Origin of the sequence: Bacillus cereus group sp. MYBK139-1 (assembly GCF_051916915.1) — a bacterium.
Classification (GTDB): domain Bacteria; phylum Bacillota; class Bacilli; order Bacillales; family Bacillaceae_G; genus Bacillus_A; species Bacillus_A pacificus.
The window spans coordinates 1729124-1844466 of the sequence record NZ_JBQAHO010000001.1 but is presented as its reverse complement, the minus strand read 5'-3'; the positions used below and the strand labels follow the sequence as shown (position 1 = coordinate 1844466).

Here is a 115343-nt window from a genome sequence, read left to right as displayed (position 1 = left end):
TTTTACAACATGCTGTTTAAACGTTCCTTCATGTTTCATTCCGATTTTCTCCATAATTCGCCATGAACCAGGATTATTTGTAAAAGCTGCAGCGAATATTTTATTTAAATGCAGCTCGTTGAATCCATAGTGTAGTAGTGCTTTCGATGCTTCGGTACCAAATCCATTTCCCCAATAAGGCTTTCCAACCCAATAGGCCAGTTCCCCACGTTTATGAATATGATTTAAATTTAAATTAATTACACCTATTAATTCTTTATTATTCTTATCTATTATAGAAAAAATCACAACTTTTTTATCGATCTCTGCTTGTAGCATATGTGTAATGAAATCTTTTGCAGAGCCTTTTGGATATGGGTGTGGAATAGATAGGGTTGTTTTAGCAACATCATAATCGCCAGCTAATTTTTCGATTACTAGAGCGTCATATAATTGTAATGAGCGTAGTATGAGTCTTTCTGTCTCAATTGTTTTCATATATTATCTCCTTTATGTTTTTGATAATATTACCATAAATTTGATAATTTCATATATAATTAGATTGAATATTATTAAAAATAAAACATTTTATTAGGAGGATTTAATCCTTCGAAAAGAGGAGAGAGGTATGCAAGGAGAAATACCAACAGAGAAAAAATTAAGCTATATCGGTAAATTGCTATTGCCAGTTAAAGCGTCACCACATTTTAAATTTTTATGGATTGGGCAATTGCTTTCGACTTTAGGTAGTTCGATAACGATGGTTATTTTGCCAGTCGTTGTGTATTCATTAACTGGTTCAACAGTTGTAATGGGAATGACTATGGCAATGTACATGCTCCCTAATATTCTTGCGTTACCGTTTGCGGGATTAGTCGTAGATCGAATGGATCGAGTGAAAGTAATGTTATTTACAGATATAGTTCGCTGCATATTAATGCTATTACTTGCAACACTTATATTTATGGATGTTTTAACAATTCCACTTCTATATGTCCTCGTAGCATTATATGGACTTATGGAAGGCATATTTCAGCCAGCATATGCGGCTGTAAGAGCAAAAGTATTTGTACCTGAAATTCGCAATGCAGCTAATGCATTAACGCAAATGAGTAATCAAGGTATACGACTAATTGGACCAGCTCTTGGAGGATTAATCGTTTCAGTTGCATCTGCTGGAATAGGGTTTGGACTAGATGCAGTAACGTATTTGTTATCATTTTTTTGTTTATTATTTTTAAGAGAAATAAAGTTTAAAAAAGTAAAACCTATTGAAAAGAAAAAAGTCGATTATAAACAAGAGTTTATGGAAGGTGTTTTTGTTTTAAAAAGTCATCCGTGGCTATGGATTACAATTTTAGTCTTTTCTTTCATCAATATTTGTTATGCAGGAATTATCGTCGTATTAATTCCATGGTTATTTAATGTTCATCATCATTTTGAAGCATATGTGTATGGATTAGGAATGGCATCCTCTGGTGTTGGAGCTGTAGTTGCTGCGCTAATATTTGGCGGGAGAGAACGGTGGTATAAGCGGGGGGTACTTGCCTATGGTGGTGTTTTAATAAGTGGTTGTGCGCTTTTAATAATGCCTTTCATTACTTGGGCACCCGTTTTAATTGTATTAATGGCAATTGAGGGGTTCGGTATGATGATATTTGGACTCATTTGGGAAACGAGTTTACAAGAGCTCGTGCCAGAAGAAGCATTTGGAAGAGTGGCAAGCCTTGATATGTTAGGTTCATTTGCTTTATTGCCACTAGGTTATGTAGTTGTAGGATGGTTAGCTACTGTCATAGGTGGCGAGATAACGATTATAACACTAGCTATTTTAGTACTTGTAACAATTGGAGTAGCATTATGTGTGCCGAGTATTCGAAGATTTGATTGATGATATAAGGGGAGGGGGAACGATTTATATGCTTATAGAAGATTTGAAAGATATAGTCGTAAAGGAATTGGACAACCAATATACTTTGCAGGAAAAGGTCTTTGAAGCAAAAAATTTCACAGTCTATATCGCTACCCATAGAGAAAATAGTCTAGCTTATAACTTACTCGTATTAATAAAGCATCTTTATAATGAAAAGCCTTCCGTGCATATTTGGCATAAGAAAATTAGCACCGATGCAACAAAACTGGACATCACAAAAGAAGTGACAGAAGCAATTCAATCTGGTTTTGTAAATGAAGAGTAAGCCCTAATCAAATTAGGGCTTACTCTTCATTAAATACAAATGTTTGTTTCATTTTTTTACTTTCATTTACTGGATGGCCGTTGTAAGAAAAGTTCTTTTCTTCCCAAGTAATCACAACTTTAAAATTATGGCTATTAAAGTCTAATGGGAATACCATGTAGTCAAAGCTTGTATGACTTTTAGAAATATTTTCATTAGGTGTAGTAGGTTTAAAGGTAGCTTTAGAGGTAGGATTGTTATCAAGTATTTCCACGGATACGTTTGATACATCATGACCGATGTTTTTTACGAGTAAACTATATGTATCAAATACACCTTGTTTTGGCTGGATTGCTTGCTTGTTTACGTTATGAGATTTATCAATTTCGATATACCATTGTTTAGACTTTGATGCAATTGGTAGTGATTGAAATGTGTATGCACTAGCTTGTATTGGTAGTGCTAAGCATATAAGCGTAAAGAGAGTTAATATTTTTTGTTTCATTTTTTCAGAGCTCCCATTCTTTAATGGATTTGTTCATTATTTTCTTCTCTTTTTGAGATAATATACCATACGGTTTAGGGAGAGGATATATTGAAAGAACTCGTAAGTATGGGAAGCAGTATTTTTCTACAATTATTATTTTTGTATATATTTATTTTTGGGATGTTATTAGATTTGAATCCATGTAATGCAGTAATTGTGTATATAAGTATTGGGGTACTAAGCCTTATCGTTGGAATGGATTTAGTTACGAATAATCAAGTCACTCTTATTGTTATAAGGGGGATACTTTTGTTATAAAAAGAATATACTAAAAATTCTATATAAAATATTTATTTAATTTGGTTAAATATGCTAGAATAAATTGAAAACGTTTTCTTATATAGGAATAGGAAAGCATTTTCTGTAAAGGGGAGGGGATAGGAATGATTACATTTTTAGTATCAATCGTCGTATTGATAATTGGTTATTTTACATACGGAAAGTTTATTGAAAAGATATTTGGAGTCAATTACAAAAGAAAGACGCCGGCCTATGTGAACCAAGATGGCGTAGATTATGTGCCTATGGATAGGCGAAAGAATTCTATGATTCAATTATTAAATATTGCAGGTACTGGACCTATATTTGGGCCAATATTAGGTGCTTTATATGGACCGGTTGCATTTGTTTGGATCGTAATAGGGGCTATTTTTGCAGGTGCTGTTCATGATTATCTTACAGGGATGATTTCTATTCGAAATAAAGGGGCGCATATTCCTGAATTAGCAGGGAAGTTTTTAGGAAATGCAATGAGACACATTGTAAATGTTTTTTCACTGTTGCTTTTAGTATTAGTAGGAACTGTGTTTATTACAACACCAGCATCATTACTTGATATCGTATTACAAGGGAAAGTGTCAATCACTATTATCCTAACTGTTATTTTTGTATATTACATTTTGTCTACGATCTTGCCAATTGATAAAATTATTGGGAAGATTTATCCGGTATTAGGTGCATTATTGCTAATAAGTGCTATTGGTATAGGGGGAATGATGATAATAAAAGGTTCTCCTATCCCAGAATTAACGTTTGAAAATATGCATCCAGATAATGCACCGATTTTTCCACTATTAATGCTGACAATTACATGTGGTGCTTTATCCGGGTTTCATGCAACACAATCACCAATTATTTCAAGAACACTTCAAACTGAAAAACACGGCCGATATGTATTTTTCGGCATGATGATTGCAGAAGCAATTATTGCGATGATCTGGGCAGCGGCGGCGATGAGTATTTTCTCATATGGTGAATTAAATGAGTTAATTAAATCTGGTACACCAGCTGCGGTTGTAAGTGAAATCTCAAAGACAATGTTAGGGGCTGTCGGCGGAACGATTGCTGTTATCGGAGTAATTGTACTACCAATTACATCTGGTGATACTGCATTTCGTGCGGCACGTTCTATCATTGCGGACTATTTCAATTTTAATCAAACGAAATTGAAAAACCGCTTAATTATTGCAATTCCATTGTTTGTTATTGCATACGGTTTAACGAAAATTGATTTCACACTATTATGGAGATATTTCTCTTGGGCTAACCAATCGACTGCAGCAATTGCGTTATGGATTGGAACGATGTATTTATTTATAAAAGGAAAACCGTATGTTGTTTCCTTAATTCCGGCGATATTTATGACGCTCATGACTGTCATTTACATTTTAAATGCAAAAATTGGTTTTAATATTCCGTTAAACATATCTTATATGGTAGGTGCGGTTATTACCGTTATATTAACTGCTGTATTCTTTATAAAAGCTGTGAAAAATAAAAATGAGAATATTGAAGTAGATGTGCAATTAGAGAAGGAAGCTGTGTAGAAATTTTTCTACACAGTTTTTTTCTAATGTAGAAAATTTCCAATAATATGTTAAAATAACATTGTCATACAACAAGGGGGATTTGTTTTATGGAAAATGGAGTTCTTGCTAAAGTAGATGTAACGAAAAGAATTGAATCGAAATCTAAGTACAATAAGAAACTTGAAAAATATCAAAGGCGCTTATTAGCGTTGCAGCAAATAGTAAAAGAAGAAAAAATCGCAGTTATGCTCGTTATGGAAGGCTGGGATGCGGCAGGAAAAGGCGGAGCGATTAAACGAGTGACAGAGCACCTTGATCCGCGTGGGTTTCAAGTAAATCCAATTGGAGCACCAGCACCTCATGAAAAGCGGTACCATTACTTGCAACGTTTCTGGCGGAAAATACCTCAGTACGGGCAAATTACTATTTTCGATCGCTCGTGGTACGGCCGCGTGTTAGTTGAGCGTGTTGAAGGGTTTGCTACAAAGGAAGAGTGGATGAGAGCGTATGGTGAGATTAATGATTTTGAAAAACTACTAACAGATGATCATTATATAATCGGGAAGTTCTTCTATCATATTAGTAAAGATGAGCAATTAAAGAGGTTTAAAGATAGAGAGAACAATCCTTTAAAAAGATGGAAAATTACAGATGAAGATTGGCGTAACCGTGAAAAATGGGACGAGTATGTTGAGGCAATGGAAGACATGTTTGAAAAAACAAATAAGCCCAATGCAAAATGGCAAATAATCGCGAGCAACGATAAATTATACGCACGTTTGAAAACGTTGAAAGTGATTATTTCGTTAATTGAGGATTATTTTGTAGAGCATGGTATAGAATTGCCTTCTTATTATTATGAAATGAAAGAAGGTAAGACGGAAGACTTTGAAACGAATCAAGATGTAGTTGTAAAATAGTACAAGGTTTATATATGAAATATAAAGTAGAGATACCCTGTAATTTGGAACAACAAAATTACAGGGTATTTTTTATTTAGAAACATTTTACAATTAACAGAATAAGGTATATAATCAATAATCATATTAACATTGTTAATATGATTATTGATTATATACTGTGTGGGGGTCTTATTGTGAAGGGAAGAGATGTTGTTTTAGGCTTACTAATGGAAAAAGAATTGTCTGGTTATGATATTAAAATTGTGTTTGAAGACGTATTTACTCATTTCTTTGATGGAAGTTTTGGAATGATCTATCCAACGTTACGTCAGTTGGAAAAAGAGGGGAAAATAAAAAAAGAAGTTGTTATGCAAGAAGGGAAACCAAATAAGAAAATGTACTTTATTACAGATGAGGGGCGTGAAGAGTTTTATCAATACATGCAAACGGATGTAGAGAAAGATGTTTTACGTTCAGACTTTTTAATGAGGATGTATTTCGGTAATTATAGCGATGATCAGGCGATAAAAAGATGGATTAAGGACGAGATTGAAAGGAAAGAAGCATACATTGCGGATCTACGTCTGAAATATGAAAAGTGGAGAGAAGGTATTACTTTTGTTGAGGAAATTTCACTCGATGTAGGTATCGCATCGTATAGTGCTCAAGTTGAGACATTGAAAAGAAAACTAGAACAATTAGAAACAAAAAAACAATAAAACAGAAGAATGAAAAACAAGTTCACAATAAATAAAGGGTGGATGAATATGGAGCAATCAAAGGGGATTAAGATTGTCTTTTTAATGTGTTTAGGTATATTTCTTTGTATGATTGATACGACTATTATGAATATAGCTTTACCAGCGATACAAACGAGTGTAAATACTTCATTGGAAAAGATGTCTTGGGTATTAAATGTTTATACAATGACAATAGCAGTACTTGCTATTCCGCTAGGGCGGATAGCTGATATCTTTGGAAAAGCAAAGATGTATATTCTTGGTCTGGTGATTTTTGGTGGCGGGTCAGTACTGTGTGCTTTTGCTAATACGGGAGATTTTCTTATCTTTTCTCGCTTTATACAAAGTGTAGGGGCAGCGATTTTATTTCCAACTAGTATGGTAATTGGTGTATCAGCAATGCCATTAGCTAAGAGGCATGTTGCACTTGCAATTTTAGGCGTAACACAAGGTCTGTCAGCTGCGATGGGACCAGTAATAGGTGGAGTTATTACACAAAATTTCGGTTGGAGATGGGTGTTCTTCGTAAATGTTCCAATTTGTATTCTTGGAATCATTTTATGCTGCACTATGTTAAAAATAAAAAATGAAGAACGTATTATCTCAAAAATAGATTGGGTAGGACTACTATTAAGTAGCTTAGCAATTTTCTCTTTTACTCTCATATTAGTAAAAGGAAATACATGGGGATGGCAAAGTAATATAGCTTTGTCTTGTTATGTACTTAGTACTATTTCTCTTATTCTATTTGTTCTAGTAGAACGAAAGATTCATAATCCGATGGTGAATTTAAATTTATTTAAAGATCGAATGTTTGTCGGAGCATCTATCGTTGTCATATTAAGTAATGTATTTTTAATTGGAGTTACTGTATTACTTCCAACATTCTTAACGAAAATACAAGGGCGAACGGAAATTGAAGCAGCTTTTTTAGTGACACCTATTTCAGCAATGATATTTTTTGTCTCACCAGCTGCAGCAACTTTAATTAAAAAACTCGGAAAAGTAACTATTATTTTATCAGGCTTTCTTGTTATGGGCTTATCTTATTATTGGTTGCAAATGATTGATGTTAATTCAACAAATATAGAAATTATTATTCCATGTATGATATTGGGTGTTGGGTATGGTTTAGTAGTAGGTCCAATTACAGTTTTAAGTGCTTCTTCGTTTGAAGGGGAATTATTAACTGCTTCTCAAAGTGTTGTGTCAATGTTGCGGCAAGTAGGTATTGTTTTAGCGGTCGCAATATTTGTATCTAACTTAACTCACAACTTAACTGTAAATAAAGAGAATGTATATCGTTATGCAGAAGAAAAGGTGCGTAATATTCATGTGAGTAGTGTCGAGCAAGCTGAGATATTACAAGTAACAAAAGAAAAAATAGAGAATCAAAGTATAGAAACGAATGTAGAAAAGCATCAAAATGAAAAATTTGTAGGGTTAAATAAAGAGAAAAAAGACGAATTAATTCACCAAAAAGTAGATGAAGTATTAAATGCTGTTCCAGTAGAATATAGAGATATAAAAAGAGAAGAAGTTATGAATCAAGTGACAAATGAAGTTGAAAAACAAGAAGAAAGTATAAAGAAAGAAGTACGTGCATTTTCGAACGATGTGAATCATTATGCTAAGAATCAGATGGCTATGAGTTTTACAGATTTATATAAAGCGAGTGTGCCAATTATTTTACTCTTTGCTTTAGTGAGTTTGTTATTTTGGGAAGGAAAGGCTTTGAGTAAAAAGAGAGGAGAAAGAGTTGTAGGGGGAGTGTAAGGGAAATAATCTAAAGGTGAGTTATACTCAAATGATGGAATGCTAGTTGTGAAAAAATTAGTATAATTATTATGGGAACCCTTCGGTAATGAGTGAAACGTAAACCGTGGGGTTCTTTACATGTATAAATACATTTCAGCATTATAAATTTGGGGATTTTGTTGTTCTATAGTACATTAACAAGGGGGATTAGTTTTATCCCGCTTTAATGGGCAGTAAGACCCCCACCTCAAAATGCAGCGAAAGTAAAGAAGTCAGGTGGGGGTCGGGCTGCCCATAAAAGTCCGATTGGTTCAACTAATAATTAGTGGGGGATGAAGAACCCCCACCGATTAAAGTTTCACTTTATAGAGAGGGTGAGGAAATGATTAATACAGCCAATGTTTCAATAAATAATCGTATGTATACAGAAGAAGAGCAGCAAAAATTATATAAACGAACATTACTAATCATAAGTATTTCACAAATGTTCGGCGGAGCAGGGTTGGCTGCTGGGATTACAGTAGGTGCACTTCTTGCACAACAAATGCTTGGGACAGATGCATATGCAGGATTACCAGCTGCTATGTTTACAATGGGATCGGCGGTAGCGGCTTTCTTTGTCGGGAAGTTATCGCAAAAACACGGTCGCCGCATAGGGCTTGCAGCAGGTTTTATAGTAGGGGGACTAGGGGCTATTGGAGTTGTATTGTCAGCTGTAATAAATAGTATTATTCTTTTACTAGTTTCTTTACTCATATACGGTGCAGGTACGGCTACGAATTTACAAGCGCGTTATGCTGGAACGGATTTAGCGAATAAGAAGCAAAGAGCAACTGCCATTAGTATTACTATGGTAATGACAACTTTTGGTGCAGTCGCAGGTCCGAATTTAGTAGGTGTAATGGGAAGGTTTGCTCATTCAATTGGAATTCCTGAACTTGCTGGTCCGTTCATATTATCAGCAGCTGCATTTATACTGGCGGGTCTTGTACTATTTGTTATGCTTCGTCCCGATCCGTTACTTATTGCTAATATGATAGAATCATATAAACAAGAACATACATATAAAGGGCAAGCAGTAACAGAGGAAGTGAAAGAAAATAAAAGAGGCATTACGGTTGGAGCTATCGTAATGATACTTACTCAAATCGTGATGGTTGCAATTATGACGATGACTCCAGTTCACATGGGACACCACGGTCACGCTTTAAGTGCAGTAGGTCTTGTAATTGGTTTTCATATCGGTGCAATGTATCTTCCGTCTCTTTTTACGGGAATGCTAATTGACAAAATTGGAAGAACTACGATGAGTATAGCTGGTGGAGTAATTTTACTAGCAGCAGGTGTCATAGCGGCGATAGCGCCAAGTGATTCTTTAATACTATTAATCGTTGCATTGTCTTTACTTGGATTAGGATGGAACCTTGGTTTAATCAGTGGTACTGCTCAAATTGTTGATGCAACTATACCTTCTACACGTGCAAAAACACAAGGGAAGATAGATGTGTTTATTGCGTTAGCTGGAGCTTCTGGTGGAGCGATGTCAGGAATGGTAGTAGCGAATTCGAGTTATGCAGCATTGTCATTAGCTGGAGGAGTATTAGCTTTCATGCTGATTCCTGTTGTGACATGGCCTCAAAAAGGAGAAAGAAATTAAAGAAGAGGTTCTAGTTATTGACTAGAACCTCTTTTTCATACATTTAACTTAAATCCCACTTCACAATAAGCCCTAAATGCGTAAGACCACCGCCAAATCCGTATAGTAAAAGTGTGTCTCCGTTACTTAATTTTCCTTCTTTTCTAGCTAAATCTAGTGCGAGTGGAATAGAGACGGAAGATGTATTCCCCATAAATTCCACACTCGTTAATGTTTTTTGTATTGGAATTTGAGATTTTTCACAAATAGATTCGATCATTCGTAAATTAGCACTATGAGGAATGAACCAGTCTATATCATCCTTTTGCATATTTGCGGTATGTAATAGTTCTTTTATCCCTGTTGGCACCGTGCGTGTTGCCCATTTATATACTTCTCTTCCATTTTGCACGATTTTTTCATTTGTTTGCAGTGGTGTACCATTCATAGTTGTAGATAAGTTTGTTCTGTATAGATGAATTCCACCGTCACCATTTGTGCCCATATGAGCAGCAATAAAGCTCGATTTGTTTTTATCTCTTTCTAATAAAATAGTGCCAGCACCATCGCCAAATAAAATGCAGGTCGTTCTATCGATGTAATCAGTAACTTTTGATAATGTCTCTGTCGCTATGACAAGTACTTTTTTATGTGATCCAGAAGTAATCAAGCTATTACCGACGTGCAAGCCATATGTGAAACCAGCGCAAGTGGCATTTAAATCAAATGCTATTGTATGAGGTATGTTGAAGTATTGTTGTATTTGGCAAGCAACACTAGGGAAAACGTAATCAGCAGTAGTAGTAGCAACAATGATACAGTCGACATCTTCTAAGTTTTTCTTATATGTTGTACATAAATTTTCAATTGCTTTAATGGCTAAGTGTGAGGAGTATTCGTCTTCGCTAGCAATCCTTCTTTCCTTCATTCCTGTTCTTTGTACAATCCATTCATCATTCGTATCGATCATTTTTTCTAAATCATGATTAGAGAGTATTTGATTTGGAACATGAGTACCAATTGCAGTAATACGAGATTTAGAATTCATAGGAACAGCTCCTAACTTTATTTTATAACCTGATACTAATATCAGGTTATAAAAATGTCAATATAGATTTTTGGTGTATTGAACGACTTAGCTTACTATGAAGGAATTTAGCGAGTGTTGTAAAAAATAATATATGAGAAGTTTTTAAAATTGATAATGAAGTGAGTTGAGCTCCTTGAAAACAGTTTTACGCATGTTGCCTGTTGTCATTATTTGTAGCTTTATTCTTATTATTTTTTCAGAGAAATCTTATGCTTGTGATTGTATTAACGTATCAGCAGAAGAGGCCTTTCAAAAAAACGATGTAGTGTTTGAGGGAAAAGTAATTGAGGTTGGAAGGAAAGAAGGGGTTGGAATTGAAGTATTATTTGAAGTGAAGAAAATTTGGAAAGGGACAAATTCTTCGCAAATTATTGTATATACAAATGGTGGTGATTGTGTATTTCACTTTGTGGAAGGAGGAGAGTACTTAGTATATTCTTCTCAAAGAGGATTGGAAAAACAATTACACACAAATAGTTGTAGTAGAACGAAGAGATTAGATGAGGCAGGGGCGGACAAAGTAACTTTAAGTCAAATTGCAAAAGAATCTGTTCCGACCAAGAAAGTCGATTTAAAAGGTGGCATGTTGAATGGTTTAAGCTGGTGGCAAGTTCTTACTCTTTCTGTAGGTCTGTTACTGATAGTAGCTCTTGTGATTTTTATTGTAAGAAAAAAGCGCAAAAAATGACGATTAAAGTAAAAATACAAAGATTTTCTTTCAGTTTCTATAGGTGGTTTAACCTTGTGAAAGCGAATTACTTATGCTACACTTTATGTAACTTAAAATGAACGGAGGGGCTTCCTTTGATCTTAATCAGATTACGTCTCAATACTTTGTGCCAATAATTGAATAGCGCTCAAAGGCTCTGTCTGTGTGCAGAGTGAACGGGATTGGTCTGCCTATTTTAAAGGAACCCTTTATTAAGCTTATATGTGAAAAAGAGGGAGGGACGAATACGCCCTCTTTTTGTTTTGCCTTTATAAATAGAATGGGATCGTATAGGTGAACACTTATTGTGGATACGTATATGATCTTGGGGCTTTTTGACTATGAGATAGGATGAAAGTACAGCTTTCTCCTGTTTCTTTGGTGAACCCTTATCCGTTTACGAAAACACAGGCAGTTACCTGTGTTTTTTATTTTACGTAATCGAAATGGAGGAATAAATATATGGAAGAATTATTACAAAGAGCAGTTTTAGTTGGGGTAAATTTAGGTAATGAAGATGACTTTGCGTATTCGATGGAAGAGTTAACGAATCTTGCAGAAGCTTGTGATGTAGAGGTAATTGGCCAAGTGACGCAAAATTTACAACGTGTAAATCCATCTCACTATATTGGAAAAGGAAAGATTGAAGAAGTAGCAGCCTATGTAAATGAAGTAGATGCGAATATGGTCATCTTTAATGACGAATTATCTCCTTCACAAATTCGAAATTTGGAAGCGGATTTAGATTGTAAAGTAATTGACCGTACCATATTAATTTTAGATATTTTTGCGCAACGTGCGAAAACGAAAGAAGCGCAGTTGCAAGTAGAGGTGGCCCATCTTCAGTATATGATGCCTCGTTTAATCGGTCTTCGCGAATCGTTAGGAAGACAGAGCGGCGGTGTTGGTACGAAAAATAAAGGTGTCGGTGAGAAGAAATTAGAGTTGGATCGTCGTAAAATTGAAGAACAAATCTCAGTTTTAAATAAAGATTTAGAAGCTCTTGTTGCGCAGCGTCAAACGCAGCGAAAGCAACGTAAGAAAAATGAAATTCCTGTTGTAGCATTAGTAGGTTATACGAACGCAGGAAAATCAACGACGATGAATGCGATGCTTGAAATTTATAATGGGACAGAAGAAAAACAAGTATTTGAAAAAGATATGTTATTCGCGACGTTAGAAACATCGGTGCGAAATATTGATTTACCAGATAATAAATCATTCTTATTAACAGATACAGTTGGATTTGTAAGTAAATTACCGCATCATCTTGTGAAAGCATTCCGTTCAACGTTAGAAGAAGTAGCGGAAGCAGACTTACTTATTCATGTTGTAGATTATGCAAATCCAAATTATGAACAGTTAATTGATATTACAAATGAAACGTTAAAGAAAATTGGAGTAGAAAATATTCCAACAATCTATGCTTATAACAAATCAGATATGGTAGATGTCGAAATTCCGAAAGTACAAGAAGACCGTGTTTATTTATCGGCGAAGAAACATGTTGGAATAAAAGAGCTTGTCGAAATGATTCGCTCACACATTTATAAAGAGTATACGAAGTGTGAAATGTTAATTCCGTATGATCAAGGACAGGTGGTTTCTTATTTCAATACTCATGCGCACGTTCTATCTACGAGTTATGAAAACGAAGGTACGAAACTAGAAGTGGAATGTAAGACGAGCGATTACGAAAAATATAAGCGTTTTGCAATTTAATAAAGAAGGCGATCCTAAAATGTTTTAGGATCGCCTTTTTCTTATTCTGTAATAGAGGCCCATTTATAAGAATAAATTCCTGCAAATGGACGAACAACAACACCTTTTACTGTTGGACGTTCTAAATATACAAGTCCTGATTGGAAGATTGGAGCGATAGCTGCATCATCTTCAAGTAAGATTTTCTCGGCATCTTGGAACGCTTTCCAACGTGCTGGTAAGTCAGTTACTAAAGTAGAGCTCGTTTTCTCAATTAATTCGTCGTATTGTTTGTTTGAGTAACTCATCTTATTAAACGGTCCGTCTGTGACGAACATATTTAAAAATGTTGTAGGATCAGGATAATCTGGTCCCCAAGTAGAAAGTGAGATTTCAAAATCGCCATTTCCTTCACGATCTAAAAATGCTTTTACTGGAAGTGGTTGTAATGTGATTTTTAATCCGGGTAAGTTTTTCTCCAGTTCACCTTTTAAAAACTCACTAATTTTTTTATCGTTAGACTCATCTGTTGTTATGATTGAAAGAGAAGCGTTTTGTAAGTTTGTTTCTTTTTTCGCAGTTTCCCATAGTGTTTTAGCTTCTTTCACATTTGTTTCTACTTTTACATTACTTGTACTGCGAAAATCTTTATTGTCAGGTCCTTTTACGAATCCTTTTGGAACGAATGCATTCGCAGGTATAGAACCATTGTTTAAAATCGTTGTTGCGATTCCTTGTTTATCAAAAGCAAGCGAAATAGCTTTACGAGCATTTTTGTTTGCTAACAAAGGGTTCTTTTGACTAAATCGGAAAAACGTCACAGAAGGACGTTCCATTTTCTTTAAGCTCGGATCTTTTTGATATTTATCAACAAACTCTGAATTAATCGTAATTCGGTCTACTTGTTTACTTTCAAATAAATTAACAGCTGTTGAAGTATCTTTTACGATATTTACATTAATTTCATTTAATTTCACATTTTTATTATCCCAGTAGTTCGGGTTTTTTGTCATTTTATAACTTGTATCATGTTTCCATTCACTTAATTGGAAAGGTCCGTTATAAACTACATTTGCAGCTTCAAGTCCGTAATTTTTCCCTTGTGCGTCTACAACCTTTTTGTTTTGAGGATAAAATGTTGCAAATCCCATTAAACCTAAAAAGTATGGAACAGGGTGTTCTAACTGTACTTCTAATGTTTTATCGTCAATTGCTTTTACACCAAATGAGTCAATTGGTAATTCTTTTTTATTTATTTTTTCAGCGTTTTTAATGTCGAACATAATGTGTGCGTATTCAGAAGCAGTTTCTGGATTTACGGCACGTTTCCATGCATATTCAAAATCATGAGCAGTTACTGGATCGCCATTTGACCATTTTGAATCGTGTAATGTAAATGTATATGTTTTTCCGTCTTCGCTCAGTTTGTATGATTCAGCGGCTGCAGGAACAGGTTTATTGTCAGGCCCAGGCATATATAATCCTTCCATTACGTTGTTTAAAGCAGCGTAAGAAAATCCATCGGTTGCGATAGATGAATCAAGTGTAGAAATTTCCCCAGCTTCTACAATGTTTAATACTTGTTTTGAAGATTCTTTTTTCTTTTCTCCAGTAGTTGTTGCCTCTTGTTTTTGACCACATGCTGTTAAAAACATAGATAATGTGATTGAGAGTGCAACGATTCCTTTAGTTTTTTTCTTCATAGTTGTCATCCTTCCCTTCATCTCTGTCCTAGTATAAAAGAAAATATAGAAAATTTCTATAAATAAATCCGATAAAACGTATAGAAAAAATATATTATGTAAGAAGTGATATTTCTGGAAAAAGAAATGAAACCAGTATAGAATAGAAATGTTTCAAAAGTCAGAATTTATTACACCTACTGTAATAAATATATATTTTGTACAGGAAGGAGAGATTCATATATGCAGGCAGTTTCGAAAAAAAATACAATGGAAACACCGACGATATATCGAATACTATTTGCGATTAGTTTCGGTCATTTTTTAAATGACTCGATGCAAGCAGTTGTGCCGGCGTTGTTTCCTATTTTGGAAAAAACGATGAATTTATCCTATATGCAAGTAGGATGGATTGCGTTTGCATTAAATATGACATCATCGATTATGCAGCCGGTTTTTGGTATGTATTCGGATAAGAAGCCGTCACCATTTTTATTACCGCTCGGAATGTTTTCGAGTATGCTTGGGATGATTGGACTCGCGTTTGCACCGAATTTTATTATTGTTATTATTTCTGTTTTATTTATCGGATTAGGTTCCGCAGTCTTTCATCCAGAAGGTGCCCGAGTAGCTTATATGGCGTCCGGTGCAAAACGGGGATTAGCGCAAGCGATTTATCAAGTGGGAGGAAATACAGGGAATTCTCTAGCTCCTATTTTTACAGCATTAATTTTCGTTCCGCTCGGTCAAATTGGTTCTTTAGGTTTTACAGCCTTTGCAGCGGTAGGCATTGTATTATTAATTTTCGTATCAAATTGGTATAGAAATGAATTAGCAACTGGCGCTGTGAGAAGAAAAAAGAGGGCTGCGCTTGAGGCGGAACATGCGATTGTCAGTACACATATTAAATTTGTTATTTTACTTCTTGTTTTTCTTACTTTTGTACGCTCTTGGTACGGTGCTGGTATCGGGAATTTTTATCAATTTTACTTAATTGAGCATTACGGTTTATCGATAAAAAATGCTCAGTATTTCGTATTCGCATTTATGATTGCTGGTGTGTTAGGAACTTTCTTCGGTGGTCCATTAGCGGATCGATTTGGAAAGAAAACAATTATTGTATTTTCAATGCTAGGTTCAGCCCCACTTGCACTTTTATTACCTCACGTTTCGCTCGTGTGGGTCGTACCGCTATTTTTATGTATCGGTTTTATTAGTTCAAGTAGTTTTAGTGTAATTGTTGTATATGCGCAAGAGCTTGTTCCTGGAAAAGTAGGAATGGTATCAGGATTAATTGTAGGGCTTGCGTTTGGACTCGGTGCTTTAGGCTCTGTAGTTCTTGGGAAATTGGCTGACATATATAGTCTACAATTCATTATGTTACTATGTAGTTGTCTACCATTAATTGGACTTACTTCATGGTTACTACCAAATGATAAGAAAACGATAGAATAGGGGATGCGCTATGAAATTATGTGAAAACGTAACAGAATTAATAGGAGATACACCTGTCGTCAGATTATCTAAATTTATTCCAGAAGACGCAGCAGATGTGTATGTAAAACTAGAAATGTTTAATCCATCGCGCAGCGTGAAAGACCGTGCTGCCTATAATTTATTGCACGTTGCAGAAGAGAATGGTCATATTAAACCAGGAGATACAATTATTGAGCCGACAAGTGGTAATACAGGGATAGGTTTAGCGATGAACGCGGCTGCAAAAGGGTATAAAACGATTTTAATTATGCCAGATAATATGTCTAAAGAAAGAATTAACTTATTGAAAGCATACGGAGCAGAAGTAGTTTTAACACCGGCAGAACAAAGAATGCCAGGAGCAATTGCGAAGGCGTTAGAATTGCAGAAACAAATTCCAAATAGTTTTATTCCGCAGCAATTTGAAAATCCAGCAAACCCGAATATTCATCGTTATACAACTGCACTTGAAATTTATGAACAAATGGATGGCGAGCTTGATGCATTTGTAGCAACTGCTGGAACGGGTGGAACTATTACAGGGACTGGAGAAACGTTAAAAGAGAAACTACCAAACTTATATATCGCAGTAGTAGAACCGAAAGGATCTCCCGTACTATCGGGAGGTGTTCCAGGTCCTCATAAACTAGTAGGAACAAGTCCGGGATTTATCCCGAAAAACTTAAATACAGAAGTGTATAACGAAATTATTCAAATTGCAGACGAAGAGGCTTTAACGACAATGAGAAATTTGGCTAGACAAGAGGGACTGTTAGTTGGGCCGTCTTCAGGTGCTTCTGTTTACGCAGCGATTATGATTGCAAAACGATTAGGCGCTGGTAAAAAAGTTTTATGTATTGCACCTGATACAGGTGAGCGTTATTTGAGTATGGGGTTATTTGAATGAAAAGGATAAAAACACCTTACTCGTGAAATTGTTACGAGTAAGGTGTTTGTTTTAGGTTGTAAGAGGGGGAGAATAAAAATGAAACTATTAAAACCAACACATGAATATAGTGGAGAAATTATGGAATATAAACATGCGTTTTTACAATCAGGAGAACAACCACATGGCAGTAGTTCTTTACAAAATTTTGATTCTCTCGATGAATGGTTTGAAAAAGTGAATATACAGGAACTTGGGGAAAACTTAAAAGCTAATCGAGTACCATCTAGTCAATTTTTAAGCTTTGAAAAAGGGGAACTTATAGGTTTTGTGAATATTAGACATCGATTAAATGAAGAGTTATTGCGGGAAAGTGGTCATATTGGATATAGTGTACATCCAAATAAACGTCGTCAAGGTTACGCGATAAAACAATTGAAACTCGCATTATATGAAGCGCAAAAGTTAGAGTTGCAGAAAGTGTTAATAACTTGCGATAAAGCTAATATTGCTTCGGCTAAAACGATTCAAAAGGTTGGCGGTGTGCTAGAAAATGAAGTAGCTTCTTCTCATACTGGGGAAATTGTTCAGCGTTATTGGGTAGAAATATGATTTAGTGGAACATTGAACAGGGAATGCAATGCATAATATCGAAATAGATAAATGAAAAGGTGATTGTGTACTGCAATTTTAGGGGGAAATGAAGTGGGATTAAAAGAGAAAGCAATAGAAATGTCGGAGATTTATAGGCAAAATCCGAAAGTGGAGGCTATTATTTTAGCTGGTTCAGTAGCTAGAAAGCTAGAAGATGAACATTCAGATATAGAACTACATATTTTATGGTCAATGCCACCAGAGGATGAGGATCGTAAAAGGCCTATTAACTATATTGGTGGAACAATTTTGTCATACCATCTTTACGAGGAAGAAGAATGGTCAGAAACATATTTGACGAAAGAAGGAATTAAATTAGAGATTAGTAACTTTTTAACAGAAACAGTAGAGAAAGTTATTGAGGATGTGGTGGTTCAATATGATATAAGTTATGAAAAACAATGTATCGTATCATCCGTGCATGACGGAGTTAGTTTGTATGGGGAAGAGAAAGTAAATGAATTAAAAGATAGGGTGATGGCATATCCAGAAGACCTAGCGAAACGGATGATTTCAGAAAATCTTTGGTTAAGTAATCGCTGGCATAATCGAGAGGCACTTTTAAAACGAAAAGACTGGCTTATGCTATATGATGTTATTTGTGAAGCACAAAAAAATATATTTGGGGTCTTATTTGGTTTGAATAAAATGTATGTACATCACCCGGCGTTTAAATGGATGCCATATAATGTGGAACGAATGATTATTAAGCCTGAAAACTTATATGAGCGTATGGCGAATACGTTAATAGGGAAACCAGAGTATAGTATACAGGAGTTAGGAGTGTTAATCGAGGAGCTGTTACAGTTAGTAGAACACCATGCTCCGGAATTACATATTGCTGAACAGCAAAAGCGTATTCAATATGCGAAATAAAAAACAAAGAGATGTAACCCTTGTTACATCTCTTTGTTTTTTATTTTACTAATTTCCCCAGTATAGGTAAGCGTTGAATTCTATCACCGAGAATATGTGAAGCAAGTCCACTAGTTAATACGAATAAAAGGTAAACAAGTCCTCCTACAGCGCCGCATATAACAACAATGAGAAGTGATTCGATATAAGATTGTCCAGGAATTAACCATGTTAAAATTGCTTTTAATGCAATTACAACAGCAGACATTGCTGCGGAGTAAATTGTAATAAGAAATACTGTTTTTGCTGTCTCACTAATTTTAAATTTCGCAAACTTAACGATGCAGTACAACATAATACTATTTGAAACGAGGTATCCAAGAATGGTTCCAAGTACAGCACCGTGTCCGCCAAATAAATGTAAGAGCGGTGTATTTACTACAACTTTAACGAGAATCCCGGCTGAGAATGCAATCATTGTTTTTCTTTGATAATCGATTCCTTGTAAAATAGCTGCTGAAACTGTGAAAATCGCACTTAATATAGCAGACGGTGCGAATGAAATTAAATATTGTGATCCACCAAGTGCAATTTCAGGATTTACATAAACCATACGGAATGCATCGTAAGCGATACTGGCAAGACCAAAGGCAGCCGGAATCGTGAAGAATAACAAGACTTGAAATATCTTTGAAATTTGTTCTTGTAATTCTTCTAATTTCCCACTTGTATAAGATTTCGTTATAGCCGGAATGATCGTTAAGGAGAATCCAGTTGCAAGTGAAGCTGGAATCATAATTAACTTTTGGGCATAGTTCGTTATATAAGCGAAAACTGCATTTGCTGTTTCTAACGGCTCTCCCATCGCTCTAAGGACATCAGCTACAGTATATTGATCTACTAACGTGTAAAGTGGAATTGCGATGCCGACAAATACAATTGGGATTGCATAGCGAAGTAATTCTATATAAATATTTTTTAATGGGATATTCGATGCTCTTGATTTTAATTCACCTTCGGGAGGTTTTAACCCATTATATTTTTTCCAGTACATCATTAAAATAGAGACACTTGCAAGTGCTCCGATAACAGCTCCAAACGTAGCAACTGCAACTGAAGAAGCTACTGAACCCCCTAATAATTTTGAGACGATGAAGCTACCAACTAAAATGAAAACAACACGTGCAATTTGTTCCACGACTTGAGAAACAGCACTTGGTTTCATATGTTGAAAACCTTGGAAATAACCACGTGTAACACTCATAGCTGGTACGATAATAAGTGCAAAACTTAATGCTCGCATCGTAAGTGTTACGTCAGCGATAAATTGTGGATCTGGCGTTTTCGAGCGAATAATAAATTGTGATATGTACGGTGCTCCAATAAATAAAATTAAAAATCCTAAAAAGCCCATAAACAACATTAATTTTACACTAGAATTGTATAATTTTTTGCTTGTACTATAATCACCAAGCGCATTATGCTTTGCAACGAATTTGGAAACGGCAATAGGAATACCCGCTGTTGAAAAGCTTAATAAAATACCGTACCAAGAGTATGCATATCCATATAAAGCAACCCCTTGCGTTCCAACTAGTAATTGAAAAGGGAAGAAGTATATAAAACCTAATATACGTGAAATCATTGTGGCCCCGCTTAATAAAGCAGTTCCTTTTAAAACTTTTGACGTAGACAAAATTATTTCCTCCTACTCTTGCTGTCTTGCATTCATCGTATACTACTATAAACCTGCTAGGGAAGTTAATACAGTATAAACCATAAATGTTCTAATACTATTCATTTAAAAGTCATATTTTGAATTTTTAAATAGAATGTAATACATAAAAATTCAAAATATAAGTTGACACTATTTTTAATGTATGATAAAAATGATAGTAATCAATTCGGAAAATAATATTTGGGCAATGAAAGGGTATAGTAGTGAATATCTCCCTATTTCAGAGAGCTGATGGTTGGTGTGAATCAGTATATAGATTATTCATGAAGTTCGTCCTGGAGCATCTTTCATAAATCTCACATTATGAGGAAATGAAAGACGGTAGTTTATACCGTTATCAAATAAAGTGGTGAAGATTGTTTCACAACTAGGGTGGTACCGCGATATTTATCGTCCCTACGTATTTACGTAGGGACGTTTTTTATTTAGGTCTTACTTTGTTGTGGCTTCATAACTAGGGTGGTACCGCGATATTTTATCGTCCCTACGTATTTGCGTAGGGGCGTTTTTTATTTAGGTCCTAACTTTGTTGTATCTTCATAACTAGGGTGGTACCGCGATATTTTTGTCGTCCCTACGTATTTACGTAGGGGCGTTTTTTATTAGTAGAGAGGAAGTGAACGTATTAGAAAAGAGTGTGGATAGAACAATATAAATACCGAATTGTAAAACAGAAAAAGATAAAGAGAGGAGATTAACAGATGAATTCACAGCAATGGACATCGAAATTAGGTTTCGTATTAGCTGCAGCAGGTTCAGCAATTGGTCTAGGGGCAATTTGGAAGTTCCCGTATATGGCCGGAATTGGAGGGGGCGGCGCGTTCTTCCTTATTTTCATCGGTTTCACATTATTAATTGGTTTACCGCTATTATTAGCTGAATTTGTTATCGGAAGAAGTACACAAAAAGAGGCCGTTGATGCGTATAGAGAAATCGCACCAAAAACACTATGGCCATGGTTAGGGAAATTAGGGATTGTAACATGTTTCATATTACTTTCTTTCTACAGTGTTGTAGGGGGCTGGATTTTATTATACTTATGGAATGCAATTACAGGTAGACTATGGGAAGGAAATGGGGCATACGAAGCTACGTTTGGTGAAATCATTTCCAATCCGTATTTAGCAGTTGGCTCACAGCTATTATTCATCCTTATTACTATTTTCATCGTAAGTAAAGGTGTACAAAATGGTGTTGAAAAAGTAAATAAATATTTCATGCCAGCACTATTCGTTTTATTCTTTGTATTAATCGTTCGTGCACTTACGTTAGATGGTGCGGGAGAAGGAGTTCGTTTCTTCTTACAACCTGATTTCGCAAACGTAACATCAGAAGTCATTTTATATGCAATGGGGCAATCGTTCTTCTCGCTATCTGTCGGTGTAGCTGTTATGGTAACGTATAGCTCATACTTGCCGAAAGAAGAAAGCTTACCGCGTTCAGCATTTTCTATTGTAGCTTTAACACTTGTAATTACATTACTTGCAGGACTTGCAATTTTCCCAGTAGTGTTCGCATTTGGAATGGAACCATCTCAAGGACCGGGGTTATTATTTATCGTACTGCCAGCTATTTTCAGTAAAATGGCATTTGGAAAATTATTCTTCATTGTTTTCTTATTACTATTCTTCTTTGCTACTATTACATCAGCGATTTCGATGTTAGAAATTAGCGTGGCATCTTTAACTGCAAAAGGTAAAGGGAAACGTGAAAAAATGGCTTTAATCGTAGGTTTATTAATCTTCGTTGTAGGAGTACCGTCAGCATTGTCATTTGGTATATTAAGCGATCTGAAGATTTTCGGAAAGACAGTCTTTGATTTAGCGGATTATGCAGTTAGTAACGTACTCATGCCACTGGGTGTTTTATTAGTTTCTATCTTTGTTCCTTTAAAAATGAAGAAAGATGTATTAATGAGAGAGCTTGGTGTAAGTAAAAATAAAGGCTATAAATTGTTTGTATTATGGTTATTCTTACTTCGCTTCATCGCACCAATTGCGATTATTATCGTATTCTTAAATGTACTTGGCATTATTTAAAAAAGGTAGCGTATCGCTCTGGATACGCTACCTTTTTATTTTGCTCTTTTTTTGCAATTCATTTACTGTTACGAACTGATAGCCCTTTTTAGTTAAAGAGTCTAAAATACCTTCTATGGTCTGTAAATTTTCATTAGACTCATCATACATAGAGTGCAGTAAAATGATAGAACCTGGTTTTACATTTTTATTAACATATTCAATTTTATCAGTTGCAGATTTATAAAAAGTATCAGGTTCAAGGTCCCAGGTGATTGTTTCGATATTGTTTTTCTTTAAATAATAGGGCAGGCCAATTAGTTTTTTTCCGTTAGGTGGTCTAAAATCAATTGCGCCTGTAAATCCTGTTTGGCGGATTAATGAATTTGTTTTTTCGATTTCTTCTTTAATAAAAGAAGGTGTTTTAAAAACCATTCTGTTATGAGAATATGTATGGTTTCCAATTTGGTGTCCAGATTGTACGATAGCTTCTCCTAACGATAGGTTTTTCTCTAATTCATTTCCGATTAAAAAGAAAGTAGCTTTTGCATTGTATGTATCTAGTAGCGGTAATATTTGTTTTACATTGTTAGTAGGGCCATCATCAAAAGTTAAAGCAATCACTTTTTCATTTGTTTCTACTCGATTTGTTAAATCTCCAAACAATTGAAAGCTTCTTGCATTCATCAATTTGTATGTTCCAAATAATGCTACAGTAATACTGAATAATGTAACGATTGTAATGATTATTTTCTTTTTCATAAAGCAACCTCACTATACTTTTCGATTGGACTAAAAAGTATTATATCAAACTAAGTAGTTTCATGCTTTAAAAAGGATGTGGATGCAAGAGGAAGGAATTTATCATATAATGTAATGAAAAAGGTATATTAGGAGGTGTTTACATGGCGATTACAATTCAATTGCCGGACACTGCAGCGTCTCATGCAAAGCCAAGTATGGAGGAAATGGCGATACTTTGCGTGAGGTAGACAAGTAATATACAATCGCCTAAATGAGCTCGTATCATTTTTTATATTTGGCTTTGCACCTTATTGAAATGAACCATAAAAAATAAGGGGCGAGCAGAAATGAAATACGTAAAAGCTGCGGCAGTTTTACCAGAAAGTTTGATTACTGAAATTCAAAAGTATATACAAGGTGAAACAATTTACATTCCAAAACAAGAAACGAAACATTATAAATGGGGCACACGATCTGGAGGAAGAAAACAATTAGATGAAAGAAACAAAGCGATTAAAGAAGCGTTTAAAAGCGGAATTGCTATTCATCAACTTGCAGAAGAGTATTTTCTTTCCGGAGAAACGATTAAAAAAATTGTGTATTCTAAATAAGAGAAAAAGAGTCTGATTCAAATGTTATTTTGCATCAGACTCTTTTTGTTTTATATGTATTGGATATATGGACTGTGACAGGGCATACTAATAGAAAAAATGTGCCGTTTTTTTATTAAAAGTTATACAGAGCACTTGAAAAGTAGAAAGGTGAGCTTCTATGAATCATATTGGACAAATAACGATAGAGCTTTTAGTTGGCTTTTTTGTGCTGTTAATTGCTACGAAAATATTAGGGAAAACACAAATATCACAGCTAACACCCTTTGATTTTATTTCTGCTATCGTCCTTGGTGAGCTTGTTGGAAATTCAATATATGACCCTAAAATTAAAGTATGGTCTATTTTATACTCAGTATTTGTATGGGTAATTTTAATTTATACAATAGAAGTGATAACGCAAAAAATAAGAGGAACAAGAAGGTTTTTTGAAGGATATCCTTCAATTATTATTCGTAATGGAAAGATTGATCGTGAACAATTAAGTGTAAATCATTTGGACATTAACCAATTACAACAAATGCTTAGGCAACAAAAAGATATATTTTCAATCCGAGAGGTTGAATATATGATATTAGAACCTAACGGAAATATAAGTGTTCTGAAAAAAAGTAAATACGAATCTCCCACTATAAATGATTTAAGTTTAAAACATAAGCCTGTATACTTACCAATTTCATTAATTAGTGACGGAAAAGTAGTGAAAGATAACTTGAGGGAAGCGGGCTTTGATGAAGGATGGCTGTATAAGCAAATAAAGCAAAAAGGAATTACTAAATTTGAAGATGTGTTATATGCGGAGTGGAAAATAGATGATGGCTTCTTTTGTCAGGAAATGCAGCGGTAGAGTACAAGCTATGTATGTAATGTTTGTTTCTAAGTTATCTTTTACATATCAAAAAACGTAATCATTGTATACAATAAAACTAGATCAACAATTTGTATGGAGTGATAAAGATGGAAGCTTTTATTAGAAGTGATCAATACAATTTTATAAAATCACAAGCTTATATTTTAGCAAATGGGCATGCGACTGCAAATGATAGAGGAGTCATTCAAGCGTTAAAATCACTTGCGATTGAAAAGATAATACATGTATTTGAGAATTTAACGGATGAGCAGAAGGAGTTAATTGACACGGTATTAACAGTTCAAAATAGAGAAGATGCAGAATCATTTTTAACGAAAATAAATCCGTATGTCATTCCGTTTCAGGAAGTGACAGCGCAAACATTAAAAAAATTATTTCCTAAAGCGAAAAAGTTAAAACTGCCTGATATGGAAGAACTGGATATGAAAGAATTGTCTTATTTAAGTTGGATTGATAAGGGATCAAGTAGGAAATTTATTATAGCAAAAAATGATAAAAATAAGTTTGTTGGTCTGCAAGGAACATTCCAAAGTTTAAATAAAAAAAGCATTTGTTCATTATGTCATGGACATGAAGAAGTTGGGATGTTTTTAGTTGAAATTAAAGGTGATATACCAGGAACTTTCGTTAAAAAGGGAAACTATATTTGCAAAGATGGTGTAGCTTGTAATCAGAATATGAAATCACTTGATAAATTACATGATTTTATTGAGAGATTAAAGAAATAAAATGGAAGACCTCTAGTGCTTAAACTGGAGGTCTTTATTTTGGAAGAAGTAATAACAGGTTTCTTTTGTAGCTGTAGATTTATAAAAAAAGTCAGGTCATTTATAATGAAATTTGATGAAAATATCTAATTGGACACGGTTGTTTATATGCAAGGAGGTAAACATGAATTATATTTCACCGAAAGAAGAGGTATTAAAAGTGAAACGGTGGCCTAAAAATACGATAGCAGCAGGTCGTGGTCATACCGTTGCTCTTAAATCGGATGGCACAGTTGTGGCAGTGGGGCGAAATAAAGAAGGAGAATGCAATGTAAGCAGTTGGTGTGATATTGAAGCCGTCGCAGCGGGCAATGTTCATATGGCGACGAACACAGGTAATGCTCATACAATCGCTCTTAAAAGTAATAATACTGTGGAAGCGGTGGGATGGAATAAGCATGGTCAATGTGATGTGAACGACTGGCATAATATTGTAGCGGTAGCGGCTGGGTGGCGTCGTACCATTGGCCTTAAACTGGATGGTACGGTTGTGGCAGTGGGGCGAAATAAAGAAGGAGAATGCGATATAAGCAGTTGGCAAGATATTGTGGCGGCTGCGCTGGGGGACTGGCATACAGTTGGTCTTAAATTGGCTGGAACGGTAACGGCAGTGGGGAATAATCGATATGGCCAATGCAATGTAAGCGAATGGAGCGGTATTGTGGCAATAGCGGCTGGTTATCTTCATACTGTTGGTTTGAAATCGGATGGAAAAGTGATGGCAGTGGGGAATAATAAACATGGTCAATGTGATGTAAGCAGCTGGCAAGATATTGTGGCAATAGCGGCAGGGAGTAAGCATACCATTGCTCTTAAATCGGATGGTACTGTAGCGGCTGTAGGTTGGAATGAATATGGTCAATGTGATGTAAGCGATTGGAAAGATATTGTCGCGATAGCGGCGGGGTGTGCACATACGGTCGGTCTGAAATTAGATGGCACGGTGGTAGCAGTAGGCGATAATACATATGGACAATGCGATGTAGGTAGCTGGCGCAACATTCGATTGCCTGTTAAATAGTTAATTTACAATAAATCACTAGTAATATTATTCTATTTTAGGAGTAATTATGGAATAGGATATGTAGATAAGAATTCCTTTTAATAGAGGTTCGTATTCTTTTTTCGTAAAATGATTGTCTAAATGGAATTTTTGAACCAACTTTATTTCAAAGCTACAGTAGAAGATATAAAAAAAGTATAGGGGAGATAAAGGAATGTTAAAAAGGTTTTTACTTTCTTTACCGTATGTTTTACTTATATGTATCGTTCTCTACATAACGTACACAAATTCTTTTAGTTTTGGACAGATGTTATTAATTTCAATTGCAATTGGAATTATTGGTGGTTTTATTATAAGAATATGTAAGGATTTATTTACTTTTATCCAGTGGACAATTGAACAAAAGAAGTCTTGACTATGCTTAATTGTTACTAGGAGGGGATGGAATGAATCAGAAAAAGAGTAGGGTGAAAAACGAGATAGTACTTTGGGCATTAACAGCTGTTGTTTTTATCATTGTATGGTACTTTTATCAAAAATAAAAACGCATCGTACTAAAAAGCACGATGCGTTTTTATTATTTTTTTTGCCAATTTTCTTTTATAAAGTCTTCACGGCCAGATTCTTTTTGCTCAGTAGCATATTTCTCTGGGTTCTTTTTATAGAAATGTTGGTGGTATTCCTCGGCTTCATAAAAAGGTGCAGCCGGGCGAATTTCAGTTACGATTGGCTCTTTAAACATACCGCTTTCTGCAAGAGCTTGTTTTGATTTTTCAGCAAGCTCTTTTTGTGTTTCGGTATGATAAAAAATAGCGGTGCGATAAGATGGACCACGGTCAAAAAATTGTCCGCCATCATCAGTTGGATCGATTTGTGGCCAGTATAAATCTAGTAATTTTTTATATGGAAAAATAGAAGGGTCGAATGTAATTTGTACGACTTCTAAATGACCAGATGTACCAGCTTTAACTTGTTCATATGTTGGGTTTTCTACATGACCACCTGCATAGCCGGAAAGTATTTTATGAATACCAGGAAGTTCATCAAATGGCTTTACCATGCACCAAAAGCAACCGCCTGCGAAGGTTGCGAGTTCGTATGTTTTTTCGGACATTGCTGTAATCCTCCTAAATATATGTGTTTTATATAGTATTATACAAAAAGTTTTATTGAGCAATAAAAAAGATTCGAAAATATATGTATTATTAAAAAAATCTTTAAAAAACATGTTGACAATGAAAAGAACAACGTCCTATAATACGTGTAACAAATAAAAGTTAATTAAGAATTTTCTAACTTTATATATTATATATGCAAAGAAGAGGAAAGTAGATGATTATGATCGTTTCAGAGAGCTACTCCAAGGCTGTGAGAGTAGTAACAATCGAATCATTGAAGATCACCTCGGAGCATCGCTTGCGAAAGGGAAACTGAGTAGGGGGCGACGGCATCGTCTCCGGTAAAAGGACGGGGGTCTAATTGGACCTACAGAGCTTATATTTCGTGAGAAGTATAAGGAAGCTGAGTGGTAACGCGAAACTCTCGCCTCAGCAATCAAAGCTACTAAATTGTAGTAGTTGATTGCTGAGGCGAGAGTTTTTATTTTAAAAAATTGAATAAGAGAATGCGTAGAAGAGGAGAGTAAATGATAGGCATTGTTTCAGAGAGCTACCCCAAGGCTGTGAGGGTGGTAACAATCGAGTCTTTGAAGATCACCTCGGAGTACTACTTTTGAAACTAGTAAAAAGTAGCGGAGTTGTTTCCGATAGAAAAACAAAAGTCTAATTGGACTTGCAGAGCTTATATTTCGTGAGAAGTGTAAGGAAGCTGAGTGGTACCACGATTCCCTCGTCTCAGTAATGGATTGCTACAAGTATGTATGTAATCGATTGTTGAGACGAGTATATTTTTAAGGATTATATACTGAATATTCTGTTAAAAATTACTCATCTCAGCAATCGATATAGAAATGGATTGCAAAAATAGAGAGAAAAAGAGGAGCGATGTGAGATGGGAAACCAGTACATTTATATGAATGGGGAATTTGTAGAAAAAGAAAAGGCGGTTGTTTCAGTATATGATCACGGTTTTTTATACGGAGACGGTGTATTTGAAGGAATTCGTAGTTACGGTGGAAATGTATTTTGTTTAAAAGAACATGTAAAACGATTATATGAATCGGCAAAATCTATTTTACTTACAATCCCACTGACAGTTGAAGAAATGGAAGAAGCAGTTTTACATACACTTCAAAAAAACGAATACGCTGATGCTTACATTCGATTAATTGTCTCAAGAGGAAAAGGTGACTTAGGGCTCGATCCGAGAAGTTGTGTGAAACCGAGCGTTATTATCATTGCAGAACAATTAAAGTTATTCCCGCAAGAATTTTACGATAACGGACTAAGCGTTGTATCTGTTGCATCACGACGTAACACGCCAGATGCTTTAGACCCACGTATTAAGTCAATGAACTACTTAAATAACGTACTTGTAAAAATTGAAGCGGCACAAGCAGGAGTGCTAGAGGCACTTATGTTAAATCAGCAAGGATATGTTTGTGAAGGATCTGGAGACAATGTTTTTGTTGTGAAAGATGGAAAAGTGTTAACACCGCCTTCTTATTTAGGAGCACTAGAAGGTATTACGAGAAATAGTGTTATCGAGCTATGTGAGCGACTTAACATTCCATGTGAGGAAAGGCCATTTACTCGCCATGACGTATATGTAGCAGATGAAGTATTTTTAACGGGAACGGCAGCAGAATTAATTCCAGTTGTAAAAGTTGATTCAAGAGAAATTGGAGATGGGAAACCAGGAAGTGTAACAAAACAATTGACAGAGGAATTTAAAAAGTTAACGAGAGAAAGAGGAGTACGTGTTCCAGGATTGGCGGAAAGCTTACTGTAGGTAGGGAGAGGAGTTAATTAAAATGGAGCAACAGTATACAACATATGAGAAATTACAGTGTGAAGATGTGACAGGAGCTGGACACGTTATTCAATGTTTGAAGAATTTAGGCGTAACGACTGTTTTCGGTTATCCGGGCGGAGCGATTTTGCCAGTGTACGATGCGTTATACGGAAGTGGTTTAAAGCACATTTTAACTCGTCATGAACAAGCTGCTATTCATGCGGCAGAAGGATATGCGAGAGCTTCTGGAAAGGTCGGGGTAGTCTTTGCTACCTCTGGCCCAGGGGCGACAAATTTAGTTACGGGCTTAGCAGATGCTTATATGGATTCGATTCCTTTAGTTGTCATTACAGGGCAAGTTGCAAGGCCATTAATTGGTAAAGACGGATTTCAAGAAGCAGATGTTGTTGGGATTACAGTACCTGTTACGAAGCATAATTACCAAGTTCGTGATGTGAATCATTTATCGCGCATTGTACAAGAAGCTTTTTACATCGCCGAAAGCGGGCGGCCGGGGCCGGTATTAATTGATATTCCAAAAGATATTCAAAATGAAAATGTAACAAGTTTTTATAATGAAGTGATTGAGATTCCAGGATATAAACTAGAGCCTATGCCAGACAGTATGAAGATTAGAGAGGTAGCGAAAGAAATTTCAAAAGCAAAACGTCCACTTCTTTATATTGGAGGAGGTGTCATTCATTCAGGTGGATCTGATGAACTTATCAAATTTGCGAGAGAAAATCGTATTCCAGTCGTATCAACTTTAATGGGACTAGGTGCATATCCGCCGGGAGATTCATTATTTTTAGGAATGCTCGGTATGCATGGAACGTACGCTGCAAATATGGCAGTAACAGAATGTGACTTATTACTTGCTTTAGGTGTTCGTTTTGATGACCGTGTAACAGGAAAATTAGAACTCTTTTCTCCCCATTCAAAAAAGGTACATATTGATATAGATCCTTCGGAGTTTCATAAAAATGTAACTGTGGAATATCCAGTTGTTGGAGATGTGAAAAAAGCGTTACACATGTTGTTACATATGCAGATTTGTACACAGACAGATGAATGGATTACGAAAACCGAGGAATGGAAAGCGGAATACCCTCTTTTCTATAATCAAAAAGAAAGTGAGTTAAAACCACAGCATGTTATTAGCTTAGTAAGTGAATTAACGAATGGTGAAGCGATTGTTACGACAGAAGTAGGACAGCATCAAATGTGGGCTGCGCATTTTTATAAAGCGAAAAATCCACGGACTTTTCTCACATCTGGCGGACTAGGAACGATGGGGTTTGGTTTTCCGGCGGCAATTGGTGCTCAGCTTGCGAAAGAAGAAGAACTCGTCATTTGTATTGCAGGTGATGCTTCTTTTCAAATGAATATTCAAGAACTACAAACAATCGCTGAAAATAACATCCCTGTAAAAGTATTTATTATAAACAATAAATTTTTAGGGATGGTAAGGCAATGGCAAGAAATGTTTTATGAAAATCGTTTATCAGAATCAAAAATTGGATCACCAGATTTTGTGAAAGTGGCAGAAGCTTATGGAGTGAAGGGATTAAGGGCTACAAATTCAATAGAGGCGAAACAAGTGATGTTAGAAGCAATTGCTCATGAAGGTCCTGTCGTAGTTGATTTTTGTGTAGAAGAAGGTGAAAACGTATTTCCGATGGTTCCGCCAAATAAAGGGAATAACGAAATGATTATGAAGAGGTGGGAAGAATGAGTCATACTTTTTCACTCGTTATTCATAACGAGCCAAGCGTCTTATTACGTATAAGTGGGATTTTTGCTCGGCGTGGCTATTATATTTCTTCTTTACATTTAAACGAAAGAGATACTAGTGGCGTTTCTGAAATGAAACTCACAGCAGTTTGTACTGAAAATGAAGCGACATTACTTGTTAGTCAGTTGAAAAAATTAATTGATGTACTGCAAGTAAATAAATTATAAGGAGTGTATCGAATATGAAAACATATTATGAAAAAGATGCAAATGTAGAGTTATTAAAAGGGAAAACAGTTGCGGTAATTGGTTATGGATCTCAAGGTCATGCACAGGCACAAAATTTACGTGATTCTGGTGTAGAAGTTGTAGTTGGTGTTCGATATGGTAAGTCTTTTGAAGTAGCAAAAGCAGATGGATTTGAAGTAATGTCTGTTTCAGAAGCAGTTCGAACCGCACACGTTGTACAAATGTTACTGCCAGATGAACAGCAAGCACATGTGTATAAAGCAGAAGTAGAAGAGAATCTCCGTGAAGGGCAAATGTTACTTTTCTCACATGGATTTAATATTCACTTCGGACAAATTAATCCGCCAAGTTACGTAGATGTAGCGATGGTCGCACCAAAAAGTCCAGGTCATCTCGTTCGCCGTGTGTTCCAAGAAGGAAATGGTGTTCCGGCATTAGTCGCAGTACATCAAGATGCAACAGGCACCGCATTACATGTAGCACTTGCGTATGCAAAAGGTGTAGGGTGTACACGTGCAGGTGTAATTGAAACGACATTCCAAGAAGAAACAGAAACCGATTTGTTTGGTGAGCAAGCGGTACTTTGCGGAGGTGTAACTGCACTTGTAAAAGCTGGTTTTGAAACATTAACGGAAGGCGGATATCGACCTGAAATTGCATACTTCGAATGTTTACATGAATTAAAGTTAATTGTTGATTTAATGTACGAAGGTGGTTTAACGAACATGCGCCATTCTATTTCCGATACGGCAGAGTTTGGAGATTATGTAACAGGATCGAGAATTGTTACAGATGAAACGAAGAAAGAGATGAAACGAGTACTTACAGAAATTCAGCAAGGTGAATTCGCGAAGAAATGGATTTTAGAAAATCAAGCGGGGCGTCCAACATATAATGCGATGAAAAAAGCAGAGCAAAATCATCAGTTAGAAAAAGTAGGGGCTGAGCTTCGTGAAATGATGAGCTGGATTGATGCACCGAAAGAATTAGTAAAGAAATAGGGTAATAGATTGCAAGTGAAAAATACGTAAGAGGGGATTTGACAAGATGAGAAGTGACATGATTAAAAAAGGTTTTGATAAAGCGCCGCATCGTAGTTTATTAAAAGCAACTGGTTTGAAAGATGAAGATTTTGATAAACCGTTTATAGCAATCTGTAATTCTTTTATTGAAATTATTCCAGGTCATAAGCACTTAAATGAGTTTGGGAAACTTGTTAAAGAAGCAGTGCGTGCAGCAGGTATGGTTCCATTTGAATTTAATACAATTGGAGTAGATGACGGTATTGCGATGGGGCATATCGGTATGCGTTATTCGCTTCCGAGTCGTGAAATTATTGCAGATTCAGTAGAAACGGTTGTAAATGCCCATTGGTTTGATGGTATGATTTGTATTCCAAACTGTGACAAAATCACACCTGGTATGATGATGGCGGCACTTCGTATTAACATTCCAACTGTTTTTGTTTCAGGTGGTCCGATGGCGGCCGGGAAAACATCTAAAGGAGAAGTTGTCGATTTAAGTTCTGTGTTCGAAGGAGTAGGAGCATATCAATCTGGGAAAATTTCAGAAGAAGAATTAAAGGATATTGAAGATCATGGCTGTCCATCTTGTGGTTCTTGTTCTGGTATGTTTACAGCGAATTCTATGAATTGTTTATGTGAAGTATTAGGTTTAGCTCTTCCTGGTAACGGTAGTATTTTAGCTATTGATCCAAGACGCGAAGAATTAATTAAAGAAGCAGCAGAGAAATTAAAGATTTTAATTGAAAGAGATATTAAACCGAGAGACATCGTAACAGAAGAAGCAATTGATGATGCGTTCGCGCTTGATATGGCGATGGGCGGTTCAACAAATACAGTGTTACATACATTAGCACTCGCACATGAGGCAGGACTAGATTATGATATGAGCCGTATTGATGCCGTTTCAAGGCGTGTACCACATTTATGTAAAGTAAGCCCTGCTTCCAATTGGCATATGGAAGATATTGATCGTGCAGGCGGGATTAGTGCAATTTTGAAAGAGATGAGCCGAAAAGAAGGAGTACTTCATTTAGATCGTATTACTGCTACGGGGCAAACATTAAGAGAAAATATTGCTCATGCAGAGATTAAAGATAAGGAAGTTATTCATTCTCTTGAAAACCCTCATAGTGAAGAAGGGGGATTACGTATATTAAAAGGAAACCTTGCGAAAGATGGGGCAGTTATCAAAAGCGGAGCGACCGAAGTAAAACGATTTGAAGGACCTTGCGTTATTTTTAATTCACAAGATGAGGCGCTTGCGGGTATTATGCTTGGGAAAGTGAAGAAAGGAGATGTAGTTGTTATTCGTTATGAAGGACCAAGAGGCGGTCCTGGTATGCCGGAAATGTTAGCACCAACGTCAGCAATTGCTGGCATGGGATTAGGTGCAGATGTTGCGCTATTAACGGATGGTCGTTTCTCTGGTGCTTCACGTGGTATTTCAGTAGGGCATATTTCACCAGAAGCAGCTGCGGGCGGGACGATTGCACTTCTTGAACAAGGGGATATCGTTTGTATCGATGTTGAGGAAAGGTTGTTAGAAGTAAGAGTGAGTGACGAAGAATTAGATAAGCGTAAAAAAGAATGGAGACGACCAGAACCGAAAGTGAAAACGGGCTGGCTTGGGCGTTATGCACAAATGGTAACATCGGCGAATACAGGTGCAGTCTTAAAAGTCCCGAATTTTGATTGAGCTAATTAAAAAGAGATAAGGATGATATGAAATGGTGCAAAAGGTAAAGGAGAGAGTGAAAATTGAAGATATCTTAATGGCTCATAATTGCATGAAAGATATCGTTATTAAAACACCGTTACAACGTGATACAGTTTTATCTGAGAAATATGATTGTGACGTTTATGTAAAAAGAGAAGACTTACAATTGATTCGCTCTTTCAAAATTCGTGGTGCGTATAATTTAATTCAAAGCTTACCGAAAGAAAAGTTACAAAACGGTGTTGTTTGTGCAAGTGCTGGTAATCATGCGCAAGGAGTAGCTTATACGTGTAATTTATTGAAGATTCCGTCAAAAATTTTCATGCCGACGACGACACCTAAACAAAAAGTGTCACAAGTACAATTTTTCGGTGGCGATTTTGCGGAAATTGTATTAGTTGGTGATACATTTGATAGCTCGTTCCAAGAAGCACAGCGCTATTGTGAGGAAAATAGAATGACGTTCGTTCATCCGTTTGATGATCCGTATGTTATTGCTGGTCAAGGAACAGTGGCAGTTGAAATTATGCATGATATGGAGAAATCGGTTGACTTTATTTTTACAGCAATCGGCGGTGGTGGATTAGCATCAGGTGTTGGTACATATGTGAAAGGTGTTAGTCCTGCTACAAAGGTTATTGGGGTAGAGCCAATGGGAGCTGCATCTATGAAAGAGGCTTTTCTTCAAAACGATAATGTGGCATTGGAGAAAATAGATAGTTTTGTTGATGGAGCAGCAGTTAAAAAGGTAGGAAAGTTAACATTTGAAACGTGTAAAGATGTAATTGATGACATCGTTTTAGTACCAGAAGGAAAGGTTTGTACGACGATTTTAGAACTGTATAAGAAAAATGCAATTGTAGCTGAACCGGCTGGTGCGCTATCTATTGCAGCGCTTGATTTATATAGAGATGAAATAAAAGGTAAAACAGTTGTATGTACGCTAAGTGGTGGGAATAATGATATTGATAGAATGCAAGAAATGAAAGAACGTTCTCTCATTTACGAAGGGTTAAAGCATTATTTTATCATTGAATTCCCGCAGCGTTCAGGTGCGCTAAGAGAATTTCTTGATAAAGGATTAGGACCAGAAGATGATATTACGCGCTTTGAGTATATTAAGAAACATAATAAAGAAAATGGTCCAGCATTAGTCGGAGTAGAGTTAAAACATAAAGAAGATTATGAGCAATTAATTACTCGTTTTAAAGAAAATAATATTCAATTTATGGAGCTTAATAAAAATCCTGTTTTGTTTGATTTGCTTATTTAATAGAAGGAAAGGGTTAACATACAGTTGTAATTGAAACAAAAAAGATAGATACAAGCAAGAGAAACGCTGCTTGTTCTATCTTTTTTACAATTAAACTAAATAATTTCCATATTCAAGAAGGATAAAGCTAGCTAACCAAAAAAATATCGCAATACGAATGATTACATACATAGTAAATTCAAAGCTAGTAAGTGCTCGTTCCCGTTTTAGTTTTTTTAGAAGTCTAACAGAGAAAAGTGAACATAAAAGTAGAACGGCTATAGATATTTTATAAATATTTTCTAACAAACTTACATTATCTAATAAGTCTTTCAGCATGTTCATCACCTATCCTGTAAAGTATGTTACAGAGAAATAGATCTTGCGTTGTTTAGTTCCGTTTATTTATTATTTTCCCTGTATCATCAATTTCTACATCAGTTGAAATTGTTTGTAAGTATTGTAGAGATTTTCTCTTTTCTTCCTCATTTACAGGGGAAACTTGATTGTTACGAATGATATAAGGATTGAATGACATTTGGACATCCTTTCCTTTAAAAGTTAAAGTTAATACGCCAGTTTCGGCACTTTTTCCGTTCACATAACTTGGGAATAAAAAGTTTCCTAATGAGTAAGCGACAGGAACGTTATTATAATATTCAAACCCTTGTAACCAATGTGGATGACTGCCGACAATCGCGTCTGCTCCTGCTGTAACCATTTTATTTACATATTGTTTTTGATAATCTACTGGACGATTTGATTTTTCGACACCCCAATGCATATAGACAATTAAATAGTCAGCATCTTTCTTTTGCTCTTTAATTGTTTTTGTTACAAGATTTAAATCATACCCGTTCGCAACGCCAGGTTTATTGTCATCAGCTACCCAAGTAAAATCAGGCATAAATCGGACGAATGAAAGGAATTTGAATTTTTTTCCTTTTACAATCATTTCTCGTGCAGTATATGCATCTTTTGCATTTTTTCCGGCTCCAATGTAAGGGAACTTTAATTTTTCTACGTGAGAGATTGTATCTAGTAATCCCTCTTGCCCGTAATCAAGTGTATGATTATTCCCGATATTTACGATGTCATAACCGGTGTTTTTTATAGCTTGAAGCGTGGATGGATCACTTTTAATCCAAAACAGTTGTCCAGGAGCTTTCTTTTCTCTCGTTGTAAATGCAGACTCTAAATTAACGAAAGAAATATCAGCTTTTGTTATTTCTTCTTTTACATGCTGGAATGGATAATCAGACCCGTTTTTTTCGATTACCGGACGTAATTGCCAATCGAACATTGTATCACCAGAAAAGGTGAGGGTAATTTCCGGGTCTTCTATTTTCTTCTCGCTCGTTGAAGCAGTTTTGCTAGATTTGTTTTGGAAATCGGGTTTGTCTTTCGCTTTTGAAGTAAAAGAGTGGTTAATTAATACAACAATTGGCGTAATGCAAAAGGCTATTAATAAAAATCGTTTTAGTAAAGTTTTCATAAATACCTTCCCTTTTGAGTTTATCCCGCAATTAAATTAGCAATGAGTCTACAAAAAGTAATTGGTTTATGTACAGATATAAAAAATGCGGTTTATGCAGTGGAAAACATTTGTCAATATTCTCAATATTAAGTTAACATATAGATAACCTGTAAATCAATGAATAAACCAAAATATAGAAATAAAGAATTTGAAGGGTGAAGAATGAGAAATGGTTATATTAGGAGCAGTTGTAAATGGGATTTGCATTATATTTGGTACTTTACTAGGTAAATTATTTAGTAGAATTCCAGAAAGTATGAAGGGAACAATTATGCATGCAATCGGTTTAGCGGTTACTGTACTTGGACTTCAAATGGCATTGAAAAGTGAAAATTTTCTTGTTGTCATACTAAGTTTAGTAATTGGTACCGTCATCGGGGAATGGTTACAATTAGAGGAAAAGTTAAAATTGTTAGGGGATTGGCTAGAAAATAAAGTTGGATCGAAGGGGAAAGGAAGCATATCAGAAGGTTTTGTAACAGCTACTTTAATTTTTGCAATTGGTGCGATGGGCATACTTGGTGCACTCGACAGCGGGATTCGCGGAAATCATGATGTTTTATTTACAAAGGCGATTATCGATGGATTTATTTCTATTATATTAACGACAACTCTAGGAATTGGTGTAGTATTTTCGGCGATTCCAGTTATTTTATATGAAGGAGGTATTGCGGTTTTTGCAACACAAATTAATAGTTTTGTCCCGAAAGAATTAATGAATCAATTTATAGTAGAAATGACAGCTACAGGTGGTATTATGATAGCCGCTATCGGATTGAACTTACTTAGTATTATTAAAATTAAAGTGGCAAATTTACTGCCAGGTATATTGATAGTTGGAATCATTGTTTCACTTATTTATGGTTATGGTTTAATAGTAAAGTAGTAGGGGATGGAGATACATATGGAGGGATTTCAATTTACAAAACGTGTTCATAACATATTGCAGATTGCAGCAGAAGAGGCAGAAAATAATATTATTCAACCAGCTCATTTGTTTATAGGGATGTGTAAAGAAGGTACTGGCGTTTGCAGCGAGTTGTATATGTATTTGTTTCGTAACATTGGTGCGGACTTTTTAGAAAAGCTTTCAATACAAAAAGAGTACGATTTAACGGATCAAAGGTATAAAGAAATAGGACAATATAAGTTATCTTATAAGGTGTTAGAAATTTTACAAATAGCGAAGAAACATATGGAACGTTTTCAGCAAGTAATAATGAATGAAGGGCATGTTATGTATGCACTATTTCGCGCGAAGACGTTTATTGAAAATGCACAAATACAAAAAGGTATATTACATATTATAGCTGAACCAAGAGATTTAGCGGTTGATCTAACATGTTTTGTTCCTACTTATAATGATTTAACTTGTACTGTTAGAAAGGCTAACCTTTCTGATTTTAAACAATTAGCAAGTTTTGTTGAAGCAGAATTTGGTGAACGTTGGTTACGCTCAATAGAATATGGATTTCATACATATAAAGAAAATGTACCTATTTATATAGCGGAAAAAGAAGAAGGGATAGTAGGTTTTGCTTGCTATGATGTAGTGAGAGGAAAGAAAGGATTGTTTGGTCCAATGGGTATAGCGAAACAAAATCGTGTGAAAGGTGTAGGGAGGCAATTGTTACATCTTTGTTTACAGAGTATGAAGCAAGAAGGATATGAATATGCAATTATTGGACAAGCAGGTCCGATTGAGTTTTATGAAAGAACTTGTGATGCTCGTTTAATACCGATAGGGAATAAGTAACCAACTCCATATACGGGAGTTGGTTTTATTATGAAAATAATGTAGAGATGTAGTGATTTTTATTAGAAAATAGCGGGTTTTGTAATAAATCTTACATATAAAGCAAATTACTAAACTTTTTACAAGAAAGGGTGTAGAATGGGTATCTAAAGAAAGAAGGTGTGAAAATGGCCAGCTGGAAACGAAATTTAATGATTTGTTGGCTAGGTTGTTTTACCACTGCAGCAGGTATGAGTTTAGTAATTCCTTTTTTATCTTTTTATATTGAGGAATTAGGTGTGACTGGCACTTCTAGTATTGCACAGTGGTCGGGACTTGCATTTGGTGTAACATTTTTAATGGGTGCGATCGTATCACCAATATGGGGAAAGCTTGGTGATATACATGGACGGAAATTGATGCTTATTCGTGCGAGCCTAGGTATGGCGATTATTATGACGCTTATGGGATTTGTAACGGATGTATATCAATTAGTCGCACTAAGATTTTTAATGGGAGCAGTATCCGGTTTCCTTTCAACCGCAATGACATTTATTGCAGCAGAAACTCCGAAAGAACATTCAGGTTGGGCAATTTCTACAATTTCAACTGGTGGCGTGAGCGGTTCTTTACTTGGTCCATTACTTGGAGGATATTTGTCTGAGTTAATTGGAATGCGCCATGTTTTTCTTGTTACAGGAGCTTTTTTATTCCTTTCCTTTCTCATCGTTTTTTTCTTCTTACATGAAGAAAATCACTCTGCTCAAGCAAAAAAAGTACAAACGAAAAAAGTATGGACGATGGTTCCAGCTAAGCATTTAATTGTTAGTTTGTTTGTAACAACATTTATTATTCAACTTGCTAATATGTCTGTTCAGCCAATTGTTACATTATACGTGAAAAATTTAGTAGGTCCTCAAACTGCACATATTGAAACAATAGCGGGTGCTGTTATGTCAGCGACAGGATTAGCCGTTATTTTGGCAGCACCAAGACTCGGACGATTATCAGATCATATCGGTCCCCAAAAAACGTTAGTTGTAGCGTTGTTTGCTGCAGGAATTATTTTTATTCCGCAAGCATTTGTAACCTCAGCTTGGCAACTATTAATTCTTCGATTTTTATTAGGAATCGCACAAGCAGGATTATTACCTTCCGTACAAACTCTACTAAAACAACATACACCAACCCATGTAACGGGAAGAATATTTGGGTATAATCAATCGTTTCAGTTTTTAGGAAATATGATTGGACCAGTACTTGGTGGACAAATTGCAGCACATGCAGGCTTCCAATATGTTTTCTTCTCTACATCATCACTATTATTTATTGCGTGCATTTGGGTTTATTTTCACAATAAGAACGAAGAGGTATCAGAGAAACGACATTTGGAAGTTAGTTAACTAAGTGAATGAAAAAGAAAAAGGATGAAGCAACGATTGCTTCATCCTTTTCTTTAAAATTGAAGACAAAGATAACTTAATGTACCAAGCTCGTAACTGCGATGAATGACTTCACCGCTATTTTCACCACTTCCCATAGCGATAAATAAAGGTACAAAATGCTCTGCTCTTGGTACTGCTAATTGTGCATGAGGGGCATTTTTCTCCCAATTAAATAATGCATCTTTATCAGCAGCCTGCATATGTTTAATAATCCAATCATCAAATTCAATTGCCCATTGTTCGGGCGTAGTTTGATTCCATTTCAGTGCTCGTAAGTTATGAACGGTAACACCACTACCGATTACTAAAATATCTTCCTGTCCAAGTCCTTTTAATGCTTCTCCAATCTTAAATTGTTCTTTTGCAGAAAGGAATGGATTTACTGATATTTGGACGACAGGAATATTTGCTTCTGGATACATGCGATGCAAGAGTGTCCATGAGCCATGATCTAAACCTCTCGTCATATTATGATGGACTGGAATACCTTTGTTTTTAAACTTTGTTTCTAACATGGATGCAATGCTAGAAGAACCTTTTGCACGATATTTAATTTCGTATAACTCTGGAGGAAAACCTCCAAAATCATAAATTGTTTCATATTCATTATCTGATGAGGAAATCGTTAATACTTCACTTTCCCAGTGAGCAGTGAAAATAACAATTGCTTTCGGTTTATACGTTTCTCCAAGTATTTTTAAAAAACTTGTATAATCTGTATCTTGAATAGCGAGCATTGGTGAACCATGTGCTAAAAATAGTGATGGCATCATAGTAGAAACCTCCTAAAAATATAATGATTACTTTATGTAAGTAACTATATAATTTTATGTTGTTTTCGTCAACAGAAATAGTTTGGAAGCTAATCGGAAAAGGAAGGCATTTGTCATAATGAAAGCAATTGCATATAATACATAATAAGAATAATGAATAGATATTCATTTTTGAGATACATAATAGAGTTGGGGGCTGACGAAATGAACGTACAGGAAAGTTTCGTTACGGCAATGGATGAATCAGAAATTTATTTACGCAAGTGGTTACCAGAAGGTGAACCGAAAGGGATTATTCAAATTGCACATGGTATGACAGAACATGCAGGTGTTTATACAGACTTTATTGATGCGTTATTAGAAGCAGGGTATGGTGTTTATGCGCATGATCATAAAGGACATGGGAAAACGGTGAAAAGAGAAGAGGATTATGGTCATTTTGAACCAAATGTAGGTTGGAGTAAGGCTGTATCTGATGTTATCTTTGTATCTGAAACGATAAGAAAAGAGCAGACATGCCCGTTATTTTTACTTGGACATAGTATGGGCTCTTTTTTATCAAGACGTGCTGTACAACTGAAAGGTGAATTATATGATGGATTTCTTATTTCAGGAACTGGTGGGAATCCAGGGTTTTTAGGAGTTATTGGTCATAAAATAGCGACAATTGAGATGAAGTTGCGCGGGGCAAAAACGAAAAGTCCGATGCTAAACTTTTTATCATTCGGAAACTTTAATTCGAACTTTAAGCCTAATCGTACAAATTTTGATTGGCTATCTTCAGATAATGATCAAGTTGATAAATATATTGCGGATCCGTTATGTGGATTCATTTGTACGACTAGTTTTTATCGAGAATTATTTTCTGGTGTGTTAGAAGTAAATAAACTAGACGAGTTTAAGAAAACACCGCAAAACCTTCCAATACATATTTTTTCAGGAGATCGTGATCCTGTTGGAGATATGGGGAAAGGTGTAAAAGAAGTATATGAAAATTATAAAAAATGCGGTGTGAAAGATGTAACACTGCGTTTATATGAAAATGGAAGACATGAAATGTTCCATGAAGTAAATAGAGATGAAGTATTTCAAGATTTGATTTCTTGGTTAGATGGACATATTGTATGAGAAGAAACCTCACTTTTTGAAGTGAGGTTTCTTTAAGGAGATGGAGGAATAGTTATGAGTGAATTTGTAAATAAAGAATATGTAGAAATAGATTTTCAAGATATTTTGATTAAAGAAGAGGAATTGAAGAATTGTACGTTCATAAAATGCCGTTTTAGAGGGATAGATGCATCGGAAATTTCTACTGAAAATTGTAATTTCATAGAATGTGATTTTACCGGTGCTCTTTTTAACGCTTCTATCCATCAAGGAACTACATTTGCAAATTGTAAGCTTGTTGGTGCGAATTTATTTGTATCGAAGTTTGAAGAATGTAAAATGACTGGCTCTGATTTTGAAGAAGCGAATTTAGATGGAATAACTATCATATCGGGTGATTGGTCATACACGAATTTAAGGTTCGCGAACTTAAGTAAACAAATGTTAAAGGGTATACGTTTAGTGGAAGCTGACCTATATGAATGTAATTTAGAAAAAGCAGATTTACGTGAAGCGGATTTAACTGGTGCACAGTTAGGTAAGGCGAAACTTAGCGGTGCAAATTTAAAAGGAGCGATAGTTGATAGAATTGATTTTACAAGTTTCGATTTGAAAAATGTAAAATTAGATATAGCGCAGGCAGTTGCAGTAGCAAGGTGTTATGGGGCTAAGGTGAACTAAATTGTTTGAAAAACCGTTCAAAACGCTGAACGGTTTTTCAAATCATATTAGATTTAAAAATTATTTTCTATATAAGAAGCGATTTCATTAGCAAGAGTCGATGTTAATAGTGTAGATACATTGCTTAAAATGATGATTGTAGCCTCTTTGTCAATTAATCGTAAATAGGAGGACGTAAAGCCGTTAATTCCTCCGTGATGAAATATAAGTTTATTATTTTTTTTAGTTATAGCAATATTCCAACCGTAACCATATCCGTAAGATTCTGCAGTAAGCATACGAGACGTCATCCTACTTGATAAGAAGTGATTTTCTTTTAGCGCCTTATCAAATCTATATAAATCTTCGACTGTAGAAACTAATCCACCGGCTGAATATGAATTAGACATATGAATAAATGATGCTTTCTGCAGGCCGTGCTTTGGATGTAACTCATATCCAGTTGCTTTATGCTTTTGAATAGTGTGATTCAAATCAATACTTGTGTTCATTATGGAGATTGGATAGAAAATTTTCTTTTTAAGAAATTCCTCATAAGACATTCCACTTATAACTTCAATAATTTTTCCTAATATAATATAACCTGAATTCGAATAATTGAATTTTTTACCAGGTCTAGATTCAAAGGGACATGCAATAACCCATTGTATTAGTTCATCTGGTGTTCGAGGTTGACAAGATTGTGATAAAAAATCATGTTGAGCAGTAATATTACCAACTCCAGCAGTATGATTTAGTAAATGCTTGATCATAATTTGATTTCCTTTTGGGAAATTAGGAATGAATGTATCTAAGGTATCATGTAGTTGTAATTTTTTCTCTTCTACAAGCATTAAGATTGAAACTGCTGTGAAAATTTTAGTTATTGATCCGATACGAAACTTTGTTGTAGAGGTATTAGGTATATCCCAATTATAATTAGCTTTTCCAAATGATTGCTTATAAAGAGTCTCTTCTTTATGGGCTATTAAAATTGTTCCGTTGAATTTCTCGATATTTTTATATAAAAATGAATTAATGTATGAATTTAGCAAATTTCAGGCACTCCTTTAAATGTTGGATTATTCGTTACCTGAAATGTAATCCAACGGCATAGGCAATTCCCCCTTAAATGAAATGTTTTTTAGAATACTTTTATATTTTATAATGCAAGATATGTAAGAAGCAAGTGGATTTAAAGTCTATGAAAGTAAGAAAATCGATAGTAATTGAAGCAGGTGAACGAAGTAAAGTTCCACTACATTTAAACGCAATTTGGAATTAAAGTGAAGAATCTATCCCAGCATCAACTGTGCATAAAAAATTGATTGGTTTAATTGATAATTAGTTGGGATGGACAAAAACACTGATTAAGGTTTCATTTTATAAAGCAACTGATGCTCGTTCATAATAGTAGTATAATAGTGAATGAGGTGTTCATAGAATGGAAGATAAAACATTAGGTTTACTATTAGATGTTGTTGGGGAATTATTTTCAGATGAAATTTCAATTGCTGTATCGAATACGAAAGAATATATATACTATCGGCCAAGTAAACGAATTGATTTAAAGATTAGCGCCGGGGATCCTATAAAGGAAGGGACGATTGCTCATAAAGCAATGGTGACGAACCAAAAAACCTCTGAGTTTATTAATCGTGATGTTTTTGGTATTCCTTATCATGGTATGGCCGTACCATTCTCAAACAATGGAAAGCTTGAAGGGTGCGTGACAGCCATTTATCCAGCTTTAACGGACGGAAAATCAGTCGTTACTTTAAAAACAACGGACGGCTGGATTCCGGTTCCTTTTTCAAAAGTCATGTATTTAGAGGCGAAAGATAAAAAGACGTATGTAAATGCAGAAGAGTTAACAGGGACACATAAATACTCGTTACAAGAATTCGAATATTTACTTCCGAAAGATTCATTTATTAGATGCCACCGTTCCTTTATTGTAAATGTGAATCATATTAAAGCAATTTATCCTGATACGCATTCAACTTTTTTACTTTCTATGGATAATGGTGAAAGGGTACCAGTGAGTCAGTCATATGCTAGTTATTTTCGTAAGCTTCTAGGATTCTAAATTATTCTGCTTTAGAGGTTAGATTCGCTGTTTTGTCTGAATTTTTGCCATTGTACACTAAAATCCCTATTTAGATACTGTTAAAGTGTAAAATAATTATGAATATTCATAGGGAGAGGGATTACATATGGAGAATAATTTGGATAGAATTAGGGATGAACGTCTGAAAGATCGCGTAGTTACACCTGAAGAAGCAGCTTCATGGATTGAAAGTGGAATGACTTTAGGCTTAAGTGGGTTTACACGTGCAGGTGATGTAAAAGCAGTCCCATTTGCGCTTGTAAACCGAGTTAAGAATGATACATCTTTTAAAGTAAATGTTTATACTGGTGCCTCTTTAGGTTCTGATGTAGATAAATTATTTGCGGAAGCAGGAATTTTAGGAAAAAGATTGCCTTTCCAAGCTGATGCGACTATGCGAAAAGGAATTAATAACGGAGATTTTTTATTTGTAGACCAGCACTTATCTCATACAGCAGAGTTACTTCGCGCTGACGTTATGGATGTAGATTTTGCTATTTTGGAAGCGGTTGCGATTACTGAAGATGGCATGATTATTCCGACAACTTCAATAGGAAATTCTTTAGCGTTTTCTTTAAATGCTAAGTCCATTATTATTGAAATGAATATGGCTCAATCCACGCAGTTAGAAGGACTGCATGATTTATATGAACCAGGTAAGCAAGGAGAAAGACTTCCAATTCCGATTGTGAAAACGGATGATCGAATTGGAACGATTGGCATTCCAATCGATGTTGAAAAGGTGAAAGGGATTGTGTTTACGAACCAATTAGACTCACCATCGACAATTGTTCCTCCGGATGAAGAAACTGTTATTATGGCACAGCATTTAATAGAGTTCCTTCGAAAAGAAGTCGAAGTAGGCCGATTAACAAATCGTTTAGCGCCGCTACAATCGGGAATTGGCTCAGTGGCTAATGCAGTTCTTCATGGAATGTTAGATTCGGAGTTTGAAGATTTAGAAGTGTATTCTGAAGTTTTACAGGATGCGGTCTTTGATCTTATGGATGCTGGAAAAGTCAATTTTGCTTCATGCTGCTCAATTACACTCTCTGAGGAGAAAATGCAAAAAGTATTTTCTAACTTTGAAAAATATCGTGACAAATTAATGATGCGCCCGCAAGAGATTTCTAATCATCCTGAAATCATTCGTCGCCTCGGGTTAATCTCGATTAATACTGCTTTAGAATTAGATATATACGGAAATGTGAACTCTACTCACGTTTTAGGCACAAAAATGATGAATGGTATCGGTGGTTCTGGTGATTTTGCGAGAAATGCTCGCCTAGCTATCTTTGTTACGAAATCGATTGCGAAAGGTGGTAACATTTCAAGTATCGTTCCTTTTGTTTCACATGTGGACCATACGGAACACGATGTAGATGTTATCGTCACTGAACAAGGGTATGTTGATCTAAGAGGACTTGCCCCAAGAGAAAGAGTGGAATTAATTATAGAGAATTGCGCACATCCAATGTATCGTGATCAGCTAAGAGCTTATTACGAAGAAGCTAAAACGAGAGGTGGACAAACTCCTCATGTTTTAGAAAAAGCTTTTTCTTGGCATACGAATTATGCTAAAAGTGGAACAATGCTTGAAGCGGTAGTAGAAACTGTATAGGTGTGTATCGTTAGAAATAGTAAAACGAAAGATTGAGTTTGAAAAAAATTTTAGAAGAAGAAAACGCCAACTTTCAAAGATGGCGTTTTTTTCTTTAAATACATTGTTACAGGCCGTACTGATTATAATAAAGATTTATGAAAATAAGAGGGTTTTTTAATTACTTTTCGAATCATTTTAATAGTTTACATATCGAAGGTGAGGAGAAAGAATCATGAAGATAAGAGAAGCGTTATTAAGTGAAGCAAATGAATTAAGTGAACTCGCACTACAATCAAAAGCGACGTGGGATTATAGTGAAGAATTCATAATTGCCTGTAAGGAAGATTTAACTATTACAGAAGAGTATATAAATAATAATTTTGTATATGTTTTTGAAAACGATAATACGAAGATTGGATTTTTCTCATTTTTACGTAATGATAAAGCTCTCGATTTCCTGTACATTCATCCTCGTTATAAAGGGAAAGGCCACGGGAAAATACTTTGGAAGTATGTAATAGAAAAAGCAAATGAACTAGGCTTAAAAAGTTTTACGATTGATAGTGATCCGAATGCAAAAGGATATTACTTGAAAATGGGCGCACAGTTAATCGGAGAGACACCATCAACGGTCTTTAAGAATCGTTTACTGCCTCTTTTGAAATATGATGTGTAAAACTATTAATAGTAGGGGAAGATTAGAGTGGATGATGTAAAGGAAAAAAGAATATATGAAGCACTAATAAGATCGTGGTCGATTGAAACAAGTTCAAAGTGGACGACTGAGAATCCAGCAAAGGGACAGTGTGGTGTTACAGCTCTAGTCGTTCAAGACATATACGGAGGAGAGATTAAAAAGACAAAAGTAAGAGAGGCGTGGCACTTTTATAACTTTATAGATGGACAGAGGTTTGATTTTACAGAGGCTCAATTTAATGAAAAACTGAATTATATGGATATAGAATCAAATCGAGAAGAAGCATTTGCAGATACAAATGAAAAACAATATAGCATGTTGAAGAAAAAGATAACGAAAGAATTGAAATTATCTTTTGACTCTTAATCTTTAATAAGTTACTATAATGGTGGTAACTTATTAAAGGGAACTTCATAGAGTTGAAAGGGGAAATACTTTTGAAAACCACTTATGTAAACGCTACAATCGTAACGATGAATGAACAAAATGAAGTGATAGAAAATGGATATATCATTGTAGAAAATGATCAAATTATAGATGTGAAGAGCGGAGAATTCGCTAATGATTTTGAAGTAGATGAAGTAATTGACATGAAAGGAAAGTGGGTTTTACCAGGGCTTGTCAATACACATACACACGTTGTAATGAGTCTCTTAAGAGGTATTGGTGATGATATGTTATTACAACCATGGCTTGAGACGAGAATTTGGCCACTTGAAAGTCAGTTTACTCCAGAGCTTGCGGTTGCTAGTACGGAATTAGGATTACTTGAAATGGTGAAAAGTGGTACAACATCATTCTCTGATATGTTTAATCCAATTGGAGTAGATCAAGATGCAATTATGGAAACGGTATCAAAGAGTGGAATGCGAGCTGCTGTTTCAAGAACTTTATTTAGCTTCGGAACGAAAGATGATGAAAAGAAAGCCGTTGAAGAAGCTGAAAAATATGTGAAGCGTTACTATAATGAAAGTGGTATGTTAACTACGATGGTTGCACCGCATAGTCCATATACATGTTCCACAGAACTATTAGAAGAATGCGCACGTATTGCAGTAGAAAATCAAACGATGGTTCATATTCACCTTTCGGAAACAGAGCGTGAAGTACGTGATATTGAAGCACAGTACGGAAAACGTCCAGTAGAATATGCAGCAAGTTGTGGGTTATTTAAACGCCCAACAGTTATTGCACACGGTGTAGTATTAAATGAAAATGAGCGTGCATTTTTAGCAGAACATGATGTTCGAGTAGCACATAACCCGAATAGTAATTTAAAACTAGGTTCTGGTATAGCGAATGTAAAAGCGATGCTAGAAACAGGAGTGAAAGTAGGTATTGCAACAGATAGTGTGGCATCAAACAACAATTTAGATATGTTTGAAGAAATGCGCATCGCAACATTATTACAAAAAGGTATTCATCAAGATGCAACAGCGTTACCGGTTGAAACAGCTCTTACACTTGCAACTAAAGGAGCGGCTGAAGTAATCGGCATGAAACAAACAGGATCACTTGAGGTTGGAAAGTGCGCTGATTTCATTACAATTGATCCGTCTAATAAGCCTCATTTACAACCAGCGGATGAAGTGTTATCACACCTTGTATATGCTGCTAGTGGAAAAGATATAAGCGATGTAATTATTAACGGAAAACTTGTCGTTTGGAATGGCGAATGTAAAACGTTAGATGAAGAGCGTATTATATTTGAAGCAAGTCGCTATAAACGAGGTTTACAAAGATAGGTATTTTTAGGCTGTGGAGAAAGACTTCTCCACAGCCTGTTTTTTGTCTGAACTTTTTTTATTAATAAAACAGAAGAGAATGATTTAGATAAAATCACTAGTTTCAAAAATCCTTCACGTAATAATGATTATATGAAGGATTTAAATGTTTCTTATTTTTTTGTCTCGTTGACCCATTTAATAATGTCCTGGATAACGTACTCAGGAACATTAGCAGGGATTTCATATTCACTAGGAAGGCTTAATGCCCCATCACCCTCCGTGAAGAAATGATTCAATTTTGGGTATTCATTGAACTGAACATTCTTGCGGTTTGAAAGCCCTTCCTGCCATTTTGTATATTCATTTTTTACTGTTACTTGATAATCGCGTGTTCCTTGCAGAATCAGTAAAGGCTCTTTTCGTGATTTTGCTTCTTCAACTGGACGCCACCTAGAAACATCATACATAAAATGGGGTGACCCAAAATTGTAGCCAGCTGGAGGGTGGTCAGGATTGAAAGTAGGATCCTGGATAAAAGCGACTTGTCTTTTTAGTTCATCCATTACTTCCTTTGGCGCCCCGAGGTATTGATTCTGATCAATGGCAATGTCAGTTAATGCCCGTGCAGGTGGTGCGAGTAGGATACTGCCTCTAACAAGTGAGGAAGGTGCTTTGCTTAGTATACGTGGCATTGCGCCAGCTCCTAGACTATGTCCAAGAATGAAAATATTATTTGGATCAATGCCTTCCTGCTGCGCTGCTGATTTTGCTGCATATATGGCATCATCTGTAGTATCACGGTCTAACGTAACAGGTTCTGCACTCATCTTTAATGCGTGTTCTAAGGTGCGTTTTTCATAGCGCAACACTGCAATTCCGTTGGACGAAAGGCCTACCGCAAGGTCTCGTAAAATTTTTGTTCCCATATATGTACTATCGCGATCGTGGATGCCAGCACCATGAACAAGAACAACTACGGGTACCTTCTCACCAGCTTTATGTTTCGGAACTGTTAATGTGGCTGGTAACGGATAGGTAGAATTTCCAATGACGATTTCACGTTCTTGATAGAAAGCAGGTTGATCATAGCTAGGATGCGGGATGGTATATGATTCCTTGGGAGGCCTTTCTCCAATTTCATCTACTTTCCCGCCAGGTGTAAATTTAAGGAGTAGCGGTATGGTAGTTCCTTCGATAACTACTGGCATTTCCACCGTCTGATGGACTAAGTTTCGTTCTTTTATCACGGGGGGCCCCATGCTTTTTATCCCGCGCCAGCCACTCTGTGTCCACCAGTTTTGTAATGTGTTTGCTGTAAACTTGGATTGAAAAGCAGCAGACGTCAACTGAAGTGCCTCTACATAATTACCTTGCTGGAGATATTCAAAAAATAATGATGTACGCTCCGTTAAAGAGACTCGTTTTTTTTCTACAGATGGTTCCTCACGTGTATCTGCGTGAATAGCTGTTGTAAGCGGAAAAGATGAAATGCCTAAAGAAAAGAGCAGGGTAAAGGAAAGTACTGATTTTTGTATTTTCTTTTTTTTATTCATGTTTTAACCTCCAATATGTGATGGTAAAAAACAGGTATGATAAATTAAGGTTTTGTTGTAAAAACGTCTAAACCATTGATATGTTCATCTAAAACCAACAGTTCTGGTTTTGTCGTAATCGCTTTGGCAACTTCAACCCTCTCTTTCTTCCTTCACTTTATATTTTGACTATACGAAACAAAGTTCTCGTTTTTCTTACTTGATTCTTACAAAATCCTTAAGTGTATAAGATTTGTAAAATATCATTTTCTACTTAACCTTAATTCCAAAAAACAAAGTGGCATTGCTGAATGGAGATACGAAAATATCCTAACCAAACTGTAACCTATACGTCTATTAAGTTAGTTATGGGAGCATTTACATGAAACAGAGAAAAGTTAAAACAAAAAAGGATGTATGCAATAAGAGTTTTTTATAAACACTTGAGCGAACAGAGCAGATTAAACATTCAATATTTAGCTATCCTTTTTAAAAGAGTAGCTTTTTTTTGAACGAATAAATATTCAAAAGAATGTCGCATCTTTCTGTTCATATTTCTGCTATAATATATAACGCTTTATAATATTTTATACTTAAGGAGAACGATTCATGAAGCGAAAAAAGAGCCATTTAATGGTAATGGCACTTGTTACATCTTTATTATTAACAGCTTGTAATAATAAAGCGAATAAAAGTGACAGAGAGGCAAAAAAACAAGTATTAAATGTAACAGTATCAGAAGAAATTCCTTCACTTGATACAGCGAAAACGATGGATGGTACGTCAGCGCACGTTATGCAGAACATATTTGAAGGGTTGTATGTATTAGATGATCAAGATCAGCCGATTCCAGCAGTAGCAAAATCGTTTAAAAGAAGTGAAGATGGTAAAAAATATACATTTGATTTGCGTAAAGATGCAAAATGGTCAAATGGAGACAGTGTGACAGCAAATGATTTTCTGTTTGCATGGAAACGTGCAATTAACCGTGAAACAGCGTCTCAATATGCGTACATGCTCTTTTACGTGAAAAATGCGAAAGAGATAAATAAGGGAACAATGCCCCTTGATGCACTTGGGGTTAAAGTTATAAATGATTATAAGTTAGAAGTAGAACTAGAACAGCCAATTCCTTACTTTTTACAGCTGTTGGCATTACCTATTTACTTACCACAGCATGAATCATTTTTGAAAGAACAAGGAAAGAATTATGCATTGGAACCTAGTAATCTCATATATAATGGGCCATTTGTATTAGAGAAATGGAAGCATGAACAAGAGTTTCAATTAAAGAAAAATGCTACATATTGGGATGAAAAGAAAGTGAAATTAGACGAGATAAACTTTCAAATTGTAAAGGATACAATGACCGCTGTTAATTTATACGAAGCTGGTAATGTGGACCGGGTGCCTATTAATTCTCAATTTGTAGACAAGTATAAAGGGCATAAGGAGTTACATATGTCGAGCGAACCTGCAATTGCTATGCTACGTTTTAATGAAAAAAATAGTGCGTTAGCAAATAAGAAAGTGCGTCAGGCTATTTCATTCGCATTAAATAAAGAGGATTTCGTTGCTCATTTTATTAATAACGGAGCAAAACCTGCAACTGGGCTAGTACCAGTTGGGCATATCAATGAAGAAACGGGAAAAGATTTTAGGAAAGAAAACGGAAACCTTTCTTTATATGATGTACAAAGTGCGAAAAAGATTTGGGAAGAAGCGAAAAAAGAGCTTGGAGTAGAACAAGTAAACCTCGAGTTTTTAACGTTTGAACAAGATAACGCAAAACGTATGGCAGAATATATAAAAGGTGATTTAGAAAAGAATTTACAAGGATTAACGATACAAATTAAACAACAGCCATTTAAGCAAAAATTACAGTTAGAACAAACAGGTGATTACGATATAACTATGGCAAATTGGGGACCCGACTATAAAGACCCAATTAGTTATTTAGAACTATTTACGACGGGTAATCAAAATAACAAAATGAATTATTCTAACCGTCACTACGATGAATTAATAAAGAAAGCGAAAAGCGATCTAGTATTAGATCAGAAGAAAAGATGGGAAGCATTGCAAGAGGCCGAGCGTATTCTATTAGGGGATGCTGCGGTCGCACCGCTTTATCAAATGGGCTCAGCTTACGTACAAAATGATTATGTAAAAGGAATTGAAAAGCATCAATTTGGTGGTATTTATACTTATAAGAATGCTTATATTGCTAATGAATAAATACAAAAAACCTTACTTTTTAAAAGTAAGGTTTTTTACACATGAATTTTATTAAACCGATTTTAACAAAGAATAAAAATTCGTATCATATGGGATATCGTCTTGATACATATAATTTTTTAGAACTCCTTCTTTTTCAAAACCTAATTTAAATAGCAATTTATTAGAAGCTTCATTTTCAAGAAATACAATTGCCCCGATACGCTTTAAATGAATGGTATGGAAACCGTATGATATAACTTCAGACACAGCTTCAGTTGCATAGCCTTTTCCCCAGTGTTCAGGGAGAAAGGCATAACTTATATTGGCCCGTTTATGCTCAGAAGACCAATCGTGAAAACCAATTGTTCCAATGAGTTCTTTCTTGTTTTTTAATTCGATTCCCCATTTTATACCACTTCTTGCATTGTAACTCAACTTAAAGTTATGAATGATTTGTTTTACTTGATCAATATCCTGTAATGGCTTTTGCCCATAATAGCGCAGTACGTCAGTATTAGAAAAGCATTGTAGTATACCTGGTGCATCTTCTTCAGTAAGTTCTCGTAAAATGAGTCGATCAGTTTTCAATATAGGAAACATGCTTTCACTCCATTTCTTTTGAAACTAGAATGTATTGTTATTATATAATCTAGTCTGAAAATAAAGATTATTCAAGAGGGAAGTATGGTTTTCATTTATGATAAAATGGATTGTGGAATATATTTCAAAAAGAGGTTTGTATATGGAGAAAAATTCAATTTTAATTGTAGATGATGATCAAGATATTATTAGGTTTATGAACGTGAATTTAATGCAAGAAGGCTTTAAAGTTTTTAGTGCTCATAACGGAGAAGAGGCTTTAGAAATAATAAATAAAAATAACATTCAACTTGCTATTTTGGATATTATGATGCCACAAATGGATGGGATAGAATTGTGCAGAAGGATTAGAGAGAAACATAGTTTACCAATTATGTTTTTAAGTGCAAAATCATCGGATGTAGATAAAGTAATTGGATTTAGTACTGGGGCAGATGATTATATTGTGAAGCCGTTCAGTACAATTGAATTTATAGCAAGAGTGAAAGCTCAATTAAGAAGGTATACATATTTCAATCAAAATGCTGTCCAAGTAATAAAAAAGAAAATAAACATTAGAGGTTTAGAAATAGATGAAGTGTCTAGAACAGTAATGTTATATGGAGAAACAATCAATCTTACAAAAACGGAATATGATATTTTGTATTTAATGGCAGCTGCAAAGAATCGTGTATTTACTATTGAAGAAATATATGAGAGCGTTTGGAAAGAAAGAGCCTATGAAAGCAATAATACAGTAATGGTTCATATCGCAAGGTTAAGAAATAAAATTGAAGAGGATCCAAAAGAACCGAAGTTTATTCAAAATGTTTGGGGAGTCGGATATAAAATTGAAGATTAAATCATTACAAGGCATTAGAGCTAAGTTTTTTACCGCATTCATATGTAGCATCTTGTTAGCAACTGTAAGTATAATAGTGTTTCAAATTTTAATTGGAAATATATATAGTCATGTTACTGCATTAGAAGAAAAATATTCATTTTTATATTTTATAGTTTTTTTGATTTTTACTACGACATACTTTGCATGTATGACAAAAACAATGATGAAAAGATTGTCTGAAATTAATAAGAACGTGAAGGAAATAAGTAAGGGTAATTTTGAAGTACATATACCTATTTTAAAAAATGACGAGATTGGTGAATTAGCGACGAATGTAAATAGAATGGCCAAAAGTTTAAAAGAGTCTGTCGAGAATGAAAAAAAATCACAGGAAATGAAAAATGAAATGATTAGCAATATTTCTCATGACTTACGAACACCTGTAACATCTCTAATCGGTTACGCGGACCTGTTAGGAAATCAGCTTCATTCAAATAGAGAAGAATGTGAACAGTATGTAAGTATATTAAAGCGAAAAAGTTATGAATTAAAAAATCAAGTAGATGATTTATTAGATTATTGTCAAATAAATTATAGGGAGATTGAATTACATAAAAGTGTAGTAAATATGAAAGCGTTCATTGAACAAATCATGATTGATTTTGTGCCAAAGCTAGATGAAGCCGATATGAACTTTTGTATTAATAGTGATAAGGAGTTACATGTGGAAATGGATGTAGCGCTTATGGTGAGGTTATTCGAAAATGTAATTAGTAATAGTATTATGTACGGGAAAGACGGAAAGGAGATTTTAATTCAAGTTTCTAAAAGAGACATGAATGTTGAAATAGAAATTAAAAATTTTGGACAATGTATTCCGAATGAGAACCTTCCTTACGTTTTTGAGAAGTTTTATCGTGGTGAAAAATCACGTAGCTCCCATACAGGTGGCAAAGGAATGGGACTTGCAATTGCGAGAAGTATAGCAGAGCTTCATAAAGGGGATATCACTGTGCGCAGTAACGAGAAAGAAACTGTTTTCACTATCGCTTTACCGCAGCATAAAGAATTGTAAGAAAGTCGTAAGTATTTCTTTTATATGTCGTAATTTTCACTTCGTATTATGTAGAACAAAGATATGAGAGTGGGGATACGACATGTGGAAGAAATATGTATTAATAATTTTAGTTGTGTTTTTAATTATAAGTTGGAGTGTAGTTTATTTAGCTAAAGGTGTTATATCAGTCATTGCTTGGTGGAGTATACAAGCCTTTAGCTTCGTATCAAGCTTTATTTTAATAGGGGTAACGTTACTAATTGTGTGGAAAGGAATTTTCAGACAACGAATAGATGGAGCGCTACTCTTCATCGTTATTTTCTCTATCATTGGAGCTTGGCCTTTAGGATGGTTTGCGAACATTGGTAGACTTGCTTACCCGGCAGATGTACATTCTACGAGTCCTAAAGTAGTCGTGCGCTTTCCTTTGAATGAACGAGCATTAATTGGCTGGGGCGGTGATCGTTTAGAAACGAACTATCACGTTATCAAACCGAATGAACGATGGGCATATGATATTCTCATTCCACCTGCTGAAGTGAAAAGTAGTAAGTTAGAGGATTATGGAATATATGGAGCGAAAGTAATGGCACCAGCTACTGGAACAGTTGTATCCATCAATAATGATGAAAAAGATGTAGATCCTGGATCGGATGATTTTCAATCAATGGCGGGTAATCATATTTATTTACGACTAGATGAATCAGGGACATATTTAATTCTTGCCCATTTAAAGCAAGGATCCATTAAAGTTAAAGAAGGACAACATGTAAATGAAGGAGAATTTCTTGCTCAGGTCGGTAACTCAGGAAGTTCAAGTGAGCCACATTTACATATTCATCATCAAAGGCAGGATCCATCCAAGGTAAGCATATTTCTTTCGGAAGGATTACCACTTTACTTTCGAACTGAGAAGGGTGTGATAATGCCGGAAAAAGGAGAATATATAAAAAGACATTAGGGGGAAACGCTGATGTGGGAGAAATATTATATCGAAACTGATAGAGGGAAATTTGAGTATTTTCAAAAGGGAGAAGGAAACCCACTTTGTGTAACACATCTATACAGTGAGTTTAATAGCAATGGTAACATATTTGCTTCTTCATTTACGAATCATTACACAGTGTCCGCATGAATTTGCAGTGGAAGTAGCGGAGCTTATGCCAAATGCGATAATGTCGACATTTGAATACAGTAATCATTTTCCATTTATTGAGGAGGAAGAAGAGTTTATAAAATTTGTTGAAAGCACGGTCTGTCATGTAAATGGATGATGAAAATCTATAATTTAAAAAGAAGAAGGCTGTCTTCAACACAAATTTGAGACAGCCTTCTTCTTTCATTATCCTACAAACGTTTGATACAGTAAGAAAATATTTAAAATGATAACAAGTATAGCAATGATCCAAGCGATTAAGGTTGTTATACGGTGGTTAACGAGCGCACCCATAATTTTTTTATTGCTTGTAAACATAATAAGTGGTACTAACGCAAAGGCAATACCGAATGATAAGACAACTTGACTCATGACTAGAGCGTAAGTTGGATTTACGCCTAAAGCGATAATAACTAATGGTGGAATCATTGTAATAAATCGGCGTAAGTATAACGGAATATGCATTCGAATGAAACCTTGCATAATAATATCACCTGACATTGTACCGACAGAAGAGCTAGATAGTCCTGCTGATAAGAGACCAATTCCAAATAAAGCAGCTGATACAGGGCCCACTAAAGTACTGAACTGGTTAAAAGCAACATCAAGATCTTCGACATGCAAGCCGTTTTTAAAGAATAGTGCAGCAGCAACAATTAACATACTTGCATTAATTGCTCCAGCGATAACCATTGCAATAATGATATCAATAAACTCGAAGCGGAAAATCTTTTTCTTTTGTTCATCATTTGTTCCGACTACGCGGCGTTGCGTTAAGGCGGAATGTAAATAGATTGCGTGCGGCATAACCGTCGCCCCTAAAATTCCGGCTGCAAGTAATATACTGTCTACACCTTGGAATTTTGGAATAAATAGTCCTGAAAGCAAAGGGCTTAATTCCGGTTTTGCATAAAAGACTTGTACACCGAAAGCGATAACAACGATAAAAATCATTCCTGTTATAATAGCTTCTAATGGACGGAAGCCTCTGCGTTGAAATTCAAGAATAATAAATGATCCAGCAGCTGTAATTAAAGCAGCTGGTAACATTGGAATTCCAAATAATAAATACAATCCGAGTGCTGCCCCGATAAATTCAGCTAAATCAGTAGCCATAATAACGAGTTCACCTTGTATCCATAAGCCGATGGAAACAGGTTTTGGGAAGTTTTCTCGAGCAATTTCAGGAAGGTTTCTACCTGTAGCGATTCCTAATTTAGCTGATAAAGTTTGGATTAATACAGCCATTAAATTAGAAGCGAGAATTACCCAGAGTAATAAATATCCGTATTGTGATCCAGCGGCAATATTTGTCGCGAAATTGCCAGGGTCAATATAAGCGACTGAAGCAATAAAAGCAGGACCTAGGAATGGTAATAGTCTTTTTAATCCTTTCGTTTGTCCGCTTAATGCTAAATGCGCTGATTGAACAGTTGTACTTTGAGAAGGGACATGTTCATCTTTTGATATATCTTTATTCATAGTAGTTTTCCCCTTTAAAATGTTAACATGATGAAATTATTGTAAGTATTCTTATTGTTTATTTCAATACATTTAAATGTATTAGATGATATTTTTATCCCGCTTTAATGGGCAGTAAGACCCCCACCTTAAAATTCAGGGAAAGCAAAGAAGTTAGGAGGGGGATCAACTGCCCATAAAAGTCCGATTGGTTCAACTAATAATCAGTGGGGGATGAAGAAAACCCCCACTGATTAAAGTTTCACTTTATTTGAACACAAATGTTTCCTTAGTGCAAATTATATGCCTTTATACAATGAATGGTGTAGCGTTATTAAAAATTGGGAGTTTATGGTGTGATGACGTGGGGAAACATAATGAATTAAAGGGCTGTTTTTGAAATTTATGTGAACATAAAGCCGATAATACAGCATATTAATTGATGGAATTGCATTTGTATGATATATAATATATTGGGATTACAACATAACCATAGTGTTTTGGTGTGTAATCTTGTTTTTTATTTTTGTTAACTGATAGAAAATAGTATAAAGAGAAGAAAATGGGATTCATTTTCTTATTATATATGTTTTGATATGAACGTTAACTTATACATGATTTTAAAAATTAGATAGGTGGTAGAAATACATTGGCAACTACAAAACCATACAGAGTATTACTATATTACATGTACACAACAATTGAAAACCCAGAAGAATTCGCGGCAGAGCATTTAGAATTTTGTAATTCACTTGAGTTAAAGGGAAGAATCCTTGTAGCTAAAGAAGGTATTAACGGAACTTGTTCTGGTACTGTAGAACAAACAGAGAAATACATGGAAGCAATGAACAACGATCCACGTTTTGACGGTATCGTATTTAAAATAGATGAAGCTGACGGTCATGCATTCAAGAAAATGCACGTACGTCCTCGCCCAGAATTAGTTACACTTCGTCTAGAAGATGACATTAACCCACACGAAATCACTGGTAAGTATTTAGAGCCAAAAGATTTTTATGAAGCAATGAAACAAGAAGATACAGTTATCATTGATGCACGAAATGATTATGAATTTGATTTAGGTCACTTTAAAGGTGCGATTAAACCTGATATCGAATCATTCCGTGAATTACCAGATTGGATTCGTGAAAATAAAGAAGTACTTGAAGGTAAAAAGATTTTAACTTATTGTACAGGTGGAATTCGTTGCGAGAAGTTTTCTGGTTGGTTAGTTCGTGAAGGCTATGAAGATGTAAGTCAGCTTCACGGCGGTATTGTAACGTACGGAAAAGACCCAGAAGTACAAGGTGAGCTTTGGGATGGACAATGTTACGTGTTTGATGAGCGTATTGCTGTACCAGTAAACCAAAAAGAACATGTTATCGTTGGTAAAGACCATTTTACTGGTGAACCTTGTGAGCGCTATGTAAACTGTTCAAATCCAGAATGTAACAAGAAAATTTTATGTTCTGAAGAAAACGAAGCGAAATATTTACGTGCATGTTCTCATGAATGTCGTGTAAGTCCACGTAACCGCTACGTAATACAACATGAATTAACGGAAGAGCAAGTAGCTGCTGCATTAGAGCAAATCGAAGCAGGGAAGTAAGAGGAATTCGTGTAATAAAAAAGGGTACTCCAAACTTTATGTTGGAGTACCCTTTTTATATTGTCCGGTTCAGCCTTTTGTCGGTTTCTGTCGGTAAGTCGATATATCTGGAAAATCGCCGATATATTTTGAGTTGCGCTGATATATCCGAAAAATCGCTGATAAAAATTTCAATTACTGTAGCGTACCACATATTTCAATGTAAAAATAATCTTCTTTATTTCGAATCATCTTTCTCTCTCACAGCAGAAAGTACAGTTTGTTTAACCCATGCTTTTCTTCGTTTATGTTGTAGACCCCATTGGTATAAACTTTGCGCACCTAAAATAAGTGAAATGACGATGCCGCTAATTGCTATTAAAAGCGCGAAAAATTCAAGTGGCGACGATATTTTGTTTGAATCGGTGTTTCTTAACAGGTCAATCATAGTAAACCCTAACATTTGGCCCACAACAGAGTAAAGCGTTAAAATTAATAATAAAAGACTATCCTTTTTAGAAGCGACATTTTCTTGATATTTAAACAAACTATCAAGATTTTGTTTCGCGTTCGAGTATAGAACCTCAATATTAAAAAGTTTTCTTAAACGAAAGAAAATATCTTCACTTTGTGATTGGGATACTAATTCTAAAGAAAAATAATTAGCAGTGAACGAATTGATCGAATAAATTAATTTCTCTATTTCATTAGTATCTTGTTCAATGTTTAGCTCAGCATAGGCGTTAGCCATTTTTAATAAAACAATTTTATGGAATAGGTTTAATAATAAAGCGTAATAAAATTCTCCGTACATTTGACTAGCAAGTTTAGTGATTTCGCGTTCTCCTTCATTTGTTACACATGTAAAAATATGTTCTTCCATAATGAAATAACGATTTGGAGCCCATCTCTGGTAAGCGTGTTTTTTTAAATAGTCATGAATGTAAGGAAGGTTATTTGCACTTACATAAGCCTTACCATCACTTGTTAACCCAGAAAGACTGGAAGTACGATAAACATCCACTTCGGTAAGCTCCATATCTGCTTTTATACATAGTAAAGTTTGAACGTACATTCTTTGATCTTCAAAGAAAGGAAAGGTTTGAAAGTAAGAACTTCTTAATCTCTTCTTCTCAAAGAAATCTGTTACGCCATGAAATAAATAACCAAAAATGAATCTTTCCACTTGGGAATATTTTTTTCCATTACATTCAATGCAAATCGTTTCATTTGTATCATTTTTAGTTTCAAGTACACGGAAGCGGGCGGCGAATTCAATTGCTTCTGATAATGTCATGTTTGGAGCGGTCTCTACTTCTGTACGAATTGTTAAGAAACCAAGCTCATAAGGACAAAGTGTTACGTCAATAGAATGAATCTTAAATGGAACGGAAATAAGATTTGTTGTTAAATGTCCAGTTAAATTAAGGTCTTTAGAATAGCGCTGCAACCCTTTTTGATGCTCTGAATGAGGAAATAAAATTTTATTTGTAAATGAAAGATAGTATGCTTCCATATTTTGATGTGAAACTTGAAACTTTCCATAGTATGTATTTTCATTTTCAAGATGATCGAGTCGAAAAGGGCGAAAGTCATTTTTTTGTAAGAAAGGGAACATATTTTGTTCATACCCAGTTTTAAAAGAAAACGGGAATATAAATTGAAATATAGCTGTTGTTACATCTTTTTCTTCAATTGTTTGTATTGCCTCCATTTATATTGTTTCCTTTCCATATATGCTATAAAAACAACATGCCCAAATTTATTTGAAAATAACCACTGTTTTATACTTGATTAAGAATGAAAATTCAGCTTATTTAGTAGGGGACATGTATAATGTTATGTATACTAAAAGTTATAAATTGATATTTTAAAAAGGGGGATGTTGTATGCGGATTTTAGTATTAGGAGCTGGTGGCGTTGGAGGCTTTTTTGGAGGTCGCTTAGTAGAAAAGGGAGAAGAGGTTACGTTTCTTGTTCGCAGTAAAAGGAAAAAACAATTGGAGGAAAGAGGACTTGTAATCCGCAGTGTTAACGGGGATTTTTCCTTCCAACCGAAATTAATAACGAAAGAAGATCGAACCGCTCCATTTGATGTCATTTTATTTTCAACAAAAGCGTATCACTTAAACGAGGCAATTCAAGATTTGAAGCCGTTTGTAGGTGAAAACACTGTAATCATTCCATTGTTAAATGGTATCGCTCATGTATCACTATTACAAAAAGAATTCGGCGAGGAAAAAGTAATTGGTGGTTTATGCTTTATCGAGACGACTTTAAACGATCAAGGAGAAATTGTACAAACTAGCACTGCCAACAGACTAGTGTTTGGAGAAATGAAGTCTCAAGATTCAGAGAGAATAAAGCATATTTCTAAAGCATTTGCAGGTACGAAATCTAGTTTTATTTTAAGTGAAAACATTATGCAAGATATGTGGCAAAAATATTTATTTATTACTGTAATGTCAGGTGTGACAACATTAATGCGGGCACCGATAGGACCGATTCGTGAAAGCGAAGGTGGACGCGATTTTATCCAAAACTTATTTGAAGAATGTATGCAAATTATGAGATGTATAGGAGCGCCAATTAAAGATAATATTGTCCAAGAACATATGAAAACAATTGATAAAATTTCGTATAATATGAAGTCATCGATGCAGCGTGATATGGAAAAAGGTTCGTCTATTGAAGCGAAGCACTTACAAGGATACTTACTAGATGTAGCAGAACAATTTTCTATAGAAGCACCATTATTAGGAGCAGTATATCAAAATTTGAAAGTGTATGAAGAAATGACCTTTAACAAATCAGCAATACAATTGGATGTATGAAAAAATAAAAAAGAAAGCAATATATAAGTGTATTGCTTTCTTTTTTTATGACAAATCATTTATTTCTTTTTGTTCTATCCGTCAAATTTATTTCCTGTTCACGTTTACCGTATAATTGATTAATTTCATTTGCTAATGCATCTAAATAAGAATCGGAAAAAATAGGCTTCTTTTCTTTAGACATATAGGTCTCCTTTATCGATTTTTTAGTATTCATTATGTATATTTACCGGCGGATTATGCGCAATCATTTTAATTTTTTCTTTTTAAAAATTTTTGTTTACATTTTGAAAATAAAGGAGTATTATAATCCACAGTTTCAATTTTCTAAATCGCTGAAACCGCATGGTACGGGGGACCCGTTCTTATGGATTAGTTCTTAATCCAATGGGGTGAATCCTTGAAAAAGGTAGGGCTACTCATAGGCCCGAATCCGACAGCTAACCTCGTAAGCGTTATATTGAGAAGGAAGGTGGAGCTTGTGCGACAAAAAAAATAATGTCTACAAGTCTATTTCGCTATGGCTTGTAGACATTTTTTGTTTTCTGAAGAAATAGTTTACTGGCTGTAACAAGCAGAATCGTTCGTACAAAATTATTGGAGAGTGGACAGCATTGGTTTCATCTATTAAAAGGTTTTTAATTGGAAGGCCCTTAAAATCAACTGAGTTAGGAGAGCAAAAGCTTAATAAAACGAAGGCGCTAGCCATTCTTTCTTCTGACGCATTGTCATCAGTTGCATATGGTCCAGAGCAAATATTAATTGCTTTAGCAGGTGTTGGAGCGATCGCTTATTGGTATTCTATTCCGATAGCCATTGGGGTATTAGTATTATTGACAGCCCTTATTTTATCTTATCGTCAAATTATTTTTGCTTATCCGCATGGCGGAGGCGCGTATGTTGTATCAAAAGAAAATTTAGGGATGAATCCGGGCTTAATTGCTGGAGGATCTTTATTAGTCGATTATATTTTAACTGTTGCAGTAAGTGTGTCTGCAGGTACAGATGCGCTAACATCTGCTTTTCCTAGTTTACATGCACATAATGTAATCATTGCGATTATATTTGTTATATTTATTACCATCTTAAATTTAAGAGGGGTAACGGAATCAGCTTCCGTTTTAGCATATCCTGTTTATTTATTCGTTTTAGCACTATTTATATTAATTGGTGTAGGGATATATAATATTTTAACTGGTCACGTGTCACCGAATTTACACACGCCGATTGGAACACCAGTTGCAGGGATTAGTTTGTTTTTACTGTTACGAGCATTTGCATCAGGAAGTTCTGCTTTAACAGGTGTTGAAGCAATTTCAAACGCAATTCCAAACTTTAAAGATCCTGCACCTAACAATGCAGCGAAAACATTGCTTGCAATGGGTGCATTACTTGCAGTTTTATTTTCAGGAATTGTGTTCTTAGCTTATTATTACGGAATTTCTCCAAGTAAAGAAGTAACAGTTGTTTCACAAATTGCTGAACAAACATTTGGACGTAATTTCATGTACTATTTTATACAAGGTACAACAGCTTTAATATTAATCCTTGCTGCTAATACAGGCTATTCTGCATTTCCACTATTAGCAGTTAACCTTGCAAAAGACAAATTTATACCGAGAATGTTTACGATTAGAGGAGACCGCCTAGGTTACTCAAATGGAATTATTATACTTGGAATCGCATCGATTATTTTAATTGTAGCTTTCCAGGGGCAAACAGAGCATTTAATCCCGTTATATGCAGTAGGCGTATTTATTCCATTTACCCTTTCTCAAAGTGGTATGGTATTAAAATGGCTTCGTGAAAAACCAGAAGGATGGGCTTTACGATTAACAGTCAATTTAATTGGTGCAGTCATTAGTTTTATCGTAATGAGTATGTTCTTTTTAACTAAATTCGCACAAGTTTGGTCAATCCTTATTTTCTTACCTGTTATTATCTTCTTGTTCCACCGAATTAAGAAGCATTATGATGCAGTGGGTGATCAATTAAGCTTAAAAACTTGCGAACCTCTTATTCCAATTGAGGGGAATGTAATTGTCGTTCCAGTAGCTGGTATGACGCATGTAGTAGAAAATTCATTAAACTATGCGAAGTCTCTATCTGCAGATCAAGTTATCGCTGTATATGTTGCTTTTGACAGAGAAGAGGAAAAGAAATTTGAAGAGAAATGGAAGAAGTGGCAACCTGAAGTAAGACTTGTTACATTACATTCTCATTATAGAAGTATTATTCAACCGCTAACGAAGTTTATTGATACAGTACAATATAAAGCGAGTGAATCAAATTACCGAGTTACTGTCGTTATACCACAGTTCATTCCGAAAAAAGGTTGGCATAACATTCTCCATAATCAGTCTAGTTTACTCATTCGTGCGTATTTACTCTATAAAAGAAATGTTGTTATTACGACAGTTCCATATCATTTGAAAAAGTAAGAAGTTTTTTAAAGGATAGCTTTACGAAAGTGGAGCTATCCTTTTTGTGTATACGCTATGCATAATTGCATATGAGTCTAAAAGATATATTGATATAATTTTTGTATCTGTGAGTAAGTAGAGGTTTTTGTTGTGATATATGGATATTTTAATTGAAAAAGTGAAGTGGATTATATTTTGAAATAAAGACATGAAGGCTTGAAAATAAAGGGAATGAAAATACTTCTTTACGTTGTATAAATAGCTGTGTTTAAATGACCTTACAGTACAAAACTTATATGAAAACAAAACGGAATTTCATATTTACGTACGTTATTTAGTTTAAGATGAATAATATTTTTATGTAATATATTCACTGTGTGAATGTGGAAATCGCTATAAAATAGAAATTTTATACAATGTTATTCATACTAATCACATATGAAAAAATAATAAAATGTTTTGTGACGATAAGTAAGTACTGTAGCAATACGAGAGAGGTGGTTCATACATGGATTGCGGTGAGAACGTTCTCTATTTTAACCATCTCAAATTATGGGTAAGAAAATAGAATAATAAAATGCGATAGTAATAGTTGCTAATACATAGGAGGAGTTAAAGTGAAAAAGACTTTAATTACAGGGTTATTGGTTACAGCAGTATCTACGAGTTGCTTCATTCCTGTAAGCGCTTACGCTAAGGAGGGGCAACCAGAAGTGAAAACAGTATATGCACAAAATGTAATTGTTCCAAATACATTATCCAATTCAATTAGAATGTTAGGATCACAGTCACCACTTATACAAGCATATGGACTAGTGATTTTACAACAGCCAGACATTAAGGTGAACGCGATGAGTAGTTTGACGAATCATCAAAAGTTTGCAAAGGCAAATGTAAGAGAGTGGATTGATGAATATAATCCGAAGTTAATCGACTTAAATCAAGAGATGATGAGGTATAGTACTAGATTTAATAGCTATTATAGTAAGCTCTATGAACTAGCAGGGAACGTAAATGAAGATGAACAAGCAAAAGCAGATTTTACAAATGCATATGGAAAATTACAATTGCAAGTAAAAAGCATCCAAGAGAGTATGGAGCAAGATTTATTAGAGTTAAATCGATTTAAAACAGTATTAGACAAAGATAGTAATAACTTATCGATAAAGGCTGATGAAGCAATAAAAACACTACAAGGATCAAGTGGAGATATTGTGAAGTTAAGAGAAGATATTAAAAGAATTCAAGGGGAAATTCAAGCTGAACTAACGACTATATTGAATAGACCTCAAGAAATTATTAAAGGTTCTATTAATATCGGTAAACAAGTATTTACAATTACAAATCAAACTGCACAAACGAAAACAATTGATTTCGTTTCTATCGGTACTTTAAGTAATGAAATTGTAAATGCTGCCGATAGTCAAACAAGGGAAGCAGCTCTTCGCATTCAGCAAAAGCAAAAAGAGCTATTGCCACTTATTCAAAAATTATCACAAACTGAAGCAGAGGCGACTCAAATTACATTCGTTGAAGATCAAGTAAGTAGCTTTACAGAACTAATCGATCGTCAAATTACAACATTAGAAACGTTGTTAACGGATTGGAAAGTTTTAAACAATAATATGATCCAAATTCAAAAGAATGTTGAAGAAGGCACATATACAGATAGTAGTTTACTACAAAAACATTTCAACCAAATTAAAAAAGTAAGTGATGAAATGAATAAACAAACGAATCAATTTGAAGATTACGTTACAAACGTTGAAGTACATTAAAAATAAGTAACGATATAGGGAGAGAAGAAAAATGACAAAAAAACCTTATAAAGTAATGGCTCTATCAGCACTTATGGCAGTATTTGCAGCAGGAAACATTATGCCAGCTCATACGTATGCAGCTGAAAGTACAGTGAAACAAGCTCCAGTTCATGCGGTAGCAAAAGCTTATAATGACTATGAGGAATACTCATTAGGACCAGAAGGCCTAAAAGATGCAATGGAAAGAACAGGTTCAAACGCTTTAGTAATGGATCTGTACGCTTTAACAATTATTAAACAAGGTAATGTTAACTTTGGAAATGTATCGACTGTTGATGCTGCTTTAAAAGGAAAAGTGATTCAGCACCAGGATACAGCGAGAGGAAATGCGAAGCAATGGTTAGATGTACTAAAGCCACAGCTTATTTCAACAAATCAAAATATTATTAATTACAATACGAAATTCCAAAACTATTATGATACTTTAGTTGCTGCGGTAGATGCAAAAGATAAAGCGACTCTTACGAAAGGTTTAACTAGATTATCAAGTAGTATTAATGAAAATAAAGCGCAAGTAGATCAGTTAGTAGATGACTTGAAGAAATTCCGAAATAAAATGACGTCCGATACGCAAAACTTTAAGGGTGATGCAAATCAAATTACATCTATTTTAGCTAGTCAAGACGCTGGAATTCCGCTATTGCAAAATCAAATTACAACGTACAATGAAGCAATTAGTAAATATAATGCAATTATTATCGGTTCATCAGTTGCGACAGCTCTAGGGCCAATTGCAATTATTGGTGGTGCAGTAGTTATTGCTACAGGTGCAGGAACGCCGTTAGGAGTCGCGTTAATTGCAGGTGGTACAGCAGCTGTAGGCGGTGGTACAGCTGGAATCGTATTAGCAAAAAAAGAGCTTGATAATGCACAAGCTGAAATTCAAAAAATAACAGGACAAGTTACAACTGCTCAATTAGAAGTAGCTGGGTTAACGAACATTAAGACACAAACGGAGTATTTAACAAATACAATTGATACTGCAATTACAGCGTTGCAAAACATTTCAAACCAATGGTACACAATGGGATCAAAATACAATTCTTTACTTCAAAATGTAGATTCAATTAGTCCGAATGACCTTGTTTTCATTAAAGAAGATTTAAACATTGCGAAAGATAGCTGGAAAAACATTAAAGACTATGCAGAAAAGATTTATGCTGAAGATATTAAAGTAGTAGATACGAAAAAAGCTTAATTAAATACGAATCGTTAGAGCGTTACGTATTGATGAAAGATTTGAAGCTCCTGTTCAGTTGTGAGCAGGAGCTTTTTATCCGACTTTAATGGGCAGTAAGACCCCCAACTCAAAATGCAGCGAAAGCAAAGAATTTAGGTGGGGATCGGGCTGCCCCTAAAAGTCCGATTGGTGAGGGCTAATAATCAGTGGGGGATGAAGAAAATCCCCACTGATTAAAGTTTCACTTTATACCCTTATAAAGAAAACAGGTGAAAAGTATGCAGAAAAGATTTTATAAAAAATGTCTTTTAACGTTAATGATTGCTGGGGTGGCAACGAGTAATGTATTTCCTTTACATCCTTTTGCAGCAGAACAAAACGTAAAAACATTGCAAGAAAGTGCGGGAAATTATTCGTTAGGGCCAGCTGGATTCCAAGATGTAATGGCACAAACGACATCGAGCATATTCGCAATGGATTCATATGCAAGCTTAATTCGAAATCAGCAAGAGACTGATTTGAGTAAAATAAGTTCGATTAATAGTGAGTTTAAAGGAAATATGATTCAGCACCAACGAGATGCAAAAATTAACGCGGCGTATTGGTTAGATCATATGAAGCCGCAAATTATGAAAACGGATCAAAATATTATTGATTACAATAATACTTTTCAAGCGTATTATAGTAGCATGCTAATAGCAATTGATCAAAAAGATAGCGTAAAGTTAAAAGCGGATTTAGAAAAATTGTATGCGGATATTGTAAAGAATCAAAATGAGGTAGATGTATTATTAGGAGATTTGAAAGCCTTTCGTGATAGAATGGCGAAAGATACAAATAGCTTTAAAGCGGATACAAATCAACTAACCTCGATTTTAGCAAGTACGAATGCTGGTATTCCAGCTTTAGAGCAACAAATCAATACATATAATGATTCAATTAAAAAGAGTAATGATATGGTTATCGCTGGTGGGGTACTTTGTGTAGCGTTAATAACATGCCTTGCTGGCGGACCAATGATTGCTGTCGCGAAAAAAGATATTGCAAATGCAGAAAGAGAAATCGCCAATTTAAAGGATAGAATTTCTGGGGCACAAGCAGAAGTCGCAATTTTAACGGATGTAAAAAATAAAACAACAAACATGACTGAAACGATTGATGCAGCAATTACAGCATTGCAAAATATATCGAATCAATGGTATACAGTAGGGGCAAAATATAATAATTTACTACAAAACGTAAAAGGAATTAGTCCGGAAGAATTTACCTTCATAAAAGAAGATTTGAATACAGCGAAAGATAGCTGGAAAGACGTAAAAGATTATACAGAAAAATTACATGAAGGTGTGGCGAAGTAAACAGTGGGCTAGTTCCGCTGTTTATTTTTTTATCCTGTTTTTTGTGAGAGGTGGACTTGTAAATTGATATATAAATTTCTGATCAAGTCTTTTATATTTAATGTTTTAATGAAAAAAGCTATACTGTAAGCAAAACTAAAAATTGGAAAGTAAATACCATAACATGGAAAATTATCTATTATTTATCCTTACAGCAATGTTAATCATAATGATGCCTGGTCCTGGTTTTGCACTAGTTACAAAAAATACTATCTCGCATGGTAAAAGTGGTGGGATAAAGACAGTTTTAGGAACGATATCTGGAATGATGATTCATACAATAATGGCTACGTTAGGACTCTCTGCTATTCTAATGAAATTTGCTATGTTATTTACATTTATAAAATATGCTGGGGCTTTTTATTTAATTTACTTAGCTGTAAAGTCAATTAAAAGTGCCTTACATAAAAAAGAAGATATGTCGGGTCCAATAGAAATGGACTCTAAGAATATTGGGGCAATTAAAAGCTTTAGACAAGGATTTACTACGGCAATTTTAAATCCAAAAACTGCTGTGTTCTTCCTTAGTTTTTTACCTCAATTTATTGTAAGTAATCAAAATCATTTCCTCCAATTTCTTTTATTAGGAGTCACATTTACGACTTTGACCGCAATATGGTATTTGCTTTATATCTCGCTAATACGTCAATTAAGAACTTTTTTAAGAAAAGAACGAGTGAACCGTATAATGGAGGGTATTACGGGCGCAGTATTATTAGTATTTGGGGTTAGATTATTTTTCCAAAAATAAATATGTATATGAAAAGAGAAATAATCAATAGTGGTTATTTCTCTTATTTATTCTAAAACTATACTATTTTACAATTAATTTCACACTTACATACTAATTTGAGTTTTAAAAATGAGTTTCTCAATAATCCGACCTGTTTGCTTAATAAAAAGATTCTACATTATGGGAGCCGAGTCGCCCGTAAACGCCTAATTTGTGAGGGATGATAATCAGTAGGGGAGGGACATAATCCCCATTGATTAAATTTCATTGCATATACTAAGCGGTGTAGAAGTTCAGGTAGATAAAATTCTGTAGTCGAAATTTATTACATAAAGCTGTATAATGCTTGTAACGAAAAGGAAATACAGGAAAGGATATGTAGCGAGTTACTATGGATAAAGATAAACAACAATTAAGCGTTGAAGTTGCAAGATTATATTATCAATCAGATTATAGTCAGCAAGAAATTGCTAACAAACTAAATATTTCAAGACCGACGATTTCTAGGTTATTAAAGTACGCGAAAGAAAAAGGATTTGTTCAAATTAGTATAGCTGATCCATTTGCTGATTTAGATAACGTTGGAAATTTACTGAAAGAAAAGTACAATTTGTTAGAGGCGCATGTCGTATTTTCTCCAGTGCCAGAATACGCAACGATTACAGAGTATATTAGTAAATATGCAGCTGAGTATATGGAAAAGACGGTTAAAAATGGTGATATCGTTGGTGTAAGCTGGGGAATGACGATGTATGAAATCGCTAGAAAAATTGTACCGCAACATGTAAAAGGTGTAGAAGTCGTTCAGTTAAAAGGCGGTATTAGTCATTCGAGTGTAAATACATATGCGAATGAAACAATTGCTTTATTTGCAGATGCTTTTCAAACGACGCCAAGAAATCTACCTCTTCCAGTTATATTTGATAATGCAGTGACAAAGGAATTAGTAGAGCAGGATCGACATATTCATCACATTATCGAAATGGGGAAACAAGCGAATATTGCAATTTTCACTGTAGGGACAGTGCGAGACGAAGCGCTATTATTCCGATTAGGTTATTTCGATAAGGATGAAACAAGTTTACTCAAAAAACAATCGGTCGGTGACATTTGTTCACGTTTCTTTGATGGGGATGGAAATATTAGTAGTGAAGAAATTAATAAGCGGACCATTGGAATTGAGTTAGAGGAACTGAAATTAAAGAAACGTTCTATTTTAGTTGCTGGTGGTAATAGAAAAATAAAAGCAATTGATGGTGCGTTACGTGGCGGATATGCAAATGTATTAATTATCGATCAGCATACAGCAAAAGAACTGTTACATTATCAAAAAGATTAGAAATAAAAGGCTTTCTCAAGATATTAAATTTTGAGAAAGCCTTTTATTTTGTTATGTATGAATTATGGGAGTGCTGTTTGAATACAAATTGCTTTTTTTAAAATAATTATGGATATTGAGATACATACTACCATTGTTAATATAAAAGTTTTGATTTTAAATAGAAAGTGTTTCTTAGTTAGAATAAGCTTTACTTACTACAGAAAAATGCCTTTTCAAAAAGAATGAACAAAATTTCAAAAGTGTATTTACATTTGTTCAACTAAGAGTTAGAATGAAGTTGTTAAAAGATATGAGGAGTGAAGATAATGAACATTGCAAAGTTAATTGACCATACAATTTTAAAAGCTAATACTACTAAAGAAGATGTTATGAAAGTAATCGAAGAAGCAAAGGAATATAAATTCGCTTCTGTTTGTATTAATCCTACATGGGTAAAGCTAGCTGCTGAGGAATTAGCTGGACATGATGTAGATGTTTGTACTGTAATCGGTTTCCCATTAGGCGCAAGTACTACTGAAACAAAAGCTTTCGAAACAAAAGATGCTATCGCAAAAGGTGCAACTGAAGTTGACATGGTAATCAACGTAGGCGCTTTAAAAGATGGCGACGACGAACTTGTTGAAAAAGACATTTATGAAGTAGTACAAGCAGCAAAAGGAAAAGCTCTTGTAAAAGTAATCATTGAAACTTGCCTATTAACAGATGAAGAGAAAGTACGCGCTTGTGAATTATCAGTAAAAGCTGGTGCTGATTTCGTAAAAACTTCAACTGGATTCTCAACTGGCGGAGCAACTGCTGAAGATATCGCATTAATGCGTAAAACAGTTGGACCAAAGGTTGGTGTAAAAGCATCTGGTGGCGTTCGTACACGTGAAGATGCAGAAAAAATGGTAGCTGCTGGAGCTTCTCGCGTTGGAGCAAGTGCTAGTGTTGCAATCGTATTAAATGATGCAAAAGGTGCTACAGATAACTACTAATCATTAATGAAGTCAAAAGCAATAGATACACAAAGTAAAGTGTATCTATTGCTTTAACAATTGAAAAAGATGTAAGCGGATACGAATGGGAGGAGACGGCTTATGAAATACTTAATCGGTGTTTTAGGCCTCGTATTGATTTTAGGTATCGCTTGGCTTGCTAGTAATGATAGAAAGAAAGTCAAATATCGCCCAATCATAACGATGGTTATATTACAATTCATTTTGGGATTTTTATTATTAAATACAAGTATAGGGAATATATTAATTAGCGGAATAGCAGATGGTTTTGGAGAGCTATTAAAATATGCCGCTGACGGTGTGAATTTCGTATTTGGTGGATTAGTAAATCAAAAAGAGTTTTCGTTCTTTTTAAGTGTATTAATGCCAATCGTATTTATATCAGCTTTAATCGGTATTTTGCAACACATTAAAGTGTTACCTATTATTGTGAAATCTATCGGTCTAGCATTAAGTAAAGTAAATGGAATGGGGAAACTAGAATCATATAACGCTGTTGCTTCTGCAATTTTAGGACAATCTGAAGTGTTTATTTCAGTTAAGAAACAACTAGGATTATTGCCAGAGAAAAGAATGTATACATTATGTGCATCTGCAATGTCTACCGTTTCAATGTCTATCGTTGGATCGTATATGGTGTTATTAAAACCACAATATGTTGTAACCGCTTTAGTGCTTAACTTATTCGGTGGCTTCATCATTGCTTCTATCATTAACCCGTATGAAGTTACTGAGGAAGAAGATATGTTAGAAGTACAAGAAGAAGAGAAGAAGACCTTCTTTGAAGTATTAGGGGAATACATTATTGATGGATTTAAAGTTGCGATTACAGTAGCAGCTATGTTAATTGGTTTCGTTGCTCTTATCGCATTCATTAATGCCGTATTTAAAGGTGTAATCGGTATTTCATTCCAAGAGATTCTTGGTTATGTATTTGCGCCATTTGCATTTATTATGGGTGTACCTTGGCATGAAGCTGTTAATGCCGGAAATATTATGGCAACAAAATTAGTATCAAATGAATTTGTCGCCATGACAGATTTAGCACAAGGGAACTTTAATTTCTCAGATAGAACGACAGCGATTATATCTGTATTCTTAGTTTCATTTGCAAACTTCTCTTCAATTGGAATTATTGCAGGAGCAGTTAAGAGCTTAAATGAAAAGCAAGGGAATGTAGTCGCAAGATTTGGTTTGAAATTACTTTTCGGTGCAACATTAGTAAGTTTCTTATCAGCAACAATCGTGGGCTTATTATTTTAATAGATTCATATCATATAAAAAGGAATGGTGATTGTAATGAGAATGGTAGATATTATTGCGAAAAAACGTGACGGTAAAGAATTAACGACTGAAGAAATCAAATTCTTTATTAATGGATATACAGACGGAAGTATTCCTGATTATCAAGTGAGCGCACTGGCTATGGCAATCTTCTTTAAAGATATGACAGATCGCGAACGCGCAGATTTAACGATGGCGATGGTTGAGTCTGGTGAAACGATCGACTTATCAGCAATTGAAGGAATTAAAGTAGATAAACATTCAACTGGTGGTGTTGGTGATACAACAACATTAGTATTAGGACCATTAGTAGCTGCTTTAGATGTACCGGTAGCAAAAATGTCTGGTCGTGGTTTAGGACATACGGGCGGAACAATTGATAAATTAGAAGCGGTAGAAGGATTCCACGTTGAAATTACGAAAGAGCAGTTCATTGATATTGTAAACCGTGACAAAGTAGCTGTTATTGGACAAACAGGAAACTTAACACCTGCAGATAAAAAGATTTATGCATTACGCGACGTAACAGGAACAGTAAACTCAATTCCTTTAATCGCAAGTTCAATTATGAGTAAAAAAATTGCAGCTGGTGCAGATGCAATCGTACTTGATGTAAAAACAGGTGCTGGCGCATTCATGAAAACAGAAGAAGATGCAAAAGAATTAGCACATGCAATGGTACGTATCGGAAATAATGTAGGACGTCAAACTATGGCTGTTATTTCAGATATGTCACAACCACTTGGTTTTGCAATTGGTAACGCTCTAGAAGTGAAAGAAGCGATTGATACGTTAAAAGGTGAAGGTCCAGAAGATTTAACAGAATTAGTACTCGTATTAGGAAGTCAAATGGTCGTACTTGCGAAAAAAGCAAATACATTAGAAGAAGCGCGTGAAATGCTAATTGAAGTGATGAAAAACGGAAAAGCAACTGAGAAATTTAAAGAGTTCTTAAGCAATCAAGGCGGAGATAGCTCGATTGTAGATAATCCAGAAAAAATGCCACAAGCGAAATATGTAATTGATGTACCTGCGAAAACTTCAGGTGTTATTTCTAACATTGTTGCAGATGAAATCGGTATCGCAGCTATGCTACTTGGTGCTGGCCGTGCAACAAAAGAAGATGAAATTGATTTAGCAGTAGGGTTAATGTTACGTAAAAAAGTGGGCGATGCAGTAAAAGAAGGCGAGCCGCTCGTAACGATTTACGCAAATCGCGAAAATGTAGAAGATGTAAAAGCTAAAATTTATGAGAACATTTCTATCGCTGAAACAGCAGTAGCTCCTAAATTAGTGCATACAGTTATTACTGACTAATCATCATTACACTTACTTTGAGGAGGAAATAATATGGATAAGAAAAAATATATTGAAGAAGCAAATAAAATGTTAGAAAAAGCATATATTCCGTATTCGAAATTTCCTGTTGGTGCAGCGTTAGTTACGAAAGAAGGGAAAATCTATACTGGTTGTAATATAGAAAATGCTTCTTACGGTTTATGTAACTGTGCAGAAAGAACAGCGATCTTTAAAGCAGTATCAGAAGGTGAACGCGATTTTAGCTACTTAGTTATTACAGGCGAAACGGACGGACCGATTTCACCGTGTGGTGCGTGTAGACAAGTAATTGCTGAATTCTGTGAACCGAAAATGCCTGTATTACTAACGAATGTAAAAGGCGATGAAAAAGAAGTGACTGTTGAGCAATTACTTCCAGGTGCTTTCTCAATAGAAGATTTAAAATAAGTTGAAAAACCATTCCACAAATATGAATTGTGGAATGGTTTTTTTATATTTAAATGTTGAATGTAATATTTTGTTCATATTCCGTTCATAAACTTTGCGTAAAATGATTGCAGCGAATATGGAAAGTTTACAACAGGAGGAATAAAATGAAGAAATTATATAATGCAGCATTCAGCTACTTAATTATCGGTTTATTATCAGGAGTTTTTGCAAGGGAGTACTCGAAAGCACAAGGAATTAAAGGATCCACAATGTTGCAATTAGTGCATACACATGTATTAGTGCTCGGCTTCGTATTCTTTTTAATTGCTTTGGGTCTATTTAAAGTATTTCATGCACAAGAAACAAAGAGCTTTTGTGCATGGTTTGTAGTTTATAATGTCGGATTAATTTTTACTATTGCTACAATGCTATGGAGAGGTCTTCTACAAGTAAATGGAACTGACTTTAACGGTTTAAGCCATATGGCTGGATTAGGTCACGTTATTATAAGTATCGGGCTCGTTTGGTTTATGATTTTACTCAAAAAATCTGTTAAATAGATAGGAGTGGAGAGGATGATAGCACTTTTATCAAGTATTGTAGCAGTTTGTATGGCGGTTGGTGTCATGTTTCTTCGCTTTAAAGCAGCGAAAAAGCCGGTAACGAAAAAGAAAATAATATTGCCGCCAATTTTTATGAGTACTGGCGCAATGATGTACTTCTTACCAGAGTTTCGATTAACATCGTTAGAAATAGTAGAGGCGATTAGTATAGGACTTATTTTCTCTATATTCCTTATTAAAACAACGAAGTTTGAGATAAGAAGTGAACAAATATATATGAAACCGTCAAAAGCATTTATATTTATTTTAGTCGGATTATTAGCTGTACGAGTAGCGTTGAAATCATATTTAAGTCAATCGATTGATTTAGCGGAGTTAAGTGGAATGTTTTTCTTACTTGCATTTGCCATGATTGTGTCATGGAGAATTGCGATGTATCGTTCGTTTACTAGATTAGAAAAGACAATAAAAAGAGCTGGAATTTCTAAATAGGAAATCCAGCTCTTTTTATGTTTTATTAAAATCCTTTAGCGCGGAACTCATTTGCTTAATTTTAAACGTATTTGAGCATCTTGTAATGCGGCTGGTGTAACGTTAAGACCATTTTGATCAACAATTTTTGTGTTTAATAAAATGGAATCTAGGCTTCCACGAAATGTTTGTGTATAGTTTTGACGCAACATTTGTTGTTCTTGTTTTTCATCAACTGTTAATCCAGATACTTTTTCTTTTTTTGATAATTCGTTAATACGGAATAAAATGTTTTTCATTTGTTTCACCTCTAGTTAAAGTTAATTACATTAGTTACTTACTAATGTATAGTTATTGTAACGTGTAATTTTAATTATGTCAACACCATCAAAAAAGGTTAAAAATTGACGAAAAATTGTAACAATAATAAAATGAATTGATTAGATCATTAGTTTTTTTATTATACATAGAACGCTAGGGGGATTATTATGAAATCAACATTTTTTGCTCAAAATAGAGAACGATTAGTAAACACATTACCAGATGAATCCATTACTATTTTATTTGCTGGACAAGCACCTCATATGTCAGCCGATGCACATTATAAATTTGTGCCAAATCGAAATTTTTACTATGTAACAGGAATCGATGAACCAAATGTTATTTTCATGTTGAAGAAAGTTGGAGGCAGTGTAGAGGAAACACTTTTCATTGAAAAGTCAGATCCAGTAATGGAAAAGTGGGTCGGTAAAACAGTTTCTAACGAAGAAGCAGAGAAAATTTCAGGTATAAAGAAAGTTGTATATTTAGATAGCTTTGAAAAAACAATGTCAAATGTACTTTTTACAGAAAATGTGAAACATCTATATTTAGATTTAGAACGTCGTGAGTGGAATGGTACGGAGACAAAAACATTAGCATTTGCTAAACATGTAAGAGAACAATATCCACACGTAACAATTGGTAATGTATATCCGAATATTTGTGAATTGCGAGTGTTTAAAACAGAAGAAGAAATTGAAATTGTGAAAGAAGCGATTGCTGTAACGAAAGAGGGCATTTATAACGTACTTAAGCATGCAAAAGCAGACATGATGGAGTATGAATTAGAAGCTCAGTTTGATTTCACATTGAAATCATCTGGCATTAAACATCATGCGTTCAATACAATTTTGGCAAGTGGGAAAAATGCTACAGTTCTTCATTATGAAGACAATGATGCACAAATTCAAAATGGTGATTTAGTATTACTAGATTTAGGCGCTCAAAAAGACTACTATAACGCTGATATTAGTTATACATTCCCGGCAAATGGAACATTCTCTAGTCGCCAAAAACAAATATATAATATCGTATTAAAAGCATTGAAAGAAACAACAGAACTCATTAAGCCAGGAGTAAAGTTTTCTGCATTAAATGAGCATACAAAAAAGGTACTAGCAGAAGAGTGTAAAGCTATTGGTTTAATTCAAGAAGATGAAGAGTTATCAAAATACTATTATCATGGTGTGAGCCATTTCCTTGGCTTAGATACGCATGATGTAGGAACATATAAAGATAGAGTGTTAGAAGAAGGTATGGTTATAACAATTGAACCTGGTCTTTATATTGAAGAAGAATCAATTGGCATTCGTATTGAAGATGATATTCTTGTAACGGAAGACGGACATGAAAACTTGTCAAAAGATATCATTAGAGAAGTGGAAGAGATTGAAGCGTTTATGAGAGAAAATAATGTGAATGTAAAGGAAGATGAGGTTGTTACGAAATAATAAGTAGAAAAGGTGCTCAATTTTGAGCGCCTTTTTATTTTGTTCATTTTAAATCTCCATATTTTCTTGAAAATCATCTTCTACAATGATTTTGACAAAGAAAAAGGAGGGATTTTCCATGAAGCGATTTGTATTAACAGCTCTTACGGTCTCTGTAATATTTTTAATTGCTGCATGTTCTGCGACTACAAATACAACAAATGATCATAAAAATATGAAAGATAAAAAAACATCACAGACTGAAACAGCTACAAAACCATTGAAGGTTGAAAAAGGACCAGAAGTTACTTTAATAGCGAGAGAAGAAAAGCAAAAGTTAGGTAACGGTGTTATTGTTCCAGTCTGGACATTTAATGGCTCATCTCCTGGTCCAGAAATTCGGGTGAAAAAAAGTGAACAAGTGAAAGTGACATTAAAAAATGAATTATCTGCACCGGTATCTGTTCATTGGCATGGATATCCTGTCCCAAATAATATGGATGGAATTCCAGGCGTGACACAAGATGCGGTTGAACCTGGAAAAAGTTTTACCTACGAATTTAAAGCGAACGTACCAGGAACGTACTGGTATCACTCGCATCAAGATTCTGTAAATCAATTAGATAGAGGTTTGTATGGAGCACTCATTGTAGAAGATACAAAGGAAAAGTATGATAAAGATTACACATTAATGTTGGATGAATGGATAACAGATAAAGAAGAGATTAATAAACAGTTAAAAGAAATGACAAAAGGAAAAACAGAAAAAGCAGACAGTAAAAAATCTAGTATGGATAATGACAATACAAAAAAGAATGATGATATGAAGGGTATGGACCATTCTGGTATGGACATGGACAGTGATAAAAAAGATTCTGGCAATATGACAGGAATGGACCATGGAAATATGAAGATGGAAGGTCATAATATGAGTATGTATGATTTATTCACAATCAATGGTAAAAGCGGGGATTTAGTAGAACCATTAAAAGTGAATAAGGGAGATAAAGTTCGTCTGCGACTCGTTAATGCTGGTTATCTATCACATGATATACATGTTCACGGTCATGATATAAAAGTAATTGCGACAGATGGTCAACCAATAAACGATCCAAAAGTTATAAAGGATCAAGTAATTTCAATCGCACCGGGTGAACGTTATGATATTGAATTTACTGCTAATAATCCTGGGAAATGGTATATTGAAGAGCATTCAGCAAATAAAGGTGCAAAAGGAATGAAAGCTGTTATTGAATATGATGGCAGCAAAGAGATGAAAGATAAAGCAAACGAAAAAGAAAAATTACCGAAATTAGATATGACGAAATATGGTGCTAAAAAATTAGGTAGTTTCACGTTAGACCAACAGTATACTGCCACATATAATATGGACTTAAATACGAAAATGAATGGAAATGAAATGGTATATACAATTAACGGAAAGGTATTTCCGGATATTGACCCAATTCAAGTGAAAAAGGATGATTTAGTAAAAGTGAAATTGGTAAATCGTTCTAAAATGGATAATCACCCAATGCATTTACATGGTCACTTCTTCCAGGTGTTGAGTAAAGATGGAAAACCGATAGAAGGTTCTCCAATTGTAAAAGATACATTGAACTTAAAACCGGGAGAAGAATATGAAGTAGCCTTTGTAGCAGATAATCCGGGTGAGTGGATGTTCCATTGTCACGATTTACATCATGCTTCAGCAGGGATGGTAACGGAAGTGAAATATAAAGATTATAAATCTGATTATGTTCCAAACCAAAATATTCCTAATAAGCCAGAATAATATGAAGCAGTTATCCTATGGATAGCTGCTTATTCATTTTCGTTGCAAGAGTCAATGTATATTTTGATCATGCCCGGGTGAAGGTGGGGGAGTATGATCTGGGAATGTCACGAATACGGCAACGATAATTACCACACTAATTGATAGTAATAACAAAAAACGCCTTTGGATAAAAGCAGAAAAAGTTTCTGATAAAAGTTGAATCATACATGACATAGTTATTGTTATCGTAAGTAAAAGACTAATAAACAGTATACTATGAGCTTGTTGAGCATTTAACATTTCTGTAATCATTGCTCCCATCATACTTGCCATTAAGCCAGAGAACATGCCTTCTAAAGCAGTATATAGGTGAAAACGTAGACCGATAAAAAAACCGATACAACCACTAATTAATACGGCAAGCAAAGTGGAATAGAGCAATTCACCTTTAAAAAGAATACCAAAATAAAAACCGATACTTAAACTGATACTCATACTAAAAGACATAATAAATACCATATACTCCATTAGGGTACCCTTGCGTTTAGAAATATATGATGTAATAAGAATTGAGATACAACAAAGTGTTAAGGCCGTTAATGTGTAAGCGAACATTATGATACCTCCCTGTCCTATCGTTCATTTCATCATATGTTTATATGGAGAGTACTTATGCTTATTTATATCTGCACAATTTAATTAATGTAAGTAAGAAGGCTCCTGATTTTTGGGGGCGTCTTTTTACTTATGAGCATGTGAATGTAAGAGTTAAATGAAGAGTTTCTATTGTGAAGCCATAAAGAATAAGCGTATAATATTATAGTTATCCCATTACAGGGAGTAATCCGCGAATGATAAATAAGATTGTTGTTTTTATCATCGCTTCTAAACAGATAGACAATGAAAGTAACACTGGAATACAGATAGGGAGTTATAAAATGAAATTAATTATTGCCGAGAAACCAGATCAAGGTTTGGCTCTTGTTTCACAATTTAAATATCGCCGGAAAGATGGATATTTAGAAGTAGAAGCGAATGAGTTATTTCCAAATGGAGCGTACTGTACATGGGCAATTGGTCATTTGACGCAGTTATGTAATCCAGAACATTATCACGCAGAGTGGAAAAAATGGTCACTTAATACGTTACCGATGATTCCAGAGCGTTTTCAATTTGAAGTAACAAAGTCGAAGTATAAGCAATTTAACGTTGTGAAACAGCTGTTACATAATCCACAGGTAACAGAAATTATTCACGCGGGCGATGCTGGGCGTGAAGGGGAATTGATTGTACGGAATATAATTAATCTTTGCAACGTGCAAAAGCCAATGAAGCGTCTTTGGATTTCCTCTTTAACGAAGCAAGCTATTTACCAAGGATTTAAAAACTTGCTTGATGAATCAGACACGATTAATACGTATTACGAAGCATACACAAGATCTTGTGCTGACTGGGTTGTTGGTATGAATGCATCACGTGTGTTTAGTATTTTGTTAAAGAAAAAAGGAATGAATGATGTATTTTCAGCTGGTCGTGTACAAACACCGACACTCGCGTTAATCGTAAAGCGTGAAAAGGAAATAGAAAACTTTAAGTCAGAGCCGTTCTGGGAAGTGTTCGCAACCTTTAATATAGAAGGAAAGAAGTATGAGGGGAAATGGGAGAAGGATAGTGAATCCCGCTTAAAAGATCCAGATATGGCGAATAAAATTGCGGCGTTTTGCCAAGGTAAACCGGCAGTAGTGAAGGAAATGAAAACGGAGCGTAAAGAGTTTCAACCTCCGCTTTTATTTAACTTATCATCACTACAAGCAACGGCAAATAAAGCATTTAAATTTTCACCGAAAAAGACGCTTGATATAACGCAAGCATTATATCAAAAAGGAATTGTCTCTTACCCTCGTTCGGATTCCAACTATGTTACCCAAGGAGAGGCAGCAACGTTCCCTGATATTTTACAGAAGTTAAGTCAGTTTGATGAATATAAAGGTTTATTACCGGCTCCGGTTGAATCGATTATGAATAATAAGCGTTATGTGAATGAAAAGAAAGTAACAGATCACTACGCGATTATTCCGACAGAGCAAGTTACAAACCCAAGCAGATTATCAGGTGATGAAAAGAAAATTTACGATATGATCGTAAGAAGACTGATTGCCGCTCATTATGAAGTTGCAATCTTTGACTATACAACGATTGTAACGCTTGTAGATGAACGTGCTGAATTCATTTCAAAAGGAAAACAGCAAATTCAAGAAGGATGGCGTAAAGTTATTTTCCAAGACGATAAAGATGACGAAACCATTCTTCCAATTGTAGCTGAAGGTGAAGAAGGAAAAGTTGTAAAGGTGAAAGTGAAAGAAGGAAAAACACAACCACCGAAGCGTTATACAGAAGGACAACTTATTACGTTAATGAAAACGGCAGGTAAGTATTTAGAGAACGAAGAGCTTGAGAAAGTATTAAAGAAAACAGAAGGTTTAGGTACGGAAGCGACTCGCGCTGGAATTATTACGATGCTGAAAGACCGTAAATATATAGATGTGAAGAAAAACCAAGTGTATGCGACCGATAAAGGAAAAGTATTAATTACCGCAATCGGTGATAAAATACTGGCTTCACCAGAAATGACCGCAAAATGGGAGCAGCGCCTTGCGGAAATTGGGGAAGGTACAGCATCACCAGCAACTTTTATGGAACAAACGAAAAAATTATCAGCTAAAATTATTGAAGATGCGGTGGAAATGTCTGAGAAGTGGGATTTCACTGGATTACATGTTGAATCGATTGAGCGAAAAGGATCGAAATTTACAACAGGTAAAAAGGTTGGTAGCTGTAAAAAATGTGATGGCGATGTAATTGATAAATCAACGTTTTACGGCTGTTCTAATTACAACACGACACAATGTGATTTTACCATCTCGAAGAAAATATTAAGTAAAACAATTTCGCAAAAGAATATGACTAAGCTTTTAAAAGGTGAGAAGACCGATTTAATTAAAGGATTTAAAAAGGGCGAAAAAACATTTGATGCGAAGTTAGAGTGGAAAGATAATAAGATTAATTTTGTGTTTGAGAATTAAGTTGTTTTAATGTATAAAAAACTTCTTTCCCAATTAAAATTTTCTGTGTTAGGTTTGAAAATAGAAATAGAAATAGAAAAGAAAAAGCATGGCAATTTTATGTCATGCTTTTTCTTTTTACAAAAATGGTTCATTTGCTAAGGGTTTTGATGTGTTAGGTGAAAACTTATTACACTAGAGAAAAATTTAAATGCTGAATCTTTTTTATATATTGTAAAATACGTATTTAGTATAAAAAAATAAACAAACGATAAGTCTATAAAATGCTAATTTGACCAGATGTCTGAAGACTTATATATAACGTTAATTTTTTGTTTCTAAATAATATTTTTCAGAACATAAAAGTGAGTGATTACTCACTTTTATGTTGACTTTAATATTTTTGTTTCTTATAATAAGTTTAGTGAGTGATTACTCACTTTTTAAAAGGAGGAATAGAATTGTCAAATCCAATTTTTGATACAATAATTGCTCAAGGTCTCATAAAAGGTAAGACAGAAAAGCAGCAAAGGATTATTGAGACAACGATTAAATTGTTTGCTGAGAAAGGTTATGCGAATACATCGACAGCAGAGATAGCAAAAGTTGCAGGCGTATCCGAAGGAACAATTTTTAAGCATTACGGAAAGAAAGACCAATTATTACTTTCTGTTATTTTACCGTTTGTAAATGACTTTTTCCCGAACATGGCTAAGGAATTGATAGAGGAAACTATGTTAGAACAGACAACATCTTTTGAGGAGTTTTTACGTAATTTATTGAAAAATAGGGTTGCTTTTATTACGGAAAATAAAGAAATATTTCGAGTCATTGTTAAGGAGATTATTTATAAAGAAGAATTGAAAAAAGAGCTAAAACCATACTTTATAAAACATGTTCCTGTATTATTTGAAAATATTGTAGAACAATTCAAAGAGCAAGGAGAGCTGATTGATCTTCCAGCTGATCGAATCTTAAAGATGTTATTTACCTTACTGGCAGGATTTTTTGTTTCTCGTTTTGTACTCATGGAAAATCATATTATTAGTGAAGAGGAAATTGAGGATGTCGTTCAATTTGTTATGAACGGGATAAAAAATAAGTAGTCTGTCGAGTAACACGAAGTGTTAGTACGAAAATAAAATTAAACATGAAGGGAGCTATTCATATGCCTGTCATACAGATTGATAATTTAACAAAAGATTATGGTCATAATCGCGGCGTATTCGATGTTTCGATTAAGGTAGAAAAAGGTGAAGTGTATGGCTTTTTAGGACCGAATGGAGCCGGGAAGACGACGACAATTCGGCATATTATGGGTTTTTCTCGTCCTCAAGTCGGAAAAATCTCTGTAAATGGAATGAGTAGTTGGGAAAAAGCAAGCGAAATTCAAAAGGATCTTGGTTACTTACCAGGTGAGGTAGCTTTACCTGAGTCGCTGACAGGAACAGAGTTTATTGCGATGATGGCACAATTGCGTGGAATCAAAGATATGACATATACCAATTATTTAATAGAAAAATTTAAGCTAGATGCATCCGGTAGTTTGAAACGTATGTCGCTTGGTATGAAGCGAAAACTAGCGATTGTCACTGCTTTTATGCATGATCCAGCAGTACTAATTCTTGATGAACCAACGAGTGCTCTCGATCCGATTATGCAAAAGGTGTTTATTGAATTTATTAAAGAGGAAAAAGCAAAAGGAAAAACGATATTGCTTTCAAGTCATATTTTCAATGAAATTGACGCTACATGCGACAAAATTTCTATTATTAAGGATGGTAGATTAATATCTACTTTTGTTGCAGACGATTTGCGCCATAATGAGGAGAAAACGTTTAAAGTGGAATTCAGTTCAAAAGAAGTGTTCGAACGTTTTAAAATTGAAGTATCTTCTCATAAAAAAATAAATGTACTCTCTCTCAAATCTCATGAAAATCAAGCAGAACTACGTGTGAATGATGCGGATATAAACGATTTTATCGCTTTCATAAGTGATTATGATTTGAATTTTTATTCTGAAATCAAGTTTACGCTTGAAGATTATTTTATGAAGTTCTATGATCGGAATTCTAAAAATGAGGGAGGAGGCGAACAAAGTGCCATTAATTGACATAAACAACATGACAAAAGATTATGGAGACGGACGCGGGATTTTTGACGTCAGCCTCTCAATTGAAAAAGGAGAAGTTTTTGGTTTTGTCGGTACGAATGGAGCAGGTAAAACTACAACAATCCGTCATATGATGGGATTTTTAAAGCCGCAAAGCGGGAACGCAACGATTAATGGAATGGATTGTTGGAAAGATTCAGCTGAAATCAAAAAAATGATTGGCTATATACCAGGAGAAATTGCATTCCCAGATGCGCCAACAGGAACCGAATTTTTGAAAAGACAAGCCGAATTATTAGGTCTAAAAGATATGTCTTATGCGGAATCAATTATTAAAAAGCTACAGCTTGATCCTACTGCTAATTTAAAAAGAATGTCAAAAGGTATGAAACAGAAGACAGCCATTGTAGCTGCTTTGATGGCTGATCCAGAAATCTTGATTTTTGATGAACCGACAACGGGTCTTGACCCACTTATGAGAGCAGAGTTTATAAGTATTTTGGATGAACAAAAGAAAAAAGGAAAAACAATTTTCATGTCGAGTCATATGTTTGATGAAGTCGAACATACCTGCGATAAGGTTGCCCTTATAAAAGACGGGAAAATTATTGCTGTTAAATCGACAAAAGAGATTAAGTACAATCAGGAAAAGGCTTATAAAATCGAGTTTAATTCACATGAGGATTATAAGCTGTTTTTAGCAGAGCCATTTGATTTTACGGAAAAACGTGGATCTCAAAACCAAGTAATTGTAAATGTGCATGACCGCCAAATTAATACACTACTAAAAACGTTAAAAGGTTACAATATCAAGTTCATTACAGAAATTAAGTATACACTTGAGAAATATTTCAATAGTCAGTATTAAAAAGGAGAGAAAGCTATGTTTAGTAAAGCTATTTTCAAACAAACATTAAAAGCTAATTTTAAACTATGGATCATATTCACAGTCATAACTAGTGCTATGCTAGCTGTTATGATTGCCGTTTTTGAACCAACTACTCTAACTGGTATGACAGATATGGTAAAAGGGACACCGCTTGCGGATATGATGAAAAATACAACGTTCCTTGGCATGCTTGCTTCTACTTTTTACTCAATGCATGGTGTCCTTCTACCAGTCATATTTATTATGATGACAGCCAATAGTCTCATTGCTTCTCAAGTAGATAGAGGATCAATGGCTTACTTACTGTCGACACCTACAAAACGAAGTACCGTTGTTAGAACTCAAGCTTTATATTTAATTACATCACTTATCATGATGTTTGTAATCGTAACTGGTGTTGGTCTAGCTGCGATTCAAATTTTCCAAGGCAATGTAGATATCAATATTTCTGATTTTATTATGCTTAACGTAGGTTTATTCTTATTAATGTTTGCAACTAGTGGTATTTCTTTCTTTTTCTCTTGCCTGTTCAATTTATCAAAAAACTCATTAGCTTTAGGAGCAGGGATACCAGTTGCATTCTTTCTATTCCAACTGATGGGGCAAGTAAGTAAAAGTCTTGAAAAGATGAAGTATTTATCATTGAATACGTTATTCGATACAAGTGCAATTCTGAATGGAGATAGTGTAGCAATTCCATTTATTATTCTTATCGGTGTAGGTATAATACTTTATGGATTTGGGATGAGAGTCTTCCAGCGAAAAGATTTACCGCTTTAAAATTTAACTAGATGAATAAATTCATTTTACTTATTTGTTAATGAGAAATGAAAAAATTAATAAAGAAAAGTAATAATTAATGGAAACAGATGGCGTTCCCTGAATAGTGGAAGGCCATCTTTAGGATATGGAATTAATTAATAAGCATTCTAATTTCTGTTTTTAAATCTTTCTGATTCAAAGAGAAATGATAGCAACATTAGAAGAGATATGACTTACTAAATTATTTAATAAAAGAACAATTTGATTTGGAGCCGCCGAGAAATAATACAATCATTACAAGTGCTTTCAACAAACAAAAGGTTCTATAACAGATTAGGTTTGGAAAAATATATGGATAAAAAAGCATGACAATTTATGTCATGCTTTTTTATTTTATAATTACAGTTTTTTCGGTACTATCACTAAAAATCATTTAAAAAGCTAGTGTTAACTAGGATATTAATATCATCTTTCTCATTTCTTTTATATAAAGGGGAGATAAGAAGATAAGAGGGAAACTGAAAATATGCAATAAAATTATCATCTAAAATAATAAATTTTTATTGTAAAACGATAAAAGTTATATTAAAATCAAAATCATAATAAATAAGTGTGGTGCTTTTTATGGAAAAGGTAACAACTTTATTTTTTAAAATTAGAGGAGGTATAAATATGGACATTAACAATTTGATTATTGAAAATATGGATAATCCTCATGAGTTGGAGAGAATGTATAGAAAAGACCCGAAAGCTTTTAAAAAGTCATTCTCACAAGCATGGGATGAAAACTCTGATTCTCAGGTGCTAGCTGCCTGGTATGAAAGGTTGCATTTCAAGGGAAAGACAAATGCAGAAAAAATATCACTGTTTCAAAAAGGTTTCTTATTCATGGGCATGTTAGCTATTCTAGCTGGGCTAAGCACTAGAATCATTTTCCACTTTGTAGAGCAGGAAGCAATTGCTCCAATTAACCTAGCTTTTGGTGTAATTCCCTTTATCGCTGCTTATTTTGTTTACAATAATACCCCGAAAAAAAGTATTATTTATTTCCTTACAGCGTTGTTCCTAATTGCTGGGTTGTATCTTAATATGTTGCCATTAAATTATAGAGACAGCAGTATCCTTGCGTATTTACATCTTCCTATATTGTTATGGGTCTTATTGGGGCTTGCGTTTACAGGAAATGAATATTCAAAAGGCAGTACAAGATTAGCTTATATTAAATTTAATTTAGAATATTGCCTTCTCTATGCGAGCATGGCAGTGAGCGGAATGATACTAGCAATATTCACCATGCGATTATTTAGCTTTGTTGACTTGGATATAGGTGAATTCTATTTTAGTAATGTTGTTTTATTTGGAGCTGCCGCTCTCGCTGTAGTGGCTGCATACTTAGTATCATTGAATCTTAAACTTGCTAAAAATATTACGCCATACATATCTAAAATTTTTAGTCCACTTGTCCTGGTCACATTGTTTATTTATCTTATAACGGTAATTTGGGTGGGGAAAAATCCATTCTTGGATCGTAATTTTTTAATGGCCTTTAACGGAATACTCCTTGGTGTATTGGCTGTTACTATATTTTCTATCGTTGAGAGTGATTCAGACGAGAAAAAGAGCATTTCAGATTATATAAATTTTGCCTTAATTGTTCTGGCACTTATTATTGACACTGTCGCATTGTCAGCCATCGTATTCAGACTTTCTTCTTACGGGATTACACCTAATAGACTTGCTGTTTTAGGTGTAAACATACTGATTTGGGCAAATCTCATTTGGATTATGTTTTCCTATATGCGTTTCTTGCAAAACAAATCAGGACCGACAGCTATCCAAGACGCCGTTACGAAGTATTTGCCAATTTACGGACTTTGGGCAGCTTTCGTTATATTTACGTTTCCAATAATTTTTAATTAGGGAGGCTTTGTGAATATAATGACAAATTTGTTAAAAGAGGATGATAGATGTCATCCTCTTTTAACTGCATCGAAAAATATATTGAAATCATTTTGATGTAATATATAATAAATTCGGATAATGGAATCAAAACTTCTTATTAAGAGAGGTGGAGGGACTGGCCCTTCGAAGCCTCAGCAACCTAATGTTATATAAAGGTGCTAAATCCTGTAGGATCTAAAAGTCCTAAAAGATAAGAAGATGGTTATAAGTAAACCTTCTTCTTATTTTGAAGAAGGTTTTTTCTCATTTAAATAGAGGTTTTGAAAGGTGGTGAGGAAGAATTAAAGAAAATATACAAGAGGAGAATGGAGGACGCAGTGAATAATGAAATTGAGGATTTAAAAGAGAATAGCACAAGTATTTGGAGCAATAAAATTTTTCCGTACTTTTTCTTGGCAAGTTGTATTTCTTTAATAGGTAATTCTATGGTTACACTTGTTTTACCGTTATGGGTAATGAATTTAACAAACTCGCCATTACTCGTTTCGGGGGTAAATATTGCAATTGCAACGGCGGCAATTTTATTTGCACCTGTAACAGGAACGTTAGCAGATCGAATGTCGAGAAGAAAGCTTATGATAGTTGCGGATGTTATGAGATGTATCGTTATGATTTTAATTGCAGTTATAGCATTTTATAATAAAATGCTATACATTCCGTTACTAATTTTACTTATCATACGTTCAATTGGGAGTGCTTTATTTACTCCAGCTTCAAATGCAGCATTAGTAACATATGTGGAAGAAAAGAATGTTCAACAGGCGATTACGCTGAGGCAAATATCAATACAAATCATATCGGTCGCCATTCCTTTAATGGCTAGCTTTTTAATTAGTATTTTTAATTTTCATGGAGTATTTTTGTTAGATGCAATTACATTTGTTGTATCATTTTTAATTTTAATGAGAATCAAATTTCCACGTGAATTAAAAGTAGAGAAGAAGAAGCCTTTTTATGAAGATTTTAAAGAGGGATTTTCTGTTATTAATAGTAACAAATCGTTGAAGACATTACTAATGAGCGCTGCGGTCATTAATTTACTTGGAGCAGCATGTATACTTTCACTGCAAGTAATAGTTGTTAGAGAAATGGATCTTTCTACGCGATGGTATAGTATAGTTTTTGCGGCATCACCGATAGGGATTTTAATAGGAGCATTTATTACGAAAAAGATTCGTACATATAAAACGATTACGACTGCTTTTATATGTACTGCGATTATGGGGATTTTTAATGCGGCAATGGGTACGACGTTAAATCCGATATTATTTTCAGTTTATTATTTCCTGTCAGGAATTGCATTTGGAGTAAGTAATGTATATTTTGGAGCGTTGTATAGAAAGTTAATTCCAAATGAAGTGCAAGGAAGATTTTTCGGTTTCTTAAATTCGTTATTACTAGTATCAACTCCGATAGGAATTGCAATAACGGGATATTCCCTAGAGTCAATTTCCGCGTCTATTATATTTATTATTATTGGGATTATTACGTTTGTAGTTTCGGTTATTTCATTTGTATTGATACATAAGAAATAAGTGTTGTATGAAATTTTTCAAAAATAAAAAACGTCCTATTACGGGACGTTTTTTATTATGCGTATTGTCGTTTTTTCTTAATAAGTAACAACACCTGTGAAACACAAGCAAGTACTGGTAGCTCAATCAACGGTCCAATAACCAGTGCAAGTGCAATAAGAGGTTCATCTGGAAAAGCTGTTACAGCAATAGCGAGTGCAACAGGTGAGTTTCTTGCTAACGTTGTTAAGTTTAGACTTACTGTATCTTTATAAGATAAACGTATCATGCGTCCGATAAATTGCCCGAGTGCAAAATTAATGATGAAGAACAATAGAATAGGAATGAGTAACAGTAAAACGACATTCATATTTTGTAGTAAATATTTACCTTGTGATGCAAACATCGCTACGATTGCTAAACTTAAAAATGCAATTTGGGCAGAGCTGAAAAACGGAATGAGTGTATTCTCGAGCGTTTCAGCTTTTTTCAGTTTATTCATAATGAATTTTGTAGCGTGCGCAAGTAAAAATGGTAAGACAATTACGATAACAATACTTTCTACTAAAACAGAAACCGCTACAGTCTTCATAACACCAGCGAATAAAAATAAATAAATGGGAAGGAGTAGTACTTGTAAAATTAAATTTACAGGTAAAATTGCAGTAGAAAGTGCTACATTTCCTTTCGCTATTTCAGTAAAGATTAAGTACCAGTCTGTACACGGAGTAACCATTAACATAATAAATCCAACCCAAAGTGCGGGATGATCTGAAAGAAATAGTGCACCTAATCCCCAAGCGAGTAAAGGTGTCCATAAGAAGTTAATAGTAAGACTTGTTCCAGCAAATTTTAAATTGTGAAATCCGTTTTTTATTTCTTTTAATGGAATGCTGAGGAATAATCCATATAGCATGAAAAATAAGAAGGGAACAATAAATTTGTCAGAATACATATGTATGAAATTAAATTGTCCGAGTACGATGCCGCATGTAACAGCAAAAAGAATAATAAAAGTTTGAATCTTTTCTATAGTGCTCATGAATAAATCCTTTCTAAATATAAATTTTCCTCTCTAATTTTATTATACAAGTAATAAAGTCGTATTTGGTGTTCAATTGTATTTTAGTAAATGTTTTTAATTTGAGATTTATTTTTTTATTAAAAGTTACTTGACTAAAGTAAGTTACTATATTACAATCACTTACATAAGGTAATTAAATAACAAAAAGTTTTAATTAACTTTCCTTAAAGTATCAATTGGAACTTTTTATTAGAATAAGAATTTTTATGATGTTGAATAATGAATATGATAAGAAAGTTTAGGTGAAGAAAATGGGATTATTTAGCTCGTTATTTGGTAAAAAAGAAGAAAATACAAAAGTAGAGGGGAATAAAACAATGTCAAAAGTATTATTTGTAAAAGCAAACGATCGTCCAGCGGAGCAAGCAGTTAGTTCAAAAATGTATGAAACATTTGTAAGTACTTATAAAGAAGCAAATCCGAATACAGAAATTACAGAGTTAGATTTATTTGCATTAGATCTTCCTTATTACGGAAATATTGCTATTTCAGGTGGATACAAACGTAGCCAAGGTATGGAGTTAACAGCTGAAGAAGAGAAGGCAGTTGCTACAGTAGATCAATATTTAAATCAGTTTTTAGAAGCTGATAAAGTTGTATTTGCGTTCCCATTATGGAACTTTACAGTACCAGCACCATTAATCACATATATTTCATACTTATCTCAAGCTGGAAAAACGTTTAAATATACAGCTAATGGCCCAGAAGGTTTAGCTGGTGGTAAGAAAGTAGTTGTGTTAGGTGCTCGTGGTTCAGATTACTCTTCAGAACAAATGGCTCCTATGGAAATGGCAGTTAATTACGTAACAACTGTACTTGGATTCTGGGGCATTACAAATCCAGAGACTGTTGTAATTGAAGGGCACAACCAATATCCAGATCGCTCACAACAAATTGTTGAAGAAGGTCTAGAGAACGTTAAGAAAGTAGCGGCGAAATTTTAATTAATTGATAGTAAAATGGAAAAACCAACATGGATGACCATGTTGGTTTTTTAGTCTATTTTTCATGTTAAAAAATGTATATTTATAAAATAAAAGAAAAGTTTGAAAATAGTATTGCAAAATATTATATAGCAAACTATAATGAGTTCAAGAATAGTTGATACTTAAATTAAATATTCAGAAAATTCAATTAGTTAAAAATGGAAATGACATAGTTTATTTTGAATGGAGGTTATATTATGACGAATAAAGTACCGTTTTCGTTCATAGTTGTTATTGGTTTAATGTTATTTGCACTATTTTTTGGGGCAGGAAATTTAATATTCCCAGCAATGCTTGGTCAATCGGCAGGGGAGAATGTATGGATTGCTAATGCAGGATTTTTAGTAACAGGTGTAGGTTTACCGTTGCTAGGAGTATTGGCATTTGGTATTTCAGGTAAAGAAGATTTACAATCGTTAGCAAGTCGCGTGCATCCAGTATTCGGCATTGTATTTACGACAGTTTTATATTTAGCGATTGGTCCACTATTCGCTATTCCGAGAACAGGAAGCGTTTCTTATGAAATTGGTATGAAGCCTTTTGTACCAGAAGCTATGGATTCTTCAGCACTCATTCTTTTTACAATTATATTTTTTAGTATCACTTGTTTTTTTTCGCTAAATCCCGCGAAAATTGTCGATATTGTAGGAAAAATATTAACGCCAATTAAATTAACATTTATCGGAATTTTAGTAGCATTTGCTTTTATTCATCCAATGGGAGAAATGCAAGCACCTGCAGAGGCGTATACATCACATGCGTTCTTTAAAGGGTTCCAAGAAGGTTACTTAACAATGGATACGTTAGCATCATTCGTATTCGGTATTATCATTATCAATGCGATTAAAGAAAAGGGCGCAAAAACAAAAAAAGACATTATGATTGTTTGTGCAAAAGCAACATTGATTGCTGCATCTATTTTAGCAATGATTTATTCAGCACTTTCATTTATGGGAGCTTCAAGTGTTGCAAAACTTGGTCATTTAGATAATGGTGGTGCAGTATTAGCAAAAGTTTCAAACTATTATTTTGGGTCATACGGTGGAATTATATTAGGGATTATGGTTACAGCAGCATGTTTAACTACTAGTGTAGGACTTGTTTCAGCGTGTTCTTCATTTTTCCATAAGCTATTCCCGAATGTTTCGTATAAAAAGATAGCAATCATCTTATCAGTGTTCAGTGCAGTTGTTGCGAATGTAGGTTTAACGCAATTAATTGCAATTTCTGTTCCTGTATTAAGCGCAATTTATCCACTAGCAATCGTATTAATTTTCCTAACACTTCTTCACCCATTATTTAAAGGACGAGCAGAAGTGTATCAAGGTAGCTTATTAATAACATTTATTGTAAGTATGTTTGATGGATTAAATGCAGCTGGTATGAAATTAGCAGTAGTGAACGATCTTCTTACTAATTTACTTCCAATGCATGAAGTAGGATTAGGTTGGATTTTCCCAGCGATTATCGGTGGATTTATCGGATATGGCATTAGTGTTTTAAAAGTGAAAAATAAAGTTCAACCAGCAACTAGTACGAATAAGAAAATAGGGTAAATAAAAAAGTTATAGAACTTGTTTCTATAACTTTTTTTGTTACTATTAATAATGAGAAAAAATAAAGTAGTAGGGGAAATAAAATGAAAAAAACAATTGATCATATCGGCATCGCAGTTCGAGATATAGATAGTACGATACGTTTTTATGAAAAGGTGTTGTCAGGAACATTAATAGATCGTTACGTAAGTGAAGCGCCTGGTGTTGAAAGCGAAGTAGCCATTCTTGAAGTGGATGGAGATAGAATTGAATTACTTGCGCCTACGAATAATACGACATCTCCAATAGCGCGCTTTATTAAACAAAAAGGTAAAGGTGTTCATCACGTGGCATATCGTGTCGATGATTTAAATGTGGCCCTAGAAGAGCTAAAAGAACAAGGTATTCGAACGTTAGAGCATACACTTCGAATTAATAAGCACGGTAGAAGACTAATATATCTTAACCCAGCGGATACAGAGGGAACAATCATTGAGTATTGTGATTATCCGGAAGAGAAGTAGAGAAATTTTATGATGGAAGAAGGGCATTACGTAATAACGTAATGCCTTTTTTATTTATGTATTTCACACTTTCTTCACAAATGATTCACGATTACTTTTCCTCCTCAGGAACTTACATTAATATATTTTATGATATAATAACAATCGACTTTAAAAATGTAAGCTGTATCTATGAAGGTAGTTACTATTGTATTAGAAGTTTAGCGGTGAGAGACAAACAAAGAGTTATACCGTATAGAAGATTATATTTAATCAGGTTAATATTTCGCCGAAGAATGAAACTTGAGAAGTTTAAGTAATGAAAGTATAGCGATGAGGAAGAAAGAAGTGAAATGATTGTGAAAGTAATGAAAAGGTTAGGAGCATGGCTATTCATTGCATGTGTGCTTATCATATTAATACCGAAAAGTGCATCTGCTCACGCGTACATTGTGAAATCAAACCCTGCTGAAAATGAAACATTGAAGAAAGCACCATCTGTTGTGAAAATTGAATTCGATGAGGACATACAAGTTTCAAGTTTTAATACATTGTACGTGAGAGATACATCAGGTAAAAGGGTTGATTTAAAAGATGCACATATTGATACAAAAAATAAAAAGTTATTAGAAGCCGGATTAAAAGAGAATCTCAAAGACGGTCTCTACTCTATTCAGTGGAAAGTGATTTCTGCTGATGGGCATCCCATTCAAGGAGTGATTCCGTTCCGAATTGGATCAGCAGAAGCGGGAGCAGACGATATACAAGTAGAAGAGATGGGGTATGTCCCGCAAATCGATATGATTATGGAGCGTGGAGTTCTATATACAGGTTTCTCCTTATTTATAGGAGTACTATTCTTTAATCTTATTATGTACAATGGGAATGCAATCTCGGTTCGATCAAGAAGTAAAAAAATAATATGGATCTCATTAATTGGCATATTCATTAGTTTACTATTCAATCTACCATTGCAAGCGAAAATAAATGCGGATGTTTCATGGCTAGAAGCATTCAATCCTTTACTATTAAAAGAAACGCTACAGCTTTCTGTTTTTAGTTATGTATGGGTTACTCAAATGACTCTTATTAGTTTGCTTATAATCGTTACGTATTTTGCGATGAGGCGTGAGAAACTATCGTCGTTTAAAGTATGGAGTATTCCAATAGTATTGTTTATCGGGATACTTGTTATGAAAGCATTTAATAGTCATGCATATGGTTTAAAGTTTAAAGACATTGCTGTCGTTATGGATTTTCTACATTTATTAGCAGCTTCATTATGGGTTGGTGGTCTATCGTCCATTATTCTTCTTTTACGTAAAGAGGATGACAAGTGGCATATGTATGGGGATATGATTAAGCGTTTTTCACCGTGGGCAACATGTGCTGTCATTGTGATTTTAATAACAGGTCTTTTTAACAGTACATTTTTTATTCCAACAATCCACTCGTTATTTGATACGAAGTATGGATTAGCTTTACTAGCAAAGATACTTTTATTCGTTTTCATGGGGATATTGGGAATTATTCATTATGTGAAAGGGAAAATGAGAGCGGAGCAAGGATTAGGTGCTACGGTGAAAGTAGAGTTTATCATTGGAATTATCATTTTCGTAATCGTAGCTTTTATGACAAACGTACAAACACCACCTATACCTCCTACTGGACCTTTTACAGAGAGTAAACAATTAGATAATGGATATGAAATGACGCTAAATGTAAGTCCTAATAGAGTAGGACAAAATATATTCCATATTACTTTAAAGGATGAGAACGGACAACCTGTTACTGATATGGAACAAATTATATTAACTACGCAATCGTTAGATATGAATATGGGAAAAGGATCATTTAAAGTTTCGGCAGTTTCACCGGGAGAATATGAAGCAGAAGGTATGTATATTAACATGACAGGCAACTGGAATATACAAGTACATGGATTAACGAAATCGCTTGATAGCTTCGATACGGATTATAAATTTATTGTAGGTGGCAGATAAAGTGAAACTTTAAGCAGCCCTCATCAATTGGGCTACCCGGCGAATAGCGGGATAAAGAGTAGGTATAGATAAAAAGGAGCTAATAGAAAATGAAACGCATAAAAAAATTAGGAACAACAATGATCGTAACAGTAATTGCAATGGGAATTTTTTCGTTACCTGTTAGTGCGCACGTTACTGTAAAGCCAGCAACTTCTGACATTGGTTCTTGGGAGACTTACACGATAAAAGTACCAGTTGAAAAGAATGTAGCAACAACAAAAGTTACACTGAAAATACCGTCTGGTGTGGAATTCCAACAGTATGAACCAGTGCCAGGATGGAAAGTGGAAGAACAAAAAGATAATGATGGAAAAGTTAAAACTGTAGTATGGGAAGCAACAGGAGAAGGGATTTTACCCGGTCAGTTTCAGCGGTTTACTTTCGTCGCTAAAAATCCGGATAAAGAACAAAAAATAGCTTGGGATGCATATCAACAATATAAAGATGGAGAAATTGTTGAATGGACAGGCGATGAAAAAGCTGAAAAACCACATTCACTTACTACAATTGCAAAAGGTACGTCAGTAACAGGAGAACATGGTGAAGTGTCTAATGTAGAAAAGAATAAAGGTACTAGTAATATTCAATTGATAGCCATTGCCCTATCTATTTTGGCGATTGTATCGTCGGTAGGGGCGTGTGTTTTTGTAGTGCGTCGTAAAAAGTAATATATGAAAAAGAGCCTACAAACAGTAGGCTCTTTCCCATATTTATTTCACTTCAACCTGCGGCCTTACAGCAAGTGCTTTTGGCTTTATATTTACGAAACAAATACTCACTACAATAAATAATAGTCCGATGAATAAGCTAATCGTAATGGCCTCATGTAAGAAAATTGAACTTACAATAATAGCGATTAGTGGAATAAGAAATGTATAAGCCCCAACTTTACTTGCTTCACCAGCTCCAACGAGTGTAAAGTAAGCAAGCCACCCCATTGCAATAACAAAGAATGAAATAAAGAGTAGTACACTAACAAATGGCATACTCCAAGCAATACTAGACCAACTTTCAAATTCTGAGCCAAATCCGACTAAACAAAGACCGCCGATAAGCAGCTGAATTGTTACCATCCAAATGGCGTTCACACGGTGACCAGTTTTTTTAATAAATACTGTTCCAAGTGCCCAGCCAATCGCACATCCTAATGCAAGAAGAATTCCAATGACAGAAATATGTCCAGTTAAACTACTAGAGCTAATCACTCCTACACCAATAAATCCAAGTACAAGCCCGAAAATTTTTAAACCGTACATTGATTCTTCAAGCCATATCCACGAGAAAATACCAAGTAAAACAGGTTGTAAAAATACGATAGCGGAAAATAGACCAGCAGGCATATATTGAAGACCTACAGTTTGTAACCCGTAAAATATAATGATGTTAAGTAAAGAAGAAATAACGTATAAATGCCACGTTTCTTTTAAATGTAACTCTTTGTATTTCGGTAATGCGAACAGAAGTAAAATGAATCCTCCAATTAAAGTTCGAATGCCTGCAAATAAAACGGGTGGTGTATAATGCAGGGCAAACTTAGATAAAGGCCAATTGATTCCCCACATGAAAACGAGAAAGGTAAGGATTATGGCCGTCTTAGTTCGAGAAAGCTGTGTCACGGTAAGACCTCCTTGTTGTTATTCATTTCACTATGATATGATATCGACTGTAATAAATAAAATGAATCTTTTTTATGAGGAGTATAAGCGATTAGTTATGACCATTACACAACTACAAGTATTAATAAAAACTGTTGAGTTAGGTAGTTTTACGAAGGCTGCTCGGGTGTTAAATATGACGCAGCCAGCTGTAAGTCATGCCATTTCAAGTATTGAGTCAGAGTTAGGAGTTACGATTCTTATACGGGATAAACGAAAAGGGTTACTCGTTACGGATGTAGGAAACAGAATTCTTGTACATATTAGAGAGATTTTGAGCAGTGTAGAGAAGATTGAACAAGAAGTTGCAATGGAGAAAGGGCACGAAGTTGGGACGATTCGAATTGGGAGTTTTCCGAGTGCTTCTGCACATTTTTTACCGAAAATGATAAATCATTTTAAGGAAAAGTATCCGAACTTAGAAGTCGTTCTTTGTGAGGGAACGATTAAGGAAGTTGAAGATTGGTTAGTATCGAGGGTTGTTGATATAGGAATTGTTATTTTGCCTAATAAAGAGATGGAGATTGTCCCATTAACGAAGGGGAAAATGGTTGTTATTTTAAGAGAGGATCATCCTCTTTGCAAGAAGGACGCTATTACAATTCGTGATTTGGAGAATGAACCGATCATATTATGTAAGGGTGGATACGAACCCCCGATTATCGATATGTTTAAACAATCAAACGTACCACTCCGAGCTGAGTATGTAATTTCGACAGTTACGACAGCTTTAAATATGATTCAAGAAGGATTAGGTATTGCAATATTAGCTGAATTATCTTTAACGAATTTACCAAAAAATGTGCAAACGAGAGAATTAGAACCACAAGTATGGAGAGAAATTGCTTTAGCTGTTCCTTCATTAAAGGATTCTTCAATCGCTGTGCAGCTATTTATTGAAGAATTTCAAGCGCTATTTGCAGAATAAAAAGAGGTGTCTCATATATCGTAATGGGACACTTTTTAATTTGCTTATAAAAAATCTATGAAAAGGATTGACTTATTTTTAGGTTGTAACTATAATGATTACATCGAGGTGGTGATCATGATGAAAATTAGTAGCCGCTTTTCCATAGCTGTTCATATTTTATCTATTTTGAAAAACAATCCATCTTCACTTTGTACTTCAGACTATATGGCTGAAAGTGTAAATACGAATCCGGTAGTCATTCGTAAAATGATGTCGTACTTGAAACAAGCTGGCTTTGTTTACGTCAATCGTGGACCGGGTGGCGCGGGATTACTAAAGGATTTACATGAAATCACATTGTTAGATGTGTATCATGCAGTAAACGTAGTTGAAGAAGATAAGCTATTTCATATTCACGAGAAACCGAATCCAGATTGTCCAATTGGGGCGAACATTCAAGCGGTGTTAGAAATTATTTTAATTCAAGCACAATCTGCGATGGAAGAAGTTTTGAGAAATATTACGATGGGGCAGCTGTTTGAAACTTTGCAAGAAAAAATGAATGTTTAAATAATATTTATATTTTTTTATCATTTATGTAACTGATTTGATTACAACTATAAAGGTAAGGTGTAAAAGTTATGACTGTAAAAATGAAAGTATACTCAGATTTTATATGTCCGTTTTGTTTTTTAGCAAAAGGTCCATTAGATGAGGTAGCGAAAGAGAAAGACGTAGAGATTGAATGGATGCCATTTGAATTACGTCCAAGTCCATATTCAAAAATAGATCCATGGAATGAGCCAGAAAAATTAGGTTCATGGGATGCTTTCATTCTTCCGACAGCGAAGAAGTTAGGAATTGATATGCGCTTGCCACGTGTTTCACCACATCCATATACACATTTAGCTTTCGAAGGATGTCAATTTGCGAAAGAACATGGACTAGGTAATGAGTATCATCACCGCGTATTCACAGCATTTTTCCAAGAAGAGCAAAACATTGAAGATATTGATATTTTAACAAAATTAGCGGTAGAAGTAGGTCTTCCTGAAGCCGAATTTAAAGATGCTTTAGTAACTCGTAAATATAAAGAAAAGCATCAAGAAGCAATTCAGCACGCATATGATGAAGCGAATATTATGGCTGTTCCAACTGTCATGATTGGAGATGAAGTTATTCAAGGGCTTGCTAGTAAAGAAACACTAGAAAGGGTCATTGATAAAGAAATTGAAAAGGATAAAACAAATTCATTTGAAGGTATGCAATGTAATACCGATGGATATTGCTAATTCGCTTGTTATGAAATAACAAAATAAATTATAAAACAAACATTTGGAGGAATTAAAATGTCAGCAACTACAACAAACTTAAAAGAAGCAATCGTGAACCGCCGTTCCATTCGTAAAGTAACAAAAAATGATGCAATTACGAAAGAAAGAATTGAAGAGGTGTTAAAAACAGCTTTACACGCACCAACATCTTTCAATATGCAAAGTGGCCGTATGGTCGTATTAATGGATGGAGAGCATGAAAAGTTTTGGGATATTGTAAAAGAAACACTAAGAGCCCGCGTACCAGCAGAAAACTTTGAAGCAACTGTAGAAAGACTAAAAGGTTTTCATGCAGGTGTAGGGACTGTACTATTCTTTGAAGATCAAGCAACTGTAGAAAAAATGCAAGAAAATGCACCATTATATAAAGATCAGTTCCCATTCTGGTCTCATCAAGGAAATGCGATGTTACAACATACTGTGTGGATGTTATTATCAGCTGAAGGAATTGGAGCTTCATTACAACATTACAATCCAATCGTAGATGCTGAAGTGAAAGAAACTTGGAACATTCCAGCTGAGTGGAGCTTAGTAGGACAAATGCCATTTGGTGAACCAAACGAACAACCAGCAGAAAGAACGTTCTTGCCTACTGAAGATGTAGTGAAATTTTATTAAGAAATCCAATATATAACGAGAAGGAAGCTGTGCTTAAAAACAGCTTCTTTTTTTGTAGTGATGTTAATTTATATGCATTTAGGGAAGAAATATAAGAAATAATCCGTTGAGAAAGGAATTAGAAAAATGAATGATAAGAAAAAATATACAGTGGTAGGTACTGATGTTGAGGAAGTAAAGCGTTTAAATAAAAATTCAGGGTTAACGTATAATCAAGTAAAAGAAATGTTAGCAAAGCAAATGCAAAAAAAGAAGTAATTAGATTGAAATCTTTCATTTTTTCATTTAGCATTTTGATTGGAGAGAGTTAAGTAAAAGGTAACTCTCTTTTTCTTATAGCTAAGCATCTTATAGAGTGGAGGAAGCAACATGAAGAAATGGGTAAAGGTAACGCTGTCTATCGCTGGAGGCATTGTCTTATTAGCGTGTGCTGGCGGATATTACGTATATAAAAATTATTTTCCAAAGGAACCTGAGCGTATCGTATATGATAAAGATAGAGTGTTAAAACCAATATATAATCAGTTGAAAGGCATTAACATAGAAAATGTAGAGATAAAAGAAAAAGAAATCGTAAATGCGACTGTAGATGAGCTCCAAAAAATGATTGATGATGGGAAATTATCATATGAAGAATTAACGAGTATTTATCTTTTTAGAATACAAGAACATGACCAAAATGGAATATCATTAAATGCTGTTACAGAGATTAATCCAAATGCAATGGAAGAAGCGCGAAAGTTAGATAAAGAAAGGTCTTTCAATAAGAAGTCGAACTTATACGGCATGCCAGTTATCGTAAAAGATAATGTACAAACGGAAAAGGTGATGCCGACAAGTGCGGGCACGTATGTGTTAAAAGATTGGATTGCAGATGAAGATGCGACGGTCGTGAAGAAGTTGAAAGAAGAAGGTGCTTTTGTTTTAGGAAAAGCGAATATGTCTGAGTGGGCAAATTATTTATCCTTCACAATGCCTAGCGGATATAGCGGGAAAAAAGGACAAAATTTGAATCCATACGGTCCGATTACGTTTGATACATCGGGATCAAGTTCAGGATCTGCTACAGTAGTTGCGGCAGATTTTGCACCACTTGCAATCGGGACGGAAACGACTGGATCGATTGTAGCACCAGCGACGCAGCAATCAGTAGTTGGGTTACGTCCATCACTAGGTATGGTGAGTAGATCAGGCATTATTCCATTAGCTGAAACACTTGATACAGCAGGACCGATGGCAAGAACGGTTAAGGATGCAGCAACGTTATTTAACATAATGGTAAGTTATGATGAAAAAGATGCTATGACAGAAAAAATGAAAGATAAAGAAAGAATTGATTATACGAAGGACTTATCGATAGACGGATTGAAAGGGAAAAAAGTAGGAGTTCTTTTTTCAATAGATCGACAAGATGAAAATAGAAAAGAAGTAGCAGAAAAGATTAGAAAAGACCTTCGAGATGCAGGTGCGATCTTGACTGATGATATTCAGTTAAATGCTGAGGGTGTAGATAATCTGCAAACATTAGAATATGAGTTCAAACATAATGTTAACGATTATCTTTCAAAGCAAAAAAATGCACCGGTAAAATCGCTAGAAGAGATTATAACGTTTAATAAAAAGGATAGTAATAGACGAATAAAATATGGACAAACATTAATTGAGGGATCTGAAAAATCTGCTATAACGAAAGATGAGTTTCAAAAAGTAGTGCAAACGAGTCAAGAAAATGCAAGAAAAGAGCTAGATAGGTATTTAGTAGACAAAGGTTTGGATGCTTTAGTTATGATTAACAACGATGAAGTTCTTCTATCAGCTGTAGCTGGCTATCCAGAATTAGCGGTGCCAGCAGGATATGATAACAATGGAGAGCCAGTAGGTGCAGTGTTTGTCGGGAAGCAATTCGGTGAGAAGGAACTGTTCAATATTGGATATGCGTATGAGCAGCAGTCTAGAAATAGAAAATCACCTAAATTGTAAAAGGTTAAACGAAAAAAAGAGCTCAACTGAAGTAAGTAGGTGGGCTAATATAAATAGAATCTAACAATATAAAAAGAAAAAAAGGATTCTTCTTAATTAGTAAGAAAGATTGTCTATAGAAGTTCATAAAATGTAATATATTCAATTTCCATCCATTGAAGGGGGAGGTTAAATTTTAATGAATGAAGTGAAAAATTTCTTTCGAAGTAGAGGGTTTCAACGGTTTCTCGTTTTAATAATATTAGCGTTAGTATTATATGGATTAAAAAGTATGATCAATTTAATATTAATTACGTTTATACTGACATTTTTAATGGATCGATTTCAACGTTTTATTTCAAAGAAATTGAAAGTGAATCGGAAAATTGTTATTGCCTGTTTGTATATCATATTAGTTTCCTTTATTGGCACGACATTGTATAAATATTTACCTGTGTTAACGATACAAATTTCGCAATTGATTTATCAATTTAAATTGTTTTTTCAAAACCCGCCTGATAATGAAATCATTAAATATGCACTTTCGACAATTAATGGAATGGAAGTATCAAAGTATATAGAACAAGGTGTAGATGTCATCTATCAATCGATAGCAAATATAGGGAAGGTAAGTTTACAAATATTATTGTCTCTCATATTAAGCTTATTTTTCTTATTAGAAAAAGAGCGTATTATTACATTTACTTCTAAATTTAAAGAGAGTAAGCTAAAGATTTTTTATGAGGAGATTGCATATTTTGGCGAAAGGTTCGCAAGATCATTCGGTAAAGTAATTGAAGCGCAGTTTTTAATTGCGGTTGTAAATTGTATTCTTACTGTTATTGCATTAATTGTTTTAGGGTTTCCGCAGCTTCTCGTATTAGCTGTTATGATTTTTCTACTAGGGTTAATTCCGGTTGCAGGTGTGATTATTTCTTTATTTCCACTTTGTATCATTGCTTATAACGTAGGAGGAGTTATATATGTAGTCTACATACTCGTGTTCATAACAGTCATCCATGCTCTTGAAAGTTATTTTTTAAATCCGAAGTTTATGTCTGCGAAAACAAATTTACCAATCTTTTATACATTTATGATTCTCATCTTTTCAGAACATTTTCTTGGAATATGGGGGCTTATTATTGGGATACCAATCTTCATCTTCTTATTAGATGTACTTGATGTAAATAATGAGGAATCGATTGAAAAATGGAAAATAAAGTAAAAAGCAATCCAATTTATTTTGGATTGCTTTTTACTTTATATATTAAAGAACTGGAGCCATTGTTTCTTTCAACACTTGAACAGAGTGATCGAATTTTAATTCTTCGTCTTCACTTAATTCTACTTCTAAAATTTCACGAACACCGCCGCGATTTAAAACAGCGGGTACACCGATATACACATCTTTTTGACCATATTGACCTTCTAAGTAAGCCGACACAGTTAATACACTATTTTCATCATTTAAAATCGCTTTAGTAACACGTAGAAGTGACATGCCGATACCATAGTAAGTTGCACCTTTTCGCTCAATAATATGGTAAGCTGCATCACGAACGTTTATGAAAATTTTGTCTAAATCTTCTTGATTATACGTGTTGTCTTTTTCAAGCAGTGTTTGTAGTTTTTGGATACCAACGGAAACGTGGCTCCAAACTGGAAGTTCAGTATCGCCATGTTCGCCGATAATATAGGCGTGAATGTTGTGTGGACCAATATTGAAGTACTCACCTAACATATAGCGGAAACGAGCAGAATCAAGTGTTGTACCAGAACCAATTACGCGCTCTTTCGGTAAACCAGATTCTTTCCAAGTTACGTAAGTTAAAATATCGACAGGGTTAGTTGCGATTAAGAAGATACCATCGAAGCCGCTATCCATAATACTACGAACAATTTGTTTAAAGATTTTTGCGTTTTTCTCAACTAAATCTAAACGTGTTTCGCCTGGTTTTTGTGGTAATCCAGCCGTAATGACTACAAGATCTGCATCTTTACAATCTTCATAGCTACCTTTCCATACTCTAGTTGGAGCTGGTGCGAATGGAACAGCATGACTTAAATCCATTGCTTCCCCTTCAGCTTTTGCTTCATTTACATCAACTAAAACAAATTCTTCAGCCACAGCTTGATTAATCATGCAGTAAGCATAACTACATCCAACCGCTCCTGTTCCTACTAATACAACACGGTTAATCCCTTTTTTCATTTCAAAATTCCTCGCAATTTCATTAATTTTATTATGTAAGATAATACGTCTTACTTCTATAGAGTCATATCTAGTTTATTACATTTTATAAAAGATATTCAAGTAATTGAAAATGTATCCGTGCAATTCTTTGCATGAAACATAGGAAGTAAGTGAACCGAATATAATGCAATAAAATCCTTTATTGAAGGGGATAAGGGCATGATGCAGCCATTAACGATGGAAAGAATGCTTCATATTATTAATGTGGGGCTCGTTAAAACGAAGAATCCAAAGCATATTATTATTGCTGGTGCAGGGATTTCAGGATTAGTTGCAGCATCGTTATTGAAAGAAGTAGGTCATAACATAACCATTTTAGAAGCGAATAAACGAATAGGTGGAAGAATATATACAATCCGTGAACCATTTAGCTCTAGTTTATATTTTAATGCAGGGCCAATGCGAATTCCTGAAACACACGAGTTAACTTTGGCATACATTCGCAAATTTAAATTACCGTTAAATCTGTTTATAAATAAAACCACTGCAGATATTATTTATACGAATAATATTAAAACAAGGCTGAGCATATTCGAAAAAAATCCAAGTATACTTCAATATCCCATTTTAGAGAATGAAAAAGGAAAAACGGCAGAAGAGTTAATGTTAGTAGTATTAGAACCCATATTAAATTTTATAAAGAAGGATTCTAATAAAAACTGGCTTATCGTTGAAAAAAAGTATAAAACGTATTCGCTTGGTTCATTTTTAATGGAGTATTATTCAGATGGTGCAATAGATATGATCGGGGTACTTCTTGATATGGAAGCATATATGGGAATGTCCTTAATTGAAGTATTACGTGAAATGATCTTTTTTACTTCAACGACGAAATATTATGAGATAACAGGCGGAATGGATGCATTACCAAATTCATTTTTACCAGAGTTAAAAGATAATATTTTTATGCCGTATAAAGTAGAAAAAATTATACAGGAAGATAATAAGGTAATGATGCAAGTAACAAATGAACAAACGTTACATTCGTTTATGGTAACAGGCGACATTGCTATTGTCACAATTCCATTTTCAGCGTTACGATTTGTAGAAGTTCAGCCATACCACTTATTCTCTTATTTTAAAAGACGAGCAATTCGTGAATTAAATTATATTGCTGCAACGAAAATTGCGATAGAGTTTAAAAGTAGATTTTGGGAGAAAGCGGGACAGTGTGGCGGTAAATCTATTACTGATTTACCGATACGGTTTACATACTATCCGAGCTATGGTATTCATACTCCAGGACCAGCTATCGTTATAGCAAGTTATACGTGGGCAGATGAGGCGTTAACATGGGATAGTTTACCGGATAGAGAACGCATTCGTTATGCATTAAAAAATTTAGCGGAAATATACGGTGACATCGTCTATAGTGAGTTTGTTACAGGGGCATCTTTTAGCTGGAGTCAAAATCCGTATTCTTGCGGCGCATTTACAGCGTTCGAACCGGGCCAAGAACTCGAGTTATTTCCGTATATTACACCACCATCTGGGAAAGTACATTTTGCAGGAGAGCATACGACATTAACACATGGATGGATGCAAGGAGCAATAGAGTCTGGAGTTAGGGTTGCACATGAAGTAAACGAACAATGAATCTGTTATGTTTACAAATGGTCATTCTTTTAATAAAATGATAAATATAAATCGTAATTATTACGCTTTGAATACGTTTGAAATAAAGAAATGGATGGTCGATCGCATGAATAAAGTGGAGATTCATATATTAGGTGGTTTTTTAGGTAGTGGAAAATCAACATTGCTACAAAATTTATTGTTAGCAGAGAAAAAGAAAAATAGAAAAGTTGCAGTATTAATGAATGAAATTGGTGAATACTCGGTAGATACAGATATTATTGGAAAAGAGAATGTTTTAAGAGAACTTCTGAAAGGATGTATTTGCTGTACGCTAAAAGAAGAGCTTGAAATACAGTTGCATTCGTTATATCAGCAAGAAAGACCAGATGTCATTTATATAGAAACGACAGGTGTTGCGCATCCAATTGAAGTGTTAGATGCATGTGTATCACCAATTTTAGCACCTTTCTTAGAAGTGAAATCCATTGTAATCGTTTTAGATGCAGTAAGATGGTTAAATCGAAGTGTATTAAGTGCAAACGTTCAGCAATTATTGCATGAGCAACTGAAGTTTGGTAGTCACATTTTAATTAATAAATCAGATTTACTAACAGATGCGGATAAGAACAAAGTAATAGAAGAAGTGAAAGTGATAAATAATCATGCGAAATTGTTTGAAACAAAATATTGTAATATATCTTTAGAAGACATAGAAGAAGCTGAATTTACGAATGATGGGGAACATGAGACACTACATGTAAAACAGCATTTACATATACAAACGATGACGTATCAATTTACGAAATCGATTGATCAAGACAATTTATATGAATGGCTTTCAAATTTACCAGACAGTATTTATCGTGTAAAAGGTTTTGTGAAATTTCATGGGGACAAATATCCTCACTTATTCCAATACTCGTTCGGGGTACCGACTTTACTGGAACAAGACTTCGGGTTCCCAACGAACTTAGTAGTAATAGGGGAAGGGCTAGATAAGAAACAATTGGCTGAAGGGTTAGAGAAAGTAGAAAATAATTCTAACTAACATTAAAGGGAGCTGTCCCATAAGTTGCTGAAAACGACTTATGGGGCAGTCCTTTTATTTTTTATGAATAAGCATATATATACTTGTATTCATTTTAAATAGTTACTCTTTTAGTATTTTCGTTTTCCAAGAGAAACATTTACACTAGTACTAGAGTCTCTTCTAAATTCAATTTTGCGACCATCTAATTCTGTTGTTCGAGAGCTTGCAGTAGGGTTTTTAATTAGATTGTACAGATTATCCGCTTCAGTTGGTAGTAGTGTATTGAGAATTTTTTTCACTGGCTCGTTTAATACAGGATCATCACTATGAATAGACATTCTATATGCGCTGTCATCATAGGGAGAAAAATTAAAATACATAATGCCATCATATGTTTGACCAGTTTTAGTATATACATAGTTATAATCGGTTTTTAAAAATCCAGAATCAATTAGTATATTCTCAATTTCTTTATACTTATCCTCATCTTTTGCAGGAATAGAATCAGGAATAAAATAAGGGTTTACATTAATTGCTTTATACATAAACGTTGCAAATTGTTCTCTTGTTACATTCATTTCTCCGCCATATTTATAGTCTCCAATTCCTTTTGTAATGCCATTACTATACAATGAACGAACAGAGTTTGTTGCCCAAAAATTATTTGGAACATCATAGAAAAGGTCATTTGTTTTTACAGGTAGATGAAATGCTTTTTGTAAGATAACAGCCATTTCATATCGAGTTAATGTATCATCAGGTCTAAACTTGTCAGTGTTACTGTCCCCTGTCATAAGTCCTTTTTGAGCAACTGCTTTAATATTGTTTTCAAACATATGCCCATGAATATCAGAGAAATGTTTATTTGTAGATCCGGTATTTTCTAATTTTAAGTATCTTGAAATAATCGCAGCTACTTGCCCACGAGTTACATTGTCCCCAAATCCAAATTTTCCGTTACCATAACCACTAATAATCTTTTGCTCAGTTAGATGGTCAATCGAATCTTTAGACCAGTGATTCGTTGGTACATCAATGAAATGTTCAGTTTGTGCATGAGCATTCGTTGCACCAAATAATGTGGCGGTAATTAAGCCTGTTGCGAGTACATGTTTAAAATTCATTATGATTCCTCCTAGGTATATAAAAAATTTTTCTCACTCATATCCGATACTTATAAGTGATAATCATTTATATATTATATTAGTATATTCCGATTTTGTAAAATATGGATTTATTTTCATAATATTTCTTAAATGTATATGGTGTTATGATAGGGTGGGAAGTGTAAAAAATTCAACTGACGGGCGTTTATATATTCTGATTAGGAATGCATTATAAAATGCTCATTAATTAATAGCTAGTCAAAAGAAGCCGATCTTTATTGGGGTATAGAAAGACAGTTGCAGATTTTGTCTAACAATAATAATTGTAAAATTCAGAAATATATTTATAATCAAATCTAAGAGGTGATTCAGGTGTCAGAAAAGATAATAATGGATGTAAAAAATCTAACAACAAAAGGGTTAGAAACGAGAGAGAAGTTATTGTGTGCTGCAGAAGAGGTGTTTGGTAGTAAAGGATATTACGAGGCTTCTATCGTGAATATTACACAAGAAGCAAAGGTAGCGCACGGAACTTTCTATAATTACTTTCCATCTAAAAAAGATATATTTGATGAATTGATTCGCAGATTGAACCGTGAGTTACGCCTAATTATTAAAGAAGAAATGAAGGGAATATCAAGTTATGAAGAGGCACAAAGAAGAGGTTTTCAGGCTTTTTTTCGGTGGGTGAAAGATCGACCTAATCTATATAACATTGTACAACAGGCAGTAGTTGTTGATGATAACTTATATAGATGGTACTATGCAAAGCTCGCAAATGGATTTTTAAAAAGTTTATCGGCTGGTATGGAAGCGGGAGAGTTTAAACAACTTGATAAAGAAACAATTGCGTATTGTCTTATGTCAATTGGGCAATTTTTAGGAATGCGATGGGGTTATTGGGAAGAGAAAGATGTTCCGGAAGATGTATTTGAAGCAGCGATGTCATTAATATTTGAAGGGTTGAGAAAGAGATAAGGGAGTGGAGAGAATATGCAAGGCATTGCTTATTGGATTGAAAAAAGGGCCTATTTACATCCAGATCGCATTGCCATTATTACAGAAGAGGAGGAAATGACATATAAGCAGTTATATGAGTATGTAAGTAAAGTAGCCGCATATTTCATTTGCGACTTACATGTGCAAAAAGGAGAAAGGATAGCTATTTTATCACAAAATAGCTTGGAATATATCGTTCTTTTGTTTGCTATAGCAAAAGTAGAATGTATTGCTGTTCCACTAAATATACGGTTAACAGAAAATGAACTTATCTTTCAGTTGAAAGATAGTGGAACTACATTGTTATTTGTAGAGGAAACATTTCAAAATATGGCATTGTCAATGCAGAAGGTATCGTATGTACAAAGAGTTATTTCGATTACAAGTTTAAAAGAAATAGAAGATAGAAAAATTGATAACTTTGAAGAGATAAATGAAAGCGCATCCTTTATTATATGTTATACCTCAGGGACAACTGGAAAACCGAAAGGAGCTGTACTTACACAAGACAATATGTTTTGGAATGCACTAAATAATACATTTGCGATTGATCTAACTATTCACGATCGCTCCATTGTATTACTGCCTTTATTTCACATTGGTGGGATTGGTTTATTCGCATTTCCAACTTTATTTGCAGGTGGTGTAATTATTGTTCCAAGAAAATTTGAGCCAACTACAGCTCTTTCCATGATAGAAAAACATAAAGTGACTGTAGTGATGGGAGTACCTACAATTCATCAAGCATTAATAAATTGTTCAAAGTTTGAAACTACAAATTTACAATCAGTTCGCTGGTTTTATAACGGTGGTGCTCCATGTCCAGAAGAGTTGATGAGAGAATTTATAAATAGAGGATTTTTATTTGGTCAAGGCTTTGGTATGACTGAAACATCACCAACCGTATTTATGCTTTCAGAAGAAGATGCAAGACGTAAAGTAGGTTCAATTGGAAAGCCTGTTCTGTTTTGTGATTATGTACTTATTGATGAAAACAAAAATAAAGTTGAGATTGGTGAAGTTGGAGAGCTACTTATAAGAGGACCAAATGTAATGAAAGAGTATTGGAATCGGCCAGATGCAACAAAAGAAGCGATTCAAGATGGTTGGTTATATACGGGAGATTTAGCTAGAGTTGATGAAGATGGTTTTGTATACATTGTCGGTAGAAAAAAAGAAATGATAATTTCCGGTGGTGAAAATATTTATCCACTTGAAGTAGAGCAAGTCATTAATAAGCTTTCGGACGTATATGAGGTAGCGGTCGTTGGTAGGCAACATGTAAAGTGGGGAGAGACTCCAATCGCCTTTATTGTGAAAAAGAGTAGCAGTGTATTAACTGAAAAGGAAGTCATTGAACATTGTCGTTTATTTCTAGCAAAATATAAAATACCGAAAGAGATTATTTTTCTAAAAGAATTGCCTAAAAATGCAACTGGTAAAATTCAAAAAGCACAGTTAGCAAATCAATTGAAAAGTAGGTGAAGAGATGACGATGTACAGCACGGGTCAAAAGGCGTCATGTAGTAAAACAATAACAGAAACGGATTTTGTATTATTTGCAGGTTTAAGTGGGGATTTTAATCCGATCCATATTGATCATGAGTATGCGAAAAAAACTAGATTTAATCAAAGAATAGCACATGGTTTACTAACTTCTAGTCTATTATCGCAATTGCTTGGTATTCATTTACCTGGAGAAGGATCCGTTTATATGGAGCAAACTATTAAATTTACAGCGCCAGTTTTTATAGGAGATACAATTACAGCAACGGCTACAGTACAAGAATTTATGATGGAAAAGAGAGTTTTGAAATTGTTAACAGAGTGTCATAACCAAAAAGGAGATTTAGTATTAACAGGTGTAGCTACAATGATGGTGCCAAAAGAAGGAGGAGTAGTCTAATGAATATTGGGATTGAAGCGACTGGTGTTTTCTTTCCAAAAGAAGTAGAGACGGCTGCAGACTTATCTAAAAAAACTGGTATCCCTGAGCACATTATTATAGAAAAGTTTGGATTATATGAAAAACATGTCGCAGATGAAACGATGCATGCATCAGATTTAGCTATTGCTGCTGCAAAGCCAATATTATCACAAGTAGATCCTCAATCTATTGATGTAGTCATTTATTTTGGCAGTCCACATAAAGATTACCACGTATGGTCTAGTGCCCCAAAAATTCAGCATGAACTTGGATTGAAAAATGCTTATGCTTTTGAAATTATGAATGTTAGTTCTTGCTTTCCTATTGCTCTCAAAGTCGCAAAAGATATGCTCTACTCCGATAACTCAATTGAAAATATATTATTAGTAGGTGGATGTAAAGAATCTCAAATTGTAGATTATGATAATCCACGCTCGCGTTTTATGTTTAATTTCGCTGATGGCGGAAGTGCAGCTTTAGTGAAAAAAGATGCTAGAAACGGTGAAATATTAGGAAGTGCGATTATAACAGATGGTTCATTTCATGAAGATGTTCGTATTCCAGCAGGTGGATCAAAGCAGGTTGCGAGCTATGATACAGTTGAGAATCGACAGCATTATATTGATGTAATAGATCCTAATAGTATGAAAGAACGTCTAGATCGGGTTTCAATCCCTAATTTTGACAAGGTGATTCGGGAGGCGTTAAGAAAAAGTGGGTTAACTCCTAAAGATATTAAAGTATTGTTACCACTGCATACAAAACGTTCTATGTTAATAGAATTGATACAGGGACTAGGGCTAGAGGAAGAACAAGTTGTATATTTAGATCATTATGGACATATGTCAGCGCTTGATCCTTGCATTGGTCTTCACTTTGCAAACGAACAGGGAAAATTACAGGCCGGAGATATTGCAGTAGTAGTTAGCGCAGGGACTGGGTATACGTGGGCAGCTACTGTGATTAGGTGGTAATAAAGATGAATTTTATCAAAAAAATTATATGTTGTTTTTTCATTGTTACTGTGAGTCTAGGGATGTTTGCTTCTTTAGGAAGTGCCTCTGCTGTAAAATATGTGAAATCATGGGGAAGTGAGCTAGATACTTCTAAGTTATTAAGGACACCAGTGGCGATGGCAAGGGATGCAAAAGGATTTTTGTATGTTGTTGATATGGGGAATAATAGAATTTTGAAAATAGATAAGAATGGAGAAGTTGTTGATGCTATAGGAACTTTTGGTGAAGGTCCGGGACAGTTTAATATGCCATTTGGTATTGCTGTTGATAAAGAAGGTAATATTTTAGTTGCGGATACAGCGAATTATCGTATTCAAAAATTTAATGAGGAGTTTCAATTTATTAAAAGTTGGGGCACAAAAGGTAAAGGAAGTGAGCAGTTCTCGTTTCCTAGGGAAATTGCAGTAGATAGCGATAACAATTACTATATTACGGATGAATACAATCATCGTATTCAAAAATATAGCCCGGATGGGCAGTATATTCAAACAATAGGGAGTTATGGAAAGGCGAATGGAGAAATGGCTTTACCACAAGGAATCGCGATAAATAAACAGGACGAGGTCTATATTGCAGACACATATAACAATCGTATTCAAGTGTTTGATAAAAAAGGGGAGTTTCAACGAGTAATCGGAACAGGAAGTGCAGGTTTAGGTCCATATCAATTCTACCATCCAAGAGGAATAAATTTTGACTCAATATCTGGATCGCTATATGTAGCAGATACATATAACAATCGGATAATGAAATTTACAAATAAAGATCAATTTTTATATACAGTAGGTAACTTTTTTCAGTTTGTTTATCCTAATCAAGTTCTTCCGGATAGTAAAGGGAATATCTATATAACGGATACGGGAAATAATCGTGTACTTTTATATAATGAGGTAGGCCTAACAGCGGTAATGAAGAAAACCCTAGGTAATGAAAGGAATGGAAATACACAATATGCAGGACCTTATGATGTCGAAAGAGACACGAATGGAAATGTTTTTGTATCTGATTCCTTTAATCATCGAATTTTGAAATATGATATATCTGGGAAGGTTGTTGGGAAGTGGGGAAGTTTATTTGGTGCTGGTGGACCATTAGGATACGGAAGTCTTCCGGGACAGTTTTATGTTCCAAGACAAATTGCAACGGATCGTTACAATAACGTGTATGTATCTGATTCTGTAAATCATCGTATCCAAAAATTCACCAACTCAGGGATAGTGCTTGCTTCATATGGTTCATTTGGAGTATTACCAGGTTTTTTTCAATTTCCATCTGGAATAGCTATTGATAGTAAAGGAAACATATTTATAGCTGATTCAGAAAATCATCGTATTCAAAAGTTTAATCCATTCTTTGTATATATGAAAGAATGGGGGAGAAAAGGAAGTGGAGAGGGAGAGTTTTTTCAACCTATGCAATTAGCAATTGATTCAAAAGATAATATTTATGTTGTTGATCGGATTAATAATAGGGTTCAAAAATTTGATAATGAGGGTAATTTTCTTACAAAATGGGGTACAAATCATGGAGCCGGAAACTTAGATCCACTAGAAAATTGGAGAGAGGGTTCAGGAGATCTTTTTTTGCCAATAGGAATTGAAATCGATATAAATAATACGGTGTATGTTACAGATACTTCTAATAATCGTGTGAATATTTATAATGAAAATGGGGATTTTTTAGAGTCTTTTGGAAGTTTTAATGGTATGCCAGGGCAGTTTTTCTCGCCACAAGGAATAGATGTGGATAGCCAAGGGAATATCATTATTACAGATGGTTTACTCCAAAGAATTCAATTTTTTAAGAAAGCTAATTAATTTTGGATACTCAAAATTAATTAGAAAGGATAGAAGTTTAATAGAGTGGGAATGCGGTTAAAATATTTATATCAAATTGTAAAGGTGTTTAATTGAAATCGTAGAAGATACATGTATACTAACGATCTCGTTTATATTATTCAAAGAAAAAGTCATAATTACGGTTGGGTAACTTTGGCGTGTTTGATTCTATCAGAAAGTAAAATATGGGGAGGATCACAATGTCGATGAAAAAACGTAAATGGCTAAGAATGGTAGCTACTGGTTGTGTTTTAGGTTCGTTATTCATAACGGCAGCTTGTTCAGGAAAGAAAACGAGTACAGAGGATGAAAAGACGATTAAGGTAGGGGTTCTTGCTTCATTAACAGGACCGTTAGAATCATATGGAAAACAAACAGTGAACGGATTTGAATTAGGGTTAGACTATGCAACGGGCGGAACTGGGAAAGTGGAAGGAAAGAAGATTAAGTTTGTTGTAGAAGATACAGAAACAAAAGCTGATGTAGCGGTTAAAAAAGCTACGAAGTTATTAGAAGAAGAGAAAGTTGATTTTTTAGTCGGATCGTCTAGTTCAAGTGATACATTAGCGGTTTTACCACTAGCTGAAGAATATGAAAAAATAATGGTTGTAGAACCGGCGGTAGCTGATAGTATTACCGGTAAGAACTGGAATAAATATATTTTTAGAACAGGTAGAAATTCATCTCAAGATGCAGTCGCTGGTGCGGCAGCAATTGCTAAAAAAGATGTGAAAATAGCAACGTTAGCACAAGACAATGCATACGGCCGTGAAGGAATTGCAGCGTTTAAAGCTGGAGCGAAGAAATTAGGTGCAAATATTGTAAATGAGCAATATGCTGATACAAATTCGACTGACTTCACTGCTAATATTCAAAATATCATTAGCTCAAAACCAGATTATTTATTTATCGTTTGGGCAGGGGCGAATTCACCTTGGAAACAGTTGAAAGATATGAATGTGGAAGCGCAAGGTATTAAAATCTCTACCGGTGCACCAGATATACCGGCATTGAAAACGATGGATGCATTAGTAGGAATGCAAGGTTTTTCCGTGTATTATCATACACTCCCGAAAAATAAGGTGAATGATTGGTTAGTGGAAGAACATAAAAAACGATTTAATGGTGCGGTGCCAGATTTATTCACAGCAGGAGGAATGTCAGCGGCAATTTCTATTGTCGAAGCGTTAAAGAAAACAAAAGGTGATACAGATGTAGATACATTGATTAAGAAAATGGAAGGAATGGAATTTGATACACCGAAAGGAAAGATGAAGTTTAGAGAAAAGG

Annotated in this window: 105 protein-coding genes, 2 pseudogenes, 2 riboswitches and 3 other annotated features (2 of these 112 running past the window's edge); of the genes and pseudogenes, 85 read left to right on the top strand and 22 right to left on the bottom strand. The window is 34.7% G+C overall.

What is annotated here, in order from left to right; all coding sequences use genetic code 11:
• Positions 1-477: the 5' portion of a GNAT family N-acetyltransferase gene (locus ACTFRS_RS09390; protein WP_242294097.1), read on the bottom strand. The gene continues 57 nt to the left of window position 1, outside the view; the window shows 477 of its 534 coding nt (coding positions 1-477); it begins with the start codon at positions 475-477; the stop codon falls past the left edge of the window.
• Between the two features lie 130 nt (positions 478-607).
• Here ACTFRS_RS09390 and ACTFRS_RS09385 point away from each other — a divergent pair, with 130 nt between their 5' ends.
• Both ACTFRS_RS09385 and ACTFRS_RS09380 read left to right on the top strand, forming a co-directional pair.
• On the top strand, positions 608-1870 hold the full coding sequence (locus tag ACTFRS_RS09385) for an MFS transporter (protein ID WP_431084857.1): 1263 nt from the start codon (positions 608-610) through the stop codon (positions 1868-1870).
• 28 nt (positions 1871-1898) lie between these two features.
• Positions 1899-2177, top strand: coding sequence for a hypothetical protein (locus ACTFRS_RS09380; protein ID WP_440023721.1), 279 nt, complete (start codon positions 1899-1901; stop codon positions 2175-2177).
• 19 nt (positions 2178-2196) lie between these two features.
• Here ACTFRS_RS09380 and ACTFRS_RS09375 read toward each other — a convergent pair whose 3' ends face one another.
• Positions 2197-2661, bottom strand: coding sequence for a hypothetical protein (locus ACTFRS_RS09375; protein WP_139867800.1), 465 nt, complete (start codon positions 2659-2661; stop codon positions 2197-2199).
• 90 nt (positions 2662-2751) lie between these two features.
• Between ACTFRS_RS09375 and ACTFRS_RS09370 the strand changes: the two genes are divergently transcribed.
• From ACTFRS_RS09370 to ACTFRS_RS09345, 6 genes and pseudogenes are all read left to right on the top strand, one after another.
• The gene (locus ACTFRS_RS09370) at positions 2752-2961 is read left to right on the top strand and encodes a hypothetical protein (protein ID WP_139867798.1); all 210 of its coding nucleotides are present in this window, start codon (positions 2752-2754) and stop codon (positions 2959-2961) included.
• Positions 2962-3086: 125 nt separating this feature from the next.
• Positions 3087-4529, top strand: coding sequence for a carbon starvation CstA family protein (locus ACTFRS_RS09365; protein ID WP_139867795.1), 1443 nt, complete (start codon positions 3087-3089; stop codon positions 4527-4529).
• A gap of 89 nt (positions 4530-4618) precedes the next feature.
• Positions 4619-5431 (top strand): polyphosphate kinase 2 family protein, encoded by an 813-nt coding sequence (locus tag ACTFRS_RS09360; protein ID WP_139867794.1) that lies wholly within the window; start codon positions 4619-4621, stop codon positions 5429-5431.
• A 176-nt stretch (positions 5432-5607) separates the two neighbouring features.
• Positions 5608-6145: pseudogene (locus tag ACTFRS_RS09355) on the top strand (PadR family transcriptional regulator).
• Positions 6146-6180: 35 nt separating this feature from the next.
• Positions 6181-7929, top strand: a complete 1749-nt coding sequence (locus ACTFRS_RS09350; protein ID WP_139867792.1) for an MFS transporter — start codon at positions 6181-6183, stop codon at positions 7927-7929.
• A gap of 364 nt (positions 7930-8293) precedes the next feature.
• On the top strand, positions 8294-9568 hold the full coding sequence (locus tag ACTFRS_RS09345; protein WP_440023722.1) for an MFS transporter: 1275 nt from the start codon (positions 8294-8296) through the stop codon (positions 9566-9568).
• A gap of 43 nt (positions 9569-9611) precedes the next feature.
• Here ACTFRS_RS09345 and ACTFRS_RS09340 read toward each other — a convergent pair whose 3' ends face one another.
• Positions 9612-10595 carry a ketoacyl-ACP synthase III gene (locus ACTFRS_RS09340; RefSeq protein ID WP_431084860.1) on the bottom strand — a complete coding sequence of 328 codons (984 nt, stop codon included), beginning with the start codon at positions 10593-10595 and terminating at the stop codon, positions 9612-9614.
• Positions 10596-10770: 175 nt separating this feature from the next.
• Between ACTFRS_RS09340 and ACTFRS_RS09335 the strand changes: the two genes are divergently transcribed.
• Together ACTFRS_RS09335 and hflX are read left to right on the top strand one after the other, a co-directional pair.
• The gene (locus ACTFRS_RS09335) at positions 10771-11325 is read left to right on the top strand and encodes a cobalamin biosynthesis protein CbiN (protein ID WP_431084861.1); all 555 of its coding nucleotides are present in this window, start codon (positions 10771-10773) and stop codon (positions 11323-11325) included.
• Between the two features lie 483 nt (positions 11326-11808).
• Positions 11809-13068, top strand: a complete 1260-nt coding sequence (hflX, locus tag ACTFRS_RS09330; protein ID WP_000391879.1) for a GTPase HflX — start codon at positions 11809-11811, stop codon at positions 13066-13068.
• A gap of 41 nt (positions 13069-13109) precedes the next feature.
• Here hflX and ACTFRS_RS09325 read toward each other — a convergent pair whose 3' ends face one another.
• Positions 13110-14750, bottom strand: a complete 1641-nt coding sequence (locus ACTFRS_RS09325) for a peptide ABC transporter substrate-binding protein (protein ID WP_431084862.1) — start codon at positions 14748-14750, stop codon at positions 13110-13112.
• A gap of 222 nt (positions 14751-14972) precedes the next feature.
• Between ACTFRS_RS09325 and ACTFRS_RS09320 the strand changes: the two genes are divergently transcribed.
• From ACTFRS_RS09320 to ACTFRS_RS09305, 4 genes are all read left to right on the top strand, one after another.
• Positions 14973-16184, top strand: coding sequence for an MFS transporter (locus ACTFRS_RS09320; protein WP_139867783.1), 1212 nt, complete (start codon positions 14973-14975; stop codon positions 16182-16184).
• A 10-nt stretch (positions 16185-16194) separates the two neighbouring features.
• Positions 16195-17112 (top strand): cysteine synthase A, encoded by a 918-nt coding sequence (gene cysK / locus ACTFRS_RS09315; protein ID WP_000762260.1) that lies wholly within the window; start codon positions 16195-16197, stop codon positions 17110-17112.
• Positions 17113-17190: 78 nt separating this feature from the next.
• Positions 17191-17703, top strand: coding sequence for a GNAT family N-acetyltransferase (locus tag ACTFRS_RS09310; protein ID WP_440023723.1), 513 nt, complete (start codon positions 17191-17193; stop codon positions 17701-17703).
• Between the two features lie 93 nt (positions 17704-17796).
• The gene (locus tag ACTFRS_RS09305; RefSeq protein WP_440023724.1) at positions 17797-18621 is read left to right on the top strand and encodes a DUF4037 domain-containing protein; all 825 of its coding nucleotides are present in this window, start codon (positions 17797-17799) and stop codon (positions 18619-18621) included.
• A gap of 40 nt (positions 18622-18661) precedes the next feature.
• Here the strand turns inward: ACTFRS_RS09305 and ACTFRS_RS09300 are convergent, their stop codons facing one another.
• Positions 18662-20296, bottom strand: a complete 1635-nt coding sequence (locus ACTFRS_RS09300; RefSeq protein ID WP_000107871.1) for a putative polysaccharide biosynthesis protein — start codon at positions 20294-20296, stop codon at positions 18662-18664.
• Between the two features lie 220 nt (positions 20297-20516).
• Positions 20517-20739, top strand: a binding site (T-box leader).
• A 300-nt stretch (positions 20740-21039) separates the two neighbouring features.
• On the opposite strand from ACTFRS_RS09300, the gene ACTFRS_RS09295 reads away from it, so the two are divergent.
• A complete protein-coding gene (locus tag ACTFRS_RS09295; RefSeq protein ID WP_001088180.1) occupies positions 21040-22377 on the top strand; it encodes a sodium-dependent transporter in 1338 nt (445 codons plus the stop codon).
• 27 nt (positions 22378-22404) lie between these two features.
• Here ACTFRS_RS09295 and ACTFRS_RS09290 read toward each other — a convergent pair whose 3' ends face one another.
• Entirely contained in the window at positions 22405-23118 is a 714-nt protein-coding gene (locus tag ACTFRS_RS09290) for a polysaccharide deacetylase family protein (protein ID WP_139867775.1), read from the bottom strand.
• 329 nt (positions 23119-23447) lie between these two features.
• Between ACTFRS_RS09290 and ACTFRS_RS09285 the strand changes: the two genes are divergently transcribed.
• The 5 genes from ACTFRS_RS09285 to ACTFRS_RS09265 all read left to right on the top strand — a co-directional run bounded on the left by ACTFRS_RS09285 (position 23448) and on the right by ACTFRS_RS09265 (position 26767).
• Positions 23448-23711: a CD3324 family protein gene (locus ACTFRS_RS09285; protein WP_139867773.1), complete on the top strand. Its 264-nt coding sequence runs from the start codon at positions 23448-23450 to the stop codon at positions 23709-23711.
• A 160-nt stretch (positions 23712-23871) separates the two neighbouring features.
• Positions 23872-24558, top strand: coding sequence for a DUF421 domain-containing protein (locus ACTFRS_RS09280; RefSeq protein ID WP_139867770.1), 687 nt, complete (start codon positions 23872-23874; stop codon positions 24556-24558).
• A 110-nt stretch (positions 24559-24668) separates the two neighbouring features.
• Entirely contained in the window at positions 24669-25310 is a 642-nt protein-coding gene (locus ACTFRS_RS09275; protein WP_016717160.1) for a FusB/FusC family EF-G-binding protein, read from the top strand.
• 163 nt (positions 25311-25473) lie between these two features.
• Positions 25474-26370, top strand: a complete 897-nt coding sequence (locus tag ACTFRS_RS09270) for an RCC1 domain-containing protein (protein ID WP_139867768.1) — start codon at positions 25474-25476, stop codon at positions 26368-26370.
• Between the two features lie 196 nt (positions 26371-26566).
• Entirely contained in the window at positions 26567-26767 is a 201-nt protein-coding gene (locus tag ACTFRS_RS09265) for a hypothetical protein (RefSeq protein WP_000919322.1), read from the top strand.
• Positions 26768-26929: 162 nt separating this feature from the next.
• Here ACTFRS_RS09265 and msrA read toward each other — a convergent pair whose 3' ends face one another.
• Positions 26930-27466 (bottom strand): peptide-methionine (S)-S-oxide reductase MsrA, encoded by a 537-nt coding sequence (msrA, locus tag ACTFRS_RS09260; protein ID WP_440023725.1) that lies wholly within the window; start codon positions 27464-27466, stop codon positions 26930-26932.
• A 193-nt stretch (positions 27467-27659) separates the two neighbouring features.
• Positions 27660-27905: a binding site (T-box leader), on the top strand.
• 67 nt (positions 27906-27972) lie between these two features.
• Positions 27973-28211: a binding site (T-box leader), on the top strand.
• A gap of 151 nt (positions 28212-28362) precedes the next feature.
• On the opposite strand from msrA, the gene ilvE reads away from it, so the two are divergent.
• From ilvE to ilvA, 6 genes are read left to right on the top strand one after another with little or no spacing between them, the layout of a single operon-like run.
• Positions 28363-29262 carry a branched-chain-amino-acid transaminase gene (gene ilvE / locus ACTFRS_RS09255; protein WP_000528137.1) on the top strand — a complete coding sequence of 300 codons (900 nt, stop codon included), beginning with the start codon at positions 28363-28365 and terminating at the stop codon, positions 29260-29262.
• A 22-nt stretch (positions 29263-29284) separates the two neighbouring features.
• Complete coding sequence (gene ilvB, locus ACTFRS_RS09250) at positions 29285-31000, top strand: acetolactate synthase large subunit (RefSeq protein WP_431084867.1); 1716 nt, start codon at positions 29285-29287, stop codon at positions 30998-31000.
• Positions 30997-31227 (top strand): ACT domain-containing protein, encoded by a 231-nt coding sequence (locus ACTFRS_RS09245; protein WP_000019916.1) that lies wholly within the window; start codon positions 30997-30999, stop codon positions 31225-31227. The genes ilvB and ACTFRS_RS09245 overlap by 4 nt, the downstream gene beginning before the upstream one ends.
• A gap of 14 nt (positions 31228-31241) precedes the next feature.
• Positions 31242-32249: a ketol-acid reductoisomerase gene (ilvC, locus tag ACTFRS_RS09240; protein WP_100634130.1), complete on the top strand. Its 1008-nt coding sequence runs from the start codon at positions 31242-31244 to the stop codon at positions 32247-32249.
• Between the two features lie 46 nt (positions 32250-32295).
• A complete protein-coding gene (ilvD, locus tag ACTFRS_RS09235; RefSeq protein ID WP_139867760.1) occupies positions 32296-33969 on the top strand; it encodes a dihydroxy-acid dehydratase in 1674 nt (557 codons plus the stop codon).
• Between the two features lie 31 nt (positions 33970-34000).
• On the top strand, positions 34001-35263 hold the full coding sequence (gene ilvA / locus ACTFRS_RS09230; protein WP_062822323.1) for a threonine ammonia-lyase IlvA: 1263 nt from the start codon (positions 34001-34003) through the stop codon (positions 35261-35263).
• A 90-nt stretch (positions 35264-35353) separates the two neighbouring features.
• Here ilvA and ACTFRS_RS09225 read toward each other — a convergent pair whose 3' ends face one another.
• Positions 35354-35581 (bottom strand): hypothetical protein, encoded by a 228-nt coding sequence (locus ACTFRS_RS09225; RefSeq protein WP_049112640.1) that lies wholly within the window; start codon positions 35579-35581, stop codon positions 35354-35356.
• Between the two features lie 52 nt (positions 35582-35633).
• Complete coding sequence (locus ACTFRS_RS09220; RefSeq protein ID WP_049112639.1) at positions 35634-36737, bottom strand: CapA family protein; 1104 nt, start codon at positions 36735-36737, stop codon at positions 35634-35636.
• Positions 36738-36948: 211 nt separating this feature from the next.
• Between ACTFRS_RS09220 and ACTFRS_RS09215 the strand changes: the two genes are divergently transcribed.
• The 3 genes from ACTFRS_RS09215 (at position 36949) to ACTFRS_RS09205 (ending at position 39917) form a co-directional block, all read left to right on the top strand.
• A complete protein-coding gene (locus ACTFRS_RS09215) occupies positions 36949-37665 on the top strand; it encodes a DUF554 domain-containing protein (protein ID WP_049112638.1) in 717 nt (238 codons plus the stop codon).
• A gap of 18 nt (positions 37666-37683) precedes the next feature.
• Positions 37684-38535: a GNAT family N-acetyltransferase gene (locus tag ACTFRS_RS09210; RefSeq protein ID WP_049112637.1), complete on the top strand. Its 852-nt coding sequence runs from the start codon at positions 37684-37686 to the stop codon at positions 38533-38535.
• 167 nt (positions 38536-38702) lie between these two features.
• Entirely contained in the window at positions 38703-39917 is a 1215-nt protein-coding gene (locus ACTFRS_RS09205) for a multidrug efflux MFS transporter (RefSeq protein WP_049122481.1), read from the top strand.
• 53 nt (positions 39918-39970) lie between these two features.
• Here ACTFRS_RS09205 and ACTFRS_RS09200 read toward each other — a convergent pair whose 3' ends face one another.
• Positions 39971-40732: a DODA-type extradiol aromatic ring-opening family dioxygenase gene (locus tag ACTFRS_RS09200; RefSeq protein ID WP_000982923.1), complete on the bottom strand. Its 762-nt coding sequence runs from the start codon at positions 40730-40732 to the stop codon at positions 39971-39973.
• 204 nt (positions 40733-40936) lie between these two features.
• On the opposite strand from ACTFRS_RS09200, the gene ACTFRS_RS09195 reads away from it, so the two are divergent.
• Both ACTFRS_RS09195 and ACTFRS_RS09190 read left to right on the top strand, forming a co-directional pair.
• Positions 40937-41860, top strand: a complete 924-nt coding sequence (locus ACTFRS_RS09195; RefSeq protein WP_049112752.1) for an alpha/beta fold hydrolase — start codon at positions 40937-40939, stop codon at positions 41858-41860.
• 54 nt (positions 41861-41914) lie between these two features.
• A complete protein-coding gene (locus ACTFRS_RS09190; RefSeq protein WP_014893850.1) occupies positions 41915-42520 on the top strand; it encodes a pentapeptide repeat-containing protein in 606 nt (201 codons plus the stop codon).
• 53 nt (positions 42521-42573) lie between these two features.
• On the opposite strand, the gene ACTFRS_RS09185 is transcribed toward ACTFRS_RS09190, so the two are convergent.
• Positions 42574-43554, bottom strand: coding sequence for a serine hydrolase domain-containing protein (locus tag ACTFRS_RS09185; protein ID WP_049112754.1), 981 nt, complete (start codon positions 43552-43554; stop codon positions 42574-42576).
• 389 nt (positions 43555-43943) lie between these two features.
• Between ACTFRS_RS09185 and ACTFRS_RS09180 the strand changes: the two genes are divergently transcribed.
• The 5 genes from ACTFRS_RS09180 to ACTFRS_RS09160 all read left to right on the top strand — a co-directional run bounded on the left by ACTFRS_RS09180 (position 43944) and on the right by ACTFRS_RS09160 (position 48654).
• On the top strand, positions 43944-44588 hold the full coding sequence (locus ACTFRS_RS09180; RefSeq protein ID WP_098820213.1) for a LytTR family DNA-binding domain-containing protein: 645 nt from the start codon (positions 43944-43946) through the stop codon (positions 44586-44588).
• A gap of 127 nt (positions 44589-44715) precedes the next feature.
• The gene (locus ACTFRS_RS09175; RefSeq protein ID WP_016717171.1) at positions 44716-46230 is read left to right on the top strand and encodes an acetyl-CoA hydrolase/transferase family protein; all 1515 of its coding nucleotides are present in this window, start codon (positions 44716-44718) and stop codon (positions 46228-46230) included.
• A 214-nt stretch (positions 46231-46444) separates the two neighbouring features.
• Positions 46445-46888 (top strand): GNAT family N-acetyltransferase, encoded by a 444-nt coding sequence (locus tag ACTFRS_RS09170; protein ID WP_440023726.1) that lies wholly within the window; start codon positions 46445-46447, stop codon positions 46886-46888.
• A 27-nt stretch (positions 46889-46915) separates the two neighbouring features.
• Positions 46916-47275, top strand: coding sequence for a YunG family protein (locus ACTFRS_RS09165; protein ID WP_000342917.1), 360 nt, complete (start codon positions 46916-46918; stop codon positions 47273-47275).
• A gap of 53 nt (positions 47276-47328) precedes the next feature.
• Positions 47329-48654 (top strand): bifunctional S-methyl-5'-thioadenosine deaminase/S-adenosylhomocysteine deaminase, encoded by a 1326-nt coding sequence (locus ACTFRS_RS09160; RefSeq protein WP_139867755.1) that lies wholly within the window; start codon positions 47329-47331, stop codon positions 48652-48654.
• Positions 48655-48806: 152 nt separating this feature from the next.
• Here the strand turns inward: ACTFRS_RS09160 and ACTFRS_RS09155 are convergent, their stop codons facing one another.
• Complete coding sequence (locus ACTFRS_RS09155; protein ID WP_431084876.1) at positions 48807-50189, bottom strand: alpha/beta hydrolase family protein; 1383 nt, start codon at positions 50187-50189, stop codon at positions 48807-48809.
• Between the two features lie 588 nt (positions 50190-50777).
• On the opposite strand from ACTFRS_RS09155, the gene ACTFRS_RS09150 reads away from it, so the two are divergent.
• Entirely contained in the window at positions 50778-52406 is a 1629-nt protein-coding gene (locus ACTFRS_RS09150; RefSeq protein WP_242293679.1) for a peptide ABC transporter substrate-binding protein, read from the top strand.
• Between the two features lie 51 nt (positions 52407-52457).
• Here ACTFRS_RS09150 and ACTFRS_RS09145 read toward each other — a convergent pair whose 3' ends face one another.
• A complete protein-coding gene (locus tag ACTFRS_RS09145; protein WP_139867748.1) occupies positions 52458-52988 on the bottom strand; it encodes a GNAT family N-acetyltransferase in 531 nt (176 codons plus the stop codon).
• 142 nt (positions 52989-53130) lie between these two features.
• Here ACTFRS_RS09145 and ACTFRS_RS09140 point away from each other — a divergent pair, with 142 nt between their 5' ends.
• The 5 genes and pseudogenes from ACTFRS_RS09140 (at position 53131) to ACTFRS_RS09120 (ending at position 56142) form a co-directional block, all read left to right on the top strand.
• Positions 53131-53829, top strand: a complete 699-nt coding sequence (locus ACTFRS_RS09140; RefSeq protein ID WP_098925409.1) for a response regulator transcription factor — start codon at positions 53131-53133, stop codon at positions 53827-53829.
• Positions 53819-54886: an ATP-binding protein gene (locus ACTFRS_RS09135; protein WP_440023727.1), complete on the top strand. Its 1068-nt coding sequence runs from the start codon at positions 53819-53821 to the stop codon at positions 54884-54886. Before ACTFRS_RS09140 ends, ACTFRS_RS09135 begins: the two co-directional genes overlap by 11 nt.
• An 82-nt stretch (positions 54887-54968) precedes the next feature.
• On the top strand, positions 54969-55829 hold the full coding sequence (locus ACTFRS_RS09130; RefSeq protein WP_242293681.1) for a M23 family metallopeptidase: 861 nt from the start codon (positions 54969-54971) through the stop codon (positions 55827-55829).
• Between the two features lie 12 nt (positions 55830-55841).
• Positions 55842-55994 (top strand): annotated as a pseudogene (locus ACTFRS_RS09125) (alpha/beta fold hydrolase); the annotation flags it as partial.
• Entirely contained in the window at positions 55951-56142 is a 192-nt protein-coding gene (locus ACTFRS_RS09120) for a hypothetical protein (RefSeq protein ID WP_242293711.1), read from the top strand. The pseudogene ACTFRS_RS09125 and the gene ACTFRS_RS09120, both read left to right, overlap by 44 nt.
• A 68-nt stretch (positions 56143-56210) precedes the next feature.
• Here ACTFRS_RS09120 and ACTFRS_RS09115 read toward each other — a convergent pair whose 3' ends face one another.
• Positions 56211-57506, bottom strand: coding sequence for an Nramp family divalent metal transporter (locus ACTFRS_RS09115; protein WP_001030651.1), 1296 nt, complete (start codon positions 57504-57506; stop codon positions 56211-56213).
• Positions 57507-58134: 628 nt separating this feature from the next.
• Here ACTFRS_RS09115 and trhO point away from each other — a divergent pair.
• Positions 58135-59094, top strand: a complete 960-nt coding sequence (gene trhO, locus ACTFRS_RS09110; protein WP_000246231.1) for an oxygen-dependent tRNA uridine(34) hydroxylase TrhO — start codon at positions 58135-58137, stop codon at positions 59092-59094.
• Between the two features lie 217 nt (positions 59095-59311).
• On the opposite strand, the gene ACTFRS_RS09105 is transcribed toward trhO, so the two are convergent.
• On the bottom strand, positions 59312-60787 hold the full coding sequence (locus ACTFRS_RS09105) for a hypothetical protein (protein ID WP_139867740.1): 1476 nt from the start codon (positions 60785-60787) through the stop codon (positions 59312-59314).
• Positions 60788-60962: 175 nt separating this feature from the next.
• Here ACTFRS_RS09105 and panE point away from each other — a divergent pair, with 175 nt between their 5' ends.
• Positions 60963-61907, top strand: coding sequence for a 2-dehydropantoate 2-reductase (panE, locus tag ACTFRS_RS09100; protein ID WP_139867738.1), 945 nt, complete (start codon positions 60963-60965; stop codon positions 61905-61907).
• A gap of 55 nt (positions 61908-61962) precedes the next feature.
• Here panE and ACTFRS_RS09095 read toward each other — a convergent pair whose 3' ends face one another.
• Positions 61963-62091, bottom strand: a complete 129-nt coding sequence (locus tag ACTFRS_RS09095) for a hypothetical protein (RefSeq protein ID WP_000031869.1) — start codon at positions 62089-62091, stop codon at positions 61963-61965.
• Positions 62092-62230: 139 nt separating this feature from the next.
• A riboswitch (cyclic di-AMP (ydaO/yuaA leader) is annotated at positions 62231-62377 on the top strand.
• A gap of 144 nt (positions 62378-62521) precedes the next feature.
• Between ACTFRS_RS09095 and ACTFRS_RS09090 the strand changes: the two genes are divergently transcribed.
• The 12 genes from ACTFRS_RS09090 (at position 62522) to ACTFRS_RS09035 (ending at position 75867) form a co-directional block, all read left to right on the top strand.
• Complete coding sequence (locus tag ACTFRS_RS09090) at positions 62522-64348, top strand: APC family permease (RefSeq protein WP_000254878.1); 1827 nt, start codon at positions 62522-62524, stop codon at positions 64346-64348.
• 599 nt (positions 64349-64947) lie between these two features.
• The gene (gene nheA, locus ACTFRS_RS09085; RefSeq protein ID WP_242293683.1) at positions 64948-66108 is read left to right on the top strand and encodes a non-hemolytic enterotoxin NHE subunit A; all 1161 of its coding nucleotides are present in this window, start codon (positions 64948-64950) and stop codon (positions 66106-66108) included.
• 31 nt (positions 66109-66139) lie between these two features.
• Positions 66140-67348 carry a non-hemolytic enterotoxin NHE subunit B gene (nheB, locus tag ACTFRS_RS09080; protein WP_139867734.1) on the top strand — a complete coding sequence of 403 codons (1209 nt, stop codon included), beginning with the start codon at positions 66140-66142 and terminating at the stop codon, positions 67346-67348.
• A 260-nt stretch (positions 67349-67608) separates the two neighbouring features.
• Positions 67609-68688 carry a non-hemolytic enterotoxin NHE subunit C gene (gene nheC, locus ACTFRS_RS09075; RefSeq protein WP_440023728.1) on the top strand — a complete coding sequence of 360 codons (1080 nt, stop codon included), beginning with the start codon at positions 67609-67611 and terminating at the stop codon, positions 68686-68688.
• A gap of 163 nt (positions 68689-68851) precedes the next feature.
• Positions 68852-69478: a LysE family translocator gene (locus ACTFRS_RS09070; protein ID WP_440023729.1), complete on the top strand. Its 627-nt coding sequence runs from the start codon at positions 68852-68854 to the stop codon at positions 69476-69478.
• 373 nt (positions 69479-69851) lie between these two features.
• The gene (locus ACTFRS_RS09065; protein ID WP_016717188.1) at positions 69852-70799 is read left to right on the top strand and encodes a sugar-binding transcriptional regulator; all 948 of its coding nucleotides are present in this window, start codon (positions 69852-69854) and stop codon (positions 70797-70799) included.
• A 308-nt stretch (positions 70800-71107) separates the two neighbouring features.
• Positions 71108-71779 carry a deoxyribose-phosphate aldolase gene (gene deoC / locus ACTFRS_RS09060; RefSeq protein WP_440023730.1) on the top strand — a complete coding sequence of 224 codons (672 nt, stop codon included), beginning with the start codon at positions 71108-71110 and terminating at the stop codon, positions 71777-71779.
• A gap of 102 nt (positions 71780-71881) precedes the next feature.
• Entirely contained in the window at positions 71882-73063 is a 1182-nt protein-coding gene (locus ACTFRS_RS09055) for a NupC/NupG family nucleoside CNT transporter (RefSeq protein ID WP_139867728.1), read from the top strand.
• Positions 73064-73099: 36 nt separating this feature from the next.
• Complete coding sequence (locus ACTFRS_RS09050; RefSeq protein ID WP_084064698.1) at positions 73100-74401, top strand: pyrimidine-nucleoside phosphorylase; 1302 nt, start codon at positions 73100-73102, stop codon at positions 74399-74401.
• Between the two features lie 33 nt (positions 74402-74434).
• A complete protein-coding gene (locus ACTFRS_RS09045) occupies positions 74435-74830 on the top strand; it encodes a cytidine deaminase (protein WP_000358526.1) in 396 nt (131 codons plus the stop codon).
• A 146-nt stretch (positions 74831-74976) separates the two neighbouring features.
• A complete protein-coding gene (locus tag ACTFRS_RS09040; RefSeq protein ID WP_139867726.1) occupies positions 74977-75372 on the top strand; it encodes a DUF2871 domain-containing protein in 396 nt (131 codons plus the stop codon).
• Positions 75373-75387: 15 nt separating this feature from the next.
• Positions 75388-75867 (top strand): CcdC family protein, encoded by a 480-nt coding sequence (locus ACTFRS_RS09035; protein WP_073531119.1) that lies wholly within the window; start codon positions 75388-75390, stop codon positions 75865-75867.
• 47 nt (positions 75868-75914) lie between these two features.
• Here the strand turns inward: ACTFRS_RS09035 and ACTFRS_RS09030 are convergent, their stop codons facing one another.
• Positions 75915-76145: a DUF896 domain-containing protein gene (locus ACTFRS_RS09030; protein WP_000789788.1), complete on the bottom strand. Its 231-nt coding sequence runs from the start codon at positions 76143-76145 to the stop codon at positions 75915-75917.
• A gap of 189 nt (positions 76146-76334) precedes the next feature.
• Between ACTFRS_RS09030 and ACTFRS_RS09025 the strand changes: the two genes are divergently transcribed.
• Positions 76335-77618: an aminopeptidase P family protein gene (locus ACTFRS_RS09025; protein WP_139867724.1), complete on the top strand. Its 1284-nt coding sequence runs from the start codon at positions 76335-76337 to the stop codon at positions 77616-77618.
• Between the two features lie 118 nt (positions 77619-77736).
• Positions 77737-79392: a multicopper oxidase family protein gene (locus tag ACTFRS_RS09020; RefSeq protein WP_139867722.1), complete on the top strand. Its 1656-nt coding sequence runs from the start codon at positions 77737-77739 to the stop codon at positions 79390-79392.
• 51 nt (positions 79393-79443) lie between these two features.
• Here ACTFRS_RS09020 and ACTFRS_RS09015 read toward each other — a convergent pair whose 3' ends face one another.
• Positions 79444-79989 carry a hypothetical protein gene (locus ACTFRS_RS09015; protein WP_139867720.1) on the bottom strand — a complete coding sequence of 182 codons (546 nt, stop codon included), beginning with the start codon at positions 79987-79989 and terminating at the stop codon, positions 79444-79446.
• A 323-nt stretch (positions 79990-80312) separates the two neighbouring features.
• Between ACTFRS_RS09015 and topB the strand changes: the two genes are divergently transcribed.
• The 7 genes from topB (at position 80313) to ACTFRS_RS08980 (ending at position 89697) form a co-directional block, all read left to right on the top strand.
• Positions 80313-82457 carry a DNA topoisomerase III gene (topB, locus tag ACTFRS_RS09010; RefSeq protein ID WP_087965067.1) on the top strand — a complete coding sequence of 715 codons (2145 nt, stop codon included), beginning with the start codon at positions 80313-80315 and terminating at the stop codon, positions 82455-82457.
• Between the two features lie 440 nt (positions 82458-82897).
• Positions 82898-83542 carry a TetR/AcrR family transcriptional regulator gene (locus tag ACTFRS_RS09005; protein ID WP_139867718.1) on the top strand — a complete coding sequence of 215 codons (645 nt, stop codon included), beginning with the start codon at positions 82898-82900 and terminating at the stop codon, positions 83540-83542.
• Between the two features lie 62 nt (positions 83543-83604).
• Complete coding sequence (locus tag ACTFRS_RS09000) at positions 83605-84549, top strand: ABC transporter ATP-binding protein (protein ID WP_139867716.1); 945 nt, start codon at positions 83605-83607, stop codon at positions 84547-84549.
• Positions 84536-85417 (top strand): ABC transporter ATP-binding protein, encoded by an 882-nt coding sequence (locus tag ACTFRS_RS08995; protein ID WP_139867714.1) that lies wholly within the window; start codon positions 84536-84538, stop codon positions 85415-85417. The genes ACTFRS_RS09000 and ACTFRS_RS08995 overlap by 14 nt, the downstream gene beginning before the upstream one ends.
• A gap of 15 nt (positions 85418-85432) precedes the next feature.
• Complete coding sequence (locus ACTFRS_RS08990; protein WP_139867712.1) at positions 85433-86218, top strand: ABC transporter permease; 786 nt, start codon at positions 85433-85435, stop codon at positions 86216-86218.
• 654 nt (positions 86219-86872) lie between these two features.
• Positions 86873-88120: a DUF4153 domain-containing protein gene (locus ACTFRS_RS08985; protein WP_440023731.1), complete on the top strand. Its 1248-nt coding sequence runs from the start codon at positions 86873-86875 to the stop codon at positions 88118-88120.
• A 133-nt stretch (positions 88121-88253) separates the two neighbouring features.
• A riboswitch (SAM riboswitch) is annotated at positions 88254-88359 on the top strand.
• Between the two features lie 108 nt (positions 88360-88467).
• Complete coding sequence (locus ACTFRS_RS08980) at positions 88468-89697, top strand: MFS transporter (protein WP_440023732.1); 1230 nt, start codon at positions 88468-88470, stop codon at positions 89695-89697.
• 55 nt (positions 89698-89752) lie between these two features.
• Here ACTFRS_RS08980 and ACTFRS_RS08975 read toward each other — a convergent pair whose 3' ends face one another.
• The gene (locus tag ACTFRS_RS08975; protein WP_440023733.1) at positions 89753-90718 is read right to left on the bottom strand and encodes an arsenic resistance protein; all 966 of its coding nucleotides are present in this window, start codon (positions 90716-90718) and stop codon (positions 89753-89755) included.
• A gap of 293 nt (positions 90719-91011) precedes the next feature.
• Here ACTFRS_RS08975 and ACTFRS_RS08970 point away from each other — a divergent pair, with 293 nt between their 5' ends.
• From ACTFRS_RS08970 to ACTFRS_RS08950, 5 genes are all read left to right on the top strand, one after another.
• A complete protein-coding gene (locus ACTFRS_RS08970; protein ID WP_000522524.1) occupies positions 91012-91704 on the top strand; it encodes an FMN-dependent NADH-azoreductase in 693 nt (230 codons plus the stop codon).
• 239 nt (positions 91705-91943) lie between these two features.
• Positions 91944-93302 carry a branched-chain amino acid transport system II carrier protein gene (brnQ, locus tag ACTFRS_RS08965; protein ID WP_139867702.1) on the top strand — a complete coding sequence of 453 codons (1359 nt, stop codon included), beginning with the start codon at positions 91944-91946 and terminating at the stop codon, positions 93300-93302.
• 83 nt (positions 93303-93385) lie between these two features.
• Positions 93386-93805, top strand: a complete 420-nt coding sequence (locus ACTFRS_RS08960; protein WP_061182693.1) for a VOC family protein — start codon at positions 93386-93388, stop codon at positions 93803-93805.
• Positions 93806-94137: 332 nt separating this feature from the next.
• Positions 94138-95787, top strand: coding sequence for a copper resistance CopC/CopD family protein (locus ACTFRS_RS08955; protein WP_439194536.1), 1650 nt, complete (start codon positions 94138-94140; stop codon positions 95785-95787).
• 89 nt (positions 95788-95876) lie between these two features.
• Positions 95877-96497: a YcnI family copper-binding membrane protein gene (locus tag ACTFRS_RS08950; RefSeq protein ID WP_242293695.1), complete on the top strand. Its 621-nt coding sequence runs from the start codon at positions 95877-95879 to the stop codon at positions 96495-96497.
• A 42-nt stretch (positions 96498-96539) separates the two neighbouring features.
• On the opposite strand, the gene ACTFRS_RS08945 is transcribed toward ACTFRS_RS08950, so the two are convergent.
• Positions 96540-97445: a DMT family transporter gene (locus ACTFRS_RS08945; protein WP_139867695.1), complete on the bottom strand. Its 906-nt coding sequence runs from the start codon at positions 97443-97445 to the stop codon at positions 96540-96542.
• Between the two features lie 97 nt (positions 97446-97542).
• Here ACTFRS_RS08945 and ACTFRS_RS08940 point away from each other — a divergent pair, with 97 nt between their 5' ends.
• The 7 genes from ACTFRS_RS08940 to ACTFRS_RS08910 all read left to right on the top strand — a co-directional run bounded on the left by ACTFRS_RS08940 (position 97543) and on the right by ACTFRS_RS08910 (position 103530).
• Positions 97543-98412 (top strand): LysR family transcriptional regulator, encoded by an 870-nt coding sequence (locus tag ACTFRS_RS08940; protein ID WP_139867693.1) that lies wholly within the window; start codon positions 97543-97545, stop codon positions 98410-98412.
• A gap of 120 nt (positions 98413-98532) precedes the next feature.
• The gene (locus ACTFRS_RS08935) at positions 98533-98964 is read left to right on the top strand and encodes an Rrf2 family transcriptional regulator (RefSeq protein ID WP_139867691.1); all 432 of its coding nucleotides are present in this window, start codon (positions 98533-98535) and stop codon (positions 98962-98964) included.
• A gap of 71 nt (positions 98965-99035) precedes the next feature.
• Positions 99036-99686 (top strand): DsbA family oxidoreductase, encoded by a 651-nt coding sequence (locus tag ACTFRS_RS08930; RefSeq protein ID WP_242293696.1) that lies wholly within the window; start codon positions 99036-99038, stop codon positions 99684-99686.
• Positions 99687-99743: 57 nt separating this feature from the next.
• A complete protein-coding gene (locus ACTFRS_RS08925; RefSeq protein WP_001277021.1) occupies positions 99744-100346 on the top strand; it encodes a nitroreductase family protein in 603 nt (200 codons plus the stop codon).
• A gap of 126 nt (positions 100347-100472) precedes the next feature.
• Positions 100473-100604 carry a hypothetical protein gene (locus ACTFRS_RS08920; protein ID WP_014893830.1) on the top strand — a complete coding sequence of 44 codons (132 nt, stop codon included), beginning with the start codon at positions 100473-100475 and terminating at the stop codon, positions 100602-100604.
• Between the two features lie 111 nt (positions 100605-100715).
• Positions 100716-102326 (top strand): amidase family protein, encoded by a 1611-nt coding sequence (locus tag ACTFRS_RS08915; protein ID WP_139867685.1) that lies wholly within the window; start codon positions 100716-100718, stop codon positions 102324-102326.
• Between the two features lie 178 nt (positions 102327-102504).
• Positions 102505-103530, top strand: a complete 1026-nt coding sequence (locus ACTFRS_RS08910) for an AI-2E family transporter (protein ID WP_440023734.1) — start codon at positions 102505-102507, stop codon at positions 103528-103530.
• 42 nt (positions 103531-103572) lie between these two features.
• Here ACTFRS_RS08910 and ACTFRS_RS08905 read toward each other — a convergent pair whose 3' ends face one another.
• Positions 103573-104517 carry an L-lactate dehydrogenase gene (locus ACTFRS_RS08905; protein ID WP_000715326.1) on the bottom strand — a complete coding sequence of 315 codons (945 nt, stop codon included), beginning with the start codon at positions 104515-104517 and terminating at the stop codon, positions 103573-103575.
• A 201-nt stretch (positions 104518-104718) separates the two neighbouring features.
• On the opposite strand from ACTFRS_RS08905, the gene ACTFRS_RS08900 reads away from it, so the two are divergent.
• Both ACTFRS_RS08900 and ACTFRS_RS08895 read left to right on the top strand, forming a co-directional pair.
• Positions 104719-106155 (top strand): flavin monoamine oxidase family protein, encoded by a 1437-nt coding sequence (locus tag ACTFRS_RS08900; protein ID WP_139867680.1) that lies wholly within the window; start codon positions 104719-104721, stop codon positions 106153-106155.
• A gap of 106 nt (positions 106156-106261) precedes the next feature.
• Positions 106262-107185, top strand: coding sequence for a CobW family GTP-binding protein (locus ACTFRS_RS08895; protein ID WP_205689058.1), 924 nt, complete (start codon positions 106262-106264; stop codon positions 107183-107185).
• A gap of 110 nt (positions 107186-107295) precedes the next feature.
• On the opposite strand, the gene ACTFRS_RS08890 is transcribed toward ACTFRS_RS08895, so the two are convergent.
• A complete protein-coding gene (locus ACTFRS_RS08890; protein ID WP_139867678.1) occupies positions 107296-108291 on the bottom strand; it encodes an S-layer homology domain-containing protein in 996 nt (331 codons plus the stop codon).
• A 354-nt stretch (positions 108292-108645) separates the two neighbouring features.
• Here ACTFRS_RS08890 and ACTFRS_RS08885 point away from each other — a divergent pair, with 354 nt between their 5' ends.
• From ACTFRS_RS08885 to ACTFRS_RS08860, 6 genes are all read left to right on the top strand, one after another.
• The gene (locus tag ACTFRS_RS08885; protein ID WP_001290799.1) at positions 108646-109251 is read left to right on the top strand and encodes a TetR/AcrR family transcriptional regulator; all 606 of its coding nucleotides are present in this window, start codon (positions 108646-108648) and stop codon (positions 109249-109251) included.
• 15 nt (positions 109252-109266) lie between these two features.
• Positions 109267-110757, top strand: a complete 1491-nt coding sequence (locus ACTFRS_RS08880; RefSeq protein ID WP_139867675.1) for an o-succinylbenzoate--CoA ligase — start codon at positions 109267-109269, stop codon at positions 110755-110757.
• A 4-nt stretch (positions 110758-110761) separates the two neighbouring features.
• Positions 110762-111178, top strand: a complete 417-nt coding sequence (locus ACTFRS_RS08875; protein ID WP_139867673.1) for a MaoC family dehydratase — start codon at positions 110762-110764, stop codon at positions 111176-111178.
• The gene (locus ACTFRS_RS08870) at positions 111178-112173 is read left to right on the top strand and encodes a 3-oxoacyl-ACP synthase (RefSeq protein ID WP_139867671.1); all 996 of its coding nucleotides are present in this window, start codon (positions 111178-111180) and stop codon (positions 112171-112173) included. Before ACTFRS_RS08875 ends, ACTFRS_RS08870 begins: the two co-directional genes overlap by 1 nt.
• Before the next feature lie 62 nt (positions 112174-112235).
• Positions 112236-114032 carry a 6-bladed beta-propeller gene (locus ACTFRS_RS08865; protein WP_139868136.1) on the top strand — a complete coding sequence of 599 codons (1797 nt, stop codon included), beginning with the start codon at positions 112236-112238 and terminating at the stop codon, positions 114030-114032.
• 221 nt (positions 114033-114253) lie between these two features.
• Positions 114254-115343 carry the 5' portion of a substrate-binding domain-containing protein gene (locus tag ACTFRS_RS08860; RefSeq protein ID WP_139867669.1) on the top strand. It continues 128 nt past the right edge of the window, so 1090 of the gene's 1218 nt are visible here — the first part of the coding sequence; its start codon is at positions 114254-114256; its stop codon lies off the right edge, out of view.

What these genes read in the sequence shown, in the direction of transcription:
- ACTFRS_RS09385 (WP_431084857.1), top strand. Translation starts at nt 608, where the DNA reads ATGCAAGGAGAAATACCAACAGAGAAAAAATTAAGCTATATCGGTAAA.
- ACTFRS_RS09380 (WP_440023721.1), top strand. Translation starts at nt 1,899, where the DNA reads ATGCTTATAGAAGATTTGAAAGATATAGTCGTAAAGGAATTGGACAAC.
- ACTFRS_RS09375 (WP_139867800.1), bottom strand. Translation starts at nt 2,661, where the DNA reads ATGAAACAAAAAATATTAACTCTCTTTACGCTTATATGCTTAGCACTA.
- ACTFRS_RS09365 (WP_139867795.1), top strand. Translation starts at nt 3,087, where the DNA reads ATGATTACATTTTTAGTATCAATCGTCGTATTGATAATTGGTTATTTT.
- ACTFRS_RS09360 (WP_139867794.1), top strand. Translation starts at nt 4,619, where the DNA reads ATGGAAAATGGAGTTCTTGCTAAAGTAGATGTAACGAAAAGAATTGAA.
- ACTFRS_RS09350 (WP_139867792.1), top strand. Translation starts at nt 6,181, where the DNA reads ATGGAGCAATCAAAGGGGATTAAGATTGTCTTTTTAATGTGTTTAGGT.
- ACTFRS_RS09345 (WP_440023722.1), top strand. Translation starts at nt 8,294, where the DNA reads ATGATTAATACAGCCAATGTTTCAATAAATAATCGTATGTATACAGAA.
- ACTFRS_RS09340 (WP_431084860.1), bottom strand. Translation starts at nt 10,595, where the DNA reads ATGAATTCTAAATCTCGTATTACTGCAATTGGTACTCATGTTCCAAAT.
- hflX (WP_000391879.1), top strand. Translation starts at nt 11,809, where the DNA reads ATGGAAGAATTATTACAAAGAGCAGTTTTAGTTGGGGTAAATTTAGGT.
- ACTFRS_RS09325 (WP_431084862.1), bottom strand. Translation starts at nt 14,750, where the DNA reads ATGAAGAAAAAAACTAAAGGAATCGTTGCACTCTCAATCACATTATCT.
- ACTFRS_RS09320 (WP_139867783.1), top strand. Translation starts at nt 14,973, where the DNA reads ATGCAGGCAGTTTCGAAAAAAAATACAATGGAAACACCGACGATATAT.
- cysK (WP_000762260.1), top strand. Translation starts at nt 16,195, where the DNA reads ATGAAATTATGTGAAAACGTAACAGAATTAATAGGAGATACACCTGTC.
- ACTFRS_RS09310 (WP_440023723.1), top strand. Translation starts at nt 17,191, where the DNA reads ATGAAACTATTAAAACCAACACATGAATATAGTGGAGAAATTATGGAA.
- ACTFRS_RS09295 (WP_001088180.1), top strand. Translation starts at nt 21,040, where the DNA reads ATGAATTCACAGCAATGGACATCGAAATTAGGTTTCGTATTAGCTGCA.
- ACTFRS_RS09290 (WP_139867775.1), bottom strand. Translation starts at nt 23,118, where the DNA reads ATGAAAAAGAAAATAATCATTACAATCGTTACATTATTCAGTATTACT.
- ACTFRS_RS09285 (WP_139867773.1), top strand. Translation starts at nt 23,448, where the DNA reads ATGAAATACGTAAAAGCTGCGGCAGTTTTACCAGAAAGTTTGATTACT.
- ACTFRS_RS09280 (WP_139867770.1), top strand. Translation starts at nt 23,872, where the DNA reads ATGAATCATATTGGACAAATAACGATAGAGCTTTTAGTTGGCTTTTTT.
- ACTFRS_RS09275 (WP_016717160.1), top strand. Translation starts at nt 24,669, where the DNA reads ATGGAAGCTTTTATTAGAAGTGATCAATACAATTTTATAAAATCACAA.
- ACTFRS_RS09270 (WP_139867768.1), top strand. Translation starts at nt 25,474, where the DNA reads ATGAATTATATTTCACCGAAAGAAGAGGTATTAAAAGTGAAACGGTGG.
- ACTFRS_RS09265 (WP_000919322.1), top strand. Translation starts at nt 26,567, where the DNA reads ATGTTAAAAAGGTTTTTACTTTCTTTACCGTATGTTTTACTTATATGT.
- msrA (WP_440023725.1), bottom strand. Translation starts at nt 27,466, where the DNA reads ATGTCCGAAAAAACATACGAACTCGCAACCTTCGCAGGCGGTTGCTTT.
- ilvE (WP_000528137.1), top strand. Translation starts at nt 28,363, where the DNA reads ATGGGAAACCAGTACATTTATATGAATGGGGAATTTGTAGAAAAAGAA.
- ilvB (WP_431084867.1), top strand. Translation starts at nt 29,285, where the DNA reads ATGGAGCAACAGTATACAACATATGAGAAATTACAGTGTGAAGATGTG.
- ACTFRS_RS09245 (WP_000019916.1), top strand. Translation starts at nt 30,997, where the DNA reads ATGAGTCATACTTTTTCACTCGTTATTCATAACGAGCCAAGCGTCTTA.
- ilvC (WP_100634130.1), top strand. Translation starts at nt 31,242, where the DNA reads ATGAAAACATATTATGAAAAAGATGCAAATGTAGAGTTATTAAAAGGG.
- ilvD (WP_139867760.1), top strand. Translation starts at nt 32,296, where the DNA reads ATGAGAAGTGACATGATTAAAAAAGGTTTTGATAAAGCGCCGCATCGT.
- ilvA (WP_062822323.1), top strand. Translation starts at nt 34,001, where the DNA reads ATGGTGCAAAAGGTAAAGGAGAGAGTGAAAATTGAAGATATCTTAATG.
- ACTFRS_RS09225 (WP_049112640.1), bottom strand. Translation starts at nt 35,581, where the DNA reads ATGCTGAAAGACTTATTAGATAATGTAAGTTTGTTAGAAAATATTTAT.
- ACTFRS_RS09220 (WP_049112639.1), bottom strand. Translation starts at nt 36,737, where the DNA reads ATGAAAACTTTACTAAAACGATTTTTATTAATAGCCTTTTGCATTACG.
- ACTFRS_RS09215 (WP_049112638.1), top strand. Translation starts at nt 36,949, where the DNA reads ATGGTTATATTAGGAGCAGTTGTAAATGGGATTTGCATTATATTTGGT.
- ACTFRS_RS09210 (WP_049112637.1), top strand. Translation starts at nt 37,684, where the DNA reads ATGGAGGGATTTCAATTTACAAAACGTGTTCATAACATATTGCAGATT.
- ACTFRS_RS09205 (WP_049122481.1), top strand. Translation starts at nt 38,703, where the DNA reads ATGGCCAGCTGGAAACGAAATTTAATGATTTGTTGGCTAGGTTGTTTT.
- ACTFRS_RS09200 (WP_000982923.1), bottom strand. Translation starts at nt 40,732, where the DNA reads ATGATGCCATCACTATTTTTAGCACATGGTTCACCAATGCTCGCTATT.
- ACTFRS_RS09195 (WP_049112752.1), top strand. Translation starts at nt 40,937, where the DNA reads ATGAACGTACAGGAAAGTTTCGTTACGGCAATGGATGAATCAGAAATT.
- ACTFRS_RS09190 (WP_014893850.1), top strand. Translation starts at nt 41,915, where the DNA reads ATGAGTGAATTTGTAAATAAAGAATATGTAGAAATAGATTTTCAAGAT.
- ACTFRS_RS09180 (WP_098820213.1), top strand. Translation starts at nt 43,944, where the DNA reads ATGGAAGATAAAACATTAGGTTTACTATTAGATGTTGTTGGGGAATTA.
- ACTFRS_RS09175 (WP_016717171.1), top strand. Translation starts at nt 44,716, where the DNA reads ATGGAGAATAATTTGGATAGAATTAGGGATGAACGTCTGAAAGATCGC.
- ACTFRS_RS09170 (WP_440023726.1), top strand. Translation starts at nt 46,445, where the DNA reads ATGAAGATAAGAGAAGCGTTATTAAGTGAAGCAAATGAATTAAGTGAA.
- ACTFRS_RS09155 (WP_431084876.1), bottom strand. Translation starts at nt 50,189, where the DNA reads ATGAATAAAAAAAAGAAAATACAAAAATCAGTACTTTCCTTTACCCTG.
- ACTFRS_RS09150 (WP_242293679.1), top strand. Translation starts at nt 50,778, where the DNA reads ATGAAGCGAAAAAAGAGCCATTTAATGGTAATGGCACTTGTTACATCT.
- ACTFRS_RS09145 (WP_139867748.1), bottom strand. Translation starts at nt 52,988, where the DNA reads ATGTTTCCTATATTGAAAACTGATCGACTCATTTTACGAGAACTTACT.
- ACTFRS_RS09140 (WP_098925409.1), top strand. Translation starts at nt 53,131, where the DNA reads ATGGAGAAAAATTCAATTTTAATTGTAGATGATGATCAAGATATTATT.
- ACTFRS_RS09130 (WP_242293681.1), top strand. Translation starts at nt 54,969, where the DNA reads ATGTGGAAGAAATATGTATTAATAATTTTAGTTGTGTTTTTAATTATA.
- ACTFRS_RS09120 (WP_242293711.1), top strand. Translation starts at nt 55,951, where the DNA reads ATGGTAACATATTTGCTTCTTCATTTACGAATCATTACACAGTGTCCG.
- ACTFRS_RS09115 (WP_001030651.1), bottom strand. Translation starts at nt 57,506, where the DNA reads ATGAATAAAGATATATCAAAAGATGAACATGTCCCTTCTCAAAGTACA.
- ACTFRS_RS09105 (WP_139867740.1), bottom strand. Translation starts at nt 60,787, where the DNA reads ATGGAGGCAATACAAACAATTGAAGAAAAAGATGTAACAACAGCTATA.
- panE (WP_139867738.1), top strand. Translation starts at nt 60,963, where the DNA reads ATGCGGATTTTAGTATTAGGAGCTGGTGGCGTTGGAGGCTTTTTTGGA.
- ACTFRS_RS09095 (WP_000031869.1), bottom strand. Translation starts at nt 62,091, where the DNA reads ATGTCTAAAGAAAAGAAGCCTATTTTTTCCGATTCTTATTTAGATGCA.
- nheB (WP_139867734.1), top strand. Translation starts at nt 66,140, where the DNA reads ATGACAAAAAAACCTTATAAAGTAATGGCTCTATCAGCACTTATGGCA.
- nheC (WP_440023728.1), top strand. Translation starts at nt 67,609, where the DNA reads ATGCAGAAAAGATTTTATAAAAAATGTCTTTTAACGTTAATGATTGCT.
- ACTFRS_RS09070 (WP_440023729.1), top strand. Translation starts at nt 68,852, where the DNA reads ATGGAAAATTATCTATTATTTATCCTTACAGCAATGTTAATCATAATG.
- ACTFRS_RS09065 (WP_016717188.1), top strand. Translation starts at nt 69,852, where the DNA reads ATGGATAAAGATAAACAACAATTAAGCGTTGAAGTTGCAAGATTATAT.
- deoC (WP_440023730.1), top strand. Translation starts at nt 71,108, where the DNA reads ATGAACATTGCAAAGTTAATTGACCATACAATTTTAAAAGCTAATACT.
- ACTFRS_RS09055 (WP_139867728.1), top strand. Translation starts at nt 71,882, where the DNA reads ATGAAATACTTAATCGGTGTTTTAGGCCTCGTATTGATTTTAGGTATC.
- ACTFRS_RS09050 (WP_084064698.1), top strand. Translation starts at nt 73,100, where the DNA reads ATGAGAATGGTAGATATTATTGCGAAAAAACGTGACGGTAAAGAATTA.
- ACTFRS_RS09045 (WP_000358526.1), top strand. Translation starts at nt 74,435, where the DNA reads ATGGATAAGAAAAAATATATTGAAGAAGCAAATAAAATGTTAGAAAAA.
- ACTFRS_RS09040 (WP_139867726.1), top strand. Translation starts at nt 74,977, where the DNA reads ATGAAGAAATTATATAATGCAGCATTCAGCTACTTAATTATCGGTTTA.
- ACTFRS_RS09035 (WP_073531119.1), top strand. Translation starts at nt 75,388, where the DNA reads ATGATAGCACTTTTATCAAGTATTGTAGCAGTTTGTATGGCGGTTGGT.
- ACTFRS_RS09030 (WP_000789788.1), bottom strand. Translation starts at nt 76,145, where the DNA reads ATGAAAAACATTTTATTCCGTATTAACGAATTATCAAAAAAAGAAAAA.
- ACTFRS_RS09025 (WP_139867724.1), top strand. Translation starts at nt 76,335, where the DNA reads ATGAAATCAACATTTTTTGCTCAAAATAGAGAACGATTAGTAAACACA.
- ACTFRS_RS09020 (WP_139867722.1), top strand. Translation starts at nt 77,737, where the DNA reads ATGAAGCGATTTGTATTAACAGCTCTTACGGTCTCTGTAATATTTTTA.
- ACTFRS_RS09015 (WP_139867720.1), bottom strand. Translation starts at nt 79,989, where the DNA reads ATGTTCGCTTACACATTAACGGCCTTAACACTTTGTTGTATCTCAATT.
- topB (WP_087965067.1), top strand. Translation starts at nt 80,313, where the DNA reads ATGAAATTAATTATTGCCGAGAAACCAGATCAAGGTTTGGCTCTTGTT.
- ACTFRS_RS09000 (WP_139867716.1), top strand. Translation starts at nt 83,605, where the DNA reads ATGCCTGTCATACAGATTGATAATTTAACAAAAGATTATGGTCATAAT.
- ACTFRS_RS08990 (WP_139867712.1), top strand. Translation starts at nt 85,433, where the DNA reads ATGTTTAGTAAAGCTATTTTCAAACAAACATTAAAAGCTAATTTTAAA.
- ACTFRS_RS08985 (WP_440023731.1), top strand. Translation starts at nt 86,873, where the DNA reads ATGGACATTAACAATTTGATTATTGAAAATATGGATAATCCTCATGAG.
- ACTFRS_RS08980 (WP_440023732.1), top strand. Translation starts at nt 88,468, where the DNA reads ATGGAGGACGCAGTGAATAATGAAATTGAGGATTTAAAAGAGAATAGC.
- ACTFRS_RS08975 (WP_440023733.1), bottom strand. Translation starts at nt 90,718, where the DNA reads ATGAGCACTATAGAAAAGATTCAAACTTTTATTATTCTTTTTGCTGTT.
- ACTFRS_RS08970 (WP_000522524.1), top strand. Translation starts at nt 91,012, where the DNA reads ATGGGATTATTTAGCTCGTTATTTGGTAAAAAAGAAGAAAATACAAAA.
- brnQ (WP_139867702.1), top strand. Translation starts at nt 91,944, where the DNA reads ATGACGAATAAAGTACCGTTTTCGTTCATAGTTGTTATTGGTTTAATG.
- ACTFRS_RS08960 (WP_061182693.1), top strand. Translation starts at nt 93,386, where the DNA reads ATGAAAAAAACAATTGATCATATCGGCATCGCAGTTCGAGATATAGAT.
- ACTFRS_RS08955 (WP_439194536.1), top strand. Translation starts at nt 94,138, where the DNA reads ATGATTGTGAAAGTAATGAAAAGGTTAGGAGCATGGCTATTCATTGCA.
- ACTFRS_RS08950 (WP_242293695.1), top strand. Translation starts at nt 95,877, where the DNA reads ATGAAACGCATAAAAAAATTAGGAACAACAATGATCGTAACAGTAATT.
- ACTFRS_RS08940 (WP_139867693.1), top strand. Translation starts at nt 97,543, where the DNA reads ATGACCATTACACAACTACAAGTATTAATAAAAACTGTTGAGTTAGGT.
- ACTFRS_RS08935 (WP_139867691.1), top strand. Translation starts at nt 98,533, where the DNA reads ATGAAAATTAGTAGCCGCTTTTCCATAGCTGTTCATATTTTATCTATT.
- ACTFRS_RS08930 (WP_242293696.1), top strand. Translation starts at nt 99,036, where the DNA reads ATGACTGTAAAAATGAAAGTATACTCAGATTTTATATGTCCGTTTTGT.
- ACTFRS_RS08925 (WP_001277021.1), top strand. Translation starts at nt 99,744, where the DNA reads ATGTCAGCAACTACAACAAACTTAAAAGAAGCAATCGTGAACCGCCGT.
- ACTFRS_RS08920 (WP_014893830.1), top strand. Translation starts at nt 100,473, where the DNA reads ATGAATGATAAGAAAAAATATACAGTGGTAGGTACTGATGTTGAGGAA.
- ACTFRS_RS08915 (WP_139867685.1), top strand. Translation starts at nt 100,716, where the DNA reads ATGAAGAAATGGGTAAAGGTAACGCTGTCTATCGCTGGAGGCATTGTC.
- ACTFRS_RS08910 (WP_440023734.1), top strand. Translation starts at nt 102,505, where the DNA reads ATGAATGAAGTGAAAAATTTCTTTCGAAGTAGAGGGTTTCAACGGTTT.
- ACTFRS_RS08905 (WP_000715326.1), bottom strand. Translation starts at nt 104,517, where the DNA reads ATGAAAAAAGGGATTAACCGTGTTGTATTAGTAGGAACAGGAGCGGTT.
- ACTFRS_RS08900 (WP_139867680.1), top strand. Translation starts at nt 104,719, where the DNA reads ATGATGCAGCCATTAACGATGGAAAGAATGCTTCATATTATTAATGTG.
- ACTFRS_RS08895 (WP_205689058.1), top strand. Translation starts at nt 106,262, where the DNA reads ATGAATAAAGTGGAGATTCATATATTAGGTGGTTTTTTAGGTAGTGGA.
- ACTFRS_RS08890 (WP_139867678.1), bottom strand. Translation starts at nt 108,291, where the DNA reads ATGAATTTTAAACATGTACTCGCAACAGGCTTAATTACCGCCACATTA.
- ACTFRS_RS08880 (WP_139867675.1), top strand. Translation starts at nt 109,267, where the DNA reads ATGCAAGGCATTGCTTATTGGATTGAAAAAAGGGCCTATTTACATCCA.
- ACTFRS_RS08875 (WP_139867673.1), top strand. Translation starts at nt 110,762, where the DNA reads ATGACGATGTACAGCACGGGTCAAAAGGCGTCATGTAGTAAAACAATA.
- ACTFRS_RS08870 (WP_139867671.1), top strand. Translation starts at nt 111,178, where the DNA reads ATGAATATTGGGATTGAAGCGACTGGTGTTTTCTTTCCAAAAGAAGTA.
- ACTFRS_RS08865 (WP_139868136.1), top strand. Translation starts at nt 112,236, where the DNA reads ATGTTTGCTTCTTTAGGAAGTGCCTCTGCTGTAAAATATGTGAAATCA.